Origin of the sequence: Corynebacterium kalinowskii (assembly GCF_009734385.1) — a bacterium.
Classification (GTDB): domain Bacteria; phylum Actinomycetota; class Actinomycetes; order Mycobacteriales; family Mycobacteriaceae; genus Corynebacterium; species Corynebacterium kalinowskii.
In genome coordinates this window covers 2401080-2510218 of the sequence record NZ_CP046452.1, presented here as the reverse complement: position 1 = coordinate 2510218, position 109139 = coordinate 2401080, and the positions used below count along the sequence as shown (strand labels likewise).

General features: G+C 59.6%; 116 protein-coding genes, 1 pseudogene and 1 riboswitch (1 of these 118 only partly in view). Of the genes and pseudogenes, 54 read left to right on the top strand and 63 right to left on the bottom strand.

Features of this window, described 5'->3' with window-relative positions; genetic code table 11:
* Nucleotides 1-806 precede the first annotated feature (806 nt).
* The 8 genes from rpmH (at nt 807) to CKALI_RS12135 (ending at nt 5780) form a co-directional block, all read left to right on the top strand.
* On the top strand, nt 807-950 hold the full coding sequence (gene rpmH, locus CKALI_RS12170) for a 50S ribosomal protein L34 (protein ID WP_156193598.1): 144 nt from the start codon (nt 807-809) through the stop codon (nt 948-950).
* A 19-nt stretch (nt 951-969) separates the two neighbouring features.
* Nucleotides 970-1320: a ribonuclease P protein component gene (gene rnpA, locus CKALI_RS12165; RefSeq protein ID WP_156193597.1), complete on the top strand. Its 351-nt coding sequence runs from the start codon at nt 970-972 to the stop codon at nt 1318-1320.
* Entirely contained in the window at nt 1283-1546 is a 264-nt protein-coding gene (gene yidD / locus CKALI_RS12160) for a membrane protein insertion efficiency factor YidD (protein WP_156193811.1), read from the top strand. Before rnpA ends, yidD begins: the two co-directional genes overlap by 38 nt.
* A gap of 8 nt (nt 1547-1554) precedes the next feature.
* On the top strand, nt 1555-2508 hold the full coding sequence (gene yidC, locus CKALI_RS12155) for a membrane protein insertase YidC (protein WP_156193596.1): 954 nt from the start codon (nt 1555-1557) through the stop codon (nt 2506-2508).
* 126 nt (nt 2509-2634) lie between these two features.
* Entirely contained in the window at nt 2635-3261 is a 627-nt protein-coding gene (gene rsmG / locus CKALI_RS12150) for a 16S rRNA (guanine(527)-N(7))-methyltransferase RsmG (RefSeq protein WP_156193595.1), read from the top strand.
* Between the two features lie 36 nt (nt 3262-3297).
* Nucleotides 3298-4230 carry a ParA family protein gene (locus tag CKALI_RS12145; RefSeq protein WP_156193594.1) on the top strand — a complete coding sequence of 311 codons (933 nt, stop codon included), beginning with the start codon at nt 3298-3300 and terminating at the stop codon, nt 4228-4230.
* The gene (locus CKALI_RS12140) at nt 4230-5231 is read left to right on the top strand and encodes a ParB/RepB/Spo0J family partition protein (protein ID WP_156193593.1); all 1002 of its coding nucleotides are present in this window, start codon (nt 4230-4232) and stop codon (nt 5229-5231) included. Before CKALI_RS12145 ends, CKALI_RS12140 begins: the two co-directional genes overlap by 1 nt.
* Nucleotides 5232-5780, top strand: a complete 549-nt coding sequence (locus CKALI_RS12135; protein ID WP_156193592.1) for a hypothetical protein — start codon at nt 5232-5234, stop codon at nt 5778-5780.
* Nucleotides 5781-6047: 267 nt separating this feature from the next.
* Here CKALI_RS12135 and CKALI_RS12130 read toward each other — a convergent pair whose 3' ends face one another.
* The 7 genes from CKALI_RS12130 to CKALI_RS12100 all read right to left on the bottom strand — a co-directional run bounded on the left by CKALI_RS12130 (nt 6048) and on the right by CKALI_RS12100 (nt 15002).
* Complete coding sequence (locus CKALI_RS12130) at nt 6048-7229, bottom strand: N-acetylmuramoyl-L-alanine amidase (RefSeq protein ID WP_156193591.1); 1182 nt, start codon at nt 7227-7229, stop codon at nt 6048-6050.
* Nucleotides 7230-7259: 30 nt separating this feature from the next.
* Entirely contained in the window at nt 7260-7577 is a 318-nt protein-coding gene (gene trxA / locus CKALI_RS12125; RefSeq protein ID WP_197079716.1) for a thioredoxin, read from the bottom strand.
* Nucleotides 7578-7587: 10 nt separating this feature from the next.
* Complete coding sequence (gene trxB / locus CKALI_RS12120) at nt 7588-8511, bottom strand: thioredoxin-disulfide reductase (RefSeq protein WP_156193590.1); 924 nt, start codon at nt 8509-8511, stop codon at nt 7588-7590.
* A 10-nt stretch (nt 8512-8521) separates the two neighbouring features.
* Nucleotides 8522-9070 carry an RNA polymerase sigma factor gene (locus CKALI_RS12115; protein WP_156193589.1) on the bottom strand — a complete coding sequence of 183 codons (549 nt, stop codon included), beginning with the start codon at nt 9068-9070 and terminating at the stop codon, nt 8522-8524.
* 129 nt (nt 9071-9199) lie between these two features.
* Nucleotides 9200-11920: a murein biosynthesis integral membrane protein MurJ gene (locus tag CKALI_RS12110; protein WP_231580479.1), complete on the bottom strand. Its 2721-nt coding sequence runs from the start codon at nt 11918-11920 to the stop codon at nt 9200-9202.
* Nucleotides 11921-11961: 41 nt separating this feature from the next.
* On the bottom strand, nt 11962-14169 hold the full coding sequence (locus tag CKALI_RS12105; RefSeq protein ID WP_156193588.1) for a hypothetical protein: 2208 nt from the start codon (nt 14167-14169) through the stop codon (nt 11962-11964).
* The gene (locus tag CKALI_RS12100) at nt 14169-15002 is read right to left on the bottom strand and encodes an NUDIX hydrolase (protein WP_156193587.1); all 834 of its coding nucleotides are present in this window, start codon (nt 15000-15002) and stop codon (nt 14169-14171) included. The genes CKALI_RS12105 and CKALI_RS12100 overlap by 1 nt, the downstream gene beginning before the upstream one ends.
* Nucleotides 15003-15079: 77 nt before the next feature.
* On the opposite strand from CKALI_RS12100, the gene CKALI_RS12095 reads away from it, so the two are divergent.
* Complete coding sequence (locus CKALI_RS12095) at nt 15080-16483, top strand: CCA tRNA nucleotidyltransferase (protein WP_156193808.1); 1404 nt, start codon at nt 15080-15082, stop codon at nt 16481-16483.
* Nucleotides 16484-17098 carry a YqgE/AlgH family protein gene (locus tag CKALI_RS12090; protein WP_156193586.1) on the top strand — a complete coding sequence of 205 codons (615 nt, stop codon included), beginning with the start codon at nt 16484-16486 and terminating at the stop codon, nt 17096-17098.
* Here CKALI_RS12090 and CKALI_RS12085 read toward each other — a convergent pair.
* The gene (locus tag CKALI_RS12085) at nt 17095-17403 is read right to left on the bottom strand and encodes a hypothetical protein (RefSeq protein ID WP_156193585.1); all 309 of its coding nucleotides are present in this window, start codon (nt 17401-17403) and stop codon (nt 17095-17097) included. The genes CKALI_RS12090 and CKALI_RS12085 overlap by 4 nt on opposite strands.
* Nucleotides 17404-17414: 11 nt before the next feature.
* Nucleotides 17415-18350 carry a bile acid:sodium symporter family protein gene (locus tag CKALI_RS12080; protein WP_156193584.1) on the bottom strand — a complete coding sequence of 312 codons (936 nt, stop codon included), beginning with the start codon at nt 18348-18350 and terminating at the stop codon, nt 17415-17417.
* Nucleotides 18351-18410: 60 nt separating this feature from the next.
* On the opposite strand from CKALI_RS12080, the gene CKALI_RS12075 reads away from it, so the two are divergent.
* Nucleotides 18411-19454, top strand: coding sequence for an NADH:flavin oxidoreductase/NADH oxidase (locus tag CKALI_RS12075; RefSeq protein ID WP_156193583.1), 1044 nt, complete (start codon nt 18411-18413; stop codon nt 19452-19454).
* Here CKALI_RS12075 and CKALI_RS12070 read toward each other — a convergent pair.
* The 14 genes from CKALI_RS12070 to CKALI_RS12005 form a co-directional block, all read right to left on the bottom strand.
* Nucleotides 19430-19807: a Rieske (2Fe-2S) protein gene (locus CKALI_RS12070; protein ID WP_156193582.1), complete on the bottom strand. Its 378-nt coding sequence runs from the start codon at nt 19805-19807 to the stop codon at nt 19430-19432. The two genes, CKALI_RS12075 and CKALI_RS12070, sit on opposite strands and share 25 nt — an antisense overlap.
* Before the next feature lie 10 nt (nt 19808-19817).
* The gene (locus tag CKALI_RS12065) at nt 19818-21248 is read right to left on the bottom strand and encodes a hypothetical protein (protein ID WP_156193581.1); all 1431 of its coding nucleotides are present in this window, start codon (nt 21246-21248) and stop codon (nt 19818-19820) included.
* A 152-nt stretch (nt 21249-21400) separates the two neighbouring features.
* Nucleotides 21401-22240, bottom strand: coding sequence for an ABC transporter ATP-binding protein (locus CKALI_RS12060; protein WP_231580477.1), 840 nt, complete (start codon nt 22238-22240; stop codon nt 21401-21403).
* Nucleotides 22237-22998 carry a MerR family transcriptional regulator gene (locus CKALI_RS12055; RefSeq protein WP_156193580.1) on the bottom strand — a complete coding sequence of 254 codons (762 nt, stop codon included), beginning with the start codon at nt 22996-22998 and terminating at the stop codon, nt 22237-22239. The genes CKALI_RS12060 and CKALI_RS12055 overlap by 4 nt, the downstream gene beginning before the upstream one ends.
* Before the next feature lie 40 nt (nt 22999-23038).
* On the bottom strand, nt 23039-23545 hold the full coding sequence (locus CKALI_RS12050) for a hypothetical protein (RefSeq protein ID WP_156193579.1): 507 nt from the start codon (nt 23543-23545) through the stop codon (nt 23039-23041).
* Nucleotides 23542-24285 carry a tryptophan synthase subunit alpha gene (gene trpA, locus CKALI_RS12045; RefSeq protein WP_156193578.1) on the bottom strand — a complete coding sequence of 248 codons (744 nt, stop codon included), beginning with the start codon at nt 24283-24285 and terminating at the stop codon, nt 23542-23544. The genes CKALI_RS12050 and trpA overlap by 4 nt, the downstream gene beginning before the upstream one ends.
* Nucleotides 24285-25469, bottom strand: coding sequence for a tryptophan synthase subunit beta (gene trpB, locus CKALI_RS12040; protein WP_156193577.1), 1185 nt, complete (start codon nt 25467-25469; stop codon nt 24285-24287). Before trpB (CKALI_RS12040) ends, trpA begins: the two co-directional genes overlap by 1 nt.
* A complete protein-coding gene (gene trpCF / locus CKALI_RS12035) occupies nt 25442-26776 on the bottom strand; it encodes a bifunctional indole-3-glycerol-phosphate synthase TrpC/phosphoribosylanthranilate isomerase TrpF (RefSeq protein ID WP_156193576.1) in 1335 nt (444 codons plus the stop codon). Before trpCF ends, trpB (CKALI_RS12040) begins: the two co-directional genes overlap by 28 nt.
* A complete protein-coding gene (gene trpD / locus CKALI_RS12030) occupies nt 26763-27770 on the bottom strand; it encodes an anthranilate phosphoribosyltransferase (RefSeq protein WP_231580475.1) in 1008 nt (335 codons plus the stop codon). The genes trpCF and trpD overlap by 14 nt, the downstream gene beginning before the upstream one ends.
* Entirely contained in the window at nt 27767-28282 is a 516-nt protein-coding gene (locus tag CKALI_RS12025) for an anthranilate synthase component II (RefSeq protein ID WP_156193574.1), read from the bottom strand. The genes trpD and CKALI_RS12025 overlap by 4 nt, the downstream gene beginning before the upstream one ends.
* A complete protein-coding gene (locus CKALI_RS12020) occupies nt 28279-29607 on the bottom strand; it encodes a chorismate-binding protein (protein ID WP_156193573.1) in 1329 nt (442 codons plus the stop codon). The genes CKALI_RS12025 and CKALI_RS12020 overlap by 4 nt, the downstream gene beginning before the upstream one ends.
* Nucleotides 29604-30815, bottom strand: a complete 1212-nt coding sequence (trpB, locus tag CKALI_RS12015) for a tryptophan synthase subunit beta (protein ID WP_156193572.1) — start codon at nt 30813-30815, stop codon at nt 29604-29606. Before trpB (CKALI_RS12015) ends, CKALI_RS12020 begins: the two co-directional genes overlap by 4 nt.
* Nucleotides 30816-30982: 167 nt before the next feature.
* Nucleotides 30983-31453: an NUDIX hydrolase gene (locus CKALI_RS12010; RefSeq protein WP_156193571.1), complete on the bottom strand. Its 471-nt coding sequence runs from the start codon at nt 31451-31453 to the stop codon at nt 30983-30985.
* Nucleotides 31450-31887, bottom strand: coding sequence for an SdpI family protein (locus tag CKALI_RS12005; RefSeq protein WP_156193570.1), 438 nt, complete (start codon nt 31885-31887; stop codon nt 31450-31452). The genes CKALI_RS12010 and CKALI_RS12005 overlap by 4 nt, the downstream gene beginning before the upstream one ends.
* 82 nt (nt 31888-31969) lie before the next feature.
* On the opposite strand from CKALI_RS12005, the gene CKALI_RS12000 reads away from it, so the two are divergent.
* Nucleotides 31970-33193 (top strand): dicarboxylate/amino acid:cation symporter, encoded by a 1224-nt coding sequence (locus CKALI_RS12000; protein WP_156193569.1) that lies wholly within the window; start codon nt 31970-31972, stop codon nt 33191-33193.
* 59 nt (nt 33194-33252) lie between these two features.
* Here the strand turns inward: CKALI_RS12000 and CKALI_RS11995 are convergent, their stop codons facing one another.
* Nucleotides 33253-33549: an ArsR/SmtB family transcription factor gene (locus tag CKALI_RS11995; protein ID WP_197079715.1), complete on the bottom strand. Its 297-nt coding sequence runs from the start codon at nt 33547-33549 to the stop codon at nt 33253-33255.
* Between the two features lie 19 nt (nt 33550-33568).
* On the opposite strand from CKALI_RS11995, the gene CKALI_RS11990 reads away from it, so the two are divergent.
* Complete coding sequence (locus CKALI_RS11990; protein ID WP_156193567.1) at nt 33569-34060, top strand: hypothetical protein; 492 nt, start codon at nt 33569-33571, stop codon at nt 34058-34060.
* 33 nt (nt 34061-34093) lie between these two features.
* Here CKALI_RS11990 and CKALI_RS11985 read toward each other — a convergent pair whose 3' ends face one another.
* Nucleotides 34094-34741 carry a response regulator transcription factor gene (locus CKALI_RS11985; protein WP_156193566.1) on the bottom strand — a complete coding sequence of 216 codons (648 nt, stop codon included), beginning with the start codon at nt 34739-34741 and terminating at the stop codon, nt 34094-34096.
* Nucleotides 34738-35424: a sensor histidine kinase gene (locus CKALI_RS11980; RefSeq protein WP_156193565.1), complete on the bottom strand. Its 687-nt coding sequence runs from the start codon at nt 35422-35424 to the stop codon at nt 34738-34740. Before CKALI_RS11980 ends, CKALI_RS11985 begins: the two co-directional genes overlap by 4 nt.
* A gap of 102 nt (nt 35425-35526) precedes the next feature.
* Between CKALI_RS11980 and CKALI_RS11975 the strand changes: the two genes are divergently transcribed.
* Together CKALI_RS11975 and CKALI_RS11970 are read left to right on the top strand one after the other, a co-directional pair.
* Nucleotides 35527-36222 carry an ABC transporter ATP-binding protein gene (locus CKALI_RS11975; RefSeq protein WP_156193806.1) on the top strand — a complete coding sequence of 232 codons (696 nt, stop codon included), beginning with the start codon at nt 35527-35529 and terminating at the stop codon, nt 36220-36222.
* Entirely contained in the window at nt 36219-37619 is a 1401-nt protein-coding gene (locus CKALI_RS11970; RefSeq protein WP_156193564.1) for an FtsX-like permease family protein, read from the top strand. Before CKALI_RS11975 ends, CKALI_RS11970 begins: the two co-directional genes overlap by 4 nt.
* 60 nt (nt 37620-37679) lie before the next feature.
* On the opposite strand, the gene CKALI_RS11965 is transcribed toward CKALI_RS11970, so the two are convergent.
* From CKALI_RS11965 to fic, 3 genes are all read right to left on the bottom strand, one after another.
* Complete coding sequence (locus tag CKALI_RS11965; RefSeq protein ID WP_156193563.1) at nt 37680-38078, bottom strand: Rieske (2Fe-2S) protein; 399 nt, start codon at nt 38076-38078, stop codon at nt 37680-37682.
* Between the two features lie 162 nt (nt 38079-38240).
* Entirely contained in the window at nt 38241-41720 is a 3480-nt protein-coding gene (locus tag CKALI_RS11960; RefSeq protein ID WP_156193562.1) for an indolepyruvate ferredoxin oxidoreductase family protein, read from the bottom strand.
* Between the two features lie 374 nt (nt 41721-42094).
* The gene (fic, locus tag CKALI_RS11955; RefSeq protein ID WP_156193561.1) at nt 42095-42703 is read right to left on the bottom strand and encodes a protein adenylyltransferase Fic; all 609 of its coding nucleotides are present in this window, start codon (nt 42701-42703) and stop codon (nt 42095-42097) included.
* A gap of 113 nt (nt 42704-42816) precedes the next feature.
* On the opposite strand from fic, the gene leuS reads away from it, so the two are divergent.
* Together leuS and CKALI_RS11945 are read left to right on the top strand one after the other, a co-directional pair.
* Nucleotides 42817-45642: a leucine--tRNA ligase gene (leuS, locus tag CKALI_RS11950; RefSeq protein ID WP_156193560.1), complete on the top strand. Its 2826-nt coding sequence runs from the start codon at nt 42817-42819 to the stop codon at nt 45640-45642.
* A 19-nt stretch (nt 45643-45661) separates the two neighbouring features.
* Entirely contained in the window at nt 45662-47017 is a 1356-nt protein-coding gene (locus CKALI_RS11945; RefSeq protein WP_156193559.1) for a glycoside hydrolase family 1 protein, read from the top strand.
* Here the strand turns inward: CKALI_RS11945 and CKALI_RS11940 are convergent.
* A complete protein-coding gene (locus CKALI_RS11940) occupies nt 47014-47757 on the bottom strand; it encodes an SDR family oxidoreductase (protein WP_156193558.1) in 744 nt (247 codons plus the stop codon). The genes CKALI_RS11945 and CKALI_RS11940 overlap by 4 nt on opposite strands.
* Here CKALI_RS11940 and CKALI_RS11935 point away from each other — a divergent pair.
* Together CKALI_RS11935 and CKALI_RS11930 are read left to right on the top strand one after the other, a co-directional pair.
* Entirely contained in the window at nt 47741-49171 is a 1431-nt protein-coding gene (locus CKALI_RS11935; RefSeq protein ID WP_407643771.1) for a succinic semialdehyde dehydrogenase, read from the top strand. The two genes, CKALI_RS11940 and CKALI_RS11935, sit on opposite strands and share 17 nt — an antisense overlap.
* A gap of 44 nt (nt 49172-49215) precedes the next feature.
* The gene (locus CKALI_RS11930) at nt 49216-49659 is read left to right on the top strand and encodes a VanZ family protein (RefSeq protein ID WP_269076366.1); all 444 of its coding nucleotides are present in this window, start codon (nt 49216-49218) and stop codon (nt 49657-49659) included.
* Here CKALI_RS11930 and CKALI_RS11925 read toward each other — a convergent pair.
* Nucleotides 49652-50515 carry an SDR family NAD(P)-dependent oxidoreductase gene (locus tag CKALI_RS11925; RefSeq protein WP_156193555.1) on the bottom strand — a complete coding sequence of 288 codons (864 nt, stop codon included), beginning with the start codon at nt 50513-50515 and terminating at the stop codon, nt 49652-49654. The genes CKALI_RS11930 and CKALI_RS11925 overlap by 8 nt on opposite strands.
* 43 nt (nt 50516-50558) lie before the next feature.
* Between CKALI_RS11925 and CKALI_RS11920 the strand changes: the two genes are divergently transcribed.
* Nucleotides 50559-51314, top strand: coding sequence for a phosphatidylethanolamine N-methyltransferase family domain-containing protein (locus CKALI_RS11920; protein WP_156193554.1), 756 nt, complete (start codon nt 50559-50561; stop codon nt 51312-51314).
* A gap of 2 nt (nt 51315-51316) precedes the next feature.
* Here CKALI_RS11920 and CKALI_RS11915 read toward each other — a convergent pair whose 3' ends face one another.
* The 5 genes from CKALI_RS11915 to thiO all read right to left on the bottom strand — a co-directional run bounded on the left by CKALI_RS11915 (nt 51317) and on the right by thiO (nt 55142).
* Nucleotides 51317-52021: a hypothetical protein gene (locus CKALI_RS11915; protein ID WP_156193553.1), complete on the bottom strand. Its 705-nt coding sequence runs from the start codon at nt 52019-52021 to the stop codon at nt 51317-51319.
* A 9-nt stretch (nt 52022-52030) separates the two neighbouring features.
* Nucleotides 52031-53152 carry a molybdopterin-synthase adenylyltransferase MoeB gene (moeB, locus tag CKALI_RS11910; RefSeq protein ID WP_231580474.1) on the bottom strand — a complete coding sequence of 374 codons (1122 nt, stop codon included), beginning with the start codon at nt 53150-53152 and terminating at the stop codon, nt 52031-52033.
* Nucleotides 53145-53897 (bottom strand): thiazole synthase, encoded by a 753-nt coding sequence (locus CKALI_RS11905; RefSeq protein ID WP_156193552.1) that lies wholly within the window; start codon nt 53895-53897, stop codon nt 53145-53147. Before CKALI_RS11905 ends, moeB begins: the two co-directional genes overlap by 8 nt.
* 4 nt (nt 53898-53901) lie before the next feature.
* Nucleotides 53902-54093, bottom strand: coding sequence for a sulfur carrier protein ThiS (gene thiS / locus CKALI_RS11900; protein WP_156193551.1), 192 nt, complete (start codon nt 54091-54093; stop codon nt 53902-53904).
* Entirely contained in the window at nt 54090-55142 is a 1053-nt protein-coding gene (gene thiO / locus CKALI_RS11895; protein ID WP_156193550.1) for a glycine oxidase ThiO, read from the bottom strand. The genes thiS and thiO overlap by 4 nt, the downstream gene beginning before the upstream one ends.
* Nucleotides 55133-55243: riboswitch (TPP riboswitch) on the bottom strand. Its footprint overlaps the gene before it by 10 nt.
* Before the next feature lie 14 nt (nt 55244-55257).
* On the opposite strand from thiO, the gene thiE reads away from it, so the two are divergent.
* Nucleotides 55258-55908: a thiamine phosphate synthase gene (thiE, locus tag CKALI_RS11890; protein ID WP_156193549.1), complete on the top strand. Its 651-nt coding sequence runs from the start codon at nt 55258-55260 to the stop codon at nt 55906-55908.
* Between the two features lie 278 nt (nt 55909-56186).
* Entirely contained in the window at nt 56187-56375 is a 189-nt protein-coding gene (locus CKALI_RS11885; RefSeq protein WP_156193548.1) for a hypothetical protein, read from the top strand.
* A 62-nt stretch (nt 56376-56437) separates the two neighbouring features.
* Here the strand turns inward: CKALI_RS11885 and CKALI_RS11880 are convergent, their stop codons facing one another.
* The 3 genes from CKALI_RS11880 to CKALI_RS11870 all read right to left on the bottom strand — a co-directional run bounded on the left by CKALI_RS11880 (nt 56438) and on the right by CKALI_RS11870 (nt 57971).
* Nucleotides 56438-56758: a DUF2853 family protein gene (locus CKALI_RS11880; RefSeq protein WP_156193547.1), complete on the bottom strand. Its 321-nt coding sequence runs from the start codon at nt 56756-56758 to the stop codon at nt 56438-56440.
* Nucleotides 56759-56859: 101 nt separating this feature from the next.
* Entirely contained in the window at nt 56860-57519 is a 660-nt protein-coding gene (gene mtnN, locus CKALI_RS11875) for a 5'-methylthioadenosine/S-adenosylhomocysteine nucleosidase (RefSeq protein ID WP_156193546.1), read from the bottom strand.
* Entirely contained in the window at nt 57516-57971 is a 456-nt protein-coding gene (locus CKALI_RS11870; RefSeq protein ID WP_197079713.1) for an S-ribosylhomocysteine lyase, read from the bottom strand. Before CKALI_RS11870 ends, mtnN begins: the two co-directional genes overlap by 4 nt.
* A 193-nt stretch (nt 57972-58164) precedes the next feature.
* Here CKALI_RS11870 and CKALI_RS11865 point away from each other — a divergent pair, with 193 nt between their 5' ends.
* The 4 genes from CKALI_RS11865 to CKALI_RS11850 all read left to right on the top strand — a co-directional run bounded on the left by CKALI_RS11865 (nt 58165) and on the right by CKALI_RS11850 (nt 61359).
* Nucleotides 58165-59376 carry a Fic family protein gene (locus tag CKALI_RS11865; RefSeq protein WP_197079712.1) on the top strand — a complete coding sequence of 404 codons (1212 nt, stop codon included), beginning with the start codon at nt 58165-58167 and terminating at the stop codon, nt 59374-59376.
* 245 nt (nt 59377-59621) lie between these two features.
* Nucleotides 59622-59954, top strand: coding sequence for an MmcQ/YjbR family DNA-binding protein (locus CKALI_RS11860; protein ID WP_231580473.1), 333 nt, complete (start codon nt 59622-59624; stop codon nt 59952-59954).
* Nucleotides 59951-60676, top strand: coding sequence for an NADPH-dependent oxidoreductase (locus tag CKALI_RS11855; RefSeq protein WP_156193544.1), 726 nt, complete (start codon nt 59951-59953; stop codon nt 60674-60676). The genes CKALI_RS11860 and CKALI_RS11855 overlap by 4 nt, the downstream gene beginning before the upstream one ends.
* A gap of 56 nt (nt 60677-60732) precedes the next feature.
* Entirely contained in the window at nt 60733-61359 is a 627-nt protein-coding gene (locus tag CKALI_RS11850) for a phosphatase PAP2 family protein (RefSeq protein ID WP_156193543.1), read from the top strand.
* Here CKALI_RS11850 and CKALI_RS11845 read toward each other — a convergent pair.
* Together CKALI_RS11845 and CKALI_RS11840 are read right to left on the bottom strand one after the other, a co-directional pair.
* Nucleotides 61310-61966: a response regulator transcription factor gene (locus CKALI_RS11845; RefSeq protein ID WP_156193542.1), complete on the bottom strand. Its 657-nt coding sequence runs from the start codon at nt 61964-61966 to the stop codon at nt 61310-61312. The two genes, CKALI_RS11850 and CKALI_RS11845, sit on opposite strands and share 50 nt — an antisense overlap.
* Nucleotides 61967-62914, bottom strand: a complete 948-nt coding sequence (locus CKALI_RS11840; protein ID WP_197079711.1) for a sensor histidine kinase — start codon at nt 62912-62914, stop codon at nt 61967-61969.
* 97 nt (nt 62915-63011) lie between these two features.
* On the opposite strand from CKALI_RS11840, the gene CKALI_RS11835 reads away from it, so the two are divergent.
* The 3 genes from CKALI_RS11835 to CKALI_RS11825 are packed head-to-tail and all read left to right on the top strand — an operon-like array spanning nt 63012 to nt 67215.
* On the top strand, nt 63012-63623 hold the full coding sequence (locus tag CKALI_RS11835) for a DedA family protein (protein WP_156193540.1): 612 nt from the start codon (nt 63012-63014) through the stop codon (nt 63621-63623).
* Complete coding sequence (locus CKALI_RS11830) at nt 63623-64870, top strand: alpha/beta hydrolase (RefSeq protein ID WP_156193539.1); 1248 nt, start codon at nt 63623-63625, stop codon at nt 64868-64870. Before CKALI_RS11835 ends, CKALI_RS11830 begins: the two co-directional genes overlap by 1 nt.
* Nucleotides 64867-67215, top strand: coding sequence for a bifunctional lysylphosphatidylglycerol flippase/synthetase MprF (locus CKALI_RS11825; protein ID WP_197079710.1), 2349 nt, complete (start codon nt 64867-64869; stop codon nt 67213-67215). The genes CKALI_RS11830 and CKALI_RS11825 overlap by 4 nt, the downstream gene beginning before the upstream one ends.
* A gap of 12 nt (nt 67216-67227) precedes the next feature.
* Here CKALI_RS11825 and CKALI_RS11820 read toward each other — a convergent pair whose 3' ends face one another.
* Nucleotides 67228-67878: a DUF4230 domain-containing protein gene (locus CKALI_RS11820; RefSeq protein WP_156193537.1), complete on the bottom strand. Its 651-nt coding sequence runs from the start codon at nt 67876-67878 to the stop codon at nt 67228-67230.
* Between the two features lie 277 nt (nt 67879-68155).
* Complete coding sequence (paaZ, locus tag CKALI_RS11815; RefSeq protein WP_156193536.1) at nt 68156-70153, bottom strand: phenylacetic acid degradation bifunctional protein PaaZ; 1998 nt, start codon at nt 70151-70153, stop codon at nt 68156-68158.
* 78 nt (nt 70154-70231) lie between these two features.
* On the opposite strand from paaZ, the gene CKALI_RS11810 reads away from it, so the two are divergent.
* A complete protein-coding gene (locus CKALI_RS11810) occupies nt 70232-70684 on the top strand; it encodes a PaaI family thioesterase (RefSeq protein ID WP_156193535.1) in 453 nt (150 codons plus the stop codon).
* 517 nt (nt 70685-71201) lie between these two features.
* Here the strand turns inward: CKALI_RS11810 and CKALI_RS11805 are convergent.
* The 10 genes from CKALI_RS11805 to CKALI_RS11760 all read right to left on the bottom strand — a co-directional run bounded on the left by CKALI_RS11805 (nt 71202) and on the right by CKALI_RS11760 (nt 79054).
* A complete protein-coding gene (locus CKALI_RS11805) occupies nt 71202-72035 on the bottom strand; it encodes a 3-hydroxyacyl-CoA dehydrogenase family protein (RefSeq protein ID WP_156193534.1) in 834 nt (277 codons plus the stop codon).
* Complete coding sequence (locus CKALI_RS11800; RefSeq protein ID WP_156193533.1) at nt 72032-72760, bottom strand: enoyl-CoA hydratase/isomerase family protein; 729 nt, start codon at nt 72758-72760, stop codon at nt 72032-72034. Before CKALI_RS11800 ends, CKALI_RS11805 begins: the two co-directional genes overlap by 4 nt.
* On the bottom strand, nt 72761-73957 hold the full coding sequence (locus tag CKALI_RS11795; protein ID WP_156193532.1) for a thiolase family protein: 1197 nt from the start codon (nt 73955-73957) through the stop codon (nt 72761-72763). It lies immediately after the preceding gene.
* 2 nt (nt 73958-73959) lie between these two features.
* Nucleotides 73960-74730, bottom strand: coding sequence for an enoyl-CoA hydratase/isomerase family protein (locus CKALI_RS11790; RefSeq protein ID WP_156193531.1), 771 nt, complete (start codon nt 74728-74730; stop codon nt 73960-73962).
* A 14-nt stretch (nt 74731-74744) separates the two neighbouring features.
* Nucleotides 74745-75881, bottom strand: a complete 1137-nt coding sequence (gene paaE / locus CKALI_RS11785; RefSeq protein ID WP_156193530.1) for a 1,2-phenylacetyl-CoA epoxidase subunit PaaE — start codon at nt 75879-75881, stop codon at nt 74745-74747.
* Nucleotides 75881-76390: a 1,2-phenylacetyl-CoA epoxidase subunit PaaD gene (paaD, locus tag CKALI_RS11780; RefSeq protein WP_156193529.1), complete on the bottom strand. Its 510-nt coding sequence runs from the start codon at nt 76388-76390 to the stop codon at nt 75881-75883. The genes paaE and paaD overlap by 1 nt, the downstream gene beginning before the upstream one ends.
* 16 nt (nt 76391-76406) lie before the next feature.
* Nucleotides 76407-77234: a 1,2-phenylacetyl-CoA epoxidase subunit PaaC gene (gene paaC, locus CKALI_RS11775; RefSeq protein WP_197079709.1), complete on the bottom strand. Its 828-nt coding sequence runs from the start codon at nt 77232-77234 to the stop codon at nt 76407-76409.
* Nucleotides 77231-77518 (bottom strand): 1,2-phenylacetyl-CoA epoxidase subunit PaaB, encoded by a 288-nt coding sequence (gene paaB, locus CKALI_RS11770; RefSeq protein ID WP_156193528.1) that lies wholly within the window; start codon nt 77516-77518, stop codon nt 77231-77233. Before paaB ends, paaC begins: the two co-directional genes overlap by 4 nt.
* A gap of 10 nt (nt 77519-77528) precedes the next feature.
* Nucleotides 77529-78470 (bottom strand): 1,2-phenylacetyl-CoA epoxidase subunit PaaA, encoded by a 942-nt coding sequence (gene paaA / locus CKALI_RS11765; RefSeq protein WP_156193527.1) that lies wholly within the window; start codon nt 78468-78470, stop codon nt 77529-77531.
* Between the two features lie 137 nt (nt 78471-78607).
* Entirely contained in the window at nt 78608-79054 is a 447-nt protein-coding gene (locus CKALI_RS11760) for a hotdog fold thioesterase (protein ID WP_156193526.1), read from the bottom strand.
* A gap of 92 nt (nt 79055-79146) precedes the next feature.
* Between CKALI_RS11760 and CKALI_RS11755 the strand changes: the two genes are divergently transcribed.
* The 5 genes from CKALI_RS11755 to CKALI_RS11735 all read left to right on the top strand — a co-directional run bounded on the left by CKALI_RS11755 (nt 79147) and on the right by CKALI_RS11735 (nt 84904).
* Nucleotides 79147-79731 (top strand): TetR/AcrR family transcriptional regulator, encoded by a 585-nt coding sequence (locus CKALI_RS11755; RefSeq protein ID WP_156193525.1) that lies wholly within the window; start codon nt 79147-79149, stop codon nt 79729-79731.
* 200 nt (nt 79732-79931) lie between these two features.
* Nucleotides 79932-81245 (top strand): phenylacetate--CoA ligase PaaK, encoded by a 1314-nt coding sequence (gene paaK / locus CKALI_RS11750; protein WP_156193524.1) that lies wholly within the window; start codon nt 79932-79934, stop codon nt 81243-81245.
* Between the two features lie 88 nt (nt 81246-81333).
* Nucleotides 81334-82659 carry an MFS transporter gene (locus CKALI_RS11745; protein ID WP_156193523.1) on the top strand — a complete coding sequence of 442 codons (1326 nt, stop codon included), beginning with the start codon at nt 81334-81336 and terminating at the stop codon, nt 82657-82659.
* Between the two features lie 190 nt (nt 82660-82849).
* Nucleotides 82850-83320: a hypothetical protein gene (locus CKALI_RS11740; RefSeq protein WP_156193522.1), complete on the top strand. Its 471-nt coding sequence runs from the start codon at nt 82850-82852 to the stop codon at nt 83318-83320.
* A 90-nt stretch (nt 83321-83410) separates the two neighbouring features.
* Entirely contained in the window at nt 83411-84904 is a 1494-nt protein-coding gene (locus CKALI_RS11735) for a DUF1846 domain-containing protein (RefSeq protein ID WP_156193801.1), read from the top strand.
* A gap of 76 nt (nt 84905-84980) precedes the next feature.
* Here the strand turns inward: CKALI_RS11735 and CKALI_RS11730 are convergent, their stop codons facing one another.
* Nucleotides 84981-85658, bottom strand: a complete 678-nt coding sequence (locus CKALI_RS11730; RefSeq protein WP_156193521.1) for an 8-oxoguanine DNA glycosylase OGG fold protein — start codon at nt 85656-85658, stop codon at nt 84981-84983.
* Between the two features lie 60 nt (nt 85659-85718).
* Between CKALI_RS11730 and CKALI_RS11725 the strand changes: the two genes are divergently transcribed.
* The 6 genes and pseudogenes from CKALI_RS11725 (at nt 85719) to CKALI_RS11705 (ending at nt 89690) form a co-directional block, all read left to right on the top strand.
* The gene (locus CKALI_RS11725; protein ID WP_156193520.1) at nt 85719-86642 is read left to right on the top strand and encodes a DNA glycosylase AlkZ-like family protein; all 924 of its coding nucleotides are present in this window, start codon (nt 85719-85721) and stop codon (nt 86640-86642) included.
* A gap of 9 nt (nt 86643-86651) precedes the next feature.
* Nucleotides 86652-86792 carry a hypothetical protein gene (locus CKALI_RS11720; RefSeq protein ID WP_156193519.1) on the top strand — a complete coding sequence of 47 codons (141 nt, stop codon included), beginning with the start codon at nt 86652-86654 and terminating at the stop codon, nt 86790-86792.
* Between the two features lie 33 nt (nt 86793-86825).
* A pseudogene (locus tag CKALI_RS12390) lies at nt 86826-86957 on the top strand (arylamine N-acetyltransferase); the annotation flags it as partial.
* A 51-nt stretch (nt 86958-87008) separates the two neighbouring features.
* On the top strand, nt 87009-87134 hold the full coding sequence (locus CKALI_RS12320) for a hypothetical protein (RefSeq protein WP_269076355.1): 126 nt from the start codon (nt 87009-87011) through the stop codon (nt 87132-87134).
* An 82-nt stretch (nt 87135-87216) separates the two neighbouring features.
* Complete coding sequence (locus tag CKALI_RS11710; protein ID WP_156193518.1) at nt 87217-88662, top strand: mechanosensitive ion channel family protein; 1446 nt, start codon at nt 87217-87219, stop codon at nt 88660-88662.
* Nucleotides 88663-88745: 83 nt separating this feature from the next.
* Nucleotides 88746-89690 carry a YbjN domain-containing protein gene (locus tag CKALI_RS11705; protein WP_156193517.1) on the top strand — a complete coding sequence of 315 codons (945 nt, stop codon included), beginning with the start codon at nt 88746-88748 and terminating at the stop codon, nt 89688-89690.
* A 1-nt stretch (nt 89691) separates the two neighbouring features.
* Here the strand turns inward: CKALI_RS11705 and CKALI_RS11700 are convergent, their stop codons facing one another.
* Nucleotides 89692-90492: an Fpg/Nei family DNA glycosylase gene (locus tag CKALI_RS11700; protein WP_156193516.1), complete on the bottom strand. Its 801-nt coding sequence runs from the start codon at nt 90490-90492 to the stop codon at nt 89692-89694.
* Nucleotides 90485-90988, bottom strand: coding sequence for a 2'-5' RNA ligase family protein (locus CKALI_RS11695; RefSeq protein WP_156193515.1), 504 nt, complete (start codon nt 90986-90988; stop codon nt 90485-90487). The genes CKALI_RS11700 and CKALI_RS11695 overlap by 8 nt, the downstream gene beginning before the upstream one ends.
* A 27-nt stretch (nt 90989-91015) precedes the next feature.
* On the opposite strand from CKALI_RS11695, the gene CKALI_RS11690 reads away from it, so the two are divergent.
* The 3 genes from CKALI_RS11690 to trhO are packed head-to-tail and all read left to right on the top strand — an operon-like array spanning nt 91016 to nt 93536.
* On the top strand, nt 91016-92092 hold the full coding sequence (locus tag CKALI_RS11690) for a DUF4272 domain-containing protein (RefSeq protein ID WP_156193514.1): 1077 nt from the start codon (nt 91016-91018) through the stop codon (nt 92090-92092).
* Nucleotides 92073-92606, top strand: a complete 534-nt coding sequence (locus CKALI_RS11685; RefSeq protein WP_231580472.1) for a VanZ family protein — start codon at nt 92073-92075, stop codon at nt 92604-92606. Before CKALI_RS11690 ends, CKALI_RS11685 begins: the two co-directional genes overlap by 20 nt.
* Before the next feature lie 6 nt (nt 92607-92612).
* On the top strand, nt 92613-93536 hold the full coding sequence (gene trhO, locus CKALI_RS11680) for an oxygen-dependent tRNA uridine(34) hydroxylase TrhO (protein ID WP_156193512.1): 924 nt from the start codon (nt 92613-92615) through the stop codon (nt 93534-93536).
* A 40-nt stretch (nt 93537-93576) separates the two neighbouring features.
* On the opposite strand, the gene CKALI_RS11675 is transcribed toward trhO, so the two are convergent.
* The 5 genes from CKALI_RS11675 to CKALI_RS11655 all read right to left on the bottom strand — a co-directional run bounded on the left by CKALI_RS11675 (nt 93577) and on the right by CKALI_RS11655 (nt 97424).
* Nucleotides 93577-94038 carry a hypothetical protein gene (locus CKALI_RS11675; RefSeq protein ID WP_156193511.1) on the bottom strand — a complete coding sequence of 154 codons (462 nt, stop codon included), beginning with the start codon at nt 94036-94038 and terminating at the stop codon, nt 93577-93579.
* A gap of 34 nt (nt 94039-94072) precedes the next feature.
* Entirely contained in the window at nt 94073-94714 is a 642-nt protein-coding gene (locus CKALI_RS11670; RefSeq protein ID WP_156193510.1) for an SDR family oxidoreductase, read from the bottom strand.
* Nucleotides 94711-95670, bottom strand: coding sequence for a universal stress protein (locus CKALI_RS11665; RefSeq protein WP_156193509.1), 960 nt, complete (start codon nt 95668-95670; stop codon nt 94711-94713). The genes CKALI_RS11670 and CKALI_RS11665 overlap by 4 nt, the downstream gene beginning before the upstream one ends.
* A 131-nt stretch (nt 95671-95801) precedes the next feature.
* Nucleotides 95802-96269 (bottom strand): MarR family winged helix-turn-helix transcriptional regulator, encoded by a 468-nt coding sequence (locus CKALI_RS11660; RefSeq protein ID WP_197079707.1) that lies wholly within the window; start codon nt 96267-96269, stop codon nt 95802-95804.
* A gap of 69 nt (nt 96270-96338) precedes the next feature.
* On the bottom strand, nt 96339-97424 hold the full coding sequence (locus CKALI_RS11655) for an inositol-3-phosphate synthase (protein ID WP_156193508.1): 1086 nt from the start codon (nt 97422-97424) through the stop codon (nt 96339-96341).
* 155 nt (nt 97425-97579) lie between these two features.
* On the opposite strand from CKALI_RS11655, the gene CKALI_RS12235 reads away from it, so the two are divergent.
* From CKALI_RS12235 to rplI, 7 genes are all read left to right on the top strand, one after another.
* Nucleotides 97580-97945: a DUF5318 family protein gene (locus tag CKALI_RS12235; RefSeq protein WP_197079706.1), complete on the top strand. Its 366-nt coding sequence runs from the start codon at nt 97580-97582 to the stop codon at nt 97943-97945.
* Between the two features lie 18 nt (nt 97946-97963).
* The gene (locus tag CKALI_RS11650; protein WP_231580471.1) at nt 97964-100120 is read left to right on the top strand and encodes a transglycosylase domain-containing protein; all 2157 of its coding nucleotides are present in this window, start codon (nt 97964-97966) and stop codon (nt 100118-100120) included.
* A gap of 150 nt (nt 100121-100270) precedes the next feature.
* On the top strand, nt 100271-101812 hold the full coding sequence (locus CKALI_RS11645) for a glycosyltransferase family 87 protein (RefSeq protein WP_231580470.1): 1542 nt from the start codon (nt 100271-100273) through the stop codon (nt 101810-101812).
* On the top strand, nt 101805-101999 hold the full coding sequence (locus CKALI_RS11640) for a hypothetical protein (RefSeq protein ID WP_156193505.1): 195 nt from the start codon (nt 101805-101807) through the stop codon (nt 101997-101999). Before CKALI_RS11645 ends, CKALI_RS11640 begins: the two co-directional genes overlap by 8 nt.
* Nucleotides 102000-102107: 108 nt before the next feature.
* On the top strand, nt 102108-102395 hold the full coding sequence (gene rpsF, locus CKALI_RS11635; RefSeq protein ID WP_156193504.1) for a 30S ribosomal protein S6: 288 nt from the start codon (nt 102108-102110) through the stop codon (nt 102393-102395).
* Between the two features lie 66 nt (nt 102396-102461).
* A complete protein-coding gene (locus CKALI_RS11630; protein ID WP_156193503.1) occupies nt 102462-103082 on the top strand; it encodes a single-stranded DNA-binding protein in 621 nt (206 codons plus the stop codon).
* 66 nt (nt 103083-103148) lie between these two features.
* A complete protein-coding gene (gene rplI / locus CKALI_RS11625) occupies nt 103149-103601 on the top strand; it encodes a 50S ribosomal protein L9 (protein ID WP_156193502.1) in 453 nt (150 codons plus the stop codon).
* Between the two features lie 410 nt (nt 103602-104011).
* Here the strand turns inward: rplI and CKALI_RS11620 are convergent, their stop codons facing one another.
* Nucleotides 104012-105169 carry an alpha-amylase family glycosyl hydrolase gene (locus CKALI_RS11620; protein ID WP_156193501.1) on the bottom strand — a complete coding sequence of 386 codons (1158 nt, stop codon included), beginning with the start codon at nt 105167-105169 and terminating at the stop codon, nt 104012-104014.
* Nucleotides 105170-105247: 78 nt separating this feature from the next.
* Between CKALI_RS11620 and CKALI_RS11615 the strand changes: the two genes are divergently transcribed.
* The 3 genes from CKALI_RS11615 to CKALI_RS11605 are packed head-to-tail and all read left to right on the top strand — an operon-like array spanning nt 105248 to nt 108210.
* Nucleotides 105248-105838, top strand: a complete 591-nt coding sequence (locus CKALI_RS11615) for a TetR/AcrR family transcriptional regulator (RefSeq protein ID WP_156193500.1) — start codon at nt 105248-105250, stop codon at nt 105836-105838.
* A 55-nt stretch (nt 105839-105893) separates the two neighbouring features.
* Nucleotides 105894-107387: a replicative DNA helicase gene (dnaB, locus tag CKALI_RS11610; protein WP_156193499.1), complete on the top strand. Its 1494-nt coding sequence runs from the start codon at nt 105894-105896 to the stop codon at nt 107385-107387.
* A gap of 1 nt (nt 107388) precedes the next feature.
* Nucleotides 107389-108210, top strand: a complete 822-nt coding sequence (locus CKALI_RS11605; protein ID WP_156193498.1) for a fumarylacetoacetate hydrolase family protein — start codon at nt 107389-107391, stop codon at nt 108208-108210.
* Here the strand turns inward: CKALI_RS11605 and CKALI_RS11600 are convergent.
* Nucleotides 108207-109139: the 3' portion of an MFS transporter gene (locus CKALI_RS11600; RefSeq protein WP_156193497.1), read on the bottom strand. Its footprint extends 228 nt past the window's final position; 933 of the gene's 1161 nt are visible here — the last part of the coding sequence; its start codon lies off the right edge, out of view; the stop codon is at nt 108207-108209. The genes CKALI_RS11605 and CKALI_RS11600 overlap by 4 nt on opposite strands.

Sequence of the window (109139 nt, the reverse complement as noted above, 5' to 3'; positions counted from 1 at the left end):
TTATGGTCCTTTAGGTCAGCAATGGCCATGCCTTACGCAATTTTCTTGAGCTCGGCAAACCACCAGGAACCCGGATGTGGGTCCTTGAGCGTTTAGTTCATTTGTTGTCATTAGGCAGCCAGTGGATGGATTGTCCACAACTACAAAATGGCGTTGTCCTGTGCTTCCACAGAATTGTCCACACCTGTGGATAACTTTTTCTGGCTAGTTATTCACAGGATACGGCACGGCCTGTGGATAGATTTCTTTAGGTTGTGTAACGCTCTGACCTGCTCTTTCTTGTGAAAAATCACAAAGTCTGAAGTTTCAGTTGAGAGTTATACACAATGTGATTTTCCCACAGGCTGTGAGTAAATCGGATATCTCCATCTTTACTCGGCGCGATAGCGTCCTGTCCACAGCAGAAAAACGAAGTTCTGGGTAGGGGTGGTGCTACATGTGGATAACCGTGGGAAAACGTCGTTTAGCTGCGTTTAAATTACAAAAATGTCATTCAAGGGGTACCCGAATGAGTCGGCGTGTCGATTTGTTTTGCCTGTCCACCATGGCGTAGGCTTGCTCCTGTCTGTCACATCACTTGATTTTGGTGTGCATCTGCGCCCGGCCTACTCATGTAGTCCAGGCGGCTCGGAGGCTAGTCGGCCTGTGAAGCGCGCTTAGCTGCGCGACACATTTCCTGCCACCGAGTTTCAACAATCATCCACTTAACTTGGGTGACATGCGGCCGCGAAAGTACCCCACGTACACAACACCTGGGATTACTGGCTGCTGCATATCTCCCATAAGAAAACTTTAGGAGTGTAACCGTGGCAAAGGGCAAGCGGACGTTCCAGCCGAACAACCGTCGTCGTGCACGTGTTCACGGCTTCCGTACTCGTATGCGCACCCGTGCTGGTCGCGCAATCGTGTCGGCTCGTCGTAGCAAGGGCCGTGCAAAGCTGACCGCGTAATTTTTCGCGAAGGTCAGGCATGCTCCCGCAGCAATATAAGCTGAACTCTGCTGAGTTCCGTCGCATTGTTCGGGGCGGCCGACGCACAGGAACCACATCGGTTGTTGTGCACCTCGCGCGCGCGGACAAAAGTGAAATCGTTCGCTTCGGCGGACCTCACTTTGGTCTCATCGTTTCCAAAGCCGTCGGTAATTCGGTCGTAAGACATCGAACCTACCGGCGGCTTCGGCATGTCTGCAGTGCCTTGGCGGGAACTATCCCCACCGACTGCGACGTTGTTATTAGGGCGCTCCCGCGCGCCGGACAAGTAAGCAGCAAGGAGCTCATGGATGATGTGCGCTATGCACTCGCAAAGCTCACCCGTGACTAAGGTCTTGCTGCGCCTTGTTCTGATATACCAAAACTACATCTCACCGCTTAAGATGGGTTCGACCTGTCGTTTCGAGCCAACGTGCAGCGCGTATGCGTTGGACGCGCTGCGGGAGCATGGCGCCCTCCGGGGAGTTGTGCTCACCTTGGTACGGCTTGGCAAATGTGGGCCCTGGCATCCGGGTGGATTTGATCCCGTCCGCCCACGCACCAACAAAAGGAGTTAAGACTCACAGTGCTCAATTTCGTCTACTGGCCGATCTCGGTCGTTCTCTGGTTCTGGCATAAGGTGTTCTCCCTCGTGCTCAGCCCAGACTCGGGAATCACCTGGGTCTTGGCCATTGTCTTCCTGACTTTCACCATCCGTATTCTCCTGGTCAAGCCGACGATGGATCAAATGCGTTCCGGTCGCAAGATGCAGGAAATGCAGCCGCTGATGCAGGAAATTCGCGAAAAGTACAAGAATGACCAGCAGAAGATGATGGAGGAAACGCGCAAGCTCCAGAAGGAGATGGGCGTCAATCCGTTGGCAGGTTGCTTGCCAATCCTCATCCAGATGCCAGTGTTCATTGGTCTGTTCCACGTGCTGCGTTCCTTCAACCGCACTGGTACCGGTACCGGTCAGCTGGGTATGTCTATTGAAGAGAACGCGAACACCGCGAACTACTTCTTTAAGCCGGAGGACGTGCAGTCCTTCCTCGGTGCTCGACTCTTCGGTGTGCCGTTGTCCTCCTACATCTCCATGCCTTCCGAGATGTACCAAGCATTCCAGCCGGTGGACTTCACCAAGACAAACATCATCATTGTTGCAGCGCCACTGATTCTCCTGACTGTGTTGGCTACTCACTTCAATGCCCGCATGTCACTGGATCGCCAGAAAGCGCGCATTGCCTCTGGTCGCCAACAGGCTCCAAGCAACGAGATGATGGCATCCCAGATGGACATGATGAACAAGATGATGCTCTGGTTCATGCCAGCAACCATTCTGTTCACCGGTGTGCTGTGGCACATCGGCCTGCTGTGCTACATGGGTGCCAACAACATCTGGACCTACTTCCAGATGAAGTACGTCTTTGACAAGATGGACAAGGAAGAGGAAGCCGAGCTCGAGGCTAAGAAGGCCGCCAAGCGTGCCACTGCCCCGAAGCCAGGTCAGCGCCCGGACAATCCAAAGAAGAAGCGCAAGTAGTAATCACAAAGAGGCCGCCCTTGACAGGGCGGCTTTTTTCATGCCCCATGGAAGGGAAAACACCGGTTTGCATCACCAGATTCAAGCTCAATTTTGCGCAGCGTAGAGTGTAAGAAAACAGAAGGGATGTTTCACGTGAAACCAGAGGACTACTTCGGGGATCGCTACCACCTTGCCGAGCAGTATCACGAACTACTCGCCACCGACGGCTCTACCCGTGGCTTCATTGGCCCTCGCGAAGTTCCCCGTCTCTGGGAGCGACACATCCTCAACTGCGCCGTCTTGGAAGAAGCGATTCCCCAAGGCGTGAAGGTTGCCGACATCGGTTCCGGTGCCGGTTTGCCGGGAATTCCATTGGCCATCCGCCGACCCGATCTGACGATCACCCTCATTGAGCCATTGCTGAAGCGCTCGGTGTTTCTGAGCGAAGTCGTCGATAAGCTCGCGCTAGATAACGTCACCGTCCTGCGCGGGCGCGCGGAAGAAAAGGCGGTGCGGGCCGAGGTTGGGCTTGTCGACGTCGTGACCTCACGCGCCGTTGCCCCGCTGGGGAGACTTGCCGGTTGGTCCCTTCCACTGCTGCGCAAGGGCGGCAAGATGATCGCGCTGAAGGGTTCCTCCGTGGCGGAGGAGCTGGAGCGCGATGACAAGGAGATAAAGAAGGCCGGAGGCGGGCTCGCCGAGATCCGGTTGGTGGGCCAGGACGTGGTGGAAGAGCCGACAACGCTCATCATTGTGCCGCGGATCAAGTAGGATAAGAGAGCTTAATTGTTGGGAAGGGAAATGTGAATGGACGAGCAGTTTTGGGACGACACCCCCATCGCAGCCGCAGCTAGGCGTGCTGCAAAGGTGATGACGCCAAATGCCCTGTCACTTCCCCGCCCGGAAAAGACCAGGAAGATCACCATCGCTAACCAAAAGGGTGGCGTGGGTAAGACAACTTCCTCCGTCAACCTCGCCGCTGGCCTAGCGCTGCATGGTCTGAAAGTGCTGGTGGTCGATCTAGACCCGCAGGGTAACGCCTCCACTGCACTCGGTGCCGAGCACCATTCCGGTGTGCTCTCTTCCTATGAGATGCTCATCGGAGAATGCACCGCCGCGGAAGCGTTGCAGCGTTCCTCCTTCACGGAGAACCTGTACTGCATTCCCGCCACCATTGACCTGGCGGGATCTGAAATCGAGCTAGTTTCCATGGTGCGTCGCGAATACCGGCTGTCCGATGCCCTGAACCAGGACTTCTTGAACGAGCATGGTTTCGACTACGTCATCATTGACTGCCCGCCGTCCCTCGGACTGCTCACCATCAATGCCATGACCGCCGTGGACGAGGTGATTATCCCGATCCAGGCTGAATATTACGCGCTGGAGGGCGTCGGCCAGCTGCTGAATAACATCACGATGATCCGGCAGCACCTCAACCCGAACCTGCACATCAGCGCCATTTTGCTCACCATGTACGATGCTCGTACGAAGCTTGCTGAGCAGGTGGCAAACGAGGTGCGCGAGCACTTCGGCAGCGTAGTACTGAGGAATGTCATCCCACGTTCCGTCAAGGTTTCCGAGGCACCTGGCTTCGGCCAGACCGTATTGCAGTACGACCCAGGTTCTCGCGGTGCACTCGCCTACCTGGATGCGGCAAAGGAGATCGCGAACCGCGGCGACTACCTGCCTACCGAAGACAGCGGCCCGATTGGACGAGCACCCGAAGGAGAGAATAACTAGTGGCTAATGAAACTCGTAAAGGTGGTCTCGGTCGCGGTCTTGCCGCTTTGATCCCGAGTGCACCGGAGCAAAAGCCACGGCTTACCAACGGTGCTGCAGACATCATTATTGGTGGACATGCTGGGGATTCCGCGCTCAAGGCAGCTACCCCGAAGCCTGCTGCAGCCCGCAAAGCTGATGCCGCTGCCGCCGAGCAGTCCGACACCGCTTTCGGTGCGACCTACCGCGAAATCCCGATCAACTCGATCCGCCCGAATCCGAAGCAGCCACGCCAAGTCTTCGACCCAGAAGCGCTGAACGAGCTCGTCCACTCCATCAAGGAGTTCGGCCTCATGCAGCCGATCGTCGTTCGCGAAAAGGGCGATGGCTACGAGCTCATCATGGGTGAGCGTCGCTGGCGCGCCTCGGGCAAGGCTGGCCTGCAGACGATCCCTGCCATCGTCCGCAACACCGACGACGGCGACATGCTTCGCGACGCACTCCTGGAGAACATCCACCGCGCCCAGCTCAATCCACTGGAAGAAGCGGCGGCCTACCAGCAGCTCTTGGACGAGTTCGGTGTCACTCAAGCAGAACTCGCCGAGAAAATCGGCCGATCCCGCCCGCTGATTACCAATATGATCCGTTTGCTTGCACTGCCGGTTCCGGTGCAGCGCAAGGTAGCCGCCGGTGTGCTGTCCGCCGGCCATGCCCGCGCGCTGTTGGGTCTGAAGGCCGGCGCTCAGGCGCAGGAAGAATTGGCCACCCGCATCGTGGCCGAGGGACTGTCGGTGCGCGCCACCGAAGAGGCGGTGACCCTGATGAACCGCGGTGACCAGCCGGACGTCGCAAAGCGCACCAAGACCCCTCCCCCGGCCTTCGCCACTGAGGCCGCCAGCCGTCTCGGCGACCGCTTTGAAACCCGCGTGTCCGTCCAGGTAGGCAAGCGCAAGGGCAAGATTGTGGTCGAATTCGGCGACCACGACGACTTTCAGCGCATCATGGATCTGCTGGAGGGCTAAATGCGCATCGAGCCGGTCACGCTGCAAAACGTGCATCCGGCGTGCCTGCGCACCGCGTTTTGGGAGGCAGGGTCGGATGTCGCCGACCCCGCGATGGAAAAAGAACTGTGGTTGTCCAGCACCCTCATGACCTATGGTCTCTGTGGCTTCTCGGCGGTCGCAGACTCCCCTGCTGCCACGATCCTCTTTGCAGCGCCATCTCTCTTGCCGGGGGCCGGTGAAATGCCCAGTGGCCCGGCTTCACCGGACGCGACCCTGATTAGCTCCCTATTTACCGGGGCCATGGACTCTTCTCTCAGTGCTGTGCTTGTCGACGCCGTTCTCGGCCATCTAGTCGCACGCGATATCCCCGCAGTCGAGGCGTTCGGCTGGCGCTCCGGAACGTTTGGTCCTATTGGTCTCATCCCCGAGAATGTACTGGTCAAAGCAGGATTCTCGCTGCTTGTGGACCATGACGAGGTGCCACGGTACCGAATGGAATTGCCGCCTGTGGATGGGTTGTTGGCCGCTGCTGAGGTTGAGGAACTGCTCAGCGTGTCCGTAGGCTAGCTCCCCCGCGACGGGAGGGTCAGCCGGAATCTGGGATGCCAATTGTGCGCCAGGTTTCATAACCCTGGAATTGGCAACGATGGTGTATCCCCAGGGAAAAGTTATGGCGATTGATCCATCGCAATGCGCAGTCGCTTCCGCTTTCGCGTCAGCCAAAGGGCACGACAACACTTCGCGAGATCTCCGCGGCGTGGCAGGCATCCGGGCGACACTAAGATGCTTGGTTTTGCATGCCACACGGCGAGATCATCGCGCGAGCGTAAGAGGCTACTGCCCTTCGGCTGCCAGCAGCTCGGTGAACTTAAAGGTGCCGGTCGGCTGGTCGTCGTTTTCCAGCAGGTACAACCGCTTCACGGCAACCACTACTGCTTCGGCGATGGCATCACGTTTGAGCGGGTCGGTGAGGATCGAGACGTCGACCGGGTTGGTGAGGTAGCCGCACACGAGCTCAATGGTTGGCATCTTGGTCATGCGCAGGATTTCCCACGTGCGAGCGTGGTTACCACAATTGACCAGTCCAGTTCGGGCGACTACTTCACGTTGGATGTATCCGGAGAGCATCTCGCCGGTGAGTGAGGTCGCACCAATGTCGGAGCCGAAGTAGAACGTGGCGGCTCCACTGGCCTTATCGTTCGGGTAAGAATCGCACTGGAGGGTAATGAGCAGGTCCGCGCCGAAAGCATTGGCGATTTCCGCGCGCTGCTTCGTGCTTGGGTCGGCGAGTCGCGGGCGGGAGAGGATGGCCTCCATGCCAGCGGCAATCATGCGACCTTCAATGCGGGTGGCTAGATCCCACAGGATCTCTTCTTCGCTGATCTGTCCAAATTTTCCCTGAACCATTTGGCCTTTGTTGCTACCGCCGAGGTGTGGATCGATGACCACACGCTTGCCGGCGAGCTTTGGGCCTGCCTTACGGACTTGCTCACGCTCGCTGATGGCCTGGCGGGAACCACCTTTGATGCGACGTCCGAGCAATCCGAGTGCACGCACAGTATCAGGTCCGGCAATGCCGTCCTCGTTGAGGCCATAGTTGAGCTGGTAGTTCTTCACCGCGTTGTAGGTGGCTTCGCTGTACTGCCCGTCTACTCGGTGAGCATAGAACCCGAGCTCCTGGAGTTGAGTCTGCAATTGAACTACGTCATCGCCCACCATTACGTTCCCGGGCTGGAAGATCAGCACGCGGTTACCGAGTCGGTAGGAGGCTTCGCGGAGGATGCGGAGTAGTTTGTCGCCGATGATGCCGTCGGCGAGGATGCCACGGCTTTGCTGGAAGGCGCGGATGGCGCCAGCCAGCTCTTCGTCGAAAAGAGTGTCCTTGTCCGAGAACTGGCGGGATTGCTGGGGCTTCAGCTCGGCGTCATCGCCGTGCATCAGCCCGAGACCCATGAGGATGGTACGCACTTCTGCCACCCGAGGGCTCTTGTCTCCTACCCGCAACAACTCGGACACGGTACTCCTTTCTGGAAGGTTTTCGGTCACTTATGCTACCAGCTGGAGCCGGGAAATAATGTCCTGCTTTGAACGCACCCCAACAAACTCATCGACCTTCTGGCCATTCTTAAAAATCATCACAGCCGGGATGGACATGATCTGGTACATAGCGCCGAGGGTACGTTCATTGTCCACGTTTACCTTCGCGATGGTTACCGCCTCGCCCATTTCCTCAGCAACCTGTTCGAGGATGGGACCAAGCTTCTTGCAGGGTCCACACCACTCAGCCCAGAAGTCGACCAGAACTGGTTTGTCCGAGTCGATGACGGTGGAACGGAAAGTCTCCGTCGTAACATTGATAATCATTTTTATTCCTTTAGAGGCTTGCCAAGTAGTGTTCTGCGTCGATGGCAGCGCGGCAACCTGCACCGGCAGCGGTGATGGCCTGCTGGTAGTGGCTGTCGACAATGTCGCCGGCGGCGAACACACCAGGGATATTTGTGCGGGTTGACGGATCCTCCACCAGGATGTAGCCGGACTCGTCAGTCTTGACATCTGGCTGTACCATGACGGACCGCGGATCGTGGCCGATAGCCACGAACATGGCGGTTACCGGTAGCACGGAGGTTTCCCCGGTGACGGTGTCACTGAGCTCCAAGCCTTCCACGCTGTTTTCACCCAACACGCGCGACACGACCTTGTTGGTGGCAAACTTGATCTTCTCGTTATTCTTCGCGCGCTCGAGCATGATTGCGGAAGAACGGAATTCCTCGCGACGGTGCACGATGGTGACCGACTTAGCGAACTTGGTCAAGAAAGTGGCCTCTTCCATGGCGGAATCGCCGCCACCGATGACCGCAATGTCGTGATCGCGGAAGAAGAAGCCATCGCAGGTCGCGCATGAAGATACGCCACGGCCCAGCAGCTCCTGCTCGCCTGGGACGTTCAGGTAGCGGGGGGCAGCTCCCATTGCCAGGATGACGGAGCGTGCCTGGTACTCTTCGTCGCCGACGTAAATCTTCTTGATTTCCCCGGAGAGGTCGACGCGGTCCACCAGCTCCATGAGCATTTCGGTACCGAAGCGTTCGGCCTGGTTTCGCATCTGTTCCATGAGCTCTGGGCCCATGATTCCCTGGGCGAAGCCTGGGAAGTTTTCCACGTCGGTGGTGGTCATCAGGGAACCACCGTATTCGATGCCTTCAAACATGATCGGCTTGAGTTCCGCGCGCGCGGCATAGATGGCGGCGGTGTATCCGGCAGGGCCGGAGCCGATGATTGCTACGTCATGGATCTTAGTCATGTAGACCAGTCTACATTCCCACCAATTCGGGGTGACTGCGCCGAATGTAGTGCTTGGCGCGCGAGCGGCGCGACTTCAGCGTTCCCGAGGAGATCCCCAGGTTCTCAGCGGTCTGGTAGATAGTGTGGCCCAGGATGTCGACCATGATGAGGATCGCGCGCTGCTGTTCATTCAGACGCGAGAGCGCGCTGGCCAGGGTCAAGGTGAGGTCGAGCGCGGACAGCGGATCGTAGGTGGCGTGTGGGATGTCGGCGTCAGCGTCGTCGACAAGCGCAATTTCGGTGGTGCGGTAGCGCACTTGCCGGTAGTCATAGCTCGCGTTGCGCACCAGCTGGTGCAGCCACGTCTTCAGGCTAGATTCGGCGCGGTAGTGCTTCAAGTTCATGGCGGCGCGGAGATAGGCTTCCTGCAGCACGTCCTGGGCGTCGAAGTCAGTGGCCACCAGGCGGCGGGCGGTCCACCACAGTGAATTGTGATAGCGCCCAACAATTTCCGCGAAAGCGCGCTCATCGCCGTCGATGTAATTGGATACGAGTGCCGTGTCAGTGCACAGATTCATCAGATACTCCCCCGAGTCTCTAGCAATCCCCCTTGCGCTTCATATTGTGCCTTGGAGCACAAAAAACTGCTCGGCGAGTGCCATCCCCCTGTGGATAACACTGCGCCGAGCAGTCAGTGCGCCGCGAAACTAGCCGGTAGGAGAGTTATACACAACGTGTGGTTCCACCTTCACCGGAGAGTCATCGCGGAAGCCGCCGAGGACACCCATGAGGTAGGCGGTGAGCATCGCGATGATCGCCACCAGTGTGATGGAAATGCCGAAAAGCAGACCAGTGATGGTGCGGGAGTAGCGCTTGGCACCAAAGCCCGCGCGCTTGGTCGGCTCGGCCACGGTCTCGGTCACAGCCGGTAGCGGAGCGACAGGTTCAGAGCCGCGCAGCGTGGCGCCGAGCTCGGCAGCGGTGCCGGAAATCGATTCGTCGGTCAGCAGCCGGAAAGCATCGATGAGCGTGTGGCGGTCCTCGTCCTGGCTATTGCACGCGAGAACTGCTGGGAAAGCGAGCACGGCTGAGCCGGACTTCGAGACGCGGACCCGGTCAATGCTGTCGAGCCCCAGTGGCTGGTTCGCGGTGTGCGCAGCGGCAGCGGCGTCGGCAAGCGGTGCGAAAGCTTGGGCGGCGGCGTCGCGGTTGGCGGTGTTGGCTTCGGCCACAGCGCGCAGGGCGGAACCTTCGACCCAGTCCGCAATGATCAAGCAGCCAGAGCGGTAGGCGACCACACGGATACCCGTTGGCAGCGAGGTGAGCCCGAGGGAGGCGAGCTTGCGGGTGCGACGGGTGACTTCGGAGGCTGCACCTGCGGAGGCGGCGGCGGACTCGCAGGCGGTGTCCACGAAAGTGAGGGCGACGTCTCGGCCGGTGCTGAGGTCTTTCGCACGCCAGAATTTGGCGCTCACGCCTTCGTCGCCGGATTCACCGTGGGAGGCGAGGAGTCGGTAACGCCCGTCGAGGACGGGTGCGCCTGGCAGCAGGCGTGGCGGGTGTACCAGGCCGGCGGACATTGGTGCCGGGATCGGCATGGTCTCGGTTGGGGTCACGGCCATACTGACCGCGGCGGCCTGCTGCGGGGTGCCTCGCCCGAGCTTGCGCTTTACGACGTCCGCGAAACCCTGCACTTCCTCCAGCGGTGACTTTGCCAGGACCGCGATCGTGATAACGAGGAAGAAGATGCCCAGCAGCGCGGTGCGGATCAAGAATCCTGCGGAACCGATGCTCTCCCAAATCGGTGCAAGTAAAGCTTTCAGCGCGAGATCGAGGACCCAGGCACCAGCGCCACCGGCCACCGAGGCGCCGCCCACCCACAGTGCGGAGCGCAGAATATCGCGACCATTCAAGGAACCGAGGTGGCGACGCAGGAGGAACCCACCGATGACGGCGCCGGCGATGAAACCGAAGCCGTTGGCCGCGGCCAGGAGGACCACGACGCGCTCTGGGGAGGTGGCGATGACCGGAGCCAGGTACGACAGGATCACCTTGGTGACCGTGATGCCAGCGATGATGAAGGTCGGGGTCCATGCCTCTTCGCGGGCGTAGAACACGCGCAGGTGCAACAGCACGAGGGCGTATGGCAGCAGGGTGAAGGCGGAGAAGGACAGGGTCCAGCCGAGGGTGGTGGCGGCTTCGAGGGAGAACTCAAGATAGGCAAAGAGACCGATGGAGATGTACGTACCAAAGGCGGTAAAGAACACGACCACCGGGATCAGCGCCAGGAAGGTGAGCTTGGTGCCGAGGGTGAGGTCGGCGACCACGCCCGCGTCATCGCCCTCTGCGGCCCGGCGCGACAGGCGCGGCATGATGGCAGTGAGCAGGGTGACACCGATGATGCCGTACGGCATCTGGAGCAGCAGCCAGGCCTGCTGGTAGATATTCGGGGCGGCCTCGGAAGCACCGGAGGCGATACGGGTGGTGACGATGTAGCCGGCCTGGGAAATGGCGACGTAGACGATGATCGCTAGAGCCATGCCACCGAATTGCTTGAGGCGGTCGTCAATGCCCCACAGCGGTTTGAGATTGACCCCCGCTTTGCGCAGGTATGGCAGCAGGATGAGGGCCTGCACCACCACGCCCAGCGTGGTGCCGATGCCAAGCACTAAGACGTGCGGATCGGTCAGCGATACTTGCTGATCGGCGGTGAGTTTGTTTGGTAAGAGCCAATACGCGCAGAGTGTGGCCAGCGCGATGAGGTTATTAACCACGGGTGCCCATGCCCCGGGCTTAAAGATCCCCTTCGTGTTCAACACGGCCATGAACAGCGAGAAGATGCCGTAGAAGAAGATCTGTGGGAGCAGCAGCACTGCGAACGCGGTGGCTTGGCTGAGGTTGACTTGGCCATCCGAGCGAAGCTGCAGCACGGTCAGCAGTGGCGCGCTGACTACGGAGAGCGTGGTGACCACCACCAGCAGCGCCGCCGCGAGGGTGAACAGGCGTCTGACGAACGCCTCTCCCCTATCCGGGTCTTCCTTCTCCGCGCGCACGAGCACCGGTACCACCAGCGAGGTGAGGACGGCGCCGAGCACGATTTCCGTAATAAGGTTCGGTAGCGTGTTCGCGGTGTTGAAGGCGGAAGAAATGGCTGCGCCGAGCGTCCACACGATCATCGCATTGCGAAGGAATCCGGTGATGCGCGAGACGAGCGTGGCGACTGCCATCGATCCGGTAGATCGGACGAGGTCCGAGTCGGATTGTTGAGGCTGCTCTGGCTCCGTTGGGCGGTGCGTGAGCAGGGAGCGGTCGTCGTCACGCGGCGGCGCGGTGCGAGGCTTAGGCACTACGGGGCTTGTCGACGGCGCGGGCGGCGCCGGCTGGACGAAGCGGCCGCGTTGTCCCTGGGGTTGCTTAGATGAGTCCACGAAAGGCCATTCTTAGGGGGTTGGGAGAGAAATGCAAAAGCTCAGCGACGTTTCACGTGAAACATCACGAAGGCAAGGGCTGCGAGCAGCAGCGCGACGATGCCGCCGGTTCCCAGTACTCCGGAGCGGGTTTGCACTCCAATGTCGACTGGGTAGCTGATCGGAGCACCGTTTTGAGAGGCGAGCCACACGGTCAAGTCAGTGCGACTCTTGGTCTCTGGGAGGTCCGCCATCATTTGGGTGGTGATGGAGCCGCGGGCCGGAATCTTCAAGGAATCGGCGACGCTGATGATCGCGTCCTCCGGGCCGGTGTAGCTGATGCGGGCGTCGACAGGCAGCGGAAGGCCGTTCTCTGCCACGATGAACAGTGGCGAGGATTCCGAAGTGCGGGTGTAGACATTGCCCGGTGGCAACAGAACCACGGAGGATCGCAGTTGCTGCAGAATGTCACTATTGGCCCGCAGGATGGCATCGGAGGTTTGTACGCGGGAATCGTAGCCCATGAGGGTGCGTCGCCCACTGGCAGACATCGCGCGGAGCAGGTCACGGCGTAGGGGCTCGGTGAAGCCCTGCGGGGTGAGCGCGATGGTCGGTTCCACCGTCATGAGGGACGTGAGGTCGTCGATACTCTTAGCTTGCTGGCTGGCCCGCAAGATCTCGGTGTCTGTCACAACGGTGGGGTCTTCAAAAGGTGAGCCGGTCAGCGAGGCCGTGGCCTTCGGCGGGGCGGCCAAATAGGAGTTCAGGGGCTGGCCAGTGGCCACGCCGGCATCGATGAGGTGCTGCATCTGGTCCAGCAGCGCAGTGGCATCCTCAACCTGGAGGTCGGCCGGTGGCACGACGAGCAGCGGCTGATCGTCATCGGTGGCCGCGAGGTAGAGCGCAGCGGTGGCGCTGGATCGGCGCGCGGCATTGGAATCGAGTCGATAGTCGAAGCGCTGCCATTGATTGCTGTAACCGACGGTGCCCGGAGTGTCTCCCAAGGTGCCCAGCTGTGAGGCCAGCGCAGCATCGTAACCGAGGGCGGTGAGGTGTTGGCCGACACTGACCGCGCTATCCGGAAGCGTGTTGTCAGCCACGAGCGCGGTGGCCGGAGCCGGGAGGAGCTCGTCGAGGCTCGTGGCGGTGCGCTGCTCTAGGTATCCGAAGCCGGGGATGATGACGTCGTGACGCACAGGGGCACCCAGCAGTTCGCTGAGCACCGCACTGCCCTCCAGGGCGGCGGAGTGCAGCAAGCCGGCGTTGCCGGTGGCGGCCACGGCGTTGAGCTCTGCGTTCGCCCACGACATGGGCACGACGCAACCGCCGCCTTGGGCAATGTCCGTCAGTTGTTTCAGCCAGGCGCGCGCGTCTGTGCTCCCCTGCCCCGGCGTGGCATCAATCTTGTTGTTCTTGGAACCCCAGGAGTCACGCAGGCGTGGCTTGTGCGCCACCGGGTTCGGGCGTTCCTCGGCGATCTGGTAGCCATCGGCCATGCGGCTCACCGTGAGCGCGACCTCCGGGTCGACGGCGAGGCAGCTGGTAGCGGCGTGCCGGCGATGGGCGTCGAGAAGCTTAGTGAGGCGGCCAGTGGGCGCGATGTCTTTGGCGAGTTGCTCAGACTGCAAAATGAGCGGGGGTTGGTTCGGCGCTTCGCCGGTCTCCCCCGGGAGGATGTCGCTTTGCGCGGTCACAGGTATGAGCATCGTGACGGGAGCTAGTGGGTGCTCTGGTCGGGGCGTGCCGACTTGAATGAGCGTTCGCTCCGATGCCAAGAATTGCTGGCCACCTTGGCCGAGTTCGCCGTTGACGTTAATGAGTACTGGGTAGACCCCATCCTTGGCCATATCCAGTGCACCGTGATCGACTTTCACGGAGAACGTGTGGCTCTCCCCCGGGGCGAGCTCGATGGGGACGGCCTGAAAAGGGGTGGAGACGTGGTAGGTCGATTCTTCATCGGCAAGCACGGTGCGTGCCTGGGCGACGGAGGTTACCGGGTTCGCGCGCTGAACGCGCACGGAGACGTCGGAAAGCACTGCGCCCGAATCATTTACCAGGGTCAGTTCAAAAGCATCGGCACTGATGCTCTCGATGCGGGAGCTAATCTCGCTGCTGCTATCGACGGCGCGGAGCTCGGGATTGACCCATTGGTGCGCGATCGTGGGGTCCGTTGGCGAGGTCGGCAGCGGAACGGCAAGAGCCGCCGGGGACAGTGCTGCCAGCGACAGCGCTGACAGGGCGGCGGCGGTGCGCAGCAGCGGGGCAACCATTAGCGTGGGGTTGCCTTTCCCTCCGCTTTCGCCTGGCGTGCGAATTCGGGGAGCATGTCGTGCGCGATACGGGCGAGTTTGCGTTCATCGGCGTAGGCCAGGCGCTCGATGAGCTCACTGGCCGGGATCCACGCCACCTCGGTGACCTCGGGGTCTTCGTCATTGAGGTCGCCGTCCACATAGCGCAACAGGTGATGATGCACCGTCTTGTGGATCCGCGTGCCTTCGGAGACGAACCAATAGTCGATCACACCGAGCTCGGCGAACACCTCGCCGTGGACACCGGTTTCTTCCCACACCTCGCGCTCGGCGGTCGCGGCGCGATTCTCACCTGGCTCCACGTGGCCTTTTGGCATCGACCAGAGCAGTCGACCGCGACGGTCGAGTCGACCGATGAGGGCAACGTAGACCTTGCTCAAATCGACCTCGCCGCTAGCGCTGACTGATTCCGCGAGTCCGGATACAACGAGACCACCAGCAGAGGTCTCATCGTTGGTCTGCATGTGGGAGCGCTCCGGGTAACGCTGCGTACCCCGTGCCTTCGCGCGCTTGTCGCGGTTCGAGCGTCGACTGCGACCCCGGCCCGCTTCCTGAGTTGTGGTGGTGGGCGTCGTGGCAGAACTGCGGCGCCGAGAACGACGGCGACGACGCTTCGCAGGAGACTTCTCCCCGTCACCAACTTTGGGGCCAGAATTATCGGCGGCCCTATCGTTTGGCTTGTCAGCAGCCTTGTTCCCTGCCCCAGAGCGTGAAGCAGCAGAGCCTTGGGCGGATTTCCGCCGGGGCCCCGGAGTGTGTGCGCTCGGTCGCTGCTGCTCAGTCATCCTTAACATCGTATCCTGCTCCGGGTGCAGATAGGAGGATTGGTAGAATAAGCGGGGTGTATTCCGATGAAACCGCCCGTTTGGGCATGCTCGCCCGCGCAACCACCGCGCTGGAAGACCTTTCCGAAACTCTGGCCCCTCTGGCCGCACGGTTTGGGGAGCAAGGGCACGCCCTCTACCTGGTGGGCGGATCGGTGCGCGATGCGTTACTCGGCAAGCTGAGCCACGACCTTGACTTCACTACCTCCGCTCGTCCGGAGGTGACCCGAGCCATTCTTGACGACTACGCCGATGTCGTGTGGGACACCGGGATCGACTTCGGAACCCTGTCTGCAGAAAAGCACGGCCAGCAGATCGAAATCACCACCTTCCGCTCCGATACCTACGATGGTTCCTCCCGTAACCCGGAGGTCCAATTCGGATCGAACTTGGAGGGCGACCTGGTTCGCCGCGATTTCACTGTCAACGCGATGGCGGTGGAGATCCTCGGCGATGGCACCCTGGAATTCCATGACCCGTTAAATGGGCTCGACGCGCTGCTTGCTGGTGAATTGGATACGCCGGCGTTGCCGTCGCAAAGCTTCCACGATGACCCGCTGCGCATGTTGCGCGCCGCCCGCTTCGTCTCCCAGCTGGGTTTTAGTGTCGCACCCCGCGTGCGCGAGGCGATGGCTGACATGGCGACGGAGATCGATCGGATTACTGCGGAACGCATCCAGGTGGAGCTCGATAAGCTCATCGGCGGCGAGGCCCCGTGGGACGGCTTCGATCTGCTGGTGACCACGGGACTTGCCGACCGCATCCTGCCTGAGCTTTCCGGCATTCAAATGGAAGCCGACGAGCACATGCAGCACAAGGACGTCTACGCCCACTCCATGACAGTGTTGCGTCAGGCCATGGAGCAAGAAGAAGACGGGCCCGACCTGGTGCTGCGCTGGGCAGCGCTGCTTCACGACGTGGGCAAGCCAGCCACCCGTTCCTTTGATTCCGGCCGCGTGAGCTTCCACCACCACGAGGTGGTCGGCGCGAAGCTAGTACGCAAGCGCTTCCGGACACTTAAGTACTCCAAGCAGATGACCTCCGATGTGTCTCAGCTGGTGTTTCTCCACATGCGCTTCTACGGCTACGGTGAGGACGCGTGGACCGATTCCGCGGTGCGACGCTACGTGGCCGATGCCGGGGAACTCCTCCCCCGCCTGCACAAGCTCGTTCGCGCCGACTGCACCACCCGCAACAAACGCAAGTCCGAACGACTCCGCCGCGCCTATGATGGGTTGGAAGAGCGGATCGCGGAGTTAGCGGAAAAGGAAGACCTAGCTCGCGTGCGCCCAGACCTCGACGGCAACGCCATCATGTCGTTGCTCGGACTGAAGCCTGGTCCCGAGGTAGGTCGCGCTTGGGCGTACCTCAAAGAGCTGCGCCTGGAGCGCGGCCCGCTCACCCCCGAGGAAGCCGAGCAGGCGTTGCTCGCCTGGTGGAAGGAACAGTAAATGGAAGACTTCTTTGCCGACCGGCTCTTTCGCGCGCTCGAGCTTGGCGATGTCCACCCCGGCACCCTACTCCTGGCCGCCCCCGGCATGGACCTGGACTTTCGTACTCGCAGCGTCGTGATGGTGGTCGAACAAACCGCTGAGCACACCCTTGGCGTAGCCCTGAATATGCGCGGCGACATCGCCGTAGCCAACGTGATGGAGCACCTAGTTCCCCTCGTGGCCAAACCCCAAGCGTTTTACGTTGGTGGCGAAGAGAATCGCGATTCGATCGTCGCCCTCGGCGTACTCAAGGCGGGACTCACGCCCGCTGCCTTGGCGGAGGTGCCGTTCGTGCGCTACCTCGACCACCGGATCGTGGTCATCGACCTGCGCACCCCCATTGAACAGCTGCAAGACATCGTCGAATCCGTCCGCCTGTTCGCTGGCTTCATCGAGTGGCAAGGCAATGATCTTGCCGAAGAACTGGGCCAAGGCTACTGGTACGCCACCCCAGCTCTCGCCTCCGACATCATCGCGCCGGGGGCCGTGGACCTTTGGGCCGAGGTGCTGCGTCGCCAGCCGATGCCGCTGCCGCTATTCGCGACGTTCCCGGCCGACCTGGAAGACAACTAGAACTTCTGCATGGCCTCTTGCCACAGCCCCTCAAATTCCTCTGCCGTCATGCGGTCGGAAGTGATATCAGGGAGATCGCCCCAGGAATCTGGGTGCGGAATGAGTTGCTGGGGTGGGTGGGACATGCCGTGATTGAGGGGCGGTTGGCGTCGAAAAGCGCCGGTGATGAGGCCGTCTTCGGTGGCTTCCAGCATGCGCGCTGGCTTGCACAGCGGTGAGCCCTCGGCGTGTTCGAGTTCGGCGAGGTGGACGACGGGAGCGATTCCGGGGACCCGCAGCGTGGTTTTAACATAGAGAAGTTTCACGTGAAACCACCTTAGTGGGGCTGCTTGGCGTAATGCGAGGCCAGCAGCGAGCAGATCATCAGCTGGATCTGGTGGTAGATCATTAGCGGCAAGATGAGCAGACCCAAGCCACCGGAGCCGAAGATGACGGCCGCCATTGGCAGGCCCGTGGCCAGGGACTTCTTGGAGCCACAGAATTCGATGGCGATGCGGTCCGCGCGGTTGAAGCCCAGCAAGCCTGCGATCCAACGGGTGAGCACCAGCATTGCGATGACCAAGACCACCGAGAAGCCACACAGTGCGAGGATCTGGGTCAGTGAGACGCTTTGCCATACCCCGGCCACCATACCGGCGGAGAAAGCCGAATAGACCACCATGGTGATGGAACCGCGGTCGACGATTTTCGTTGCTTTGTGCGCCGCGACGCCCTTTACCCACTTACGAGCGAGCTGGCCGAGCACGAACGGCAAAAGCAGCTGAACGGCGATGTCCATGAACACCTGACCATCTACCTTGACCCCTCCCCCAGCCTGCATCGTCAACATGACCAGCAGCGGGGTAATAATCACCCCGAGCAGGTTCGACGCACTGGCGCTCACGATGGATCCGGCAACGTTGCCGCGCGCGATGGAGGTGAAGGCCACCGAGGACTGCACCGTCGACGGCACCAAGGTCAGATACAAAATGCCGTCCCCCATGCTCCCCGCGAACGGCCTAAGCCCAAGTCCAATCAGGGGGTAGAACACGAAAGTAAACACGAGGATGGTGAGGTGGAGCCGCCAGTGCTTGAAACCGGCGAGTGCCTCTGCGGGAGACAAACGCGCACCATAGAGGAAGAACAGTAGCGCGATGGCGATGGAAGTGGCGATCGAAAACGCATGTGCGGCGGCGCCGGACACCGGGGCGATGATAGCCACGACGACGGCGAGCACGATGAGCACGATCAGGATGTCTACTTTCGGCTTCATACGGCAACTGTAGGAAAAGTTGAGACATGTTTCACGTGAAACGGCGTATTCTTAGGACTCATGAATATATTCGCGCCGGTGACCATCCGTGACCTGGAGATTAAAAATCGCATCTGGCTGCCACCGATGTGCCAGTACCAGGTGACTACGGAAGACGGCGTGCCTAACAACTGGCACCTCACGCACTACGGCGCCCGCGCTGTCGGTGGCTTTGGCCTCATCATCGTTGAGGCGAGCGCCGTGGCTCCCGAGGGGCGCATTAGCCCGCGCGACACCGGCCTCTGGTCGGCCAAGCACATCCTTGCCTGGCATCCCATCGTGTCCTTTGCGCAAGCGCAGGGAGCAAAAATGGCGGTGCAGCTCGCTCACGCCGGGCGCAAAGCGTCGACTTACCCCGGACTTCCCGGTTTCTCTCGCGGAACCGTCCCACCGGCGGAAGGTGGCTGGGAGACGATCGAGCCCGGCTCCATGACTCACGCTGAAGTGCTGCAGATTCCCAGCCAGTTTGCCGAATCGGCCCGCTGCGCCGTCGCTGCTGGCTTCGACGCCGTTGAAATTCACGCCGCCCACGGCTACCTACTGCACCAGTTTTTGTCGCCACTGAGCAACACGCGTATCGACGACTACGGCGGCACTTTCGCTGGACGCACCCGCCTCATTTTGGAGGTCGTCGACGCTGTCCGCGACACCATTCCTGAAGGCATGCCGCTGATCGTCCGCGTTTCGGCGACAGACTGGGTCGACGAGCAGGCATCCTGGGACGTCGCTCAGACGATCGAGCTCACGCGCCTGCTGCAGGAACGCGGCGTGGATGTACTGTCCGTTTCCAGCGGTGGCCTGGTCCCAGCCGACATCCCGGTTGCGCCGAACTATCAAACCGATCTTGCGGCCGAGATTCGTCGCGAAACCGGCATCTTTACCGCCGGCGTCGGCCTGATTACAGAACCAGCGCAAGCCAACGGCTATCTGGAACGCGAAGAACTCGACGCTGTTCTCATCGGTCGCGCCGCACTGCGCGATCCGCACTGGCCGTGGCGCGCCGCGCATGAGCTTGGGGCCGAGTTCGATGTGGCTGCGAGCTACGCCCGCGCGACCTGGAGCTGATCGCCCTCTTTGGTTAGCTTGGCCGGAGCCATGGCGCCTCGCGCCGGGCCGGAGACTACTGACCCGTCTTCTAGGCTAAAGACCGAGTTGTGCTTCGGGCAGATGGCCTGTCCGCCTTCGATCTTGTTGATGTCAGCGCCCTGGTGGGGGCACACGTTGCTGTATGCCTTGTACACGCCTGCGGATGGTTGGGCGATGATGAAATTATCGACCAACACAGCGCTTCCGACAGGTACGTCTGAGATGGCGACGCCACCTGCCTTCTCGCTGCCACACGCGGCGAGCACCGCACCTGCGAAGGTGGTTGCGGTGCCGAGGAGGAACATACGCCTGCTGCAAGAAAAATCAGTCATGGCTTAGAGCCTACGCAATTTCCCTCTTACCTGCGAAAATCCACGCCGCGATCAACCCGATCGTGCCAATGATCATCATTGCCACCCAGGCCGGCCATGCTGAGGTGTCCTCGGAGTAGATCGTATGGCCGAAGGCCGAGGTCTTGAGCAACCATTCGGGAGCCTGGAACAATGGTGCGATGATGGAGACAACTGCCGAGTAGATCAATGGCAGCCAGGACACCCACGCTTGTTTCGGCCAGAGTCCAATGAGTAGTGCCGTCAGGCCCGCAAGCACGAGCATCGGGGCCACCTGGGCGGCGTTCGCTGTGGCAGCGACCTTCCACACGTCCTCTGCATGCTTTGACTGCAGCATGACGCCCAGAACACTACCGGCAACCATGGCTAGGACGACTCCCACAATGAACGTCACCGTGGAGGCTGCTTGCAGCTTCATTGGCAGCTCCCGGGACGTGCCCTGGGCCCGGATTAGATCTACGTGCCGATCGCGCTCCTCACCGCGCAGTTTCATTACCCCGGCGACTGCAGCAACGGCCATGATGATGCCGAGGAAGTCAGCCATGTAGGTCAGAAAGGCGATTTCAAGATTCATACCGCCGAACATCTGCTTGAAGATCTGACCTGTGGTCTCGTCTTCTTTCAGCAGATCATCCATCGAGGAACTGAGGCTCGACATGAACAGGGAAATAGCGAACGCGGTGATCACCCACGTGAGATGGAAACCGCGATCCAGCAGACGGCGTAGCTTCCACGGGCTTCCAATAGCACGTGGCTTTGGCGCCTTGCGCTGCGTAACGGGGAGAATTCCCATGCCGTACTCTCGACCGCGCTCCGCGTAGAGCCACAGTGCAGCCAGAGCCGTGGTGGCGGCAAAGGCGATGCCAAGCACCCAGAATCGGTCATCGGTGAAGGGTCGCACGAGGCCAAACCAACCCAGAGGGGTGATCCAGTTGAAGAAGTCGATGCCTTGGACGTCGGCAAGCGCGCGCGACATGTACCCCAACCCCACTAGTAATAAGCCGACGCGGGTGTGTTCATTACGGGTGAACAGACTAGCGGCGGCCGCGAGGACTGCCGAGCCAAGGGTGCTGATGAAGATGGCGAGGCCGTAGGCAACGGCTCCCTTGGTCGACATTTCTCCGTAGAAGGCATTGAGGGCGACGAGAACGCCAGTAATGCCCAAGCCGAGGATCAACGAGACAGCGGAGACGAGGAGCAACGTGCCGAGGGCAATGTCGAGCCGGCTGAGACCTGTTGCACGGGGCAGCTCCCCTAGGCTGCTCGCTTCCGGCTTTCGGTAGCATCGGAAGGTCAAGATCACGGCCATCACCGCGCTGAGGATCAACAGCCAGCCCGCGCCCTCCCATGCCATGAGTTGGCCGAGGGTGCCAGGATCGTACAGCTTGCCGTACATGGCGCGCATGCCTAGATTGATTTGCATGCCGCTGATGAGTCCTTGCCGGTCCTCGACATTTGGATAATAAGACTCATAGGCGGGAATAAACATGGTGGGTATGGACCATAATGGGATAATCCAGGCAAGTAAAAACACCCGATTTATTCGTAATTCATGCCGAGCGTAAGTTAGCGCTTTCATTGGTCACTCCCATCATTAGCGTATGCCTTGAGGAATGTCTCCTCCAGGCTCGCGGTAGTGACAGAGATGTTGGTTGCGCCTTGGGCAAGCAGCCGCTCGAGGATGGCGTTCACGTTAGTCTCCGGAACCGTTTCCAAGATGTGCTTCCCATCGACGTTGGCACTCACCCGGTGGCCGGCAAGTTCGCGCAAAGTGTCGATTTTGCCCCGTTGAGCGACCCGACCGTCTTTAATCACAGTGACGGAATCACAGAGGGCTTCTACCTCACTCAGAATGTGGCTTGATAGCAGTACTGAAGCCCCGCGCTCGTTGTCTTTCTTCAATTGGGCTTGGAACACCCGCTCCATCAGCGGATCGAGGCCGGCGGTCGGCTCGTCCATAATGAGCAGTTCTGCGTTAGCGCTGAGTGCTGCGACGAGGAGCACTTTGCGACGGTTGCCCGTCGAGTAGCTCTTCGCCTTCTTGGTTGGGTCGAGTTCGAAGGCTTCTATGAGTTCCTTCTCCCGTTGTCGATCTGTCGGTCGACCGCGCAGACTCTCGAGCGCGCGGAAGGTCTCGAAGCCGGTGAGGTTCGGCCATAAGGTGACGTCGCCGGGGACGTATGCCACCCGCTTGAGAACTGCCGGATTAGTCTTGGGGTCCTCCCCCAATACGCGTACTTCCCCACTCTTTGGATGAAGCAGGCCGAGCAGAGTGCGAATGGTGGTGGACTTGCCGGAGCCATTCGGCCCCAGAAATCCATGGATGCTGCCTTCCTCGACAGACATGTCGAGGCCATCCAGCGCCTTGAAATTTCCGAACTGAATGGTGAGGTTGTTGATGGTGATGACGTTCATGGTTGCTCCAAAACGTAACGCTCGAGAAATCTTCTGATGTAGAGCTTGTGGTTGGGGTGCGGGTAGGCGAGGTAGATGAGTTTGATGCCGCCGGGAGTGCCGAAGAACTGCTCAAAGACGCGTGGCATCTGTTCTGGGGTGAAGCCGGACAGCCGGATGTGCTCGTCCATCATCTGATCGATTTCCCGCTCGGCGTCCTCATAAGAAAGCTCGGTAATGCTGCGGAAAGAGCGGAACATGCGCAGCGCGAGGTCTAGATATTCTTCCGAAGGGTCTTCCGACCACAAGTAGTCCAAGCTATCGAGGAAGCCAAGGTGGGACAGCACTTCGACCATGCGCTGTTCGCGCTTGATCACCTTGCGCATCACGGGATCGTCTTCCCGCTCCAGCAAAAGCCGATAAAAGTTCGTAATGCGCTGTGGCAAAGGAATGGCAGTGGGTGCCTGATTATGTCGTTCCTCTAGGCGCTGAAGCCGCTCCTTTTGTTCCAGTAGCGCGCCTATTTGCTCGTCGATGCTGCGCTTGGTGGCGGCTAGTTCGGCCTGCGCATCAACCTCGGCAGAGCCGATGAGTTTCTTCACCTGGCTAATACTGAGCCCGCTGGCGACGAGATTCCGCACGCGGATTAGCCGAACCAGATGGTCAAAGCTATAGTCGCGGGGTGTGCCGCGCGGGATCGGCAGCAGCTCCTCCTGGTGGTAATAACGCACCGTGCGGACCGTCGTTCCCGCGGTGTCCGCTAGTTCTTTGATAAGCACACCTTTATTACACCCAGTGACGCTACGTCACTGTCAAGTGCTAGCGCGTGTCTACAAAATCACCGAGCACACCCCGCCAATGAATCTTCATGGTTTCACGTGAAACATTGTCTTCGAGTCCGTCGTGGTTCACCGCAAAAGTGACCTTGCCACCAGGCTTTTCTTGGCAGGTGATGACAACTTTAGAGCCGTCGATAAGCTGCGTGCGCCAGTAACGCCACTTTTCCGTCGCGGACGTGCTGGGCTCGGAACCGGCCATGGGGAGGCGGTCGGGAGTCATAAAGCGAGTAAACGCTTCGAAAGTTGCCTCCCACTCCCCTGGCATGGTCTTGCTCGCGCTCGCTGAAAAGGTGCCGGCGCAGGTCTGGCCTACGACGCGTCGGCCGATCTGCTGCTCCACCGCGACCGTCAGGCTCTGCGCCCACCAGGCGGGCACGCCCTTATCGACGAACCAAGCTGCCATCTCGCGGTGGGTCAGGGCGCTCGGATCGCCGAGCTCACGCAGCCACTCCTCGAGGGTCTTGCCGGTTGGCTCTTTGAATCTCACAGCGCGCTCTTGAACTCGGCGATGTGGTGTGAGATCTGGTCCTGCTGGCCGGCCTCGATTAGTTTCACGAGCGCGGAGCCAACGATGACGCCGTCAGCGCCAGCGTGGCGAGCGGCCTTGACGTGCTCTGGGGTGGAGATGCCGAAGCCGAGCAGCACCGGGGTGTCAGACTGCGGGACGGCCTCAAAGGTAGCCTCTCGCTCGGTGCCGGTGACCCCGTCGCGGGAGACGGCATAGATGTATCCCTCGGAGTGTTCTGCCACCATCGCTAGGGTCTCTTGAGAGGCATGAGGGGGCGCGATGAACACTTGCTTGATGCCGTGCTTCTTCGCGGCCGCCCGGAATGGCTCCGATTCGCGGACGGGAACGTCTGGGATGAGCACGGAGTCGGCCCCAGCGATCTTTAGTGCCTCGTAGAACTCACCAAAACCCATGGAGAAGGCCACATTGCCGTAGACGAGCAAACCGATGGGAACCGTCGGATGCTCCGCACGGATCTCCCCCACCAATTCCAGTGCCTTGGTTGGAGTCGTGTCTGCGGCACGGATATGGGCGCGCTGGATGGTTGGGCCGTCAGCGACTGGGTCGGAGAATGAAATGCCGAGCTCCAGGGCGTCGGCGCCTGCTGCAATGGCCTGATTGATGATGCGCTTCGATTCCTCGTAGGAGGGGTCCCCCAGCATGAAGAACGGCACGAAGACACCGTCTTTACGAGCGAACAGCTCTGCGTAGCGATCCATTAGTTCCCCTCCAGGGTTCGTTTCACGTGGTCGATGTCCTTATCGCCGCGGCCAGACAGGCTTACCAAGATCTTGAGCGGCTCGTCGGTGCGCTTCAGCGCGTAGGCAAGGGCATGGCTGGACTCGAGCGCTGGGATGATGCCCTCATTCTTGGACAGCAGTTGGAACGCGTCCAGCGCCTCGTTGTCTGTGATTCCGACGTACTGGGCGCGCCCGGTGGCGTGCAGGTGGGCGTGCTGCGGACCGACGCCCGGGTAGTCGAGGCCGGCAGAGATGGAGTAGGACTCCTCAACCTGTCCGTCAGCGGTGCGCATGAGGTACGAGCGCGCGCCATGCAGGATGCCGATCTGTCCAGCATTGATGGTGGCACCATGCTTGCCGGAATCCAGGCCCTCGCCTGCGGGCTCAACGCCCACTAGCTTCACTGTGGGTTCGTCAATGAAGTCCGCGAAGATACCGATCGCGTTGGAGCCACCGCCGACGGCCGCGACGACCATGTCGGGCAGTCCGCCAGTCTGCTCCAGCATCTGTGCTTTGGCTTCGGTGGAGATCACTCGATGGAACTCGCGCACGATCGTCGGGAACGGGTGCGGTCCTGCGGCCGTGCCCAGCAGGTAGTGCGAGTTGGCGTAGGTGGCAGTCCAGTCGCGCAGCGCCTCGTTCACCGCGTCCTTGAGGGTACCGGAGCCGGTATCCACGGGGACGACCGTCGCGCCCATCAATTCCATGCGATAGACATTCGGCTGTTGGCGAGCCACGTCCTTGGCACCCATGTAGATGGTGCATTCGAGGTCCAACAAGGCGCACGCCAGCGCCGTCGCGGTGCCGTGCTGGCCTGCCCCAGTCTCCGCGATGATGCGAGTCTTGCCCATGCGCTTGGCAAGCAGCGCCTGTCCGAGCACCTGGTTCGTCTTGTGGGCGCCACCGTGGACGAGGTCCTCGCGCTTCAGGAAGATTCGCGCCGGGCCGCCGAGGTTGCGGCATTCGTACAGCGGGGTTGGGCGACCCAGGTAGTTCTGGAGTAGATCGGCCAGTTCGGCCTGGAAGGCTGGATCGTTCTGGGCGTCGACAAACGCCTCCTCCAGCTGGTCAAGCGCTGGGATGAGCACCTCGGGCACGAACTGCCCGCCGAACTCACCGAAGTATGCAGGTAGTTTCACTGGTGCTCCTTGATCATCTGGAATGCTGCCACGAGGGCGGCTGGGTCTTTGTGGCCCGGCGAGGTTTCGAAGCCGGAGTTGAGGTCGAGCGAGATTTCGTGCTGCAAGGCGGCCTTGAGGTTGTCTAGGTTCAGGCCGCCAGCCAGCAGTGCCTTGCCCTTGACTTCTGCCGGGATGATCGACCAGTCAAAGGACTGGCCGGTGCCACCCTGGCCGGTGTCGAGCACGAGCTTATCGACGAGCGGAGCAAGGCTAACGGCCAGTTGTGGCCCCTCCTCCGCCGTCATATCGATAGCGCGCCAGACCTCCAGACCCGTTGCGCGGGCTTGGGCAATCAGCGCCTGCTCCTCCTCCAGTGTGCCGTTGGCGCTGTGCAGTTGGATGGCATGGAAGCCGGTGGGGTCGATGTCAGGTGTGCGAGTGACGGCGACGTACTTGAGGCCCGGTTCGGCCGCCATGATTGCCGAACATGTTTCACGTGAAACATTGCGCGGGGACTCTGCCACCAGGATCAGGCCGCCATGAGTCGCGCCAGCTGCGTAGGCGACTTGAGCATCTTCAGGACGGGTGAGACCACAGACCTTGTTATCGCCGTAGACGAGCTCGCGCACTGCCGATTCGACGTCTGCGCTACCCGACAGATGCGAGCCGACCAGGAAACCATCCAGGAAGCCCATGGTCTGGATGACCGAGTGGGAGCGGATGCCGGACTCCCCGATCACCACGGAAGCCTCCAACATCGGAGCCAGCCGGGCGGAGCGGGTCAGGTCGATGCTGAGATCCGAGAGGTCGCGGTGATTAATACCGACAATCCGTGCGCCGAGCGCGTTCGCCCGGCGGGCTTCCTCTTCACTGACGACCTCCGTGAGGACATCCATCTGCAACGATGCGGCGACCTCGGCCAATCCGCGGTACTCCTCATCAGTGAGAACAGACAGCATAAGCAGCACCGCGTCGGCACCGAAGTAGCGTGCCGCACGAATCTGCACCTCGTCCACGATGAAGTCCTTGCACAGCACGGGAAGGTGCGTGGTCGCCGCAACGGTGGCCAAATGGGCATACGATCCCTTGAACCACTTTGGCTCGCACAGCACCGAGATCCCGGCTGCGTAGCGCGAGTACACCTCCGCGAGCTCGCGAGGACGGTAGTCGCCCCGAATCTCCCCCAGCGACGGCGAAGCCGACTTGCATTCCATAATGAACTGCGGGCCAGGCTGGGCCAGCCACTCTTCCAGGGAGCGCGTTGACTTTTGTAAGGGCTTGCCAGCTACCAGTTCTGCAATCCCCGGCAGATGCGTCCTGCGCTCTGTCACAATCTCATCGAGAACCATAATTCGCCTCCTCGTGACGCGCGAGCCATTCGCGCACCGTCCCGTCCTGTAACAAACCATAGGCATGTTCCGTGCCGGCGCGCAGCGAATCAGCAATACCCGACAAGTAGAACATCGCACCAGCGTTGACCGCCACCGCATCGATGTGCGCTTGAGGGCCCTCACCTGCGAAGACCGCACGCAGGTGGCGGGCATTTTCGACGCCATCACCACCAGCCAGGTCCTGTAGCGCATGCGTGCCGACGCCCAACTCCGCTGGCGTCACTGTGTACTGCCGGATCTCGCCGTCGGCAAGCTCCCAGACCTGCGTCGGGCCGTGCACGGCGATCTCGTCGGTGCCAGAGCCGTGCACGACCAGCGCGCGACGGCGGCCGAGTTCGCGCATGGTTTGGATGATGAGTTCAGCTTGCTCGGGGCGCGCTACACCCATGAGCTGTAGGTCCGGGCGGGCCGGGCTGAGGAGCGGTCCCATGGTGTTAAACAGCGTGGGGACTTTGAGCGCGCGGCGGACGTGCTGGACGTGGGCGACCGCTGGGTTGTAGGCCGGGGCGAAGAGGAACGTGAAGTTGGCGTTTTCGAACTGGCGAACCGCGCGGTCGACATCAAGATCGAGTGGGATACCGAGCGCTTCGAGCACGTCCGCCGAGCCGGACTGGGAGGAGACGGAGCGATTGCCGTGCTTGATCAACTTGCACCCGCCTGCGGCCGCGACGAGCGAGGCGCCGGTCGTGATATTGATGGTATTCGCGCCATCGCCGCCGGTTCCGGCGGTATCGAGAATCCCCTCCCCCGTGATTGGGAAGGGCCGGCCAGCGTTGAGGAAGGCCAGCGCGGCACCGGTGATGTCGGCTAGGGTCTCGCCACGGGTGCGGATGGTGGCCAACAGCGCGGCGATGTGAACGTCCTCGTATTCGCCGATGGTGAGGGGTTCAAAGACCGCTCGGGCCTCTTCGACGGTCGGGTGGTGGTTGTCGAGGAATTCATGAAGTTTCACGTGAAACACTCCAAACAGAAGTCGAGTAGTTGTTGGCCGTTGGGGGTCAGGATGGACTCAGGGTGAAACTGCAGGCCGATCATCTTGTGTTCGACCGAGCGCGCAGCCATAACAATGCCCTCGCACTCGGCCAACAGTTCTAGACCGCTGGGCAGTTCCGTGCAGCCGAGAGAGTGATATCGAGCGACAGACTGGCCGTCGAAAAGCGGGTGCGTTGAGGTGAGAGTGTCGCGGAAGCCATGGACCGGGCCGACTTCGCGCACGTCCCCGCCGAAGTGTTCCAGGATTGCCTGGAAGCCGAGGCAGATACCGACGATGGGCACCTCCCCCTTGAACGCTTGAATGATTGGCTCCATGTTCGGTCGACCGGGGCCGGGCGAGAGCACGATAGTGGTGGGGCCCAACGCTCTAATCTGTTCTGGCGTCGCGGTATTGCGAACTACTGTCACCTCGCCGATCGCTTCGACAAGGTTATATGTGAAGGAGTCTCTATTATCGATGAGCACAATCATTGGAGTGCCTCCAATACTGCTTTTGCCTTGTGTTTTGTTTCGGCTGCTTCACTGGCCGGAATGCTATCGCGGACAACGCCAGCTCCCGCTTGGACGATGGCGATCCCATCCTTGACAAATGCGGAGCGGATGACAATGCAGGTGTCCATCACGCCCTGGTGTAGGTAGCCGACGGCGCCGCCGTAGCTTCCCCGCCGAGCCAGTTCGAGTCCGCGAATGAGTTCGGTGGCGCGGATCTTCGGGGCTCCGGTGAGTGTGCCCATGTTCATGCAGGCACGGTAGGCATCCAAAGCATCCAGATCTGGGGCCAAAGTTCCGGTAACTTGTGACACTAAGTGCATAACTCGGGAGTACTTATCTACACCCATGAGTTTCGTCACTTGACGGTTAGTGCAAACACGGGCGAGGTCGTTGCGGGCGAGGTCTACGAGCATCGTGTGCTCCGCAATTTCCTTCGCGTCAGTGCGCAGGAGGAGTTCCAAGCGCTCGTCCTGCTCTGGGGTCGCGCCACGAGGCTGGGTCCCCGCGATCGGATAGAGCTCGATCTGTCGGTTGGATGGATCGTACTTCAGTGAGGATTCCGGGCTGGCTCCGAAGAGTTCGTAGTCTTCGCCTTCAATGTAGAAGAGATAGGGACTTGGATTGGATTCCTTCAGGCGGAGATAAGCCGCGAAAGCGTCGGTGCACGGGCGAACGAAGGCGCGTGAAGGGACGGCCTGGTAGATGTCGCCGGAGTGGATGTTGCCCTGCAGCTGGCGAACCCAGTCTTCGAATTCCGAGTCCGAGACTTCGGGCGGCAACTTAACCGATGTTTCACGTGAAACATGGGAAGTTTCCTGCGGTTGGCCCCCGCGAAACTCAACGCTGTTGGTGGCGTGATCGATGTGAAGTGAAATCTCGGAAACCAAGAACTCGTAGTCCGGGAAAGTGTTCAATCCCTCGGCTACGGGCGGGAGATCTTCGAAGGACTCCAGGTAGTCGAAGGCGAAGCCACCGATGAGTAGCTCGTCAAACTCCAGGAGTTTCAATGGCAGCAGCGAGCTTGGCTCCTTCAGCCGGTCCCGCTCATCCAATGCGCTGGACCGCGGGAAAGTATAGACGCCCCCGGTACCGTATTGCTGCAGCTCATTGTCCAAGAATGCGGCGATGCTCTCCCCTGCCGGACTCAGGACCTGCACGGTGACGGTGTCCCCGACACACGTCAGCTTTGCCTTCGCCTTGAGGATCGCAAGAGACTTCACCGGGTTCTTGTGTAGGTCAGCGGATTCGAGCAGCGCCGTATTTGGCCCGCGGTACTTGGCGTAGATGTCAGCGGCGGAGATCATGATAGCTTCGCAATCGCCTCGTCCACCCCGTTGCTTTCGAGGATGGTGCGAACATAATCGACATCTTTGTCGCCACGACCAGACAGGTTCACCAGGATGTTGATTGGCTCGGTCGCGTTCTCGGCAAGTTTGAGCGCATAGGCAAGCGCGTGCGAGGACTCGAGGGCTGGGATGATGCCTTCCTTGCGGGCCAACAGCTGCAACGCCTCGAGGGCCTCGGCATCGGTTATGCCAACGTACTGGGCGCGACCGGAGTCCATGAGGTATGCGTGTTCTGGTCCGACGCCCGGGTAGTCGAGGCCAGCGGAGATGGAGTGGGAGACGCCGACCGAGCCGTCGTCGTGAAGCATGGCGTAGGACTTCGAGCCGTGCAGGATGCCGATGGTGCCACGGTTCAGCGGGGCACCGTGACGCGGGGTATCAAGGCCCTCACCTGCGGGTTCGACGCCGATGAGTCGCACTTCTTCGTCGCCGAGGTAGTCCGCGAAGGCACCGATCGCGTTGGAACCACCGCCGACAGCAGCCACCACCACGTCCGGTAGCTTGCCTGTGCGCTCGATCATCTGCGGCTTGGATTCGCGGGAAATGACGGCCTGGAATTCCTTCACGATGGTCGGGAACGGGTGCGGGCCAGCTGCAGTGCCGAGCAGGTAATGGGTGGTTTCGTAGGAATCGACCCAGTCCTGCAGGGCCACATCAATCGCGTTGCCCAGGCCGTTGCCATTCTCCTCCACTGACACCACCTCGGCGCCCATCAGGCGCATGCGGTAGACGTTCGGTTGTTGGCGAGCAACATCCTTGGCTCCCATGTAAATCGTGCACTCCATGCCGAAGAGGGCGGCGACCATGGCGGTAGCGGTGCCGTGCTGCCCAGCTCCCGTCTCGGCGATGAGGCGGGTCTTGCCGAGTCGTTGAGCGAGCAGTGCCTGGGCCACCACCTGGTTGCCCTTGTGTGCGCCGCCGTGCACGAGGTCCTCGCGCTTTAAGAAGATGCGGGCGTTGGGAAAGGTAAGGTTCTTCGTTTCCGTGATCGGGGTCGGACGGCCGAGGTAGTTGGTGTAAAGGTCGTTCAGTTCCTGGCGGAACGTCGGATCCGCCATGGCATCGACGTAGGCCTTCTCAAGCTCGTCTAGTACCGGTAAGAGTTCCTCGGGAACGTACTGGCCACCGAACTGTCCGAAGTAGGCGGGAAGCAGGGTCTTGCGCATTGTGTCTTGTCTCCTTAGATTTGTTGTTCCAGGTAGACAGACATAAAAGTGGCCCGCTACCTGTGCGGTGCGGGCCGATTTTTCGTGCGTGAATGAGGGGGCCCGCTGCTAGGGCCACCACCAGAAGTTCACGCGAGAAAAAGTCATGTGGCTAGAGTAACACTATGTTAGGAGTTTTGGGAACCGAATCCCGAAATTCCCTCCCTCGCAGCCTGAATAAGGTGCGAAAACCTAGGTTGCATCGGGGGTAAATGTTTCACGTGAAACCATGCCACGTCGGTTGATTCATCGTCGGCTGGGTATGGATCGGTGTCTGCTGTGGGGCGACACACGAACGCAGTGTCGACGTATGAGGTCACGTCGCCGTTGGGGTACTCCACCGGGCCCACCGCCTGCACCCACAAGAGCTTTTCGACGGCTACCTCCAGCCCCGTCTCCTCCTTGGCCTCGCGAACAGCGGTTACATGCGGCTCCTCGCGGGGATCGCAGATCCCCGTCACTGGGGTCCACTCGCCATTGTCCGAACGCTTGACCAGGAGGACCTCGTCGCCTTTGAGAATGATTGCAGTCACGCCCGGCAACCATAGCTCGGTATGGCCGATCTTCTTGCGAAGATCGAGGATGAACTCGGGTGTCATCGCTGGTTCATCGCCTTGCGCAGCGCTGCTACATCGACCTCTGGCTTCGGCTCTTCAGAACCACAGTTGCAGTCCTCGCCACAGCCTTCGTCCTTGTGCTGGCGGTCCATCAAGTGAGCGGCCTTGGCACCGTTGTTCGCGCCGATGCCCAGGAAAACAGCGGCTACGAAAATGGTGAGGGCGAGGAAGATAAGGGCGAGGAGCGTCGATAAGCGCAGGCCAACGAGTCCGCCGAACAGCAGAGATACGCCGGCGGCCACCCACATTGGGCCAGCAACCGCGTGGGAAACGTCCCAAGCTTCCTTAGACTTACGCACCTCCGGCACCTTCAAGCCGATCAGCGGATTGCCGGGGAGTCGACGGGCGGTGGCCAGGCCACCGACTACCAACAGGGCAGCTGCCAGGATGAGGACCACGATGGAAAGAATTGTCATGACTTACATCTTAGAGCCCTCGTGGCTTTTTATATTTTCCGAGGTCGTGCATAATTTAGGGGACTTACAGAAAGGTACCCCCATGCAGAAATTTACAGAATCCCTGCTGTTCAAAGTAATCGTTGCCATCATCCTGGGCATCGTATGCAGCTTCTTCTTCCCGGACTGGCTGGCGCGTGTGTTTGTCACGTTCAACGGCTTGTTCGGCAACTTCCTCGGCTTCTTCGTGCCGATCCTGATCTTCGCCCTGATCACGCCAGCAATTGCCTCATTGGGCAAGGGTGCTGGCAAGTGGCTCGGCGTCACCACCGGCATCGCCTACGCATCCACCATCATCTCCGGTTCGCTCGCGTACCTGGTTGCAGTAACCGTCTACCCGTGGCTCCTCAAGGGCCAGTCCATGGTGGAAGCAGCCGACATTGATGCTACAGCCCTCACCCCATTCTTCGAGGTAGAGATGCCGGCCCCGATGGAGGTCATGGCGGCGCTGCTGCTGGCTTTCACCGTCGGTCTGGGCATGACAGCAGTCAAGTCTGACACGCTCTTCGCGGCGGCTGACGAGCTGAACGAGGTGATCATGAAGGTGATCGCCAAGTTCGTGATTCCGCTCCTGCCGGTCTTCATCTTCGGCATGTTCCTGTCGATGGGTATGAACGGCAACCTGATGCTCACGCTCACTGCTTTCGGAAAAGTACTGATCCTCGCGACCATCATGACCTGGATCGTGCTGCTCCTGCAGTTCCTGCTTGCTGGCGCAATTTCCGGCCGCAACCCTTTCACCTCGCTCAAGAACATGCTCCCTGCGTACGGCACCGCGCTCGGCACCTCGTCCTCCGCAGCCACCATTCCGGTCACCTACGCCTCCACCTTGAAGAATGGTGTCTCCGAGGCCGTTGCGGGCTTCGTGATCCCACTGTGCGCCACCATCCACCTCTCCGGCTCCATGATGAAGATCGGCCTGTTCGCCTTCTCCATCATGTGGATGAACGGCATGGACATGCCACCAGCGCAAATGTTCGGCTTCATCTTCCTGCTGGGCATCATGATGGTCGCAGCCCCTGGCGTCCCGGGTGGTGCCATCATGGCCGCGGTTGGCCTGCTGCAGACTAACTTGGGCTTCGACGACGGTCAGATCGCCCTCATGATCGCCGCGTACATCGCCATCGACTCCTTCGGTACCGCTTGTAACGTCACCGGTGACGGTGCCATCGCGATGATGGTCAACAAGTTTGCTGGTGGATCCTTGGATCGCTCCGCGACGACACAAGGCGACGAAGAGCTCGTTGAAGAGGTCTTCGGCAAGTAGCCGCGCTTTAAACAAGCCCCGGTTCTTCACTCTCGTGGAGGCCGGGGCTTTTTCTGTGGCTAGTGGGCGTGCCCGCCACCCAAATGGTGCAAGAGTTCGTGGATGCGATCATCTACCAGGCGGTGGCGCACTTCCCTACCGTCACGTACCGGGCTGATCACGCCAGCAGCCTCCATGTTCTTCAGCGCGGCTGAGGCGGTGGCCGTCTTGATGCCGGTGAGTTCGGCCAGCTCGGAGACTGTTGCTTCAGCTGGGCCTCGGTAATGCATCGCGAGCAGCAGCTTCAGTCGGGTCGGGTCGCCGAGGAGCTTGAACAGCGGGGCCCATTCGTCGCCGAGGTGTAGCAAGTCGTCCATATCCCATAGTCTAGTTGTCATGGACCGCATCCAGCTCAAAACTTTCCAGCCGCTTACCCGCGTGCGCACACTTGAAGCCACGGGCGAGCTGCGGGGCAGCTGGGCGCAGATCTTGTCGGTCAGTTATGATCCCGCTTACCGAGACATGGTGAGTGAGATGGCGCGCGCCGGGATTGATTGCGCTGGCAACCCGCCGATCTGGGCGTGGTACGGTCCGCTCGCGCTTATCGACGCCACCATGCTGCTCAACGAGGAATATGACCTACCCAAAGGCTATGCCACTATTACCTTCACTGCGCCGCGCGATCTCGTGCTGCTCAGCGAGTATGGGCCGTGGTGTGAGGCGCTCTTCCCCTACCGGCCCTGGCGGGCTCCCACTCCGCCCCTGATTCCGGATCCAGCCGTGCAGCTGCAGGCGACGCTGCCGGTGATTCGTGCTTCCTGGGTCAGCGATATCACTGAGCTGCCTACCTCGGGTTTCGATGAGTTGGATATGGAGCAGCCTGTGTAGCTAGGTTTCACGTGAAACATCGGGGATCGATGCCTACAGTGCCGTCAGATACTCCAAGATCGCCTTAACTCTGCGGTTTTCTTCCTCTGGCGGGAGCCGCAGCTTCATGAAGATATTGGATACGTGTTTCGCCACCGCCGCCCCGGATACTACTAGCGAAGCGGCGATTTCGGAGTTGGAGAGCCCGCGCGACATGAGCTCCAGAACCTCCTTTTCTCGCGGGGTCAGCTCCCCTAGCCCAGAGCGCCCAGCTGACATCAGTGCCGAAGCAACGGTTGGGTCGATCACCGTGCCGCCGCGAGAAATGATGTCTAGGGACTGCAAAAAGGATGCGACATCGGCCACGCGATCTTTAAGTAAATACCCCGTCCCAGCCGTGGTCGCGCCAGCAAAGAGGTCCACAGCGTAAGCGGGAGCCACATACTGGGACAGCACCATGATTGCGAGACTTGGGTAGTTTGCGCGCAATGAAACCGCAGCTTTCATACCATCGTCGGCCATGTTGGGCGGCATGCGAACGTCGGTGATGAGGACATCGGGAAGCGTGGGGAGGGCGTCGAAAAGCTGCAGCAGCTCGGTGGCGCTGGCCGCCTGGCCGGTGACCGTGTGGCCACGGCGCTCCAGCAGGCCGGCAAGGCCCTCGCGAAGCAGTGCGGAATCGTCCGCGATCACGATGTTCATGAGGCAACTCCTGGTTCGCCGCGGTCAAGCAGCAAGGGAATAGTGGCCACGACCCGGGTAGGGCCGCCCACGGGAGACGACAGCGTTAGGGAGCCATCAAAGGCCTCGAGGCGCTCCCGCATTCCGGCTAGCCCGCCGTTCGGCCTGATCACAGCGCCGCCGGGGCCGTCGTCCACCACAGAAATCCGCAAATCCGCATCGGCCGTCAGCAATACCGACACCTGTGCATTCGGGGCGTACTTGGCCGCATTGGTGAGCGCTTCTGACGCGAAGAAATACCCGGCTGCCAGCACGCTAGGTGAAAGTTCCGGCAACGGGTAGGGGGCGACCACCGCCGGAGCCGTCGGGTGCGCAGACACCGCAGCAACCAAGCCGCGATCGCTCAGCACCTGCGGATGAATCCCGTGCACCGTCGCCCGCAGTGACTCCAAACCCTGCGCGACGTCAGCCTGAGCCGCCTCAATGAGATCTGCAACGGACCCGGTCGCATCGAGGGAGGCCTCCCCCAGCTTCATCAGTGCCGCCACCAAATACTGCTGTGCGCCGTCATGCAAGTCCCGCTCAATGCGTCGCCGCTCAATCTCGTAGGCGTCCGCCACCGCGCGCCGGGATGCGGTGAGCTCCGCGATGCGAGCGACAGCCTCCGCTTCCCCACCTGCTGCTTTGCGACGACCGAACCACATAACCTCTAAGCCTAGTGGCCTACGCCGTGAAGCACAGTAGCCCTAGCACTACCGTGGAAATCAGTGCCTGCACCATGTTGCTTATTGGCGCGACCGACTGAAATGAGGGCCATGGAACAATTCACTTTGCATGACGTCACCAAGTCCTACGGTGGCGCACCCGTCCTGTCCGGTATCTCCCTCACCATCGCCGCCGGCGAGAAGGTCGCCATCATGGGCCCTTCCGGCTCCGGCAAATCAACCCTGCTGCACTGCATGTCGGGCGTCCTGCGTCCGACCAGCGGCTCCGTGCTTTTCGACGGCACTGACATCGCCCAACTCGGTGACGCTGCGCGCTCTCGCCTACGCCTGCGCTCCTTTGGCTTCGTCTTCCAAGACGGTCAGCTCCTGCCGGAGCTCACCGCGGCGGAAAACATCGCTCTGCCCGCAATGCTGTCTGGAGTGTCCCGCGGCACTGCCCGAAAGCGTGCCTTGGGGCTGCTCGAGCAGCTGGGCTTATCTGAGCTGGCTCATCGGCGCCCCGCCAACATGTCCGGCGGTCAGGCTCAGCGCGTGGCCGTGGCTCGTGCCCTGGTCACCGAGCCTGCTGTCATCTTCGCGGATGAACCGACCGGCGCCCTGGATCAGGCCACCGGCCATGAGATGATGCAGCTGCTCACCACCCTGGTCACTGGTCGCGGTACCACGCTCATCATGGTGACCCACGACGCGAAAGTGGCGAACTGGATGGACCGCCGCATCGAAATCCGCGACGGCATCATTCACGACGACCGCGTCTTGGGCGGTGTGTCCCGATGAAGATGATGCAACTGTCGTGGGACCTGCAAAAGGCTTCACTAGCGGCGCGCACTGGCACCGGCGTGGTGTCTGGTCTAGCGATCTTTTCGCTGACCGTCTGTTCTTGGATCGCCTTCATTGTCGCTGGCGGTACGTGGATGTTCTGGCAGCGCAAAGCTGCTGGCCTGCAGTTACCGGTCCCAATTCATGAAAGCAGACAAAACGATGATCTCTTGACCACCTATGTGGCACTCGCCTTCATCGCCTGCGCGTTCCTGGTGCCTGCGATCTTCGCGCTGACCTCGCAGGCTGCCGTGTTGGGCGCCTCAGGCCGAGAACGCCGACTGGCAGCGCTGCGCCTCATTGGTCTCACCTCGGGTGACATCACCCGCATCACGGCTTTTGAAACCGGTATGCAGGCAGTATTCGGCATTGGACTAGGTTTCTTGCTTTCCGTGTTCACAGCTCCGATTGGCGCGCGCTTTAGCTTTCAAGGGTCCCGACTGTCGGCCACAGATCTCTATTTACCCTGGTGGGGATACATTCTGGTAGCGCTGGTTCTTCTTGCCCTCGCGGTGCTCTCTTCCGTTATCGGCATGCAGCGCGTCATGGTCTCGCCACTTGGTGTGGCGCGCCGGGAAATCCCGAGAGCACTCAAGTGGTGGCGTCTCGCTATCACCCTTGCTGCGATTTTCGGCGGGCTCTTCTGGTTGCGCTTGCAGACCCCGTCAACGGAGAGCGGATTTCTGATCGGAATGGGGATCGCGGTGTTCATCATGGTGGCCGTGTTGAATTTCGGCATGCCGCTCGTGTTGCAGCTGTGGTTCCGCCTGATGGGGTTGCTGCCAGGCACCCAGCATTTTGTAGCAACGCGACGGATCTTCACCGATGGAAAGGCCGCTTGGCGGCGCTGCGCAGCTACTGCGTTTTACGGTGTCCTTGTTGGTGTGCTCGTGCTTTCCCCTCGCGGTAACGACGAGTTTTCCACCATGTTTCAAGAAAATGCCGAAGTGGGCATGATGTTCCGCGATCTCAACTCTGGTGTCATGATCACGCTGGTCATCGGCTTCATCATCGCCGCAGTGGCTACCCTGCTGGGACAAGCTTCCGACGTCTTTGAAACAGCATCGCTGACCAGGGCGCTCTCTGCGCTAGGCGTGCCGCGCCGCTTCCACTTCGTAGTGGCCACGTTCCAGATCATGGGCCCAATCGTGCTGGTCAGCCTATGTGGATTCGTGCTCGGCGGTGGCATTATGTTCGCCATGTTCGGCGGCGCTGGCGACATGGATGTTCCCGCTCGTGCACTCAACGCCTCCATCTTCCTGCTGGCCGGTTGGGCGTTGACGCTGATCGCACTGGTGGCGGTGGAGCCGCTGCGCAGCCGGGTACTGACTACCGGTGGGCGGAAGAATGATTAGGTGTTAAGCCCCTACCAGCCGGAACCGCGCCTATCGGCGTCGATAAGCTAGCCGCCCAGACTAGGCGTCCTTGCCCTGCAGGTACAGCGTCTTGCCACGGTTAGTTAGCTTCGCTGGTTCCAACGGGTCGCGCGCCGGGCCCCACACGGGAACGCCGGTCTCGAGGTCAAAGGTCGAGTTGTGCTCTCGGCAGCGCCCCTTGCCGTTTTCGAAAATCTCCACGGTGCCACCCTGGTGGGTGCACTCGGCAGAGTAAGCCTTGAACACGCCCTCCTTGGGTTGCGCGACGAAGAAGTTGCCAAAGGCCACTGCCCCACCGACTGGGATGTCCTTGGACTCCATCTTCGCGATGTGCTCTGGTTCCGGCTCCTGCTCCCCTAGTGCAGAGCAAGCAGCCAGCACCGCACCGGAGAGGGTGGTGGCTGTTCCCAACAGAAAAATGCGCCGTGAGCAGGTCATAAACCCATTATGGCTGGTTCCTGGGACTTTTGCAGGGCAACAACTTGATGACGAATCCCCAGCATGGGGAAGCCCTATGAAGTGCCGTTGGATAGCAGCATGAAAGATCCCCCGCTGGTGTGACTCAAGCCAACACACTAGCGGGGGATCGACGCTCAGGAACTAGCCAAACAACTTCTTTCGCCCAGCTTCGAACTCTTCGCGGTAGGTCGCCACGTTGCGGAGTTTGAGCTCGCCAAAGCCGCGGACCATGTCTGGCAAGGCAGCCACTCGGGTGGCCTCCTCCAGCCAAGACAGGGTGACATCGCTGTACATGTTGGCCACAAGTTGCTCCACGAACGAGCGGTATTCAGCGATCAGTTCACGCTCGATGCGACGCTCCTCCGTCATGCCGAACAGATCGAGCGGCGTGCCACGCAGGCGCTTTCCGGCGGCCAGACCACGCAAGACTGGCTTTGCCCATGGGCCCAGGGAGATCTTCTTGTTCATTCCGAGAGCGCGCAGCACCGGCGGGTGCAGCTTGATGGCAACGCGGGCATCTGGGCCAAAGTCGGCCTCGACGTCGCTGTAAACCACCGGATCGGTGGCTAGTCGCGCCACTTCGTACTCGTCCTTGTACGCCATGAGCTTGTACAGGTGGCGAGCGACCGCCTCGGAAAGCTTGGTGGTGCCGTGACCTGCAGCTTGCTCTGCGAGGCGGACCTCGTCGACCAGCGCAACGTATGAGTGCGCGTAGTCGGAGTTCTGGTATTCGTGCAGCTCCAGGACGCGCAGACGCACGATGTCATCCAGCGTGTGAGTCAGCTGTGGCTTTTCCTCGGGGCGCATAGAATCCAGGGTCTTTTGGAGTGCTTCCGGGTAGGCGACGGCCTGACGACCGCGTCGGAAAGCCTGCAGGTTGCGCTCCACCGCGACACCATTCAGGGTGATTGCTTCCTCGATCGCAGCCGCGGAGATCGGCAGCGCGCCGGTCTGGAAAGCAGCGCCGACCAGGAAAATGTTCGCGGTGGCGGAGTCGCCGAACAGCTCCTCCGTCAAGCCCACCGGGTTCAGCTGCACGAGTCGCTTGGACGCCGCGGCGATGCGGGAGGAAATGTCATCCAGCGCCGGGTAACCGACCTTAACGTCCTTGACCATCTCGCCGGTCGGGACCTTCGCGGTGGAAAGAACAGCAACGCTTCTCGACGGCGATGCCACCTTCAAATGATTACTATCCGCGCCCACCAAACCATCGGCACACAAGTACAGGTCAGCCTCGCCCGTGCCGATCTTCGCAGCTTGATTCACGGTGCCCGCGGACAGCTTCACATCGGAGACAACCGCGCCGCCCTTCTGGGCGAGGCCGGTCATGTCCACGGTGCGTGCGGTGAGGCCGTCGATAAGCGCTGCAGTGGCGAGCACCGCGGAGACAGTGACCACGCCGGTGCCGCCGATACCGGTAATGCGGATGCCATAAGAGTCAGTGACCTGGGCAAACTCCGGGTCTGGCAGGTCTGCGCCGGACAGAGCAGGGGCGGTGAGGCTCTTGACCTTGGAGATGCCGGAGATTGCCATGAAGGACGGGCAGTCGCCTTCGAGGCAAGAGAAATCGAGGTTGCAGGTCGACTGGTCGATGCGCGTTTTCCGCCCGAATTCGGTGTCCACAGGATGGACGGAGAGGCAGTTGGACTTGTCGCCACAGTCGCCGCAGCCCTCGCAGATGCGCTCGTTGATCATGATGCGCTGGTCAGGGGTCTCGAACTGGCCGCGCTTGCGCTTGCGACGCTTCTCGGCGGCGCAGTGCTGGTCGTGGACGAGGACCGTGACGCCGGGGACCTCGGCCAGCTCCTTTTGGATGTCGATCATTTCATTGCGGTGACGCACCTCGATGCCTTTCGGCACCTGCTTGCGGGTGGTGCGGACGTCATCGGTGGTGACTACGATGCGCGCGACCTTCTCGGCCTTAAGGACTTCCAGGGTCTCCCGGAGGTTCTTGCCGCCGACCGGGTCCTGACCGCCGGTCATGGCGACGGTGCCGTTAAACAGCAGCTTGTAGGTGATATTCACGCCGGATGCCACAGCGGCGCGGACGGCGAGTGAGCCGGAGTGGTCGAAGGTGCCGTCGCCGAGGTTCTGGACGAAGTGGGTCTGCTCGACGAATGGGGACATGCCGATCCACTGCGCACCCTCGCCACCCATCTGCGTCACGCCGACGACGTTGCCGACTTGGCTCTCTGGCTGAAGCAAGACCATTGCATGGCAACCGATACCTGCACCGACCAGCGAGTTTTCCGCCACCTTGGTGGAAGAGTTGTGCGGGCAGCCCGAGCAGAAGTACGGGGTGCGGGTAGCGATAGGAAGTGAGATCTTCGTGCGTGGCTGTGGCCTATCCAGCCACTTTTCGGCCGCCTCGACGTGGTGCACCTTGCCCAGGCGATGCGCGAGACCCTTGGTGACGGAGTCAATGTCCAGCTCGCCGAAGCGGGAGAACAGTACCGAGCCGTCCTCGTTCGTCTTGCCGCGCACGTTCGGGGTGTGCGGGTAGTCGTAGAGGATCTCGCGGATCATCGTTTCGATGAAGTCGCGCTTCTCCTCCACCACGATGACCTCGTCTAGGCCGTCGATAAAGCGGTAGAGCGCCTCGCGCTCCATCGGGTAGACCATGCCGAGCTTCATCAGGCGGATGCCGCGTCGGTTCAGATCCTCTTCGGTCAATCCCATGCGCTGCAGTGCGGAGCAGACGTCTAGGTAGGTCTTACCTGCGGCGACGATGCCGATGCGGTCATCCCCGGTCATGGTGGTGATTTTGTTCAGGCCATTGATGCGCGCGTACTCGACGGCGCGTGGCATGCGGACATCGAGCTGGGAGCGTTCCAGATCCAGCAGGTTCTTGCCCAGCAGGTGGCCGCTCGGGACATGCGGGCTCTCCCCCAGGTCACCGAAGTTCGGGTTGAGAGGCGTGAGGTTGACCGTGGAGGAACCGTCGGCCACGTGCGCGGAGATCTTCAGGGAAGTCCACAGGCCCGAGGTGCGGGACATCAGGGCGGCGTGAATACCCAGGTCAAGGATGTCTTGGGAATCCGCAGGGTAGAGGATCGGCATGTACATGTCCGCCAGCTCCATCTCGGAGGCACATGGCACGGTGGAGGACTTCGCGCCGGGATCATCACCGACGATGGCCACTGCCCCACCGTTTTTGTTGGTGCCGATCATGTTGGCGTGGCGCAACGCGTCGCTAGCGCGGTCGAGGCCGGGTGCTTTGCCGTACCAGTAGCCGACAACGCCGTCGATACCCGCTTTGAGCTGGGCGATCTGGGAGCCCATGACGGAGGTGGCGCCGATTTCCTCATTGAGGGCCGGCTGGTGCTTGACGTTGTAAGGATCCAGGAACTTCTTGGCCTTGCCTGCGAGTTCGAGGTCGTAGCCGGCCAGCGGCGAGCCCTCGTAGCCGGAAATGAACGAGGCCGTGTTCAGGCCGAGTCGCTGGTCGAGCGCAGCGCGGTCGCGAACCATGCGGGCGAGCGCCTGAATACCGCCGAGCAAGATAGTGCCCTGCTCTTTTGTGTAGCGGTCTTCGAGGGAAAAGCTGCTGGTTTGGTTGCCTGGGCTTGTCGAGCTTTTCTGGCTTTTCGACGGCCGGGACGGATCAATTACGGAGGTCATGGTGCACCATTCCTTGCGTTAGGGCTTATGGGTGAAGCCGTGTTCAAGAAAGTGACGGGGGTCACTGTTGTGGTTGCACTCTAACCTATGAATGTGATCCAGGCCATAGCGTTTCAGGCCTTATTTTCTGGGCGCGTTCGGGGTGTGATTTGCTAAGTTTTCAACTTCTGAACAGCGCTGATAGGTGACCATTGCTTTACTGGGTGGGTTTTGTGTGCGCGTGGTTTGCTGGGTTAACTTGTGGAACAAAGAAATTTGGGGCGGGCGTCGAGAATGCTTGAAATATCGGGTTCATTACTGAAGACAGAAAGCACAACCGGCAATCAGCAGATAATCATGAAAGGAGAGTCCAATTCGGGAGTTAACGGGGCGATTCACTTTCCGAGGTCTACAGCACGATAGGTGCCGAACCCTTCGTATCGGTAGCTCGCGTCGATACCCTCTAAAAAGGCTGCTCGATCTGGCACTCCTCCGGTCAGCGCTGCGCCGAGCAGTGATCTGATTTCGAGATCTTTCACCGGGCTACGTTCCATTGCAAGCAGATAGTCCTGCTTGTCCACCAAGCTCCAATCGACAGTTCGCCTCAAAGACTGGACTAGTACGTGATCAAGCCAAATCCGAGTGCTGCGACCGTTACCTTCGTGGAATGGGTGGGCGATGTTCATCTCTACATACTTTGCGATGATCTCGTCGAAGCTTGATTGTGGCATTGCATCTATAGCGTCCAAAGCGGCTGGCAGGTAGAACACGGAGGCGAAGCGAAATCCGCCTTTTGAAATATCGACGCTGCGGATCTCACCGGCGAATGAATACACATCTTGAAATAGGTGTTGATGAATGAACCTCAAGCACTCAAATGTTCCTGGGGTGTGCTCGTTCAAAAGCTCGCGGTCGAAAAGTTCGACTGCCCGAATCTTGGTCAGGCGCTCTTCCTCACGTGCCAACGCCACTCCATCGGTGAGGCCCAAGAGGTTGTTCGGCATGTGACTCAGCCTAATCGCTTGTGTTTACTGGAAAGCACCGCCATGCAATCCCACCTGCTGGAACCCTAAACCCAACCGCGCCGTCGAAAGGGCAAGGCAGTACACTATTACGCATGACAAACCCAGGCGAAAACACCCTTCAGCACCGCTATGGCGCCCCGCTGGCTGCCGATATTGAAACTAAGTGGCAGGGCTTCTGGCGCGAGAACGGCACCTTTAATGCGCCGAACCCGGTGGGCGCTCTCGCGGAGCCAAACAAGGAGCTCCCAGAGAACAAACTCTTCGTCCAGGACATGTTCCCCTTCCCTTCCGGAGCTGGCCTGCACGTCGGCCACCCGCTGGGTTACATCGCTACGGACGTTTTCGCACGCTACAACCGCATGCTCGGCAAGAACGTGCTGCACACACTGGGTTATGACGCCTTCGGCTTGCCTGCCGAGCAGTACGCGATCCAGACGGGTACACACCCGCGTATTAAGACGCAGGAATCCATCGATAACATGGAGCGTCAGCTGGGCCGCCTGGGCCTGGGGCACGATAAGCGTCGCGCGGTAGCCACCACGGACACCGAATACTACAAGTGGACGCAGTGGATCTTCCTGCAGATCTTTAACTCCTGGTTCGACCCAGATGTGAAGAAGGCTCGCCCGATCGCAGAGCTGATCGCAGAGTTCGAAGCGGGCACCCGCCTGACCAAGGACGGCCGTAAATACAACACCCTCACTAAGGCGGAGCAGGCCGAGGCTGTCGACGCATATCGCCTGGTCTACCGCACGAGCTCCATGGTTAACTGGTGCCCGGGCCTGGGCACGGTACTGGCTAATGAAGAGGTCACGTCCGACGGCAAGTCCGAGCGCGGCAACTTCCCGGTCTTCCGCAAGCAGCTATCCCAGTGGATGATGCGCATCACTGCCTACTCGGATCGCCTCATCGATGACCTCGAGCTCCTCGACTGGCCTGACAAAGTCAAGTCCATGCAGCGCAACTGGATCGGTCGCTCCCGCGGCGCCGAAGTCGACTTCACCTCCCCTGCCGGCCCGCTGCGCGTTTTCACCACGCGCCCGGACACCCTGTTCGGCGCCACCTACATGGTGCTCGCTCCAGAGCATGAGCTTGTCGACGCCCTCACCGCGCCTACCTACGCCGACGGCGTCGATAAGCGCTGGACCAATGGTCAGGACACCCCAGCTGAAGCCGTTGCCGCCTACAAGAAGTCCATCGCTGCGAAATCCGACCTGGAACGCCAGGAAAACAAGGAAAAGACCGGCGTGTTCCTCGGCACCTACGCCGTGAATCCAGTGACTGGCGAAGAGGTCCCGATCTTCATCGCGGACTACGTGCTCACCGGCTATGGCACAGGCGCGATCATGTCCGTTCCAGCCCATGACACGCGCGACTATGAGTTCGCCAAAGCATTTGGCTTGCCAATCGTTGAGGTTGTCAAGGGTGGAAACGTCGAGGTAGAGGCCTTTACCGAGTCCGGCGAAGCCGTCAACTCTGCTAATGACTCTCTCGACATCAATGGTTTGAACAAGGCCGATGCGATCGAGAAGACGATCGCTTGGCTTGAAGAAAAAGGCCTAGGTGCAGAGAAGATTCAGTACAAGCTGCGCGACTGGCTCTTCGCACGCCAGCGCTACTGGGGCGAGCCATTCCCAGTGGTCTACGACGAAGACGGAATCGCCCACGCCCTGCCAGAATCCATGCTCCCGATCGAGCTGCCAGAGGTAGAGGACTACAAGCCAGTCTCCTTCGACCCAGAAGACGCCAACTCTGAGCCGCAGCCACCGCTGGCTAAGGCAACCGAGTGGGTCAACGTGGAACTCGACCTCGGCGACGGTCCGAAGCAGTACACCCGCGACACGAACGTCATGCCACAGTGGGCAGGTTCCTCCTGGTACCAGCTGCGCTACATCGACCCACAGAATGCTGACGCATTCTGTGATATTGAGAACGAGCGCTACTGGACCGGCCCCCAGTTCGACGGCGACTGCGGCGGCGTAGACCTTTACGTCGGCGGCGTCGAGCACGCGGTGCTGCACCTGCTGTACTCCCGCTTCTGGCACAAGGTCCTCTTTGACCTCGGCCACGTCACCTCCGTCGAGCCTTACCGACGCCTCTACAACCAGGGCTACATCCAGGCCTTCGCCTACACCGACTCCCGTGGCGTCTACGTCCCGGCCGCCGAGGTTGAAGAGAAGGACGGAAAGTTCTTCTACCAGGGCGAAGAGGTTACCCAGGAATACGGCAAGATGGGCAAGTCCCTTAAGAACTCCGTCTCCCCTGACGAGATCTGCGATGACTACGGCGCAGACACTCTCCGCGTCTACGAGATGGCCATGGGCCCACTGGACACGTCCCGCCCATGGGCAACCAAGGACGTGGTCGGTGCGCATCGCTTCCTGCAGCGCCTCTGGCGCCTAGCCATCTCCGAAGAGACGGGCGAGCTCATCGTTACCGAAGGCGAGCTCACCGAGGACGACAAGAAGTCCCTCCACCGCACCATCGCGGGAGTGACGGAGGACTACCAGGAGCTGCGCCTCAACACGGTCGTCGCCAAGCTCATCGAGTACGTCAACTACCTGACCAAGGCATACAACGGTGGTGCCCCACGCGCTGCTATCGAGCCACTGGTGGTCATGCTCTCCCCTATCGCGCCACACGTGGCCGAAGAACTGTGGGCACGTCTTGGCCACGAAGGAACCGTCACCTACGTCGAGTTCCCAGGCTTCGAAGAGAAGTACCTGGTTGACGACGAGATCGAACTGCCAGTTCAGGTGAACGGCAAGGTCCGCGGCCGCATCATGGTGGCTACCGACGCTGCCCAGGACGCAGTCATTGCAGCCGCCATGGACGCAGTCGCCGCTCATGTCGACGGCAAGACCGTGGTGAAGCAGATCGTCGTGCCTGGTCGCATGGTGAACCTGGTGGTTAAGTAGCGGGAGTATTCTCGGGGACATGAGTTTCCCCGAGAATTTTCTGTGGGGCGGCGCTACCGCCGCCAACCAAATCGAGGGCGGCTACCTGGAGGGCGGCAAGGGGCTGAGCATCCAGGATGTGCTCCCCCATGGCCTAAAAACCCCGCCCACCGCGGGGCCGACGCCGGACAACCTCAAGCAAGTCGCCATCGACTTCTACCATCGCTATCCCGAGGACATTAAGCTTTTCGCGGAAATGGGCTTCAAGGTCTTCCGATTCTCCATCGCCTGGTCGCGCATCTTCCCCAACGGTGACGAAACAGAGCCCAACGAGGAAGGCCTCCAGTTCTACGACAACGTGCTCACTGAGCTGGAGAAATACGGAATTGAGCCCTTAGTGACGCTCAGTCACTACGAGACACCGCTGCATCTTGCTCGCCAATACGGCGGCTGGCGCAACCGTGAACTCATCGGCTTCTTTGAGCGCTACGCACGAACCGTCATGGAACGCTACCGCGGGCGCGTGAAGTACTGGCTGACCTTCAACGAGATCAACTCAATCCTGCACGCACCATTCCTGAACGGCGGAATCGAGGGCAACCCGAGTGAACAAGAGCGCTACCAGGCGATTCACCACGAGCTGGTGGCCAGCGGCAGCGTCACTCAGATCGCCCATGAGATCGACCCGGACAACAAGGTCGGCTGCATGATTCTCGCGATTCCCCGCTACCCGCTCACTCCGCATCCGAACGACATCCGCAAGACCCAGGAAGCCACCCAACGTGACCTTGCGTTTGGCGACGTCCACGTGCGAGGCCAGTACCCGGGATACCTGAAGCGCTACCTACGCGATAAAGGAATTGAACTCGAGATCACGGCCGGGGATGTCGAAAAGCTGCAGCACACGGTCGACTTCGTCTCCTTTTCCTACTACCTTTCGGTGTGCGAGGGCGACGGCGAGGCGAGCGGCGGCGAGCTCATGGGCGGCGTGCGCAACCCGTACCTTGAAACCAGCGAATGGGGCTGGCAGATCGACCCGGGCGGGCTGCGCTACATCCTCAACGAACTCTGGGATCGCTGGCAAAAACCCCTGTTCATCGTCGAAAACGGGCTAGGTGCCCGCGATGAAAACCTCGAGGACGACTACCGCATTGCCTACCACCGCGCGCATCTACAGGCCGTGCGTGAGGCGCTTGCCGACGGCGTTGACCTCATCGGCTACACTTCCTGGGGATGCATTGACCTCGTCTCCGCCTCGACGGCGGAAATGAGCAAACGCTACGGATTCATCCACGTCGATCGCGACGATGACGGCACCGGCACTCTGCAGCGATCCCGGAAGAAGTCCTTCTACTGGTACCGCGACGTCATCGCGAGCAATGGTGAGGTGCTCTAGCCCGCGAGCAATCGCGTGATCTGTCGCGCCACCCGGTTCGGCGCCAAGCGACGTGCGTAGAACAGCACGGTATCCGCGGTGGAGACGGTCCAATGAATGCGGCCACGGGTCAGCAGGTTCGGGTGGGTCGCTTTCCAGATAGTCTCGGCGACTTCTTCCGGCGTGATGTTGACACCCAGGCGCTTGATGGAGGCTGCGCTGTTGTTGGCCAGGTTCGTGCGAGCCCACAGCGGCCAGATCGCTACCACGCGGATGCCGTCGCGGGCCCACTCCAGCGATAGGCCCTCGGTGAGTCCGGCAACGAAGAACTTCGATGCCGAGTACGTCGCGATACCCGGCTGCCCGTAGGTGGCGGAAGCTGAGGACATGTTGACCAGCTGCGATCCGCGCTTGAGATAAGGCTTTGCGGCCTGCGCGCCCAAGACTACGCCGGTGCAGTTGATGTCGATCTGTCGCTTGACCTGCTCCGGAGACAGATCGGCAATATTGCCCGCCACGATGATGCCGGCGTTGTTGTCCACCACGTCAATCGTCCCGCCGGTGTGCGCGGCGAAGTCGGCGAGCGCTGCGGACCAGGATTCGGGGGAACGGACGTCGATAAGCCCGGTGATGAGATGCTCGTGTTCGTACTCCACGGGGGCGATGTCGTAGGCGCCGACCATCCAGCCTTCGGCGAGGAAACGTTCGGCGACAGCGCGGCCAATTCCCTGGGCGGCGCCGGAGATAAAGATTGATTTCATATCCGCGACTATATTCGGGGCTATGACGGACTTCAGCGACATCCTAGAAACCGCGCGCCGCGCCCAACGAAATCGCCCCACCACTGGGGAGCTAGCGAAGATCTTCCTGCGCTATCACGACGCGGTGTTGGCGCGCCAGAGCGAGCTTCTCGACGTCATTCAAAAAGAGACCGGTAAAGCCCGCGGCCACGCATTTGACGAGGTCCTGGACGTGGCAATCACGTCCCGACACTACGCGCACATCGCCGCGAAGACTTTGAAGACCCGCCGGAAGAAGGGCGCGCTGCCGGTGCTGACGCGCACCGTGGTGGAACGCGATCCCGTTGGGGTGGTGGGAATAATATCTCCGTGGAACTATCCGTTGTCGCTGACAATGTCGGATGCGATCCCGGCGCTGCTAGCCGGAAATGCGGTGGTGCTGAAGCCTGATTCCAAGACACCGGAGACTGCCCTGCTTGCTGCTGAGATGCTGTTCGAGGCAGGCCTGCCACGCGATCTGTTCCAGGTGGTTCCGGGGTCGGGCGCGACCGTGGGGCAAGCCATTGCGCATAACTGCGACTATCTGATGTTCACCGGCTCCACGGCCACCGGTCGCAAGCTCGGTGCTATTGCCGGTGAGCGCTTGATCGGTTACTCCGCGGAACTGGGCGGCAAGAACCCGCTGATCGTGGACGAATCGGCAGACCTGGCGAAGGCCGCGGAAGTGGCAGCGCAAGCGTGTTTCGCGAACTCCGGACAGCTGTGCATCTCCATTGAGCGCATCTATGTCCACCGGGCCATTGCCCAGGAGTTCACCGAGGCTTTTGTTAAGCGCACGCAGGAGATGAAGGTCGGCGTTGGCGGCTGGGAATACGACATGGGCATCCTGATCAGCGAAGAACATGCCACCAAGGTCCACGAGTTTGTCGAAGATGCGGTAGCTAAGGGAGCTCGCGTCCTGGCCGGCGGCATACCGCCCGAGGGCAGGCTGTACCAGCCGACGATCCTGGTGGACGTGCCTGAAGACGCCCGAGTAAAGCGCGAGGAAGTATTCGGACCCCTCGTCTACCTCGAGACCGTGGACTCCATGGATGAGGCTGTGGCCAGGGCGAATGACACGGACTATGGCCTCAATGCGTCGGTCGTCGCAAAGCCGAGCGTGGCCCGTCGCATCGCGAGCCGCCTGCACGCCGGCACCGTGAACATCAACGAGGGCTTCGCCGCGGCGTGGGCCTCGATCGATGCGCCGATGGGTGGCTGGAAGGCGTCCGGGCTGGGACGCAGGCACGGCGTGGAGGGCCTGCTGAAGTTCACTGAATCGCGTACCGTGGCGGAGCAGCGCCTGGTATTGATTTCGGGCGGGAAGATCGTGGAACGCGAAACGTATGCGCAGGTGATGAGCACCGCGCTGAAACTGGGGAGGAAGTTCTTATAGCTGCCCGCCGAATCACAACATTCGTCCTCGGCCTGTACTGCTTGGTGCTGGCCGTGGTCACTGTCGGCAAACCCTTTTTCGAGCTCTACCCGCTGTGGAGCAGTCGGGCGCACCGGGTGCGCAAACTTGAGCTCATCCCGTTCGAGGACTTCTTCACCAGCACCCCGTGGTGGGGCTCGATCACCAACCTAATCTTCAACGTGGCGCTCTTCGTGCCCTTCGGCCTGCTCGTGGTCATGTTGCTCGAATTCGAACCGTTCCCGCGGCGACGCACCCTCTGGATCGCGGGCGGGGTGAGCCTGGCCATCGAAACCGCCCAGTACGTCTTCCGCCTTGGCTTTTCGGATATCGACGACCTGATCTTGAACGTTGTCGGCGCGTGGATCGGCGCGACCATCGTGAGTCACCGCAGGATCCGGAAGCGCACGGCCATTATTCTCACGGCAGCCGTCAGCATGCTCGTGCTGGGACTCCTGCGGTTCAGCTAGTTTCGGACTCTGCGAAGTCCCACAGGCACCGGGTCAATGCCTGGTCAAACACCTTTGGTGACTGCTCGACTAACGTTGGGAATCCGCGTAATTGGCCGAAGCCAGCGGGTCCGATCAGGCTCGCTGGCGCGAGTTCTTCGGCGGCAGCGAACTGAGTGGTGAGTGAAGCAATGTCGGTGGGATTGGCCAACACCTTTCCCGCCACGCGCACCACAGACTTGCCAAGCTTCGTTCGAGTCGGGTTACCCACTGCAGTATTGGCCCACCCGGGATGCGCCATCTGCACATCGACGCTGCTGCCAGCAGCAGCCAACCGATCAGAAAGCTCGTGTGCCCACAACACATCGCCCAGCTTGGATTGGCTGTAGGCCGACACTGTGCTCCACTTGCGATGCCTAAAATGCGGATCTGCAAAATCAATCGAACCGAAGCGATGCATGACAGAGACCACGACAACGACGCGGCGTTTTACCCGGTCAAGCACCAAATTTGTGAACAAAAACGGCGCAAGGAGGTTCACTCCCAGATGCCACTCGAAGCCGTCGCTGGTCTCTCTGCGCGACATGGTGGAACTGCCGGCGTTGTTGATCAGCACGTCGATCTCGCCCACTGATTCCGCAGCGCGGCGCACGCTGCTTAAGTCGCTCAGCTCCAGATGGACGACCTCGGCGTTGCCGAGCTCTGCAGCAAGGAGGCGACCGCGCTCCACATTGCGCACCGCGAGAATGACCCTGGCCCCGTGAGCCGCGGCCGCCCGTGCCGTCGATAAGCCCAGGCCACTGGTTGCCCCCGTGATGAGCCAGGTTTCCCCTTTGATCGGAGGAGCCTCGCGTAGAGACCAAGATGATCGAGACATCCATGCCTCCTTTCGAATACACACAGTAGCTTAAGCTGGGAATGTGATCTCTTCGACGTTTCTGGCGTACGCCATGCTCGCATGGCTCGGGGTTGCCGTGGTGGCGCTCATCGCACTGTGGTTCGTCGATGCGCCATACGGACGTCGTTCGCGCGCCGGTTGGGGCCCTGGCATTCCCAACCAATTGGCGTGGTTTCTCATGGAAAGCGTGGTGCTGATCAGCTTCTACGCCACCTTCCTGACCACCAGCAACCACATCGGTGTGAGCACCTGGATTTTTGCCAGCCTGCTCACCTTTCACTATGTGAACCGGGCGCTGATCTACCCGTGGCGCACCCGCACGAAGGGCAAAACCATGCCTCTCTCGGTCATGTTGATGTCAATGACCTTCAATACCGTGAATGGCTTCTTCATCGGCGCCGACCTCACCACGCTGAGCCGCGCGGACAGTTGGCTCACGGATCCGCGGTTCCTGATCGGCATCGTCATCTTCTTTAGTGCCATGGCGCTCAACTGGCACAGCGACAATATCTTGATCAATCTGCGTAAACCTGGAGAAACCGGCTACTCAATTCCTCGCGGTGGCGCGTTTACCTGGGTGACCAGCCCCAATCTGCTGGGTGAGATCCTGGAATGGATCGGATTTGCACTGCTCACTTGGAGTCTCTCCGGCCTCACCTTCGCCATCTGGACGTGCGCCAACTTGATCCCCCGCGCGCGGAGTAACCAGCGCTGGTACTTCGAGCATTTCCCGGACTACCCACGCGAGCGCCGCGTACTGATACCCGGAATTTGGTAGCGCTACAGATTGCGCCAATGGGCCAGCGTCACCGCAGAGTAGTATACGTCCGCGGTGTCCAAACATCCTTGACGATGTCGCTCCAACTCGCCGGTGTACACAGACGTACACACATCGCGGATATCCAATAGCAACGCCGTGTTGCACCAGCCGTAGCCGTACTCAAACAGCAGCATGTCTTCCATGCACATGTCGTGATTTGCGCAGGCCCCGCGGAAATCCGCGTTCAACTCTGGCGTCACATAGAAATTGGGGGATGTTGTGCAATAGTCGTGAAAACCTGGGTGCAGCGCGAAAGGATCGTATACATAGTCATCCGGGACTGGGACGGTGCCTGTCGACGACGGCCGGTCCGTATTCGCAGTGAAATCGGGCGCGAGCTTCACCGCCAACCCGTCCTGGTCCCGCGCCACCAGGTGCAGCGTGCCATCTTGGAACAATTCCAGGAAGTACTTCGTTGGTTCACCTTGCTGCGTGAAGACCGTTGGGCCGGAATACTCGCTGGAGCCCACCAACACGGGCACAACCGTCCCCTCGGGGTCAAAGGCTGTTACCGGAATCCTGAGGTCCGAAGACAAGCCGAAACCGGCTCCACTTGAACTGAGCAGGTCAGCACTGGTTTCCACGGAGGAAGCTGGCTCAGCCTGCGCGGCAGGTGCCAGCCACAAGCTCAGCGTGGCCGCCAGAAGTACGCCAAACCTTTTCACAAGGTCATACTAAGCGTGGCGAGCGCTCCACGCTACATATCCGCCCTGCAAATTCAGCAGCTCGGCATCGGTGTGCTCCCGAACCAATTTGATCGCTTGCTCAGAGCGCACACCGGACCGGCAATAGATTGTGGTCGTGTCCTGCACATATGGCGCGAGAGCCGCCCAGCCTTCCTCTTCAATCCGGGCCAGCGGGATTTCGATCGCGCCGGGAATGATGCCTTCCGCGGTCTCTTCCGGGGTACGCACGTCAATGATCGCGCCCTGCGGCTCAACTGTGGTCGGCACCGGTATGGCATCCGCGCACACCTCGGCCATGTGACTCAGGCTGGTCACGGGCTCGCGGTCCGGGTCTTTGGTGAATGTCAAGGTGCGCTGCGAGGTGGTCAAGGCGTCCACGAGCACAAGCTTGCCGAAGGCCGGAACTCCCACACCCGTGATCAGCTTGATTGCTTCAATGGCCAACATGGATCCGATCTGTCCCGCGAGTGCACCAAAGACGCCGCCGACGGCGCAGCTCGGTACGGCATCGGCGGGTGGGATGTCGGGGAACAGGTCGCGGAGCATCGGGCCCTGATTCGGGTCAAACACTGACACTTGGCCTTCGAACTGCATGATTGTGCCCCACACCAGCGGGGTGCGGGTCAGCTCGGCGGCGTCATTGGACAGGTAGCGGGTGGCGAAGTTGTCGGTGCCGTCAATGACCAGGTCGTGTGCTGTGAACAGCTCAATGGCATTGTCTGGTGTGAGACGATCCTTGATGCCCGTGGCCTGGACAAACGGGTTGAGGCGTTCGACGGCGTCGACCGCGGAATCGACCTTCGGACGGCCGATGTCCGACATGCGGTGGATGGTCTGACGCTGCAGATTAGATTCTTCCACCACGTCATCGTCAATCACGGTGATATGGCCGACGCCACCAGCGGCGAGGTAGTTCAAGATCGGTGAGCCTAACCCGCCCGCGCCGATGACCAGGACTTTTGCGTCCTTTAGCTTGAGCTGGCCCTGCTCCCCGACCCCTGGGAGCGTCAAGTGTCGGGCGTAGCGCAGGCGCTCCTCAGGGGAGAGCGTGTCGGATTTGGTTATGGAGACCATCCTTTGAGGAGTGAATCCGTCAGTCTGCTTATCCAAATTCAGCGCGTCCTTCCATACTCGAGCTGGCCTGCGCGAGACGGCGCTTCGGGATTCGCCCAGCTTCAAAGGCTTCGCGTCCTGCGATCACGGCGTGCTTCATCGCGGATGCCATCTTCTCCGGGTCGTGGGCGCGAGTGACTGCGGTGGCAAGCAGCACGGCGTCGCAGCCCAGTTCCATCGCCAGCGCAGCATCGGAGGCGGTGCCGATGCCCGCATCAAGGATGACCGGGATGTCTGCCCGTTCCACGATGAGCTCGATGTTGTGTGGGTTCAGGATGCCGAGTCCGGTGCCGATCGGAGCGCCCGCAGGCATCACCGCTGCCACACCTACATCTTCGAGGCGGCGGGCTAGTGCAGGATCGTCATTAGTGTAGGCAAACACCTCGAAACCTTTGGCTACCAGCTGGTCTGCGGCGTCGAGCAGTTCGATGGCATCGGGTAGCAGGGTGTCCTCGTCGGCGATGACTTCCAGCTTGATCAGGTTCGTCTCTAGCGCCTCGCGGGCGAGCTCGGCGGTGAGGACGGCGTCGCGGGCGGAGTAGCAGCCCGCGGTGTTCGGCAACGCCTGGATGTTGTTGCGACGCAACAGGTCGAAGATGCCCATGCCTGTGGCTGGGTTGAAGCGGCGCATCGCCACGGTGGTCAGTGCGGTGCCGGAGGTGATGAGCGCGCGTTCGAGCGTGTCCATGGATGTGGCGCCACCGGTGCCCATGATGAGGCGAGATTTCTGCAAGAATTCCATGTAGCTATCCTCCCTGTGCTGCGGTGACAATTTCGATCGCACCTGCTACAGGAGTGCGATCCCAGCGGCTGCGCGGCACCACTGCCCCGTCGACGGCAATGGCCACCCCTTCGGTACGCCCGGCGAGCGATAGTGCGAGGTCGGCGAGGTTTTCTGACGGCGATGGCTCGTAGTGAGCCCCATTCACTAGTGTCATGAGTGCTCCTTGAAGCGGAAGGGATCAATGGCGCGCTGCGTTTCCGGATCGACCGGCTTACCCAACGCGATGTCTGCGGTTAGCTTAGCGCCCACCACCGACAGTAGGATGCCGTGGCGGAAGTAGCCGGTGGACACGGTGACGTGCTCGGAGACTCGGCCGATCATCGGGACATCGTCGGGGGATCCGGGACGAGCCCTGGCCGTCATCTCATTAATGGTGCACTGCCAGAGACCAGGAATGATGTGGTGGGCGTCGCGAAGCAGCTGGTGCACGCCCTCTGCAGACACGCCGGGGCTGTCCTCGCGGGACGTGGCGCCGAGAACGATCGTGCCATCGCCGCGCGGCACCACATAGACGGGCCGCCCACGCACCACGGCGCGCACCGTGCGCGTGACCAGCGGCTGCAGGTACTCGGGCACGTCCAGGCGCAGGACATCGCCGTACACCGGCCGCACCGGCAAGGTCGGCACTCCCCCAATCTGCGCGAGCCCCGCTGCGACGATCACATGGTCGGCAGTGAGCTTATCGACGTCCTCGACCGCCTCACGCACGACGGCATCGCCGAGCAGGGACAGCAGCGCAGCGCAGAACTTCCGCGGATCGATCTGGTGGTCGCCCGGGATATGCACAGCTCCGACGACGCCTGGGCCAAGAGCCGGCTCCATGGCGCGGGCCTCGCGAGCCGACAGTCGATGGACCTGACCGATGTGTTCCTGCAGCTCGGTTAGCTCATTCAGGGTGACGCGGTCGGCGGAGTCACCGGCGCACACTAGGGTCTCTGAAGTGAGGTAGCCAACGTCCATCCCGGAGGCTTCGGCAACGGACCTCGCGAACTCTGGGTAGAGCTTTTTCGAGCGCTGCATCAGCGGATAGAGATTAGGCTGATCCCACACCACTTCCGACACCGGAGCCAGCATCCCGGCAGCGGCGAAACTTGCTTCGGAGACTGGGTTCGGGTCGTACACGGTCACGGTGTGACCGCGCTGGCGCAGCTCCCATGCGGTACAAAGCCCAACAATCCCGGCGCCCACGATGGCGAAATGCATAACTTCCTTCCTACGGCGGCATAACCCGCATCAGGTCTGGTGGTCGACCGGTTCGCTGGTCCTCTCAGCCCCGCCTGGATGGGGCTCCCACGTAAGTACTTCTACTATAGGACTTATGGATCGTTCCCAGCGGCAACTTGCCCTTGCCAATTCCCGGCTCTACTTGTGTACCGATGCCCGCACCGAGCAGGGCGACCTTCGTGAATTCCTGCACGCGTGTTACGAAGGCGGCACGGACATCATCCAGCTGCGCGATAAGAAGCTCGAGGCGCGTGCTGAGATCAAGGCCCTCGAAGTCCTTGCAGAAGTTGCTGCTGAGCACGGAAAACTCTTCGCCGCGAATGACCGTGCCGACGTGGCCTACCTGGTCGGTGCGGATGTGTTTCACGTGGGACAGGGTGACCTCACCACCGAGCAGGCGCGCCGGGTCCTTGGGCCGGATGTGCTGCTCGGGCGCTCCAACAACTCGGTGGCGCAGTTCGCTGAGTCCTACGCGGACCCAGGGCTGGACTACGCCGTCATCGGGCCGGTGTGGCCGACGCCGACGAAACCAGGGCGCCGTGCCGTAGGGCTGGACGTGGTTGCCGAATGCGCTGCTCTTGCTGGGGAAAAGCCCTGGTTTGCCATCGGCGGCATCAACGCGGAGACGTGTCCAGAGGTAGTGGGGGCAGGCGCTGAAAGGATCGTGGTGGTGCGCGCACTGACGGCTGCTGCCGATCCACAGCATGCTGCTGAGGTGCTGCGTGGCCTGGTGGCTGCGGACTAGTAGGTGTGGAACATGTGCTGGTGAGGCGGTTGAATATCGGTGGCTTAAGACAATGCAGCTATGTGGAACCAGCTTTTCGGAGCTGCAAAAGTGCTACATGTCTTGAAAACGGGAAAGTAGCGATAGTTCTACTCTCAACAGCTGGTTCCGCATAGCTGGAATCTACGGAGTCACTTGGCTGTGCTCGGAATTCTTCCCGAGATTTAGCGCGACAGCGTGGAATTGTCCTTGCTAGATTTGAAGCTACGCAAAACTAAATGTGAAAGAAGGGTTCTTCCATGATTCGTCCAGCACTCGCCGTCGTTCTCGCATCCGCTCTCGCGCTTACCGGCTGCGCTAATTCGCAGAAGGACTCTGACAAGAAGGTCGAGACCGCAGTTTCTGTGGAGAAGAAGGCTCCAACGGCTACTCCGACCTCCACCAAGACTGCTACTTCCGAAACCCCAACTCCAACGCCAGTTCAGTAATCTAGCAAGACAAGCAAAAGGGCCACCCGGAACAACCGGAGTGGCCCTAAAAGCTGTGAGGCTTACTTGAAAACGCCCAGCTTGCCGAACTTCTCAGCCAGCAAGTAGTAGACGGCGAGACGGCCGTTCTTGGAGCCGTCCTTCATCTTTGCGCCGATTTCGGCGATAGCTGCCTCGAGCTTCTCGTCAGACTCGGTCAGGCCCAGCTTCTTCTTCAGGAAGTTCTCGCGGACGGTCTTCAGCTCTTCTTCGTCGCTAAAAGACACGTAAGCCGCGTCAGCGTTGGACAGGGTCAGACGGTAGGTCTTGAGCATGCTCTCGAGAACTGCGTCGTCAGCCTTTGGGGCGTACTTCTTGACGTCTTCAATCCAGTCTTTTGCCATGGGAACTCCTTATGATTAGCAGAATTTGATACTAGTTTTGAGTCTACCCAAGACTCGAGCTGAACAGGAGTTTTATACATATCGGTTTGATCCCAAACTGATCAGATGCGCCCCGTGGTCTCCAAGAAGCTCGTCACTGCATCGAAGCTGCGTTGCGCTGCCAACGCGCCATCCATGTGGAAGTCCTGACCCGCTGCTGGACCGCACAGATCGGACACCGCGCGCAGCGATACCCAAGGAACTTCCGCAGCGAAACACGTCTGCGCCATGGCTGCCGTCTCCATGTCGGTCGCGATGGTCTCAGGGAATCGGCCCCGAGCTGCATCAACGTTTGACGCCGTGATGAACGCGTCCGCGGAAATCACCCGACCAGTCATGTGCGGCATATCCAGCGTCGGGATGGTTAGCGCATCATAAGAGGCCGGCATGCCCGGTACCTGGCCCGGCTCGTAACCAAATGCAGTGGCATCAGCCATGGAGTAAATCGCGTTCGTTGCCACCGCGATATCCCCCACCTCAATGCCAGTGTGCAATCCGCCACACGTGCCGGCTGCGATCACCAACTCGGCCTCTGGTACCAGCTGCAGGGCGCGGGCGGTACCCGCGGCAGCATTGGCCAGGCCGATGCCGGTGATGGCTACAGCGAAGGACGGTCCGAAGTGGAACCGCTGGTTGGCGATGGTTTCGGTGCGGGGGGCGTCGCCAAGCGTTGCGAGAAACGGCTGGGCCTCCATCTCCATGGCGCACTGGATGATGATCATGCCATGACCTCGCGCCACTCGTCCTTGTGCTCCAGGAACGCCTTGGCCTGGGCTTGCGCGCCCTCGAGCGAGTGGTTGGCGCCCCAGCCGCATTGGATCTCGTTGGCGGCGGGAACTTCCTGGGCCACGAGGATGTCGCGAAGGGTCTGTTCGAGGATGCCAAGGAACTCGTCCATCTCAACGCCCAAGGTCAGCGCGTAAAAGCCGGTCTGGCAGCCCATCGGGGAAAAGTCGATGAGCTTGTCGGTGTGGTTGCGCATCAGCTCGGCGGTGAGGTGCTCCAGCGAGTGAATGTCGGCCATCTCCAGGTGGCTCACGTTCGGCTGCGCGAAACGCACATCGTACTTAATCAGGACATCGCCACCCGGCAGCTCCTTGCGATCCGCCACGCGCACGTACGGCGCCTTGACCTTGGTGTGGTCGAGGTTAAAGGACTCCACGTTCATCTTCATGGTGGCCAGTCTAGCGGGGCTTATCGACGCCCGTTGGAGGCCCAACTTGTTTATGAAAACAGCGGGTTCTTGTAAATAGGGACACCTCAGTGGCGGGCTTATTTATGAAATTGCCGGGATATTACAAATAAGAGATGTGCTACTGGGGTACTATTTGTGGAAAAGCAACGATTGTATGAATAGGAAGGCATCAGTGGCTTACCGGACTTTGAAAGCGCAGTTCCATGCATCTGGCGCCGTTGCAGCCGACGATCTGCATGCCCATCGGTTAGCTTCAGAGTCGACCTTAGTGTGGGACTTCGAGGTGGGAGACTTCCCCGCCTTTTGTGTGCTCACAACTGAAATGGTCAAGCTTCAGGAGCGGGTCTTTGTATTGGACCGTAAGGTTGCCGCGTTGTGGAGTCAAATTCCCAAAGGAGCATCGATCGGCTATCTAAATACGCTGCTTATTCGTGAGATTGAAGCCACGAACGATATCGAACAGGTGCGATCCACGAGGAAAGAAATCAGTGATGCGCTCAAGGCGAAATTGGGCGAACCTGGGCACAAGAAGCGGTTCCAAGAACTAGCACGCCTATACTCCGCTCTGGCTAATGGGGTGTACGACCTCCCTAGTTCTCCGGCTGAGATTCGGACTATTTATGACGCGATCGTGGATGGTGAAATCGAAGATGATCACCAGGTGGATGGGCCATTATTTCGTCTGGAGACAACCAGGATAACGAGTGGAACGAAAGTGGTTCATGAAGCTGTTCCTGTGGGTGAAATTGAGCAGCGCATCAATGCGGTCTTGCAACTGTTACATAAAGACGATGCGCCAGGGCTTGTAGCTGCAATGGCCTCTCATTTCATGTTTGAGTACATTCATCCGTTTTATGACGGTAACGGTCGAACCGGGCGTTTCTTGCTAGCGCAAAAGCTGCAGGCGGTAGTTTCGCCGTTGGCGGCCATGGCATTGTCGCCTGTTATCAATCAACAAAAAGATCGCTATTACAAGGCATTTGAGAACGCGGAGCACCCACTCAACAAGGGTGATCTCACCCCCTTCGTTACAGGCATGCTCGAGTTGCTTCTTGAGGCCCAAGGCGAAATGCTGCGTGATTTGGAAGCGCGACAGCTGCTTTTCGACGACCTAAAGCAGCACATCGAAAGGCGTCCTGCGACCTCGGCAGTTGAAGAGCGCCACAACCGTATCCTTTTCATCCTCGGCCAGGTGTGGTTGTTCGATGACATGCGGAGCATTGACCAGGACAGTTTGTCTTCCTACTTTAAGGAAACCAAGCAGACCATTCGCAAAGATCTCGGTGTATTGGAAGATCAAGGACTCGTTGAAGTAGTAACTCAACGGCCGAAGACTTTCACTTTGAGCGAATTGGCGTGCCAAGAGTTGGGGTTGATCAAATAGTGAGGGAACTTGTCGTTTTCATGTCTCAACGAGCAGCTAAGAGGCGTGGATTGGCAGATCCCGAAGAAAGTTAAAATAACGGCCTCTAATCTAACGTTGCGCAGGTCAAGGCGTATTAATGATGTGCGTGAACTGGGGTTGGATCCTTCAGGCTCACAGAGTGCAACTCTGACTGCTACAAGAGTGTGAGAGTCACACTCTAGAGTGCAACTCTGACACTACGATTCTCACTCTAGAGTGAAACTGTGTCACTCTCCCCTAGTCTCCACTCCCTCGTCCGCGACGTTGCTCTCCAGCAAGCCAATGCCGAGGAAATGCCCTTCGCCGGTACTTGGGAAGCATTCAAGGTAAAAGGCAAGTGGTTTGCGCTGCTCGGCATGCTTAATGGCAAGCAAATCCTCAATGTGAAGGTCGATCCCTTTGAAGGCGAGCGGCTACGCGAAACCTACCGCGGGATCACCCCGGGCTATCACATGAACAAACGGCACTGGATCACCATCACCGAAGGTGAAGATGTGCCTGCTGAACTGGTGAAAGAGCTCGTAGTGGACTCGTATCGTTTAGTCTCGGGACTATGAATCAGACGATCAACACACAGCTCGCCCATCGCACTATTCGCGAATTCACCAGCGAGCCAGTGAACAAAGAGACCCTCGACCGGCTTTTCGAGGTAGCCATCCACGCGCCGACCTCCCTAGGCATGCAGAACGCGAGCATCATCCACGTCACCGACCAGCGACTCAAAGATGAGCTTGCGAAAATCGGCGCCCAAGCTTATGTTGCCAAAGCGCCCGTCTACCTCTTGTTTATTGTGGATACCCGCCGAAACTCGCTTATCGCAGGCGGCCCGAGCGCCGCACCGTATCCCCGCAACTTTATCTCCGGCTTCACTGACGCCTGTCTCATGGCGCAAAACGTGTGCGTCGCTGCGGAGTCGCTCGGCCTCGGCATCAACTTCCTCGGCAACGTCCATAATGATGCCCAAGCCGTCATCGACCTGCTTCAGCTCCCCGGGCTGACCTTCCCAGTGGTGGGAATGACCCTTGGCTGGCCGAATCAAGATCCGCAGCTCAAGCCGCGTCTACCGCGCCACGCCAGGGTGATGGAGAACGGGTATGTCGACCTAAAAGCCGAAGATCTGGCCCAGTACGACGAAGCCATGCAAACCTACTACGACCTGCGAGATGCCAACCGTCGCGTGGATTCTTTCACGGATCAGGTCAAGGCGAAGTTCAGCCCGGTAAAGGACCTGCGGGATGCGACGCTGGAGATTGCGAAGAGGCAGGGCTTCGACCTCTAGGACTCAGAACGCAATCTTGGCGGATTCTTAGAAGCACCTGCGTAACTTCATCAGTCATGAAGACGCAGTGGTTAAAGTACCAGTTCATCGCCAGTTTCGGGCTAGTTTTTGTCTTGGCGCTCGGCGCCGTGATGGCCCGCTCAACCGCGGATCTTTCGCTCACAGTGGACTTAAACAGACTCCACCACGGACTGATCGGTGCGCTGTGCACCGTGATCTACAACTTCTTGGAGCCCGCCTTCTCCTTGACCTATACCCTGCTCATTGCGGGTATCCTCGCTTGGCGGCGACGCGATTACCGGGTCGGACTCTCCTACGGTGCGACCGTGGCAATGGCCTGGCTGCCCGTCGTCGCATTCAAGGAGCTCTTCGCAAGGCCACGCCCCGATGCCACCCTACTGCCCTATCCTCCACACGTTATCGCTGGTGACTGGTCATTTAGTAGCGGGCACGTCGCCTTCGTTACTGCATTAATGGCGGCTACCTGGATGTTCACGGCTAACCGAACCATCCGCCTCCTGACTCCCCTGCCGATCCTCGCCATCGCGGTAATTGTGCTGGTAGACGGCTATCACTACCCGACCGATGTCCTTGCCTCCATAGTCTGGGCCGTCGCCGTGGTCCCGCTGGCAGCTAGGCTGGCGTGCCGAGTTGGTATCCAACTCCCCGCACGGTTTGGATAAGGTCGCGGTCCGCTTTGCGACGAATGTAGTGCACATACGTATCCACCGTGCCCTCCTGTTCTCCGTGCTCAAACACCCTTCCGAGTAGCTGCGACCTGGTAAAAGCGGTGTCGGGATGCGATGCGAGGACGTTCAAAAGGGCATTTTCCTTCTCGGTGAGCAGGATTCGGCCTGTGTATGGCGATTCCAGGGCACCGGTGGCAGGGTAGTAAGCCCAACTGCCGATGTCGATTCCTTCGTGAGTCGAACTATAGTCCCTGGTGAGCGCCCTAAGTCTGGCGGCAAGTTCCTCGAATTCGAAGGGCTTGGTCAAGTAGTCATTGGCGCCGGCGTCGAGGCCAGAGACTCGGTCATCGAGCTGGCCGAGGGCCGTGAGCATGAGGATCGGCATCGTGTCATGGCGGTGGCGGAGCCAGGATATGAGTTCGGTGCTGTCGCCGTCGCTAAGCCTGCGGTCGAAGACGGCGACGTCGAAGACTCCGGTGGTCAGGGCGGTGCGGGCGTCGGCAAGCGAGGTGACCCAGGTGACGGACCAGTCGAGGGTGAGAATGTCGCGGGTGATGGCGCCGAGGCGCTGGTCGTCTTCGAGAAGGAGTAGGGAGAGCACTTAGGCCTCCTTCATCGTGAGTAGGAAAGTGGTGCCGGTTGGGCCGGTGGATTCGATGTCGATGCTGCCTCCGCCGCGCAGAACTGTATCGCGGACGAGTGCGAGGCCGATGCCGTGTGAGGCATCGTTGCCTCCGGTGCCACGGGCGAAGCGCTCGAAGACCCGCTCGGGGGATATGCCGGTGATGCCTTCGCCCTGGTCACGGACGAAAATCTTGATGGTGGCACCGTGTCGTTCGGTGTCAATCTGGACGGTACTGTGCTCTGGCGAGTGGCTGATCGCGTTGGAGACGAGCGCAGTGAGGCAGCGGTGGACGGCGACCTCGGGGATGGTGACCGAGGCTTCGATCGGGCTGCACTCGACGGTGATGGCTCGCTGCGCCGCGATGACTCCTTGCTCCTCGGCGACTTTAGTCAGGATCGGAGACAGGGGAGTGTGTGCGTCGTAGTTTTGCGGTGCCGCGGCGAGAGTGAGCAGGTCATCGACGATATTGATGAGTTCCTGGGAGTCTTGGCGCAAGTCGGCAACCACGGGTTGGAGTTGGGGGTCGTTGCTGGTGAGGGCCTTGAGCTGCTGAATCCGCGCGTGCAGCACGCTGAGTGGGGTGCGTAGCTCGTGGCTTGCGTCGGCCACGAAGTTGCGCTGGCGGGTGAGCGCCTCGGCGAGTGGAGCGGTGGCCCGGGTAGTGAACCAGGTGGCAGCGATGCCGGCGAGAACCACCACACCGATGCCCACGATCACTGCGGCGATGACCAGGTCAAGGGGCTCGAAGGCGACAACAAGGTAGTGCGCGCCGGGATCCGGCTCGGGGTTGATCGTGGCCTTCCACCACATCGCGCCCGAGGCCAGGAGCGCGCCAGCGATGATCATCCCGCCAGAAAGCAATGACACTTGGAGGCCAACTTTTCGTGCGCTGGACCTAAAAATCTCGCCGTCCGGATCGTTCATGTCGCTCATTCTACCTGCGGGGATTACGATCTTAGAGGTTTCTTGGAATCGGTTCTGCAGACTACGTGTTAGCTCACCTACGAAGGAGTTTTCCCACGTGTCTCTATCCACCCTGTTAGACGCCGGCACCCTGCTCCAGGGCTTCGGTCCTTGGGCCCTTGCTGGCCTCGCCATCGTTGTATTCATCGAATCCGGCGTCCTCTTCCCCTTCCTGCCTGGCGACTCCTTGCTGGTCACTGCCGCAATCTTGCGTCACGACTTAGGTATCCGGGTCTTCCTTCTCATTTTGGTGGGCGCGCTTGCGGCCATCGCGGGTGACCAAGTCGGGTTCTGGCTCGGTCGTCGATACGGCCGCGGACTGTTTAAAAAGGACGCGCGCATTTTGAAGTTGGATCACCTCCACCAGGCCGAAGCATTCTTTGCCAAGCATGGTTCATTCGCCCTTGTCCTTGGCCGATTCGTGCCCATTGTGCGTACTTATGTCCCGCTTGCGGCTGGTACCGCCGACATGACCTACCGAAAGTTTCTCGGCTGGAACGTGCTCGGTGCGATCGGCTGGGTGGTATCCATGACGCTTATCGGCGTTTTGCTCGGTGATATTCCAGGGATCGCACACCGTATCGACGCCATCATGCTCGTCATCGTTGGCCTGTCGGTGCTGCCCATCATCATGTCTGCCTCAGTGAAGTGGTTGAAAGCGAGAGCCTAATGCTTGATTGGATCGGTGAGATTTCTCTTACCGAAGCACCTGCCCCGCAGCTCATCTACGCAATACTGGGTATCCCAGTTCTCGTAGCGTTGGCGGGGCTTCGCGCTGCCCGGTGGCGAGTGCTGAGCGCGCTCGTCCTCGCTACAGCGCTGGCCGCCCTTGCCTGGCAGACCCTCGAAGTCTGGTGGAAGCCCTTCCCGGATCGCATTCCATCACCCATCTATGTAGCCGGGGGCTTGGCGCTGTTTGTGCTGCTCAGCGCGTTCCTGCAGCAGGGGCACCGCCGGCTCCTGGGAGTTTTAAGCATCTTTGCCATCGCGGGCGCCTGGGGAGTATTCAACCTGAATTTTCAGGAATATCCGACCGTGCGCTCACTCAACCCACGCCCGGTGGTGCAACCGATGTCCTATGAGGAATTCAGCAACCTGACCAGCCCGCCGCTTATCGACGGCCAACCGGTCGGCGCACTCGTCACCGTGGACTTGGAAGCCACCCAATTCACCCACCGCGATGCTATTGCCTACGTGCCACCGGCGTACTTCACGCGCCCGGAGCTGCGACTTCCGGTCGTGGTTTTGCTCGCTGGAAACCCGGGCTCTCCGTCACAGTGGTTCGAAGCCGGTGGGGCAGACACCACGATGGAGGACTTCCAGGCCAGTCATAAGGGCATTTCACCCATCGTGGTGAGCGTGGACGGTACCGGTTCGATGACCGCCAACCCAATCTGCGTGGACGGGCCTACGGAAAAGGTGCAGACCTATCTGGCAGTAGATGTCCCGGCGCAGATGAAGGAGAAGTTCCGGGTCGAACCGAATCAGCAGAAGTGGACGATCGGCGGGCTGTCCTATGGCGGTACCTGCTCTTTGCAGATCGTCACGAACGCACCACAGTCTTATGGCACGTTCTTGAACTTCTCCGGCCAAAGAGAGCCGACCGTTGGTGATCACGACAAGACCGTGCAGCAGTTCTTTGATGGTGACGAGGAAGCCTTCCAAGACATCAACCCAGCCACGTTGTTAGATCGGGCGCAGGGGACAAGTAGGTACACCCACATTCAAGGCCGGTTCATCTCCGGTGAGAATGACTCGCATGCGAAGGAAGAGCTCAAAGAGCTGAACGAGAAGGCGAAGAACGCCGGTATGCAAACGATCTATGACGAGGTTCCAGGCGGACACAGCTATCAAGTATGGCGAGTGGCACTGCGAGAGACCATCGACTTTGCTGCGCAGCGTGGAGGCATCAAGTGAGGTTCCTGAAGCAGATGCCCGTCTCCATTCTTGCGGTGGTGGTCCTGTGGGCACTGCGGGCCATGTATGGCTTTGATACTGCATGGCTGCGGGACACCCTCGGCTTCGGGCTCGATGGGCACACGCCGCTGTGGACAGTGCTGTCGTCCGCGCTGACCGTCGGCACCTGGGCGGGCGCGATCTTATCCACCCTCGCGCTGCTCACCATTGGTGGGGCAGTGGAGCGCAAACTGGGGTCGCTCACGTTCCTGGTCACGGCAGTGTGGACGCATGTGGCGGGCTTGCTCTGTGGCGCGCTAGTAGCCACTGGACTGGATTCAATCGGCCTGTACTGGGGCGAAAGCTTGGAGGCTGAGCGAGTGCTCAACCCCTTCGTCTGGCTGTGCGGCACCGCCATGTACGCGTCGGCGTTCATGGGGCCGCTGCGCCGCCACCGCCTCCGCGTCATTTTCTTCACCCTCACCATCACACTGATTCTCTATGCTGGCGTGCTTGCCGACTTCGCCTTCTTCAGCGCCTGCCTCGCAGGCTGGGCCGTGGGGCAGTGGCGCACGCGCCTGGCGTTGAAGCGGTTCGTGGCGTCGATACGCGAATCGCGCGTGCTCGTCGCCATTGTCTTCGCCGTCGTCTTCTTCGGGCCGATCGCAGCCGGCATGAACCCGGACTCCACCGGGCCATTCTCTGACAGCGTTTTCTTTGTTGAACCCCGTCTATCCAGCGAACATGTCGCGATGCTCTGTGAACACAATCCGCAAGGGCATAGGTGTCTGAATGCGGTGGCGCAGTTGCGCGTGGCCGGTATTGGGCCGATGATCGGCAATGTTATTCAATTGGCCGTGGTCGTGGCTATTGCTTTGGGACTCATTCGAGGGCGTCGACTAGCTCTCCGATTCGCGCTGTTCTGGATTTTCTGCACCGTCGTCGCGATCGCCTACGAAATGAAATCGGTGGGGCTTTTCGACTTCTTCCGCATCACCTACGTGTGTCTCCCGTGGATCCTGTGCGCGGTTTTGCTGCTCATGCGCCGGGAACTCTTTCAAGTCAAGCTGGCGCCGGGACGGCGTCGCAAATTTTACGGCGCGGTTTTCCTCTGGTGGCTCATCACCGCTGCGGGCTGGATCGTGGGATCGTGGCTGGTCATGCCATCGCCGCTTATCGACGTCCTTCGCGCAACGCCACTTCGCTACATCCCACCCGCTGTGGCCAAATTCGCCAGCTTCGACATCCTGCCGCTGTCACAGACGGCATGGGCGCTTACGGAATGGACTGGAATCACATTCTGGGCTGGGTTTCTTTTCCTCTTCCTCCGCGCCCTCGTGCGCCCCGCCGATCCGAGCGCTGTCCAAGAGCGGGAACGCGCCAAAGGCATGTTGCAGCAGGGAAGCGGCGACCACCTGTCATGGATGACCCTGTGGCCACGAAACAGCTACTGGTTTGGGGAGGGCGGCTACGTTGCGTACCGGCTGGAAAGCGGGATTGCTGTGACGGTGGGCGAGCCGGTGTCCTCCGGGACTCCGGTCGCGCAACTGGCCGATGCTTTCGAACGCGACATTTACGCTCAAGGTGCCCAGGTGGCGTGGTATTCCGTGCGGCCTGAGTTCGCGGCCACGCGCCCGGATTGGTACAACGTGCTGGTCGCAGAGGAATCCGTGGTGAAAGTGGGGGAGGAGCCCGCCTTTAAGGGGAAGAAGTTCCAGGATATTCGTACCGCGCGGAACCACGCCACGAAACAAGGCATTCGCACCGAATGGACCACGTGGCATGAGTGCTCGCGGCCGCAACGTGTGCAGATTGCCGCGATTTCGGAAGCCTGGGTCTCTGACAAGGCGCTGCCGGAGATGGGCTTTACCTTGGGCGGGCTCGCGGAGCTCGACGACCCGGACGTGCGGCTCATGATTGCGGTGGGCGAGGACGGCATCATCCACGGTGTGACCAGCTGGCTGCCGTGCTACGTGAATGGCCAGGTCGAAGGCCTCGTGCTGGACTTCATGCGTCGCCGGACGGATGGTTTCCGGCCCGTGGTGGAGTACTTGATCGCTGCGGTCTTGGTGCAGGCGCATAACGACGGCCTGAGCTGGGTTTCCCTGTCCGGCGCGCCGCTGGCGGTCGCTGGAACCGGCTCGCTGGGCGCGGTCTTGGATCGCGTGGGCCACGCGCTGGAACCACTGTATGGGTTCCGATCTCTTGCCGCATTCAAGCGCAAGTTCAACCCAGAACATCAGCAGTGGCTCATGCTTTACCGAGACGAACTAGCGCTGCCAGCGATCGGTATGGCGGTGTCTAAAAGCTACTTGCCGGACACCTCGATGGGCGAACTCATGGGGGCGATGCGTGGGATTGGATAGCCCTAGTCAGAGCTAACGCCAGTTGATGACGACCTCGTAGTCTGCCTTGTCGGTGTTGTTAGTCACCGCCTTGACCTGGGTAGTTAGTAGTTCGGCAGTGCGGGTCTTGGCGCGGTCCAGGATGCCCTTCTTGATCGCCAATTCCTCGGCATTTTTGGTTTCCATGGCCAGGAATTGACTCATATCCTCGATTTTGAACTGGTTGAACGGGTTCATCGACTGGTCGTACACCGTGATCGTGGCCGGGTCGATATACGCGGAGGTAATCACAGGTTCTGGCACCGAGAGAGCGATCTTCCGGTCGTCATCCTGCTGCTCGACCTGGATGGTGCTCATGTCGTCGACACCTGCCTTGATCACGCCGTCATAGGTGGCGAGGAACGACTTGCCGGTCAGCGGAACCCCAACCTTGAGCACCTTGATGCCCTGCTCGTCGTACTTTCCGACGTTGGTGAATTGGTATTCCTCGACCGAAAGCTCGGCGATCTCCTCAAAGTGCGCGCCGATTCCTGCTGTGATGTCGATGTTAGTATCGCCCTTCTCGACGAGGGTGACATCCTGGAACGGCTTGCTAATTAAGTCCGTGGCAAACCACGCGAATGCCCCGACGATGAGCGTGAGAGTGAGCAGGATGGCGATGATCGACTTTGCGAACTTGTGCACTGATTGAGTCCTTCAGGGATGGGCTGCAGGTAGGAAATTGATGATCTAAATATAGTCTCAACTTCGTGCAGCGCAGAGCCTGAAATTCGTCAAATTTTTTCGACGAATCGAGGAACTCTTCTGACCTACCCGGAGCGTGACAATGGACTGCTGCGGGAGTTTGCCTAAACCCTAGGATTCTTGCATCAGTGGCAAAGCACTGAGTTCTTCAACATTCTTGAATGACCGCTTCCAGGTGCTGCTTGCCAACTCTGGTTTCGGCAAGCAGCACAAACCCCTACTTCTTCTCGACCAGAGTCAGAACATCGTACGTAGCGACGATCTCATCGTTCTGGTTGTACAGCACTGTGTCCCAGGCGACCTCGCCGTACTCGTCGGTGACGCGTGGGGTGATGCGCTTCGCGGTGAGCTCGACGCGGATGGAATCGTCGTAGGTGACCGGGGTGATGAAACGCAGGTTTTCCAGACCGTAGTTAGCCAACACTGGGCCAGGCTCTGGGGAGACGAACAGTCCGGCCGCCCAAGAGACGAGGAGGTAGCCGTGAGCCACGCGACGAGGGAAGAACGGGTTCGCCATCGCGGCTTCCTCGTCGGTGTGGGCGTAGAAGGTGTCACCCGTCTTCTCGGCAAACTCGAGGATGTCTTCCAGAGTGACCTTGCGCAGTTCGGAAGCGAACTGGTCGCCCAGCTTCAATTCTGACAACGGCTTGCGGAATGGGTGATCGCCTTCTTTGCGAGTAGCCCGCTGAATATCGGCGCCACGATGCCACTCGCCGGTCACCGCAGTGACGTGGTTCGGGGTGCCCTGAATAGCCGTGCGCTGCATGTAGTGCTTGACACCGCGGATGCCGCCCAGCTCTTCGCCACCGCCGGCGCGACCTGGGCCACCGTGGATCAGCATCGGCAGAGGGGAGCCGTGGCCGGTGGTTGTCTTGGCGTCGTCGCGGTCGAGGAAGTGGAGGCGGCCGTGGTGGGCTGCGATACCTTGGGCGTATTCGCTTGCAAGCGTCCGGGTGCAGACCGTAGCTACGAGGGAACCCTTGCCACGCTGGGCAAGTTCGATCGCATCCTGGTCATCGCGGTAGCCAAGGATGGAGACAACGGGTCCGAAGGCCTCGATGTTGTGGACCTCGTCAGCGTCTTTGTCCCAGGTAAGGATCGTCGGAGCGACGTAAGCACCCTGCTCAGGAACGTCGCCGATCGTGCGCTTGTTTCCGCCAGCTGCCTCAAGCTTGGCGACGGCCGCAGACACGTCCTCTTGTTGGTCAAAGGAAGCCAATGGGCCCATGGTTTCGCCTAGCTTGACCTTGTCTTTTACCTTTGCTTCGAGTGCGTCGGCGACGGCGTCGACAAGCTCGGCTGGGACGATGGCGCGGCGGACCGCGGTGCACTTCTGGCCTGCCTTTGCGGTCATCTCCGTGAAGAGGACCTTGATGTAGGCATCGAACTCTGGATCCTCAGGGGTGACATCGGAAGCCAGGATTGCAGCGTTGAGGGAGTCGGCCTCGGAAGTGAATCGCACGCCACCTTCGATAACATTCTGGTGGCTCTTCAGGGTAGCGGCGGTCGCGGCGGAGCCGGTGAATGCGACGTGGTCGCGGTAGTCCAGGTGGTCCAACAACGTGCGGGCGGATCCGGAGATCAGTTGGATCGAGCCTTCGGGGAGGATGCCGGAGTCAACCATGAGGCGCACGCAGGCTTCGGCTACATAACCGGTAGGGGTTGCTGGCTTGACCAGGGTCGGTACGCCGGCGATGAATGCAGGGGCAAACTTCTCGAGCATGCCCCAGACCGGGAAGTTGAAAGCGTTAATCTGCACGGCGACACCCGGGATACGGGTGTAAATGTGTGTTCCGATAAAGGAGCCGTCCTTAGACAATGGCTCCCAAGGTCCGTCCTCAATGACGTGGGAATTAGGCAGTTCGCGACGGCCCTTGGACGAGAAGGTGAACAGTGTGCCGATGCCGCCGTCAATGTCGATGTAGTGGTCACGCTGTGTTGCGCCGGTGGCGTCGGAAATTCGGTACAGCTCTTCCTTGTGCTCGCCGAGGTACAGCGCCAACTCCTTGAGCTTGAGTGCGCGCTCGTGAATAGTGAGTTCGCCTAGGTTTTTCTGGCCGGTCTCGCGGGCATAGTCGATGGCTGAGGCGATATCCAAACCGTCGGTGGAGACCTGATGGATGACTTCGCCGGTGCGGGCGTCTTGGACGTCGGTGAGTTTGCTCGGGTTTTCTGGGGTAACCCAGTGGCCGGACAAGTAGCTAGGGACGATCATGTTTCTCCTCCGTTTACTGAACGTTCGGTCGGTATTGAAGTAGAGTATAACGCAGATCACAAATTTGGAGGAGAAATTATGGAACCGATCAGCATTTCGCTCGGCGAGCTGGACATTCGCATGGGGGTTGAGGTTGTGTCCGAGTCGGTCGAGCGGGTTGAGGTGCGTATGCCTGTCGAGCGCAATCGTCAATCGCTGGGTGCATTGCATGGGGGAGCGATGGCCTGCCTCGGGGAAATGGCCGGCTCCTGGGCTGCCCTCAAATATGCCTCCACCTTGGGTAAGGCGTGCGTTGGTGTGGACATTAATGCTACTCACCACCGGGGCGCGCGCTCTGGATTCGTCCGAGCGGTTGCGACCCCGATCAAGCTGGGGCGAACTTTGACCTCGCATGAGGTAGTTATTAGCGCTGAGGAGTCGGGAGAGCGGCTCTGCACCGTGCGCATCACTAATGCCATCGTTGAACCTTTGGGGGATTTGTCGGCGGCACTGGAGGCAGCGCGGGAGGCCGCCATCGTGGATCGGGTTTAGCGTCAGCTCACGGGTAAGGAGCCGAAGTTTGGACATTCGATTCTTGAAGTTCAATCTTGAATCACTTGACTGAACTGAGGCGGAATTTTGCCCTTTTGTCGTCTTTGTTGAATGTCCGCACGTTGCCTCGTTTGTGGATTTTGAGCAGTTTATAGCGATGTTCAACAAGTGTTCTGAGATGCTTTGCTGCAGGGTAGCAGGCAAGGTTAGGCCAGGTCCGGCCAAAGAGTGGCTTTAGCTTCTTGGAATCTCTGGCAGCATTTGGCTACATACTCGGATCGCTCGGTCTGAGAGTTTCGTTAATGCTGCTTGAGAGTGAGAATTCGATCGAAAACGCTATTACGTTAATTTCGACTGGCATTCTGATTGTAGTGATTCTGCTGAGTGGCGTACTTTCTGCGCTGTGCAGAATTGGCACTGGCATGTGGCTCCGGAACCCCGCACAAAGAAGCGACCCGCCCGAGCATTCCGACTATCGAGACTGGAATTCAAAGGCGGGTCACTGCATGATCATGTTCTAATCTGAGTACTCGTAGAAACCCTTGCCACTCTTCCGGCCTAGTTCACCGCGAGCAACCATTTCCCGCATGAGCGCTGGTGGCTCGAAGCGTTCTCCCAAGGTGGAAGCGAGATACTCGGAGATACCTAAGCGGACATCCAATCCGACGATGTCGGTGAGGGCAAGGGGTCCGACCGGGAACTTATAGCCCAGCACCATGGCATTATCGATGTCCTCTGCTGAGGCCACGCCTTCTTCCACCATGCGGATCGCTTCCAAGGCAATGACCACGCCGAGACGGGATGAGGCGAAGCCAGGGGAGTCCTTCACCACAATTGGGGTTTTGCCGAGGTCGGAGACCCAACCACGAGCCTTATCGACCAGAGCCGGCGCCGTTGTTTCTGCTACCACGATCTCTACCAGCTTCGAAGCGGGGACCGGGTTGAAGAAGTGCAGTCCGATGACATTTTCCGGATGTGGCGTTGTCACCGCCAGATCGGAGATGGATAGAGAGGAAGTGTTGGAGGCGATCACGGCATGAGGGGCAGCTTCCGCAATGTCCTTGAACGCGGAGACTTTCATGTCAAAGTTCTCCGGGATTGCCTCGACCACGAGTTCGCAGCCTTCGAAAGCAGAAGCCGAGGTTACGCAGGACAGTCGCGAAAGATAGTCAGCAGCCGCGCCAGTAGCACCGCGCTCAATGGACTTTTCTACGTCACGGGTGATCCGCTCGAGTGCCGGATCCGGGTTGATATCAACCACGACGACGGATGCGCCAGCCATGAGGAAAGCGTGGGCGATGCCAGCTCCCATGCGGCCACCACCGAGAACACCTACACGTGAAAGAGTCATTTCTTCTTCCTATCTAAGAATGCCTGCATCCGGTCGAACTTTGCGTCGGATTCAAAGCAAATGGCTTGGGCGATGTTGTCTACATATGGATGTGCGGACGTCGGCATGGCGAATACCTGCTTGGACAGCCGTACAGCAAGGGGATCCTGCTTGGCAATGCGATCGGCCAAGGCATGAGCTGCAGCCACTGGGTCTTCATCGAGGGAGCTGACGAAACCGCAGGCGAGAGCCTCGTCTGCGGTGAGAATGCGGCCGGTGAAGAGGATCTCTTTCGCCATCGGCTCGCCCACAACTTCTTTCAGACGCCAGAGTGCGCCGGCTGCTGCCATGATGCCGAGGCCTGTTTCGGGCTGACCAACTTTGATGCGTGGGGTGCCCACGCGGAAATCAGCGGCAAGAGCAAGTTCCGCTCCGCCGCCGAGCGCGTACCCGTCAATGGCTGCAATTACCGGCATCGGTAGTTGCGCTAACCTGCGGAAAATGGTGGAGTTTACTCCGCGCAAGGCATCGTCGCGACGTCGTTCACGCAGCTGTCCGATGTCAGCGCCGGATGCGAAAATGCCCTCCGAACCGGTGATGATGAGGATGCGTGGTTCACGCTCTAACTCGCCGCATAGGGCGTGAAACTCGTTCACCATTTCTTCGTCGATGGCGTTGCGGACCTCGGGCCGAGTCATCGCCGCGATGACTCGTTCGGACTGATATTCAATGGTCAAAGCAGACATCTATGCCCTCTCAATCGCGATAGCTGTACCTTGGCCAACACCAACGCACATGGTCGCCACGCCGCGCTGAGCACCCGAATCCTCGAGCCGGGACAACAGCGTCAGGGTGATGCGGGAGCCAGAGGAACCCAGCGGATGTCCCAGCGCGATGGCACCGCCCCAGGCGTTCACGCGAGCGGGGTCCAAATCGAGCTCACGTATGGTCGCTAAGGATTGGGTGGCAAAGGCTTCATTGATTTCGAAGGCATCTACATCTTGGACTGCCCAGCCAGCGCGTTCGAGCACAGCCCGGGTTGCTGGGATCGGCCCGAGGCCCATTACAGCGGGCTCCAGACCGACCGCCGCATTGGCGACAACTTTAGCCCGCGTCTTTAGCCCATAGCGGGAAACTGCTGCTTCGGAGACAACAAGAATGGCAGAAGCACCGTCGTTAAGCGAGCTCGAGTTGCCAGCGGTGACCACATTGCCACCGGAAACAACTGGACGGAGCTGCGCCAACACCTCGGTGGTAGTGCCCGGACGGGGACCTTCATCGACAGTGACCTCGGAGACGTTGCCCTTGCGGTCTTTAACTGGAACCGGGGTGATTTCGGCTTCGAACTTGCCAGCCTCAATAGCAGCGCTTGCACGAGACTGAGACTCGGCAGCGAAAGCGTCCGCGTCTTCACGGGAAATGTTGCACCTGCGGGCGACTTCCTCAGCCGTCTCTGGCATGGAGTAGGTCATCTTCTCTTGTGCAGCGAACACTGGGTTGACAAAGCGCCAACCGATGGAGGTATCAAAAGTTTCTCCCGGCTTAGCAAAGGCTTTATCCGGCTTTTCCATCACCCATGGCGCGCGGGACATGGATTCAACACCGCCAGCGACCACTACATCGGCCTGGCCTGATTCCACCATGGCAGTGGCCAGCGCAATAGCTGACATGCCAGATGCGCACAAACGGTTCACGGTAATGCCAGGGACGGTATCCGGGAAACCTGCTAGCAGCCACGCCATGCGGGCAACGTTCCGGTTCTCCTCGCCAGCGCCGTTGGCATTACCCATGATCACTTCATCAATAGCTTCGGGCGGGAGACCGGCATCCTCGACCACCTTCTTCACCACAAGGGCAGCCATATCGTCAGGGCGAACGCTAGAGAGCGCACCACCATAGCGGCCTACGGGAGTACGGGTTCCAGAAACAAGGTAAGCGGTCATGACTATTCCCCCTTGAAGTTCGGTTGACGCTTCTCCTGGAAGGCAGCAAAGCCCTCCAAGTAGTCAGCGGAGCTGCACAATTGACCTTGAGCCACGTTTTCGGCCTCGAGGGAGTCCCACAGTCCAACTCGTTGGTCGCGGATCTGATGCACCAACTCGCGGGACTTCATGAAGGCAAGAGTGGCGCCCGATGCTGCTCGCACGGCGCGCGACCTGGTGAATTCGAGCAGCTCGTCAGCGGCCACCGCGCGGGAGAACAAGCCTGCCTGAACGGCCTCCGCGCCATTCATCAGTTCACCGGTCACGATCAAGTCCATTGCGCGGTGGGCACCGAGACGTTCGACGAAGAGCGCATGACCCCCGGAATCGAGGGTGGCGCCTAGGTTGGCAAATGGCGAGCCAATTTTGGCATCTTCGGCGACGTAGACGATGTCTGTGGCGATCGCGAGTCCCAGGCCCACACCCAAGCATGCGCCTTGAACAGCTGCGAAAGTGGGGGCCGGAAACTCAGACATCTGCTTCAAAACCGGCGTTACTTTATGCGCAAGGTAGTCATGGGCATCATCGTCGCGGGGGTCTAGGCCGGCGATGTTACGCCCTGCACAAAAGCCTCGACCTTCCCCGCGGAGTACGAGCGCTCTTACGTTGGCGGCAGCTGCCGCAGTGTAGGCATCTGACAACTGAGTCAATGCTTCTTCTGAAAGCGAGTTCATTGCTTTCGGGTTATTCAATACGACTTCAGCGATGCCGTCTGTAATCTCAAGCTCAATCATGAAAAAGCAGCTCCTTAGGAATCAAAATCCACGGTCAGGCATGGAGACTTAGGTCGGGTCTGGCAAGTCAGCACGTAGCCACGCTCCACCTCATCGGGCTCAAGAGCGTAGTTTTCGTCCATCTCGTATTCGCCCTCCACGACGCGAGCGCGACAGGTGCCACAGACACCACCGGCGCAGGCAAAAGGGACATCGGAACGTTTGCGGAGCGCTGCATTCAGGACAGTTTCGTTGGCAGAAACTGGCGATTCGACTTCGCCGGAGAGTCCATCAAGGGTGAAGGTGATCTTGTAGACGTCCTCGCCTTCCTTAATCTCAACTGCGCGGCCTTGCTGGCCTGCTGGCGCATCTCCAGGCTTGCCGGTGGAAAAGAGCTCGAAGCGGATCCGATCCTCAGGGATCCCACGCTGGGAAAGGGTATCGCGGCACAGCTGTACCAGCTCGAACGGACCGCAGAGGAACCACTCGTCGGCGTCTTGGTCGAGTACATTATCCAGCAACTGTTCGAGCCGGTCGGCATCAATACGGCCGGTGAAAAGCGGATTCACGCGGTTCTCGCGGGAGAGAATGTGGTGCACTGCGAAGCGAGAAGGGTACTTATCTTTGAGGTCACCGATCTCCTCAGCGAACATGACATCGCCTGCACCCTTATTGGCGTAGACCAGCTCGAATGTATGATCGTCGGCTGCGTCCATAAACGCCTGTGCAATTGCCATGATCGGCGTGATTCCTGACCCGGCTGCGAATGCCACAAGGTGCTTCTTGCCTTCGCCCGCTTCATCAGGGTTGTTCAGGAAGGTGACGTGAGTTCGGGAGGTAAATGCACCTTGCGGGTTCATCACATCTACGGTCTCGCCGATTTCAAGTTCATCGTTGGCCCAGGTGGAAAATACGCCGCCTAGGTTTTTCTTGATGCCCACCCGGATGATGGATGCACCCGTCGGAAGGTGACGCGGGACATCACAAATGGAATAGGATCGTCGCACTTCTTGTCCGTCGATCTCCTTGCGGAGCGCTACGTACTGACCTGGGACGTAGTTGTAATCCTCAGCAAGTTCAGCGGGGACCTCGAAGGACACCTCGACGGCGTCGGCGGTGAGGCGACGGATTTCGCTAACCCGTAGTGGGTTGAAAGACACCTTCTGTTTCATTAGTGCACCTTAAAGTAGTCGAATGGTTCCTGGCAGTCCCGGCAGCTGTACAGCGCCTTGCATGACGTGGAACCGAAATGGCTGAGTTCTTTGGTGTTGCGCGACCCGCATCGTGGGCACTTCACTGGCGCTGAGAGCGAAATGGGAATCGGGCCGCTTGCGGTTTCACGACGCTGTGGCGGAGCAATGCCGTAGTCTTCCAACGCCTTCTTTCCCGCTTCAGTGATCCAGTCCGTGGTCCACGCTGGAGTGAGTACGAGATCGATCACGGGGCTGCTAAAGCCCGCCGCCACGACAGCTTTCTTCACGTCCGTGGAGATCGTTTCCATGGCCGGGCATCCTGAGTATGTGGGGGTAATGGTGATGACGGGTTGTTCGCCGTCGAAACGCGCCCCGCGTAGGATGCCTAGATCGGCAATGGAAATGACGGGAATCTCTGGATCTGGAACAGTCGCGGCGGCATCCCACAGTGATGCTTCCCGCGCTGATTGCGGTCTGAGCTCGTGCATGGCGGCCTTCCTTGATCTACCAGGTTGCGCCGGGATGCTGACGCGCGAGCACCTGCATCTCGGCGAGGATAAAGCCCCGCTGCTCGGAGAACTTGCCGGTGCGCTGACCAGATCGAGCCTGCTTGGTGGTTGGGGTTTCTAGCTGAGCCTTGTCGAGGATCCAGGCGATGCGTTCGTCGAATTGCGCTTTCAACGTCGATGGCAGTACTGCAATGCCGGACAATTCCTGGTGGATCGGAAGGTCTTCAAAAAGCTCCGCGAGGTACGGCCACATGTGGTTCAAGCCCTCTTGCATACGATGCTTGGATTCCTCGGTACCCAGCCCTAGGCGCAGCACCCACTGCGAAGCGTGGTCGACGTGGTAGTCCACTTCCTTGATCGCTTTTGCCGCGATCGCCTGCAGGGTTTCATCCTGGGACTCCAGCAGTGCGGTGTAGAGGCCGTGCGCATAGTAGGAGAACAACAGTTGGCGGGCGATGGTGTGGGCAAAGTCGCCGTTTTCCTGCTCCACCAGGTGGCAGGAGCGGAACTCTTCTTCATCCCGGAAATATGCGAGGTCATCCTCGGTCTTTCCCCACGCAGTACCTGCATAGGAAAGGAGGAAGCGTGCGTGGCCAAGTAGGTCAAGCCCGATATTTGCCAGGGCAATGTCTTCTTCCATCTCTGGCGCACGGGACACCCACCAGCCGAGGCGTTGAGCCAAGATCAGGGTGTCATCGCCAAGGGTCAGGGCGTATTCTGCTACCTTTTCCGATGCCTTAACCCCAGAATTTTGAATGTCTTCGGCGGTGATAGCTTCACCCATGGACTGCTTCGTTGCGGAGTCGGTCGTCGTGATGCTCACAGGTGCTTCACCCCTTCAGACTTGGTGTAGTAGGTGGCGTGGCGGTAGCTCTTGCCCTGGGCGGACTCAAAGAAGCCACCCTTGGAGTCCGGGTCGGATGCGGTGATTGCATCTGCCGGGACAACCCACACCGAGGTTCCTTCATTACGGCGGGTATACAAGTCACGGGCGTTGCGCAGTGCCATTGCGGAATCTGGTGCGTGCAAAGATCCAGCATGGACGTGGGATAGACCACGGGAGCTGCGGACGAAGACTTCCCACATTGGCCAATTCTTTTCGGTCATTGTTAGCTCCTTAGGCGATAAGTTCGGATGGGTTTTCGGATTCGTACTTCTCGGCGTATGCAGCTGCCGCCTCCCGCACCCAAGCGCCCTCTTCGAAGGCTTGACGACGGCGTTGGGCACGCTGCTCGTTGCACGGGCCGTCGCCCTTGATGACTCCGAAGAATTCATCCCAGTCGAGGGCACCGAAGTCGTAGTGGCCGCGCTCTTCGTTCCACTTCAGTTCAGGGTCTTCAAAATGCAGGCCAAGGGCCTCTGCTTGCGGGACGATCATGTCTACGAAACGCTGGCGCAGCTCGTCGTTAGAGAAGCGCTTGATGTTCCATGCCATGGATTGCTGGGAGTTCGGTGAATCGTCATCTGGTGGGCCGAACATCTGGAGTGCCGGGCCATAGAAACGGTTGATTGCTTCCTGGGCCATTTGCTTTTGTGCTGGGGTGCCGTTGGCAAGTTCGTATAGAATTTCCCAGCCTTGGCGCTGGTGAAAGGACTCTTCCTTACAAACGCGAACCATTGCTCGGCCGTACGGGCCGTAGGAGCAGCGGCAGAGCGGGACCTGGTTGCAGATAGCGGCGCCGTCGACGAGCCAGCCAATCGCTCCGACATCTGCCCAGGTGCGAGCGGGGTAATTGAAGATGGAAGAGTACTTGGCCTTACCCTCGAGGAGCTGATCTACCATCTCATCGCGGCTGGTACCGAGAGTTTCCGCTGCGGAGTACAGGTAAAGGCCGTGGCCAGCTTCATCCTGAACCTTTGCCATGAGGATTGCCTTGCGCTTGAGGCTCGGTGCGCGCGTGATCCAGTTGGCTTCGGGCTGCATGCCAATGATCTCAGAGTGTGCATGCTGGCTGATCTGACGAGTCAAGGTCTTGCGGTATCCCTCGGGCATCCAGTCCGTGGGCTCAACGCGGGAATCCTCCGCGATGAGTTGATCAAAGTGTTCTTCAGGGGTCATGGGCCCTCCTTCAATTAATTACTGATCGTTCGGTCAGTATATGAGGGTGTGTGATCTATGTCAATCAATTCTGTGGCCTGTGTCTCAAATTGACTGAAAGGGGAAGGGTTGAACTGTGGAAATGAGATTTGGTGAGCTTAGCGACGGGTGGGCTTTCCGGGCAGAACTCTGAAAGTTCCGCGGAATGAGGCGATTGGTTTGCCTTCGCAGGTGACTTCTACGTCAACAAATCCATTTCGGCCCCATTGGTGGCTGCGCCTTGCTATGCCGTCCAGTTGTTGGCCAGTAAAGGCGGGTGCGATGTAGTGAATCGAATTGTGGGTTGCGACAGCGACATCTCCATCGGTGTTGCAAGCGCCGGCAAAGAGGGAGTCGGCAAAAGCGAAAAGGTATCCGCCATGAATGGAGCCGTGGCCGTTGCAGAAGCGTTCCTGGATTGCCATGCTTCCGGCGCATAGACCGTCGGAGAGCTGGGTGATCTTCAAGCCCAAATCGTTGGAAGCGTGATCGTTGTTAAACATGGTGCGGACATGGGCAAATTGATCGCCGGTGGCGATTTTTGGGGATAGGATCTGGTAAGTCATGCGCCCACTGTAACCACAAATGTGTTCCGCGTCACTGAAATACTGTCCGATTGGTCAGTTAAGTTAGGATTGCTGGAACGAAAAGAGGGAAAATGACCGTAAAGCAAGGCCGGCCAGGTTACAACAGGGAAGATATCCTGCGAATTGCAGTTCAGGAATTCAATGCGCATGGCTATGAGGCCACTTCCATGGGGGATCTAGCAAAAGTGCTGGGTTTGAGTAAGTCGGCCATCTATCACCACATTTCCTCAAAAGAGGACTTGCTAAAGTCGGCCACCGATAAGGCGCTGACATTGTTGGATTCCGTTGTTGCGGAGTGTGAGGAGTCTGAGGCGTCGGCGATTGAACGCCTGCACATTTTGGTGCGTGGTACCACTGCCGCGCTGTGCGCCGAAGCGCAATATGTCACCTTGCTTATTCGGTTGCGAGGTAATTCCGAAGTTGAGCTGGCGGCGTTGGCTCGCCGTCGAGAGTTTACGAACTATCTGGTCTCGCTGGTAGCTGAGGCCCAGGGTGAGGGGGCATTGCGTTCAGAAGTTGATTCTGCAGTGGCCGGTCGCCTGCTTTTTGGCATGATCAACTCTTTGGTGGAGTGGTACGTGCCAGGAGGGCGATTGGATTCGGACCAAGTTGCGAACATTGTTGAAGTGATGGTTTTCAAGGGATTGCAGCTGTAAAAGTGGCTATTTCGCCACCCTGTTGTTAAGTTTCTTCGCTGCCAGCTTGCGAAGGGCTTGTTTAATTTTTCCCAAAAGGGGTGGCGCAGATCACGTCATTCGGTGTATCGTGAGTCACACATCAACTGACCGAATGGTCGGTAATGCTTGCCTATGTGGCGGATTCTTACTCACATCGATACTTGAAAGCTGGGGGCTCAATGACTTCCGTACTCGACATCACTTCCTCCCATCACGGTCCGGAAACCGGAATCGAATTTGCCTCCCGGGATGAAATCACCGCACTGCAGACCGCACGCGCTAAAAACACGCTCCGGCACGCCTACTTCAATGTGCCACACTACCGGCGCGTCTTTGATGAGTTGGGTGTGCATCCGGATGACTTTAAGGAGCTCAGCGATCTGGCGAAGTTCCCTTTCACCGAAAAGAACGATTTGCGCGCTGAATACCCGTTCGGAATGTTCGCCGTAGGTAACCATCAACTGGCTCGCATTCATGCCTCTTCCGGCACCACCGGCCTGCCAACCGTGGTTGGGTACACGCGCAACGATATCGAGACGTGGGCGGATTTAGTGGCGCGTTCCTTACGTGCCGGCGGTGTGCGCCCAGGCGATAAAGTACAAGTGGCCTTTGGCTATGGATTGTTTACGGGTGGTCTTGGCGCGCACTATGGCGTCGAGAAGCTAGGCGCCACCGCCATCCCAACCTCGGGCGGCATGACGGAGCGCCAGGTGCAAATCATCCGTGACTTCAAGCCGGATGCAATCCTGGCGACCCCTTCCTACATGCTCAACGTCGTGGATCGCATGCGCCAAGAAGGCATGGACCCGGCTGACACTTCGCTGCGCGTCGGCATTTTCGGCGCGGAACCATGGACCGAAGGCATGCGCGGTGAACTCGAGCGAAACCTGGGGATCGATGCCACCGACATCTATGGCCTTTCCGAGGTCATGGGGCCGGGCGTCGCACAAGAATGCGTAGAAACCAAGGACGGACTGACAATCTGGGAGGACCACTTCTACCCAGAAATCGTGGATCCGGAAACGCTACAACCAGTACCGGATGGTGAGCTTGGTGAGCTGGTCATTACCCCACTGACCAAGGAAGCTTTCCCAGTCATCCGCTACCGCACCCACGACCTCACTCGTCTTTTGCCGGGCACCGCGCGGTCGATGCGCCGCCTGGAGCGCATTAGTGCGCGAAACGACGACATGATCATTCTGCGTGGCGTGAACTGCTTCCCGTCACAGTTCGAGGAACTAATCGTGGAAGAAGCCGCACTGAAAACAAAGTACCAGTGCATTCTCGAGCGTAAGGGGCGCATGGACACCCTCACCATCGCCGTCGAAGGCAATCCAGATTGTTCCCAAAAGGAACAGGATGCTGCCGGAATTCACCTGAAGAAGCAGATTAAGAACCGAATCGGAATCACCGTCAATGTTGATGTCCTCGAGACCGTCAACGCTGGTGAAGGCAAGGCCAAGCGTCTTGTAGACAACCGTCCAAAGGGCTAAACCCCTCGGACCTTCTTTCGCGCCGGGGTATGACAGGGTGTGATGCCCCGGCGACTTTCCTTATCCCATAAAAGAGAAAGTTCCACCCATGACAACTACAGCCTCCGCCCAAGCGGCAACTCAGAACACCCCACTGACCGCAGAACACCGCCGTGTGCTCGCAGGGTCAATGGTGGGCACCACCATTGAGTGGTTCGATTTCTTCATTTATGCCCAGGCTGCAGCCCTTATCTTCGGCGCACAGTTCTTCAATCCTGCATCAAATAGCAGCCCTGCTCTTGCTCAAATTGTGTCCTGGGCTTCGGTCGGAATCAGCTTCCTATTCCGACCACTCGGTGCGATCATCGCTGGACACCTAGGCGATCGCTTCGGGCGAAAACTCGTGCTCACCCTGACATTGTTCGGAATGGGTGGCGCTACCGTGCTCATGGGCTTCCTGCCCAACTATGCAGCCATCGGCATTGCTGCGCCGTTACTCCTCGTGCTGTTGCGAATCATCCAGGGACTTTCCGCAGGTGGCGAATGGGGCGGCGCGGCCTTGCTTGCAGTCGAACATGCACCAGTGAACCGTCGCAGCTATTTCGGCTCCTTCCCGCAGGTGGGCGTTCCAGCAGGTATGTTTTTAGCCACGATGTTCATGCTGGTTCTAACCAAGTTCACCACTCAAGAGCAGTTCGATTCTTGGGGCTGGCGAATCCCATTCGTATCCAGTCTGCTCATGATCGGCATTGGCTACTACATCCGCAAGATGGTCGAGGAATCCCCCGTATTCACCGAGCTTCAGCAGCTGCAGAAAGAATCCTCAGCTCCGCTCGGCGTTCTATTCAAGCAGCACACAAAGCAGGTCATCGTCGCAGCTCTCATCTTCGCGGGTGTGAACTCGGCAGGATATCTGGCCATTGCCTTCTTCTCCGCATACGGTACGAAGGTACTGGGAATGCCGAAGTCCGATGTATTGTTGGTCACGCTTCTCAGTTCCGTGGCCTGGGTTATCAGCACCCTTGTGTGCGGCGCCCTCGCTGATCGTATTGGCAAAATCCGTACTTTTACATTTGGCTACCTAGCAATGCTGGTGTTTGCGATTCCGATGTGGATCATGATTGATACCAAGAGCCTGCTGATGTTCATTCTTGCTGGCGTCATCCTGGGAATCCTGCTCGGTTCTACCTACGGTCCTCAGGCCGCCCTATATGCGGAAATGTTCCCAGCAAAAATTCGACTTTCCGGCGTATCAATTGCTTACGCAATCGGCTCCGTCGTAGGTGGCGCTTTTGCGCCGATGATCGCACAGATGCTGCTTGATAAGACGGGTGACTCCATATCTATCGGTATCTACATCGCGATCATGTCCCTGATTTCCTTGATCGCAGTGCGAATGGTGCCGAAGGAAATCGAGGGTAAGAGCCTGCACTAGAGATAGTTCCCAAGTCTGCGAATGTCAGAAGACAATCATGCAAAAGGTTGTGACCAGTTTTCAATTTGAACAATGAGCTGAAAAACGGTCGCAACCTTTTTCGTACTGAATTTCCACAGTAGCTCCTACACTGCATCAGGACTGCTTCGACACCCTGCTCACCTGCGTTAACAGGGATACTATTTCGATTATGAAAGCCCATATTTTGCTCCCACTTGTTGCCGTGGCCTGTGCTGTTTCCGCTTGTGGAACCCCCACAGATGACGTGGCGCAGACCCCAGCAACCACCGTCATCCGCGTGACGGAGTATGTGCAAGAAACCCCGATGAGCGAGCCTGCAAAGACCGCAGAAACCGCACAAGAAGCGACGCAAGCAAAGCTTCAGTCTGGCCCGTGCGACATCGCCTCCATTCGGACTGACCTGGGGGTTCAGGAGTTGGACAATGTGTCTTACTGTGATGGCATGTGGGCTATGGTGGGGAAAACGCGAACGGATTGGATTGTTCGCGTGCTGTGGGATGGCTCCCGTTGGGCAAAGGTGCCGTTTGATGGTGAGACGAAGCACGGTATGACGCAGGGTTGCTATCTGCCAGGTACTTTGGCGCGACTCAATCCTCCCGACGAGCTAACAATGCCTAAGTGCGATCCGAACAACTACTAGCCGTGAATAAATCTCGACGCACCAAATTGCATGGGTTGATAGACTCAACGGGCGTACCTCAAGGTTTCAATGAATAAGGACGCACGCCGCATGAGCGCACAGAAGATCGGTTTCGATCGCGACAAATACATCGAAATGCAGTCGCACCACATCAAGGAGCGTCGCGACCGCATCGGCGGCAAGCTCTACCTCGAAATGGGCGGCAAGCTTTTCGACGACATGCACGCCTCGCGTGTCCTCCCGGGATTTACGCCAGACAACAAGATCGTGATGCTCGACCAGCTTAAAGACGAGCTGGAGATCCTCGTCTGTGTCAGTGCTAAGGACCTGCAGCGCCATAAGGTGCGCGCCGACCTCGGCATCACGTACGAAGAGGATGTTCTTCGCCTGGTCGACGCGTTCCGCGAGCGCGGCTTCCTGGTCGAGCACGTCGTGATGACGCAGATGGAGAATGACAATTCCGAGGCTGCCCTGTTCAAGGACCGCCTGGAGCGTCTAGGCCTGAAGGTGGCCATTCACTTCACGATCCCGGGTTATCCTTCCAACACCAAGCTTGTGGTGTCCGAGGAAGGGTTGGGTCGCAATGAATACTCGGACACCACTCGTGACCTGGTGGTTGTCACCGCGCCGGGCCCTGGTTCCGGCAAGCTCGCGACCTGCTTGTCGCAGATGTACCACGAGCACCAGCGTGGCATTCAGACTGGTTACGCCAAGTTTGAGACTTTCCCGATTTGGAACATCCCACTCGACCATCCGGTGAATGAAGCCTACGAGGCCGCCACGGTCGACCTTGATGATAAGAACGTCATCGACCCCTTCCACCTCTCCGCCTACGGCGAAACGACCGTCAACTACAACCGCGACGTCGAGGTGTTCCCGCTGCTCAAGGTGTTGCTGGAGAAGATCGCCGGCTCCTCCCCGTACCAGTCTCCGACCGACATGGGCGTCAATATGGTCGGCCACTGCATCTCCGACGATGCCGTGTGTCGCGAGGCCGGCCGCCAAGAAATCATTCGCCGCTACTACAAGGAACTCGTCAGCGAGGCCCGCGCGGAGCTGGATCCGATGGGGTCGGATCGCGTAGCAATGCTGATGGGCCGCCTGGGGATCGAGGCGACAGAACGGGCCGTCGTCACGCCTGCACTCGAGCTAGCTGAGTCGACGCAGGCGCCTGCTGCCGCGCTCGAGCTTCACGACGGCCGCATCGTCACCGGCAAGACGTCCCCGTTGCTTGGCTGCTCGGCTGCCGTAGTGCTCAATGCGCTGAAGGAGCTGGCGGGAATCGACCCTGACCTGCACCTGCTCTCGCCTGCGTCGATTGAGCCGATCCAGGTCCTCAAAACTAAGCACCTCGGTTCGCGCAACCCGCGCCTGCACACCGACGAGGTGCTCATCGCACTGTCGGTATCGGCATCGAGCGATGACAACGCGCGGCTAGCGCTGGAGCAGCTGCAGAACCTTCGCGGCTGCGACATTCACACCACCACGATCCTGGGCTCCGTGGATGAAGGAATCTTCCGCAACCTGGGTGTGCTGGTGACGTCCGAGCCGAAGTTCGCGAAGAAGGGCGTGTACAAGAAGTAGTCTCTGTCGAATTTCCTAATCCGATTGGGTGGTTATGGGCTAAATCTGCCCAGTTAGATAAGGAGATTCGGCACTGCTAGCCCTGAAACAGCAGGTACTCGATGCAGTCGGCGCGGAGATCGGGATCGATCTCTTGTCGAATCTGATCGATGACTTCCAAGTACTCCTGGTACTGCTTGGTGCTCCAACCTGCTGTTTTCTTGCTGCCGAGTGACTTGGCGACCCTGGCATCCAGAATCAGTGCCTTCTTGTGGGGGTCCGCAAAGTAGAGAAGCTTGGTGAAGAAAGCGGGGCCCAAGTACTTGATCTTTCCAGGGTCGCTGTTGAGACGTCGATAGGCCTCGACGGGATCGTCGTTCAGAACCTCGAACGCGGCGCGCAATTTTGGAACGAAGCATTCTGGCTTATTGGTGATCGGACGCATCGTGCGAGCGGAGATGAGACCCCTATAACCGCTTCCCCAACCACACACGTTGACGTAGAACTCCAGAATTGCTTCGTCCAAATCAAGGTTTCGGTTGAGCTCTTGACCTAGCTTGAAAAGTTGAGAACGTGAGACGGTGACTTTCTCCTTTTGCTGCAAAATCGGTAGCGAAGTGAATTTAGCTGGCCACCGCTCAGCCCAGTGCCGCGGATAAAAGTAGATTGAGTGATTGGAAACTTCCTGGGCGCAGGTCTCATTCGGGTGCACCCCACCCATAGCGGCGAGTCGACGCCGACAGATTGCGAGACCTAATTCGGCATTGAAAGTCATTGGGATACTCCGTTCTCAGCGTGGCCCTTTGTAGAGACGCTCGTGACCTAAACTATACGTATGGACCTCCCCGAGCTGCGAGCCCGCCGACTCATCGCACAACGCCTTGCCCCAGGTCAACAGTGTGGCACCGCGGTGGATGCGGCTCATTGGATGCTCGCAACGCAGGGGCAGCTCTACAATTCGGGCCTGGCGGGACTCGCAGCGCGCGCTGCGGAGGCGCCGAATCCGGCGTCGTTGAGCATCGTGCGCACCTGGTCGCAGCGCGGCACCCACCACTTTCTGGCTGCGGAGGACGCGCAGTGGATGATGCGGCTGTGCGCCCCGCGCCCGGAGGTAGCCGCCGCTAAACGGCGTCCCTCGCTCGGTCTCACGGAGCAGGACGTTGCCACGGCTCGAGGCGCATTTCATGAAGCGCTCTCGGACGGGCCAGTGTCCCGGACCGAGGCATACGCGTTGTTTGCTGCTGCGGGGGTTTCGCCGGAGGAGTATCGAGGGCAACACTTGTTGCGCTCCTTTGGCAGTGACGGCACGGTGGTGCAGGGTGCGCGCCGGGGAAATGAAGATGTGTTCATGCTGGTGAGCGCGTTGACGGTGCAGTCCCTGGAGCTGGAGGGGGACGCAGCGTTGGCAGAGCTCGGTACTCGATATTTCCATTCCCGCGGCCCCGCGACGGTGCAGGATCTTGCGTGGTGGAGCGGGCTGACCGTGCGGGATGCGAAGAAGGCAGCTGTATTGGCGCGGGACGTGATCGAGATGGACGGCTACCTCATGGGAGCATTCCAAGAAGACTGGTCCAATTTTGAAGAAGCCCTCGCCTTGACGCTGTCGCTGCCAGCCTTTGATGAGTATCTGTTGGGATACAAGGATCGCTCGGATGTGTGTCCTGCAGAATTAGTTCCTATTGTGGGGCCCACGAGGAATGGGATATGCCGACCGTTTGTAGTAACTGAGGGAATCGTGACAGGGTTGCCGGCATCCTAGAATGGAGACGTGGCACCTCAGCACTTCGCAACGATCGCGCAGGCGGCGCAGTATGCCAGGTCTACGGGGAGCCAGGGCTGGGAGCTCGTCGAGGTTGCCTGCCAACTGATCCGTGGCCAATTCGAGCTTTACTCGATCCTGCATGCTTGAGAATCGGTCGACAAAGCTTTTGCTCGGAGGCGAGGCTACTGCCTGCAATACAACGGCGCGCTGTATGAATTGTTGAGGCAACTAGGATTCGATGCCACTCGGGTATTTGCGACAAGGGTTCAGTTCGACGAGCACGTCATGGGGCATGTCTGGGTTCGGGTCAATGTCAACGGTGAAACGAAAGACAAATGTGCAGGTGGGCGGAGATTCGAGCCGTTGACCGAGGTGCGTCGGCTCAGCGGGATCGGCAACCTCACGATGCGGCTCATGATGGTGCTCTACGCGCAGTCCCTGGTCTGGATGAATCGTGTCCCAGAGTGGGCGGAGCGGGACTTCAGGTAGCTAGTAAGGCGCGGACATGCGCCGGAGGCAACGAAGGTAAACGCCGACACCGCCCGCTACCAAAAGCGCCTAACCTGGTTCCATGCCCATCGAATACCTCCTTGAACTAACTAAGAACTGGATCGTCGCGCACGGCATTTTCCTGACGCTGCTGGTCCTGATCGGTTTCCTGATCCCGCGGGTCGGTCGGCGGATTATCGCTAGTGCTGGCCAGACGGTGCAGGATGGGACTGAGGCGGCGAAGGGCCGTAAGGCGATTGTGGGCGCGGTGGTGTACATCGCGGAGGCGTTGGCGTACACGGCATTGGTCATTGCGGCGATGAAGAACCTGGGTATCAACTTGGCGGCGGCCGCGATCCCGGCGACTGTGGTTTCCGCTGCCGTCGGTTTTGGTTCGCAGAAGATCATTGGTGACCTGCTCGGTGGCTTCTTCATCATCACGGAGAAGCAATACGGCGTCGGCGACTGGGTGAAGTTCTACGGTTCCGGCGCGACCGTCGAGGGCGATGTGGTGGACATGACGCTGCGCGCCACCACAATCCGCACGATCAACGGCGATGAAATTACGGTCCCGAATGGCGAGGCCCGCATGTGCGTGAACTCCTCGGCGCGCTGGGCCCGCGCGGTGGTGAACATTCCGGTGCCAATCACCGCGGGAAGCTCGATGGCAGAGATCAATGCGCGCACGCTCGCGGCCGCCGAGGATGCCGTTCTCGATCCTGACCTCGGCGAACACCTTCGTGGCGAGATCACCTTCCAGCCCGCCACTGCCGTCACCCCGCCGAGCGCGATGGGCCTGCCGTGGACCACCACGATCCGCATCATGGTGGATGTCGCGCCGGGCAAGCAGTGGCTCATCGAACGCGCCCTTCGCGCCGCGATCCTCGACGAGTGGTGGGAGGATTACGGCAAGCGCGCCTCGGAAACCGCGCTTCTCGACGACAACGTAAACGCCTCACTCAAGCACCTGCTCGACACCCAGGAGTTCCGCGCTATCCCACCCGCGGCGCTGTCACAGATTCCGCAGCCACCGGCCCAACCTCAATCGTCGGAGGCGCTGGCCAATGCTGCCGAGAACACTGAAGTACCTCGTGACCAGGTCTTGCGCGAGATTGAGGAGCGTGAAGACGAGGTGGAAGAAAAGCCACGTCGCGTTGCCGGACTGCTCTCTCTGGGTGGCCGGGTGCGACCGTCGACCACGTTGTTGTTGCTAGCGCTAGTGGCCGTCGGCATGCTGGGATCGATGACCCTCTCAGGCGGTACGAATTCCGACAAGTCTGGGTGGCTGGCGCCGAAGCCCGTCGAGACGCAAGCCCCGGCCCCGGCTCCCGCGCCTCCAACTCAGCCGGAAATAGTGACTCCGGTGCAGCCAGAGGTCGTGACCACGCAGCCCGTCGCCCCACTTACGACGCAGCCGACATACACAGCGCCACCTGCACCAATCACTTCAACTGTGGAGGAGACTGAAACGCCCGAACAGGTCACTTCAGAGCCGCTGGCGACCGAAGTGGTAACACCAACCCCGTAAGCCTGTTCGAAGGGCCGCCGATCGTGTCCAAGCGGGGCGTTACGCTGCAGGTGTTCCAGCAATCGAGCAGGAAGGACAGCGGCATGGACGGCATGGAGTTCGCGCACAGTATTGGCCCCGATGAGGTGCGTCCGGTTACGTGCGTACGGGTGATGGCGGCGCTCACGGACCTTGGGGTCAAGTACCGAGTAGACGAGGATGATGACAACGAATTCATCGCCAGCTGGCCGGGGTACTTTTCCCGCCTGATTTGGGACGGCCCTTTCGACCCGACCCTGAGGGTTTCGGCTCGCCTGTGGGCCGATATGAGCACCGAATCCCTCCCTGGCCTGCAGCGCTGGCTTAGCGACTATAACAAAGGTGTTTTCCAGCCCGTCGTCACCTATGTGCCCAACGATGAAGGCGGCCTCTTCATCGTGATCCGTGGCTACTTGTCCCTCAAGGGCGGGCTTTCCGACGAGCAGCTGCGCGAAAACCTGGACCGGCTGCTGCGCAGCATCAGCGAATCCGCCCGAACTGCTGCCACCGAGTTTCCCGAACTCACACATACCGAGTCGAGCTACCTCCGTAGCATTGGCGTTCCGGAGTTGGACCTACAGCTTCCCGTCACCTTGGATCGCATCATGGAGGTGCTGCAGGTGCTGGCCGTCGAGGACCTTGGAGTGTGGGGAGACGTGGTCGGTTTCGATGCCGGTGACTGTAGCTTTAACTGCACCGTCGAGCGGGAGGGGGCGTGGTTGCAGGTGCGCAGCGCGATGGAAGAGGGCTGGGGAAACGAGTTCTTTGGTCAATTGGTTGAGATCGCCAACGATCTAAACTGCGAGTATGGGCAAGCTGCCGCGTTCGTTGAGCGAGTGGGCAAATGGTACCGCATCGCGTTCGAATCGAATACGGCTATCTCCGGAGGCCTGACAACAGCGCAGCTCGGAGAGGCGCTTCGCGACGCCGTGTGGGGTCAGGAGCATCTGTGGGGGCTCTGTCTCGAGCGAGTGCGGGCCATGGAAAACTCATCCACCTCAGAAACGTAAACTACCGCTGACAACCCGGGCACCAGAACAGATTCCGGCCTTCCATCACCTGGTGCTTGATCTCGGTGCCACAGACATAGCAGGGCAGTCCGGCGCGGCGGTAGACGTAGACCTCGCCGCCGTGGTCATCCTTGCGAGGGTCGCGCCCCATGGCCTCCGGGGTGTGTTCGGGACGAACGGTATCGATTCGACCATCGGTCACGCCTTGATGCATGAGGTCCGCTAGGTCGGCCCATAGCTCGTCAAACTGCTCTCGAGAGAGTTCGCGACCTGAGGTGAAAGGACTGATTCCTAACCGGAACAGGGGTTCCGCACGGTAGATATTACCTACCCCCGCGAAAAGTTTTTGGTCCATCAGTAGGGAAGCCACCGTGCGCTGCGAACGCGAAACTTTGGACCACAACCACTCGGGATCCGCATCATTTCTTAAGGGGTCAGCCCCCAGCTTGTCCACGGCAGCCAGCATTTCATGCTCGGTAATCAACCGGCACCACTGAGGGCCATGTAGATCGGCCGCAACCAAGCCATCGGTGATGCGCAATCGCACGATTCCCTTGGGCTCTGCGAGTGGTGCGAGCCGAAACTTCCCGATCAACCCCAGGTGAATGAACACGATGTGTGGTGAATCGAAGTGCAAGAACAGTTGTTTGCCGTAGGCCTCAGCGTGGGTGAACATGTGGCCGTCGAGAAGCGCGGCGGATTCGGCGAACCTGCCCTGCGGCGAGCTGACCCGGACGCAGTGACCGGAAAACTCATGGTTCAGGTCGCGGGCGAGGCGGTGAATGACGTGGCCTTCAGGCATCCTTTCCCCCAATGACCTGCAGAATCTGGGGTTCGGGGCGCCAGTAGGCGGCGGTGACGGCCGTAAACGAGCGGGGCTGCTCGAGCTCATCGAGGGCCGCGAGATAGTCGGGGACCACGTCGCGGGGCAGGCGCAGCCCGATGGTCAGGTGCGGGGTCCAGCGGTCGCCCCGGCCGTCCGGGTTCAGGGCGCTGAGCTCGCGGGCCGCTGCTTCCATCTCATCAGAGGCTTCGAGGAGCCAGGCGATCGTTCGCTTGGACTTTGTGCCGAAAATGACCGTGCCCACGCGGGTGAATTCGGCCGGAATCAGGGGTGGGAGCAGCTCAGCAGCACGCTCGACGACCTGTGAATTCATGCTCGGTGAGAACGTAAGTGTGATGTGCGGGGTCTGGTGTTGTCGTGGGAACCCGAGTCCGGCAAGATGGTCGAAAAGCTGATGGATCGAACTTTCTTGCTCTGGCGACAAATACAATAAAAGGTTTTCGGGGGACGGCACGATGAATAGCTTAGTAGTATCACCGACATGAAAATTTTCGCGCTGGCGACTGTACGAGATGTCGTCCCAGCGACATGGGTCACTGCGACTGGTTTCTGGCAAATTGCGGACCCTGCCACCCTCGAAGCATTTATGAGGCCTATCAGTAAGACTCGTGAGTTGGTGTACGGGGAAGGTCTGCGCCGCGCCGGGGGCAGCATGAACGCCGGGCTGTGGGCAGTGGTCCAGCACACTCGCGACACTGAGGTCGTTTACCAGTTCAATGCGCCGGATCTTTCCGGGTTGGAGGTCTGGGCGCGCGAAGCCAACGCTATTTTTGTGGTCGATTTCAAAGAGCTGCGGAATGCGGAAGGCGACGATCTTCTCGAGCCGGTCAACCAATACGCCGTGCCTTATCACCCGGTCGCTCGCATGCGGGCCAGCCGTATCCGCGCTGAACTGGGCGTGCAGGGCATCAACGTGCTCGATAATTTGCCACCCGTGCGCAGCGAACTCGAACTACTGCTCCGTTCGCCTCAGGAAGTCGCGAGCCGCGTTTGCGCACTCGTGGCGATTTCCGAGCTGGCGTCCTGGTGGCACACCCGAGGAATCAGCATCCTCCCACAGGTCGAGGAACGGTTCCCGCACGGAGTGGCCGCCTTTTCGCCCGAGGAGGCTGCCTTCGCACAGCTCGTGCGGCAAGGGGATCGCTCCCCGAAAGTGATCAATGAGGCTCCCCAGTTAAGTTGGTCCTATGCCGCGTTCGTACCACTGGCTCACGTGCTGGGAAAGCTAGAAGTTCCCGCACAGATGCGGGGCCGTGGGAAACCGTGTCTCGATGAACTGGCGATCCTCCACCCGCATGAGTTTATTCCGTGGATCGCAGAACTCGGCTCCGAAGAATTCCTTGCCCAGTGCACCACCCTTGCTGATCTGGATGAAATCTGCGATTTTTACGAGTACGTTCGCTCCCTGCGCTGGGTCGCCGTCGATGAGACGCTCCGCCCCGAAGATCATCACTTCATCGATGGTTCCACTGGCTCCACCCTGCTTGAGTGGCACAAGGCACTGGCATGGCTGACGAACCCTGCTGCAGAATGGGATCGTGTTCAACTCCACACGTAGCTTCGTCTACTACCTGCCTGTCATTGTCCTGCTCACACTCCTGAAGGGCTATTTCGTCATCGGGCACCTGTGGCGCAAGGATGCCCACCACATCCGCGAGCTCCAACTTGTGCCGTTCAATGACTTCGTCGCGGCCACCAGCTGGTTCGGGCCACTGTTCAATGCGGTGGGCAACATGGTGCTCTTCGTTCCGCTGGGCATTTTGGCCTACCACCTGCTTCGCGACGTCCGTCGCACGGTACTCCTCGGCCTGGCGATATCGTTCACCATCGAAATGCTCCAGTACGTGTTCGCCCTGGGCATTTCCGATACCGATGACTTGATCCTGAATACGCTTGGAGCCTTCATCGGAGCCATGCTTGCACGGGCTGTGCCGTGGGACCGTTTCTGGCGATGGAGCTGTCTCCTCTTTGCCACCTTCATCTACGTGTTGTACCTGCTGGGGCCACGTTTGGGGTCGGAAGAAGCGATGGTTGATGCTTTAGGTAATGCCCCTATCGGGGCACTAGAATGAGTAGACATGCAACGCATCAGCAAAATTCTCCTGTACTACAAGTTCCTGCCCATCTCGGATCCCAAGGCCGTGATGCTGTGGCAGCGTGAGCTGTGCGAGCGCCTCTCATTGAAGGGTCGCATCCTCATCTCCGAGCACGGCATCAACGGCACCGTGGGTGGCGATATGGATGCGTGCAAGGAGTATGTAAAAAAGTGCAAAGAGTACTTCGGCCGGATGGAATTCAAATGGTCTGAAGGTGGCGCCGAAGATTTCCCGCGCCTATCCGTGAAGGTACGCGACGAGATCGTGGCCTTCGGTGTGCCGGGCGAGCTCAAGGTTGACGAGAATGGCGTCATCGGCGGCGGCGTGCACTTGAAGCCCGCTCAGGTGAACAAGCTGGTAGAAGAGCGTGGCGACGACGTTGTCTTCTTCGACGGCCGCAATGCCATGGAGGCGCAGATCGGCAAGTTCAAGAATGCTGTCGTGCCCGATGTGACCACGACGCACGACTTCATCGCGGAACTCGAGTCCGGCAAGTATGACTGGATGAAGGACAAGCCCGTCATTTCCTACTGCACCGGTGGTATCCGCTGCGAAATTCTGTCGGCGTTGATGAAGAACCGCGGCTTCCAAGAGGTCTATCAAATCGACGGCGGCATTGTCCGCTACGGCGAGAAGTTCGGTAACGATGGTCTGTGGGAAGGCTCCCTCTACGTCTTCGACAAGCGCATGCATACCGAGTTCGGCATGGGCATCGAAGACCCGGGCTTCGTACAGCTCGGCCACTGCGTGCACTGTGGCACCGCCACGAACAAGTTCGAAAACTGCGGCAACCTGGATTGTCGCACCCTGACCTTGATGTGTTCCGCGTGCGCGGAGGATCCGATGAAGCGTACGTGTGGCAAGGAAGAGTGCGCGAATGTGGTTATGCAGACTGTCGAAAAGTAGGAATTTTTACACTCTGAATAACCAAATCCCGCAGGCCTGTCTACTGTCCCACGAGTGCCATCGTGCCGAAGCCGGTCATGATGGTCATCGCCCACGGGATGAGGAACCAGATGACACCGAACCAGGGCTGCCATAGCTCGTAGCGCTTCCACTTGCGGTAGAGGATGATCATCGCGCCGATGACGGAGGCGAAGGAAAAACCGCCTGTCACCACGGGGAAGAGGATCTCGAAGGTGCGGGAGCAAATGAGCGTGCGAGATCCCTCGACGCACATCGGCCCGCCTTGGGATTTCGAAATGAAGATGATCACCAGTGCGATCACGATCGAGCCCACGCAGGAGCCGATGGTGTACCAAATGGCTTGCTTGATGGAGAGCTTTGCGCGCTTGCGACGCAGCTCCGGGTTAGCCATCAAGTCGAGTTCGGAGACCTTCAGCTTCTTGCCATTTTCGGGTACCCGGTCGAGTTCGGGGTCGATACGGTAACCGCCTGCTTCGCTCATGTGTTTCTCCTCCCGACTGTGCTAGGTACCTACTCTAGCCCCGTGGCCTTAAAACGACCTCATGTGGATGACCGTCTTCGGGGGTGTTCAGCGCATTGATGACCGCGCTGGCCACCGTGGATGCTGAAAGGTACCGTGCCGGGTCGTACTCTCCGCCTTCAGTGGCAACAATGGCGCGTTGCATCGGCGTATCAATGCGACCCGGATGAATCCCTGTGACGCGGATGCTTGGCTCCTCAGCCCGCAGTGCGTCGCACCAGGCGCGAGCTGCGAACTTGGACGCTGCGTAGGATCCCCAGTTCGGGTTAGCGCGCAGCCCAGCACCAGAATTGACATACGCAACATGGCCCCTAGCGCTTCGGAGGGCAGGCAAGTAAAACTTCGTCAGCTCAATCGGGGCATACAAGTTCACCGCCATCGCTTCCTGCCAATCTGACAGCGGTGCCTCGGACACAGTGCCCAGCGAGCACACCCCGGCGCAGTGGATCAAAGCGTCCAACGCAGGCAGTTCAGGTGCTCCGTCAATAGCGGGGAAATCAGCCTGCCACCAGTGCGCGTTCAGGGAGCCTGGCGCGGTGCGGTAGTGGGCGTGGACGTCCCAGCCGTCGGCAAGCAGCAGGCGCGTGATTTCGAGCCCGACGCCGCCGCTGGCGCCGGTAACGACGGCGGTCCTCATCGAGCGACCGGCCGAACAATCGTGGGAACCGGCGCGAACTGCAGGATGTGGCTGGTCGCGGAACCAACAAATACCCGCTCCAACGGATTCATTGGGGACGCGGAGAGGCTGAGCAGGTCGCCCTTCTTCCACTTGACCGCGTCCACCGCGCCGGCCCAATTGCCGCCACTGCCGATTTCCGTTTCGATCTGCAGATTCGGGAACGCGGTCGCGACTTCTTCTTTCGCCCGGTCGAGCAGGGCAAACAGGTGCTCACGCCACTGGACGGAGATCTCAGTTTGAACGGTGAGGGGATCCAAGAGAATGGAATCGTCGAGGATGTCCGGGGCGAACGCCACGATGCGCAGCGGAACGTCCCAGGTGGTGGCGCGGGTGGCTGTTTCGAGCAGCGCGGCGGAGTCTTGCTCGCCGTCGATAAAGCCGTAGGTCAGGCGGGTGACGCCACGCTTGGACAGCTTGGTGCTCTCCGGCATGAGGCCAATCGGCGTTGGGGTGGCGGACAGCAGCGACTCCATGGTGGAGCCCGCGAGGAAGCGACCCTTCACAGTCACGTCCACCGAGCTCATCAAAATGAGTGACGCGTCGAAATCTCGCGCGGCCTTCGCCAGAAGCGCGGCTTCCGAGGTGCCGTCAAGGAACAGGGCGATCTCATCGTCCCAATAGTGCTCGGGGATCCCGGCCGCGCTCAGGCTCTTCTTCGCTTCGGCTGCGCACGCCTGCGTCTCTTTGGCATGCCATTTCTTGTATTTGCCGCCGAGTTTGGCAATGCTTGTCGACGGCCACGGCCGCACAAACGTGGTGACCATTTGAATTCGGATCGGCGTCGTCCGTGCGATCCACGCAGCGTATTCCAAGGCCGCCGAGCTTTCAGAACGGCTACCGTGGTGGGGTTTCCACGCTACGAGGATTCGAATTTCAGGGCCCTCAAGGGGCTTCTTAGATGGTCTTTTGGCCATTAAATGTGAACTCACTCTTTAGCGAGATAGAGGACTTCGCCCACCGACTCCCGTGGTGAACCTAGCGCGCGTCAGTTAACGCGAGCTTAAAACAGCTCAATTCTAACAGGTCTGGCCTTAACCTAGGTAAACTACTCGGGAGCTTGGACTGAATACAGGTCTGCCATCTTATTGATCACAGGTACTAGATCAGCAACAAGATTCAGTTCATCTTGATCGAGGGTGCGTAGCATCTCTGCGAAATACTGAGTGCGCTCGTCGCCCACTCGAGTCAACTCCCGCAGGCCTTCCTCAGTGATCTTTACAAAGACGCCGCGACGATCAGATTCGTCACGCACGCGCTCGACGAGGTTGCGCTGCTCCAGCTGGTGGAGTGAGTTCGATGCCGTCGGCATGCGGATGCCTTCCTTGCGGGCAACGTCGCTGATGCGCTCTGGGATGCCGTCTGCAAGGTGGGTGAGGATCGTCAACTGGGGGCCGGTCAGCGCTGACTGCGCGGCCTTGCGGAAATAGGTGACGTACAGCTTCGTCATTGCTGGCCGAATGCTCTCGGAAACGGCTTCGGGTGTCTTTTCTCCCAGTGACTCTGTCTCGCTCATGGCACTTATACAACCACAATGGGGCTAACTATTTCCATATAGAAAATAGTTAGCCCCACAAAAGGAGGGTTAGCCCTTGATGAATTCCTCGAGCAGGGCACGAGCCTCGTCGTCAGGCAGCTGACGAGGAGGGGACTTCATCAGGTAGGACGATGCCGGGTGAATCGGGCCCGCAATCCCGCGGTCCAGGGCGATCTTTGCGGCGCGGACGGCGTCGATAATGATGCCCGCAGAGTTAGGGGAGTCCCAGACCTCAAGCTTGTACTCCAGGTTCAGCGGCACCTCACCGAATGCCTTGCCCTCGAGACGCACATAAGCCCACTTGCGGTCATCCAGCCATTCGACATAGTCGGATGGGCCGATGTGGACGTTGCGGTCATCGATCTTGCCGGCCAGTGGGCCGGACAAGTTGGAGGTGACGGCCTGTGTCTTGGAGATCTTCTTGGATTCCAGACGGTCGCGCTCCAGCATGTTCTTGAAGTCCATGTTGCCGCCGACATTGAGCTGCATGGTGCGCTCCAGGCGCACGCCACGCTCCTCAAACAGACGAGCCATCACGCGGTGGGTGATGGTGGCGCCGACCTGGCTCTTGATGTCGTCGCCGACGATTGGAAGACCAGCGTCCACGAACTTCTGAGCCCACTCAGGGTCGGAGGCGATGAACACCGGCAGGGCGTTGACGAAGGCGCAGCCAGCGTCGATGGCAGCCTGGGCGTAGAACTTGTCCGCCTGCTCGGAGCCGACCGGTAGGTAGGAGACAACTACATCGACCTTGGCGGCCTTGAGAGCGGCCACGACATCTACTGCCTCAGCGGTCGATTCAGTGATGGTTTCCCGGTAGTACTTGCCCAGACCGTCGAGGGTTGGGCCACGCTGTACCTCGATGCCCAAGTGAGGGATCTCGGCGATCTGGATCGTGCAGTTCTGGCTGGAGCGCAGGGCGACAGACAGATCCTTGCCCACCTTGTCGGCATCGACGTCAAACGCCGCGACGAACTCAACATCGGAGATGTGGTAGTCGCCGAACTGTACGTGCATCAGACCCGGCACGGTTTCAGTTGCGGGGATGTCGCGGTAGAACTGGACGCCTTCCACAAGGGAGGTTGCGCAGTTGCCACAACCGACGATGGCGACCCGAACCTTAGATTCGCTCAACTTTTAGTCACTTCCTAACGAAGAATCTCAAACTAACCCCTACCAACCTAGTGGGCTTTTTAGCTGACGAGAACGCTTGATCGATTCAGTGACCTTGTTAATCGATTCAGTTCGCGCTCTAGGTGTTACAGCGGGTCAGGCAATATACTTGTTCGGTGGTCGTTTTTAGTTCACTCGTGAGTCATCGGTTCGCGCGCGCCAGTGTGCTCCGATTGTGGCGAGCCGGACTAAAACGAAAGGAGGAAATCTGTGATGCAGACTTTCTCCTGGTAACGGCGGGTCAGTTTCATGGTGAAGCGGCGCAATACCCCTGTCCGATTTGCGAAAGTGATCGCCTGCGCCAGGTATTTTGGATATATGGCGAACACTTAGGGAAGATGTCAGGAACTGCCCGTGATTCCCATGAGATTGAGCGGATTGCGCAGACCAACAAGCCGTTCTCGGTGCACACTGTTGAAGTATGCCCGGACTGTCGATGGAACCACTTGCTACAAACGGCAACTGTGGCAAGTGAAAAATAAGGAATGGACGAACTAACTGTGACCAGCAAAACTACGCCAAGCAGCGCTAACCGGGCTGGAAGGCGTCGAAAGAAGGGCCAGAAGAGTCTGTGGGCTTGGCTCATGGGTGTGCTGGCGATTGCGATCGTCGTCCCCGCTTTTCTGCTCGGAAGCATGTACGTGGCTGCTGATGTCCCGGAGCCGAACGAGATCGTGAACAAGCAGATCTCGCTCATCATGGCTTCGGACAGTAGCACCGAGTTGGCGCGTGTGGTCCCGCCAGAAGGCAACCGTAGCCATGTCGAGCTCGACAAGATTCCTGATCCGGTCATCAACGCCGTACTGGCCGCGGAAGACCGCGAGTTCTACACCAACCGCGGCTACTCCATCACCGGCTTCGCGCGTGCGGCACTGGGACAGCTCCGTGGCGATGACAGCGCCGGAGGTGGCTCCACCATCACCCAGCAATACGTGAAGAACACCGTGGTGGGTAACGAACACTCCATCAAGCGCAAGATTCACGAGCTGATCTACTCAGCCAAGATGACAAAGGAATGGTCCAAGGAGGACATCCTCGAGGCCTATCTGAACACCATTTACTTTGGTCGTAATTCCTATGGCGTTGCCGCCGCGGCCAAGGGATACTTTGGCAAGGATATCTCGGAGCTCGGCCCTGCCGAGGCTGCTGTGCTCGCTGCGTCCATTCAGCGACCAAGCCAGTTGGATCCGTGGAACAACCGCGAGGCTGCCGAAGAACGCTGGAACTATGTGCTTGACGGCATGGTTACCACCGGCACCCTTTCTCAGGCTGAGCGCGACACCTTGGTCTACCCGGAAACCTCGGATCCTGCTTTCAACCGTGCATACACCGAAGCCACCGGCACCAACGGTTTGATCAAGAACCAGGTGATGTGGGAGCTTGCTGAGCTCGGTATCACTGAGGAGGACGTCGAAACGCGAGGTCTGCGCGTGACGACGACCATCGACCCGGTTGTCCAGCAGAACATCGTTGATTCGGTCCACAACCTCATGCAAGGCGAGGATGAAGCTATCCGTACCGCGTCGGTGACCATCGATCACAACACCGGTGCTGTGCGCGGTTATTACGGCGGCGAAGAGGCTTCCGGTTGGGACTACGCCAACGCGGGCGTCCAAACCGGTTCGACCTTCAAAATCTTCGGCTTCGCCGCAGCAATGCAGCAGGGCATCTCCCCGAACGCCTACTACAGCTCCGCACCGGTGAAGACCGGCAACATTGAGGTGGGCAACGCTTTCGACAAGTCCTGTGGTTCTTGCTCGATTAGCCAGGCGCTGAAGGAATCTTTCAATACCTCCTTCATCCGTCTGCAGAAGGATTTGGAAAACGGGCCACAAGACACCGCAGACATGGCTCACGCCCTCGGCGTCGCGCGCTCCATCCCGGGCATCGAAAAGACCCTTACCGAGAACGGTCAGACTCCGTACGAGGGCATCATCCTCGGTCAGTACCAGTCTCGCCCCTTCGATATGGCCGTCGCGCTGGGCACCCTGGCCAATGAAGGCATCTGGCATAAGCCACACTTCGTGGAAAAGGTCGAAACCGCTGACGGCGAAGTGCTGTACCAGTACGAGGGCGACCAAGGCGAGCGCCGCGTTTCCAAGGTGGCAGCCGACAACACCATCAAGGCCATGGGCCCGATCGCTGCTTGGTCTAATGGCGCCCTCGCTGGCGGCCGACCTTCCGCGGCTAAGACGGGTACCGCGCAGCTCGGCGATACCGGCTACAACAAGGATGCCTGGATGATCGGCGCAACCCCACAGCTGTCCACCGCCGTGTGGGTAGGCACCGTGGACAACACCCCGCTGCTCAACACCTGGGGCGGCAACATGTACGGTGCTGGCTTGCCGACGCAGATCTGGAAGTCCGTCATGGACAAGTCCCTCCAGAACCAGGACTTCGAGTACTTCCCAGAAGCTGAGGCAATCGTCTCTGATCCGAAGAAGTACTACACCAACCAAGCTCCGGTACCGGTGGCGCCACGGGCACCTGCTGCGTCTCGCGCACCGGCTGAGCCTTCGAAGCCAGCTGAGCAAGTAGCCCCTGTCGAGGAGGCCCCAGCTGCACCGGCACCACAAGCACCAGCGCCGGCACCTGCGCCGCAGCTGCCGCCGCCACCTAATATCAACGATTTGCTCAACGGCCTGTTGAATCCTTAAGACGCCCAGAACCACCCCTGCAGAAATTGCAGGGGTGGTTTTCTGTTTTCTCTGCACCGACCAGTTTCTGCGCCGACCCGCACCTGAGGGGATAAAGTACTAGAAAGCATGAATAATCTCCCCCAAAGATCACTGAAGGAGCCTAGGTCAGTGGACGAGACCACCCGAAAGGTGAAGCACCAGATCACCACGCGCCCGGTGTCACCTCAGGCCGAGGCATCCGTGTCGGGCCGAGTTAGTCCGGCGCTGACTGAGCCGATAGCTCAAGGCTTCATCGAATTTCTCGGTGGTCCCCTCGGACGTCACTCAGCGGTGGGTACCCAACGCTGGTGGACTCCAGTCCGGGTGTTCACCCTGACTTCCTTGGTATTCCTGGCATTTGGCTTCCTCAGCAAGACCAACTGCCTCATGGGTAAGCGTGGCGATTCGGGCGTGGGACTGGATTGGTCAGGCAACCGCCAGTTCACCTCCGCCTGCTACAACGACATCGTTCCGCTGTACGGGGTCTATGACTACCAAAATGGCACCTTCCCTTATGCCCACTCCTGGCAGGAAGGCGGAATCACCCGCTACATGGAGTACCCGGTACTCAGCGGAATCTTCCAGTGGATCTGCGCGTTGATTGCTAACGCGTTGTACAAGGTGGTGGATCTGTTCCCGGGACACACGATTCCCCAGGTGACCGTCTACTTTATGGTCACTGCGTTGGCATTAGCAGCCTGCTGGACTTACATGGTTCGGTTGGTGGCCGACTTGGCCGGCAACCGCGTGTGGGACACCGTACTCGTCGCGGCGAGCCCGATCGTGGCAGTGCACGCCTTTTCAAACTGGGACATCGTCCCTGCCCTGTGCACGATCGCTGCGATGCATTCGGTGCGCCGCACCCAATTGGTGCGCGCCGGGGTTTGGATCGGCCTGGGCATAGCGTTCAAGCTCTGGCCACTCTATCTGCTGGGCGCCTATCTGGTGCTGGCTATTCGCGGCCGCACAATCGCGCCGTGGCTCAAGGTGGCGGGCGTTGCCGCACTCACCTGGGCCGCTGTGAACCTACCGATTGCGCTCAAGTACCCGGATGCCTGGCGCGAATTCTTCCGCCTCAACCAGGAGCGTGGCGCCGAGTGGACCACCCTCTACGCGGTCACCCAACGCATGGGATTGACCAATTGGACCCCAGAGCAACTCAATGCCATCAGCCTGGCGCTTTTCGGCCTGTCCTGTCTCGGCATCTTGTGGATTGGCCTTCGAGCGCCGCAGGCACCACGAGTCGCGCAGTTGGCATTCCTGATCGTCGCGTCCTTCCTGCTATTCAATAAAGTGTGGAGTCCGCAGTACTCATTGTGGCTGGTTCCGCTGGCTGTGCTGGCTCTGCCACAGTGGCGTCTCCTGCTCAGCTGGATGGTCTCGGAGGTTCTGGTCTGGCCGATCCTTACCTGGCACATGATGGGCGAGGAGAAGCTCGGCGCGCCGGGCGAGCTCCTCAACTTGGTGGTGTTGGTGCGCGATGGCTTCGTTGTCGCCATCTGCGTCCTCATCATCCTCACGATCCTCGGGTACCGGTCGGATAAGGTAGCTGCAGCCCATGCCGGCCGAGATCTGCTGGCTGGCCCATTTCAATCAAGCACGCGCTTGGCGACGCCACAGGTGAGCGAAACTGATGGCGTCGATAAGCGTGCGGAGGAAGCACATGTCTAACGCTGAAATGTTCGTCATGGTTGGCGAAATCTTCATTGGATTCTTGTTTATGATGAGCGCGTTTGCTTGCTTCATGTACAAAAAGTCGCTGAAGCTGGTGTGGACGCTGGTCGCGTTCGCGTTCCTATTCCTGACGATCCTGCCGGTGTCGCAGGCCATCGGCTGGGGAACGACTTGGATTAGGTAGCCTGCGTGCGCTATCTTGGATAGGTTGCTGACGCAACGACCCTCCTGCCATGCCTACCAATGGGTGTGGCCGATTCAAATTACTAGACCATAGGAGGTGATGAGGTCCGTGCGTCAATACGAACTCATGATCATTCTTGATCCATCTCAGGATGAGCGCACCGTAGCCCCGTCCCTGGATAAGTTCCTCGAAGTCGTCCGCAAGGAAAACGGCACCGTGGAAAAGGTAAACATCTGGGGTAAGCGCCGTCTTGCTTACCCAATCAACAAGAAGGATGAGGGCATCTACGCCGTCATCGATCTCAAGTGCGAGTCCGCAACCGTACTCGAACTTGATCGTCTGCTGAACCTCAGCGACGACATTCTGCGTACCAAGGTTCTGCGCGTAGACGCCTAATTGGCGTAATACGCATACACTAAGAATCCACAGACCTAAACAAGTCACACGCAGAAAGGCAAGGCCATGGCCGGAGATACCGTCATCACCGTGGTGGGCAACCTCGTTGCCGACCCAGAACTCCGCTTCACCCCTTCGGGCGCAGCGGTTGCGAACTTCCGTATCGCAAGTACCCCACGCACGTTCGATCGAAACTCGAACCAGTGGGTTGATGGTGAGGCCCTGTTCCTTGCATGCAACGTGTGGCGCCAGGCAGCTGAGAACGTCGCTGAAACTCTGACCAAGGGCATGCGAGTCATCGTCCAGGGTCGACTCAAGCAGCGTTCTTATGAAACCCGCGAGGGCGAAAAGCGTACCGTGTTTGAACTGGAAGTCGACGAAGTCGGCCCATCCCTCAAGTACGCCACCGCACAGGTTAACCGCACCACTTCTGGTGGTTCTGGTAACTACGGCGGCGGTGCCGGGTTTAGCGGGCAGCCTCAGGCAGCTCAAGGTCAGGGTGGCAGCTTCGGCGGTCAGGCCCCTCAGGGCGGACAGCCACAGCAGCGCAGCCAGGGTGGCTTCGGTGGACAGCAGGGCGGTTTCAGTGGAAACCAAAGCGCCCAGCCAGTGCCGGACAACGACCCATGGAACAGCGCGCCGCCTGCAGGTGGATTCGGTGGAGCAGACGACGAACCACCGTTTTAAACACGGAATGGTTCACCCCAGATAACTACTGAATTTCACACAAAGAAACTTTGAAAGGCAGGGATCATGAAGCTGATCCTCACCGCCGACGTTGACAAGCTCGGTGTCGCAGGCGACATCGTAGAGGTCAAGGACGGCTACGGACGTAACTACCTGCTTCCACGCGGCCTGGCAATTGTTGCCACCCGCGGTGCTGAGAAGCAGGTTGAGGGCATTAAGCGCGCTCAGCAGGAACGCGCAATTCGCGACATCGACCACGCTCGCGAGGTCCGCACCCAGCTCGACAACCTTGAGGGTGTCGAGGTCAAGGTCCGCACTGCGGACACTGGCAAGCTCTTCGGTTCTGTGTCCACCCAGGACATCGTCGATGCAGTCAAGGCTGCAGGCGGCCCGTCTCTCGTAAAGCACAACATCGACCTGCCAAAGGGCCACATCAAGGCTCTCGGTTCTTACCAGGTCACCGTGCAGCTTCACGACGACATCACCGGCAAGATCAACTTTAAGGTCGTTGCTGCCTAATCTAGGCAACTAATGCAACGGCGGCTAATTTCATAGCCCAACGACAACAGCGCACTCAAGCGGGTTTCATTCCTTTGCGGAATGGGCCCGCTTCAGTGTTTTTAGAGCAGTTCTCCCAGAGCACAGCAAACATGAATCGGACACCGTTCAAGCTCAAGTTGAGGGTTGTGGATAACTGCACCGAGACTGGGGATAAAACTGGTGGAGGAAACCTTCGTTTCATAAGAATTCATCCGTTGTCAAACTCCCAGGTCACCCCGGCGTGTTCGAAAGCAATCGAGAGAATATGCGTTCTGAGCTGCGGAAACGCTGCCGTAGTTGTAGGGGGAGAGGATGACTCGCGCCTACCTGCAGGAATGTGGATAGTCCACATTCCATTCACATAGTTGTCCACAACTGCCTGTGGATAACTATGTGAGGGAGACGAAAATCTCATCCTCATTCTCGGAGGAAATCCGTGCCTGTGGGCGATCACCAAGGTCGAGCACCACGTCAATGGACTGTGATTCCGGCCCCTTGCTGCGGTAGTGCAAATGCGTGTTTGTGATCTCGATGGTTTCGGTCGTAGCGTGAGTGAGCCAAGGGTGACGGCGTCGAAAAGCGATGAGGCGCTGGTGCAGCTCGAGCATCGGCGAACTCCCCGGCTTAAAGAACGGGCGCACGGCGTCGTCCCCGCCGAGCTTGTCTTCCTTGAGACCCTCGTAGCCGAGCTCGTCGCCGTAGTAAATGGCTGGCACCCCGGCTGTGGTGAGCAAGATAGTTAGCGCTAGCGCGGCCTTCGGCAGACCGACCTTCGTTGCGATGCGGGTGACATCGTGGTTGCCGACGAACGTGTAGGGGAGGAAGTCGGCCAGGAGCTCGTTGTGGCGCTTGAGGTTCCAGTCGAGTTCGAAGAAGTTCTCGTCGTTCAGGCTGGACCAGATCGACTTCCACAGTTCGTACTGGGTGACCGAGTTGATCGGCTGGGCGTAACCGGCGTAGTCGCCGTGGATAACCTCACCCATGATCCACGCATCGGGATGAGCTGCGTATACGCGAGGTGCGACCTGTTCCCAGAAGGGAATGGGTACGGAGTAGGCGGCATCGAGGCGCCAAGCATCAGTGCCTTCGCTCAGCCAGAAGTTCATCACGTCGGTGACAAGATCCGCGGTGGCTGGGTTAGCGTGATCCAGCGTAAGCAGGTCGCCGTGTCCCTCGAACACGGAGTTCTGCGCAACAAGGTGCTCGTACTTGCTATTTCGGCCGACGTGATTGAAAACCCCGTCAAGCATGATGCGGATACCACGGGTCTGGCACTCGCGGACCAGCTCGCGGAAATCATCCATGCAGCCCAGCCGGGGGTCGATGTCGAAATAATCAAGGGTGTCGTAGCCGTGTGTGGCTGAAGTGAAAATTGGCCCCAAGGCTAAGCCGTTGCAACCGAGCTCTATGAGATAGTCCAGGTTGGCAGTAATGTGACGCAGTCGTGGCGTGAGCGCACGCTCCTCTTCGGTTGGGCGCACGGGTGCACCGCAGAATCCGAGGGGGTAGACGTGCCACCAAATTGTATGCTCTGACCAGTGTGTCATGTAGGAATCCTTGCTTAGTATATGTTGCTCACTAACTCTTAGTGAGTATCTTGCACTAACTGCAGCTATGCTGTCAATATGTCTCAGCGCACTCGCATGAACCCCGCCGAACGCACAGCCCAAATCCTGGCCACCGCCAAGCAAGCATTCGCCAGCGATTCCTATGCCAATGTTTCGGTTGCCCAGGTGGCCAAAGATGCGGGAGTGTCTGTGGCGCTTGTCCACAAGTACTTCGAGTCTAAGACCGGACTCTTCGCCGCGGTGCTGGAGGAAAACTTCCGTATCCTTCGGCAGCGCCAAAACGACTACCTCGAAGGAAAAACGATCAAACGCGATCGCGTCGGTGCGCTCATCGAGTCCTACCTCGATTTCATCGCTGACCTCAAGCGTCCGTACGAGGTCGGCCATCTGCTTTACGGGCACGACGATGCCCGCTCGAATGAAGTGCGCCGCCTAGATGAACGCACCTTCGCCGTCAAACTTCGCACTATCGTTCAACCCAACGAGAGTTCACGCGATTTCTTTGCCATCCAGTCCTTCCAGGGACTGCTGCAATCGGCAACCCGCGCATGGGTGCAGCGTGGCTGTCAGCCGGATGAAAAGTACCCCGTCATTGAGGCCGTGCTGGGCGGATTGGAAGGCGCGCTGGGCGATTGGGACCGACGCTAACTAGGGATAAGATGAGCCAGAGATCCACGAGCCAAGACGAGTACCAGGGGGCCTAGTGACCACGCCAAACACCAGCTTCGACGATTCCGATGTGCCCCTTCCACCAGAGCCTCAGGACGCGCCGGCAGACGTGTCCTACGATGATCTGCCGGGCCAGGCGTTTGCGCGCCCGCAGCGTCGTGGGGCTCAGCGGGCCCGTAACCAGGACATCCCCGAGGGCCGCGAGTTCGGTCGGCAGCCACCGCACGACAGCGACTCGGAAAAGGGCGTGCTCGGCGCGATGCTCATGTCGATGCACGCTATCGAGGACGTGGTGGAGATCCTCATGCCGGATGACTTCTACCACCCTCGCCACCAGGTCATTTACACCGCGATCATCGAGCTATTTACCGAGGGCACTGAGGTTGATGCGCTGGTTGTGCGCGGTCGCCTGGACCGCAACAATGACCTCGAACGCATCGGTGGTGCGCCGTACCTCTACGACCTGGTCTCCAGTGTCCCGACCGCGGCGAACGCCCGCTACTACGCGGAGATCGTCGCTGAAAAGGCCATCTTGCGCAGGCTTGTCGACGCCGGAACCCGCGTCGTCCAGCTCGGCTATGAAGGCACCGAAGGCGCCGAACTCGATACGGTCCTGGATCTCGCTCAGCAAGAGGTCTTCGGCATCGCGAAGAAGCAAGCGACGGAGGATTACTCGATCCTGGCCGACATCCTGGATCCGACGATGGACGAGCTCAGCCAGATCGCCGAGAACGGTGGCTTGGCCCAGGGCGTGCCGACTGGCTTCGTCGACCTGGATAACCTCACTAACGGCCTGCATGGCGGCCAGATGATCATCATCGCCGCGCGTCCTGGTGTGGGTAAATCCACCCTGGCCTTGGACTTCATGCGCTCGTGCTCCATCAAGCACAACAAGGCATCCGTCATTTTCTCGCTGGAAATGTCGAAGCCGGAGATCGTGATGCGCATGCTTTCGGCGGAGACGGACATCAAACTCACGGATATGCGTTCCGGCCGGATGTCAGAGGAGCAGTGGGCCAAGCTCGCTAACCGCGTTGGCCAGATCGAGCAGGCCCCGCTGTTCATTGATGACTCCGCGAACCTGACCATGATGGAGATTCGCTCGAAGGCCCGCAAGTTGAAGCAGAAGTATGACTTGCAGATGATCGTGGTGGACTACCTGCAGCTGATGAGCTCCGGTAAGCGTGTGGAGTCCCGCCAGCAGGAAGTCTCGGAGTTCTCGCGTTCCCTGAAGCTGCTGGCCAAGGAACTTGACGTGCCGCTCATCGCGATTTCCCAGCTCAACCGTGGTCCGGAATCCCGTACGGACAAGCGCCCCCAGATCGCCGACCTGCGTGAATCCGGCTCGCTGGAGCAGGACGCCGACATGGTTATGCTGCTGTACCGACCAGATTCCCAGGATAAAGACGACGAGCGCGCCGGCGAAGCCGATATCATTTTGGCTAAGCACCGTGGTGGCCCGATCGATACGATCGCGGTTGCCCACCAGCTGCATTACTCTCGTTTTGTCGATCTAGCTAGGGGTTAACATGCGCATCGCCACGCTCCGCACGGGTTCGCAGACCCAGGCCATCCTCGTCGATGGCCCCACCAGTGCCCGCGTCATCGAAGGATTCGCCGATGTCGGAGCATTGCTTGCCGACGCCAATTGGTACGCCATCCTGCTGGATGTCGAATCCGAGCCGATTGAATTCGATCCCGCGAACTTGGCACCGGTCATCCCGCGCCCCGGCAAGATCATCTGCGTCGGCCTGAACTACGCCAAGCACATTCGTGAGATGGGGCATGAGCAGCCCGAGGTTCCGACCTTGTTTATCAAGTACCCGGAGGCGTTGATCGGGCCTTACGATACGTCGGTCGTGCCTGCCTTTGCCGCTGCGAAACCAGACTTCGAGGGCGAGCTCGCCGTGGTGATCGGCGCTCCCGCACGTAACGTGTCCGCTGCCGACGCTGACAGCGTGATTGCCGGCTACACCATCATCAACGACTTCACGATGCGTGACTTCCAAAACCAGACCAAGCAGTGGCACCAGGGCAAGTCCTTCGAGCACACTGCCGGATTCGGCCCGTGGATTGACACCGACTTTAAGCCGGGTGGCCTGCTCACTACTCGCGTGAATGACGCGGTGATGCAACAGGATTCAACAGGCGACCTCATCTTCACCCCGGCTGATCTGATCGAGTTCATCTCTCGCATCTACACGCTCCAGCCTGGCGACGTCATCGCCACCGGCACCCCGGAGGGCGTGGGACACGCCCGAAACCCACAGGTCTACCTGCAGGATGGGGACGTGGTCGAGATTTCTATCGAGGGCATCGGCTCGATTAAGAACGCGGTAGCGGTTCGCTAGCTTTCCGTCTCCGGTGCATATTTCCGAATCACTCGGGTCACCGGGTAGACGGACAGCGCGATGACGGCCATGCCAATGAGGAACACGGTGTCGTAGCCGAAGCGTGGCGCGAACAGCGAGACCACAAACGGGACGAAGAATCCCAAGTAGGTCATGGAGTAGTAGATGCCGATCAGGGAGCCGAGCTCGTGGGCTGGTGCCATGAGCTGGACTTCCCGCAGGCCAGAAACCATCATGATGCCGTAGGCGGTGCCCAGACAGAGCACTGCTGGGGCGACCCACATCGGGTTGTCGGTGCGGACGATGATGTAGCTGAAGACCATGCCGAGGAACGCGAAACCCATGCCGATGACGGCCGGTGGCACAAACCCTTTGCCCAGGCGCGGGACGATCGGTTGGACGAGCATGCCAATGGCCATCGTGACGCAGGCGATGACACCTGCGTAGGCGATTTTGTGCTCGAAGTGCTGGTTGGTGAGCGAAACCAAAATGGCGAAGGCGGTGGACGCGCAGCCGAACACCCAGGGCGCCCAGGCTGCGACGGACCACAGGAAACGGGAGCTAAACGCGATGCTGGGTAGCATCCTGCCCTTGATGGTTCCAGCGACTGGCACCTCGGGCAGATTCCAGACCAGAAAAGCGACAATGACCGTGGCGATGGCATGGAAGGCCCACGGCAGGATCAGTGGGAAGGGCGCAAACTGCGCGAGCAGGCCTGCCACCAGCGGACCGCCGGAAAAGCCACCGGTGCTGGCCAGCGTTGCGCGTTTGGCGCTGACGGCAGCAGGGGCGTCGGAGATCTCGCGCAGCCAGGCTGCGCCGGAGGACATCACGAAACCGATGGCGATGCCGCCGATGAAGCGGCCGAGGCCAATGAGCCAGGTGTGGCCGAATCCGCCGGCAAGGATGATCAGCGAGGACAGTGCTGA

Coding starts and splice junctions, on each gene's coding strand:
- CKALI_RS11960 (WP_156193562.1), bottom strand. CDS start 41,720: ATGACCTCCGTAATTGATCCGTCCCGGCCGTCGAAAAGCCAGAAAAGC.
- CKALI_RS11755 (WP_156193525.1), top strand. CDS start 79,147: ATGACCGTAAAGCAAGGCCGGCCAGGTTACAACAGGGAAGATATCCTG.
- trpCF (WP_156193576.1), bottom strand. CDS start 26,776: ATGGTTCTCGATGAGATTGTGACAGAGCGCAGGACGCATCTGCCGGGG.
- CKALI_RS11760 (WP_156193526.1), bottom strand. CDS start 79,054: ATGACTTACCAGATCCTATCCCCAAAAATCGCCACCGGCGATCAATTT.
- CKALI_RS11670 (WP_156193510.1), bottom strand. CDS start 94,714: ATGAGGACCGCCGTCGTTACCGGCGCCAGCGGCGGCGTCGGGCTCGAA.
- CKALI_RS12020 (WP_156193573.1), bottom strand. CDS start 29,607: ATGATCTCCGCCGCTGACATCTACGCCAAGTACCGCGGGCCAAATACG.
- thiS (WP_156193551.1), bottom strand. CDS start 54,093: ATGACACTAGTGAATGGGGCTCACTACGAGCCATCGCCGTCAGAAAAC.
- CKALI_RS11975 (WP_156193806.1), top strand. CDS start 35,527: ATGAGGGCCATGGAACAATTCACTTTGCATGACGTCACCAAGTCCTAC.
- CKALI_RS11880 (WP_156193547.1), bottom strand. CDS start 56,758: ATGGCAAAAGACTGGATTGAAGACGTCAAGAAGTACGCCCCAAAGGCT.
- CKALI_RS11730 (WP_156193521.1), bottom strand. CDS start 85,658: ATGACTTTCAATGCCGAATTAGGTCTCGCAATCTGTCGGCGTCGACTC.
- trhO (WP_156193512.1), top strand. CDS start 92,613: ATGCAACGCATCAGCAAAATTCTCCTGTACTACAAGTTCCTGCCCATC.
- CKALI_RS12070 (WP_156193582.1), bottom strand. CDS start 19,807: ATGACTGATTTTTCTTGCAGCAGGCGTATGTTCCTCCTCGGCACCGCA.
- rnpA (WP_156193597.1), top strand. CDS start 970: ATGCTCCCGCAGCAATATAAGCTGAACTCTGCTGAGTTCCGTCGCATT.
- paaK (WP_156193524.1), top strand. CDS start 79,932: ATGACTTCCGTACTCGACATCACTTCCTCCCATCACGGTCCGGAAACC.
- mtnN (WP_156193546.1), bottom strand. CDS start 57,519: ATGATCATCATCCAGTGCGCCATGGAGATGGAGGCCCAGCCGTTTCTC.
- CKALI_RS11615 (WP_156193500.1), top strand. CDS start 105,248: ATGTCTCAGCGCACTCGCATGAACCCCGCCGAACGCACAGCCCAAATC.
- CKALI_RS12135 (WP_156193592.1), top strand. CDS start 5,232: ATGCGCATCGAGCCGGTCACGCTGCAAAACGTGCATCCGGCGTGCCTG.
- CKALI_RS11690 (WP_156193514.1), top strand. CDS start 91,016: ATGAAAATTTTCGCGCTGGCGACTGTACGAGATGTCGTCCCAGCGACA.
- rplI (WP_156193502.1), top strand. CDS start 103,149: ATGAAGCTGATCCTCACCGCCGACGTTGACAAGCTCGGTGTCGCAGGC.
- CKALI_RS11905 (WP_156193552.1), bottom strand. CDS start 53,897: ATGGAATTCTTGCAGAAATCTCGCCTCATCATGGGCACCGGTGGCGCC.
- trpB (WP_156193572.1), bottom strand. CDS start 30,815: ATGCGCAAGACCCTGCTTCCCGCCTACTTCGGACAGTTCGGTGGCCAG.
- fic (WP_156193561.1), bottom strand. CDS start 42,703: ATGCCGAACAACCTCTTGGGCCTCACCGATGGAGTGGCGTTGGCACGT.
- CKALI_RS11885 (WP_156193548.1), top strand. CDS start 56,187: ATGATTCGTCCAGCACTCGCCGTCGTTCTCGCATCCGCTCTCGCGCTT.
- CKALI_RS12095 (WP_156193808.1), top strand. CDS start 15,080: ATGCTCGCCCGCGCAACCACCGCGCTGGAAGACCTTTCCGAAACTCTG.
- CKALI_RS12065 (WP_156193581.1), bottom strand. CDS start 21,248: ATGCAAATCAATCTAGGCATGCGCGCCATGTACGGCAAGCTGTACGAT.
- CKALI_RS11620 (WP_156193501.1), bottom strand. CDS start 105,169: ATGACACACTGGTCAGAGCATACAATTTGGTGGCACGTCTACCCCCTC.
- CKALI_RS11675 (WP_156193511.1), bottom strand. CDS start 94,038: ATGAGCGAAGCAGGCGGTTACCGTATCGACCCCGAACTCGACCGGGTA.
- thiO (WP_156193550.1), bottom strand. CDS start 55,142: ATGCATTTCGCCATCGTGGGCGCCGGGATTGTTGGGCTTTGTACCGCA.
- CKALI_RS11805 (WP_156193534.1), bottom strand. CDS start 72,035: ATGACTCTTTCACGTGTAGGTGTTCTCGGTGGTGGCCGCATGGGAGCT.
- CKALI_RS11735 (WP_156193801.1), top strand. CDS start 83,411: ATGAGCGCACAGAAGATCGGTTTCGATCGCGACAAATACATCGAAATG.
- CKALI_RS11945 (WP_156193559.1), top strand. CDS start 45,662: ATGAGTTTCCCCGAGAATTTTCTGTGGGGCGGCGCTACCGCCGCCAAC.
- CKALI_RS11925 (WP_156193555.1), bottom strand. CDS start 50,515: ATGTCTCGATCATCTTGGTCTCTACGCGAGGCTCCTCCGATCAAAGGG.
- trpA (WP_156193578.1), bottom strand. CDS start 24,285: ATGGATCGCTACGCAGAGCTGTTCGCTCGTAAAGACGGTGTCTTCGTG.
- CKALI_RS12075 (WP_156193583.1), top strand. CDS start 18,411: ATGAATATATTCGCGCCGGTGACCATCCGTGACCTGGAGATTAAAAAT.
- CKALI_RS11800 (WP_156193533.1), bottom strand. CDS start 72,760: ATGTCTGCTTTGACCATTGAATATCAGTCCGAACGAGTCATCGCGGCG.
- CKALI_RS11965 (WP_156193563.1), bottom strand. CDS start 38,078: ATGACCTGCTCACGGCGCATTTTTCTGTTGGGAACAGCCACCACCCTC.
- CKALI_RS11700 (WP_156193516.1), bottom strand. CDS start 90,492: ATGCCTGAAGGCCACGTCATTCACCGCCTCGCCCGCGACCTGAACCAT.
- rsmG (WP_156193595.1), top strand. CDS start 2,635: ATGTTTCACGTGAAACCAGAGGACTACTTCGGGGATCGCTACCACCTT.
- CKALI_RS11725 (WP_156193520.1), top strand. CDS start 85,719: ATGGACCTCCCCGAGCTGCGAGCCCGCCGACTCATCGCACAACGCCTT.
- CKALI_RS11855 (WP_156193544.1), top strand. CDS start 59,951: ATGAATCAGACGATCAACACACAGCTCGCCCATCGCACTATTCGCGAA.
- CKALI_RS11665 (WP_156193509.1), bottom strand. CDS start 95,670: ATGGCCAAAAGACCATCTAAGAAGCCCCTTGAGGGCCCTGAAATTCGA.
- CKALI_RS12010 (WP_156193571.1), bottom strand. CDS start 31,453: ATGACACCCGAGTTCATCCTCGATCTTCGCAAGAAGATCGGCCATACC.
- trxB (WP_156193590.1), bottom strand. CDS start 8,511: ATGACTAAGATCCATGACGTAGCAATCATCGGCTCCGGCCCTGCCGGA.
- CKALI_RS12090 (WP_156193586.1), top strand. CDS start 16,484: ATGGAAGACTTCTTTGCCGACCGGCTCTTTCGCGCGCTCGAGCTTGGC.
- thiE (WP_156193549.1), top strand. CDS start 55,258: ATGGATCGTTCCCAGCGGCAACTTGCCCTTGCCAATTCCCGGCTCTAC.
- CKALI_RS11790 (WP_156193531.1), bottom strand. CDS start 74,730: ATGATTGAGCTTGAGATTACAGACGGCATCGCTGAAGTCGTATTGAAT.
- CKALI_RS11940 (WP_156193558.1), bottom strand. CDS start 47,757: ATGAAATCAATCTTTATCTCCGGCGCCGCCCAGGGAATTGGCCGCGCT.
- CKALI_RS11810 (WP_156193535.1), top strand. CDS start 70,232: ATGGAACCGATCAGCATTTCGCTCGGCGAGCTGGACATTCGCATGGGG.
- CKALI_RS11985 (WP_156193566.1), bottom strand. CDS start 34,741: ATGAACATCGTGATCGCGGACGATTCCGCACTGCTTCGCGAGGGCCTT.
- CKALI_RS11640 (WP_156193505.1), top strand. CDS start 101,805: ATGTCTAACGCTGAAATGTTCGTCATGGTTGGCGAAATCTTCATTGGA.
- paaZ (WP_156193536.1), bottom strand. CDS start 70,153: ATGATCGTCCCTAGCTACTTGTCCGGCCACTGGGTTACCCCAGAAAAC.
- CKALI_RS11630 (WP_156193503.1), top strand. CDS start 102,462: ATGGCCGGAGATACCGTCATCACCGTGGTGGGCAACCTCGTTGCCGAC.
- CKALI_RS11980 (WP_156193565.1), bottom strand. CDS start 35,424: ATGTGGTTCGGTCGTCGCAAAGCAGCAGGTGGGGAAGCGGAGGCTGTC.
- yidD (WP_156193811.1), top strand. CDS start 1,283: ATGTGCGCTATGCACTCGCAAAGCTCACCCGTGACTAAGGTCTTGCTG.
- CKALI_RS11870 (WP_197079713.1), bottom strand. CDS start 57,971: ATGAAGATGAACGTGGAGTCCTTTAACCTCGACCACACCAAGGTCAAG.
- CKALI_RS11705 (WP_156193517.1), top strand. CDS start 88,746: ATGGACGGCATGGAGTTCGCGCACAGTATTGGCCCCGATGAGGTGCGT.
- CKALI_RS12100 (WP_156193587.1), bottom strand. CDS start 15,002: ATGTTAAGGATGACTGAGCAGCAGCGACCGAGCGCACACACTCCGGGG.
- CKALI_RS11830 (WP_156193539.1), top strand. CDS start 63,623: ATGCTTGATTGGATCGGTGAGATTTCTCTTACCGAAGCACCTGCCCCG.
- CKALI_RS12005 (WP_156193570.1), bottom strand. CDS start 31,887: ATGACAATTCTTTCCATCGTGGTCCTCATCCTGGCAGCTGCCCTGTTG.
- CKALI_RS11710 (WP_156193518.1), top strand. CDS start 87,217: ATGCCCATCGAATACCTCCTTGAACTAACTAAGAACTGGATCGTCGCG.
- CKALI_RS11840 (WP_197079711.1), bottom strand. CDS start 62,914: ATGAACGATCCGGACGGCGAGATTTTTAGGTCCAGCGCACGAAAAGTT.
- paaA (WP_156193527.1), bottom strand. CDS start 78,470: ATGACCCCTGAAGAACACTTTGATCAACTCATCGCGGAGGATTCCCGC.
- CKALI_RS12105 (WP_156193588.1), bottom strand. CDS start 14,169: ATGGTTGCCCCGCTGCTGCGCACCGCCGCCGCCCTGTCAGCGCTGTCG.
- paaB (WP_156193528.1), bottom strand. CDS start 77,518: ATGACCGAAAAGAATTGGCCAATGTGGGAAGTCTTCGTCCGCAGCTCC.
- CKALI_RS11660 (WP_197079707.1), bottom strand. CDS start 96,269: ATGAGCGAGACAGAGTCACTGGGAGAAAAGACACCCGAAGCCGTTTCC.
- CKALI_RS11605 (WP_156193498.1), top strand. CDS start 107,389: ATGCGCATCGCCACGCTCCGCACGGGTTCGCAGACCCAGGCCATCCTC.
- CKALI_RS11745 (WP_156193523.1), top strand. CDS start 81,334: ATGACAACTACAGCCTCCGCCCAAGCGGCAACTCAGAACACCCCACTG.
- paaD (WP_156193529.1), bottom strand. CDS start 76,390: ATGCACGAGCTCAGACCGCAATCAGCGCGGGAAGCATCACTGTGGGAT.
- CKALI_RS12115 (WP_156193589.1), bottom strand. CDS start 9,070: ATGAATCTGTGCACTGACACGGCACTCGTATCCAATTACATCGACGGC.
- leuS (WP_156193560.1), top strand. CDS start 42,817: ATGACAAACCCAGGCGAAAACACCCTTCAGCACCGCTATGGCGCCCCG.
- CKALI_RS11795 (WP_156193532.1), bottom strand. CDS start 73,957: ATGACCGCTTACCTTGTTTCTGGAACCCGTACTCCCGTAGGCCGCTAT.
- CKALI_RS11990 (WP_156193567.1), top strand. CDS start 33,569: ATGGACCGCATCCAGCTCAAAACTTTCCAGCCGCTTACCCGCGTGCGC.
- CKALI_RS11995 (WP_197079715.1), bottom strand. CDS start 33,549: ATGGACGACTTGCTACACCTCGGCGACGAATGGGCCCCGCTGTTCAAG.
- CKALI_RS12000 (WP_156193569.1), top strand. CDS start 31,970: ATGCAGAAATTTACAGAATCCCTGCTGTTCAAAGTAATCGTTGCCATC.
- CKALI_RS12080 (WP_156193584.1), bottom strand. CDS start 18,350: ATGAAGCCGAAAGTAGACATCCTGATCGTGCTCATCGTGCTCGCCGTC.
- CKALI_RS12145 (WP_156193594.1), top strand. CDS start 3,298: ATGGACGAGCAGTTTTGGGACGACACCCCCATCGCAGCCGCAGCTAGG.
- CKALI_RS12025 (WP_156193574.1), bottom strand. CDS start 28,282: ATGATTGTGCTCATCGATAATAGAGACTCCTTCACATATAACCTTGTC.
- trxA (WP_197079716.1), bottom strand. CDS start 7,577: ATGATTATCAATGTTACGACGGAGACTTTCCGTTCCACCGTCATCGAC.
- CKALI_RS12060 (WP_231580477.1), bottom strand. CDS start 22,240: ATGAACGTCATCACCATCAACAACCTCACCATTCAGTTCGGAAATTTC.
- CKALI_RS11970 (WP_156193564.1), top strand. CDS start 36,219: ATGAAGATGATGCAACTGTCGTGGGACCTGCAAAAGGCTTCACTAGCG.
- paaE (WP_156193530.1), bottom strand. CDS start 75,881: ATGAAACAGAAGGTGTCTTTCAACCCACTACGGGTTAGCGAAATCCGT.
- CKALI_RS11740 (WP_156193522.1), top strand. CDS start 82,850: ATGAAAGCCCATATTTTGCTCCCACTTGTTGCCGTGGCCTGTGCTGTT.
- CKALI_RS11850 (WP_156193543.1), top strand. CDS start 60,733: ATGAAGACGCAGTGGTTAAAGTACCAGTTCATCGCCAGTTTCGGGCTA.